This is a genomic window from Arsenophonus nasoniae (assembly GCF_004768525.1).
GTDB lineage: Bacteria > Pseudomonadota > Gammaproteobacteria > Enterobacterales > Enterobacteriaceae > Arsenophonus > Arsenophonus nasoniae.
Genome location: NZ_CP038613.1, coordinates 1,438,442 through 1,553,784, shown reverse-complemented (window position 1 = coordinate 1,553,784; position 115,343 = coordinate 1,438,442). Strand labels below are relative to the sequence as shown.

General features: G+C 39.4%; 96 protein-coding genes, 13 pseudogenes and 1 riboswitch (2 of these 110 running past the window's edge). Of the genes and pseudogenes, 51 read left to right on the top strand and 58 right to left on the bottom strand.

Annotated features, from left to right (window positions below):
- Positions 1 to 443, bottom strand: partial view of a TorD/DmsD family molecular chaperone gene (locus tag ArsFIN_RS07595; protein ID WP_026821673.1) — the 5' portion only. The gene continues 154 nt to the left of window position 1, outside the view; only the first 443 of its 597 coding nucleotides appear in the window; the start codon lies at positions 441 to 443; its stop codon lies off the left edge, out of view.
- Between the two features lie 121 nt (positions 444 to 564).
- Positions 565 to 1,101 carry a DmsC/YnfH family molybdoenzyme membrane anchor subunit gene (locus ArsFIN_RS07590; RefSeq protein WP_051296910.1) on the bottom strand — a complete coding sequence of 179 codons (537 nt, stop codon included), beginning with the start codon at positions 1,099 to 1,101 and terminating at the stop codon, positions 565 to 567.
- Positions 1,102 to 1,192: 91 nt separating this feature from the next.
- Between ArsFIN_RS07590 and ArsFIN_RS07585 the strand changes: the two are divergent.
- The 4 genes and pseudogenes from ArsFIN_RS07585 to ArsFIN_RS07570 form a co-directional block, all read left to right on the top strand.
- Positions 1,193 to 1,816: pseudogene (locus ArsFIN_RS07585) on the top strand (IS91 family transposase); the annotation flags it as partial.
- A gap of 86 nt (positions 1,817 to 1,902) precedes the next feature.
- On the top strand, positions 1,903 to 2,943 hold the full coding sequence (gene istA, locus ArsFIN_RS07580) for an IS21 family transposase (protein WP_135677615.1): 1,041 nt from the start codon (positions 1,903 to 1,905) through the stop codon (positions 2,941 to 2,943).
- Complete coding sequence (gene istB, locus ArsFIN_RS07575; protein ID WP_135677409.1) at positions 2,930 to 3,691, top strand: IS21-like element helper ATPase IstB; 762 nt, start codon at positions 2,930 to 2,932, stop codon at positions 3,689 to 3,691. The genes istA (ArsFIN_RS07580) and istB (ArsFIN_RS07575) overlap by 14 nt, the downstream gene beginning before the upstream one ends.
- A 64-nt stretch (positions 3,692 to 3,755) precedes the next feature.
- Positions 3,756 to 4,343, top strand: a pseudogene (locus ArsFIN_RS07570) (IS91 family transposase); the annotation flags it as partial.
- A gap of 155 nt (positions 4,344 to 4,498) precedes the next feature.
- Here the strand turns inward: ArsFIN_RS07570 and ArsFIN_RS07565 are convergent.
- The 3 genes and pseudogenes from ArsFIN_RS07565 to ArsFIN_RS07555 form a co-directional block, all read right to left on the bottom strand.
- A pseudogene (locus ArsFIN_RS07565) lies at positions 4,499 to 4,723 on the bottom strand (DmsC/YnfH family molybdoenzyme membrane anchor subunit); the annotation flags it as partial.
- Positions 4,716 to 5,342, bottom strand: coding sequence for a DMSO/selenate family reductase complex B subunit (locus tag ArsFIN_RS07560; protein ID WP_026822958.1), 627 nt, complete (start codon positions 5,340 to 5,342; stop codon positions 4,716 to 4,718). The pseudogene ArsFIN_RS07565 and the gene ArsFIN_RS07560, both read right to left, overlap by 8 nt.
- An 11-nt stretch (positions 5,343 to 5,353) precedes the next feature.
- Positions 5,354 to 7,780: pseudogene (locus tag ArsFIN_RS07555) on the bottom strand (DMSO/selenate family reductase complex A subunit).
- Between the two features lie 305 nt (positions 7,781 to 8,085).
- Between ArsFIN_RS07555 and ArsFIN_RS07550 the strand changes: the two are divergent.
- On the top strand, positions 8,086 to 9,177 hold the full coding sequence (locus ArsFIN_RS07550) for a glycosyltransferase (RefSeq protein WP_034249700.1): 1,092 nt from the start codon (positions 8,086 to 8,088) through the stop codon (positions 9,175 to 9,177).
- Between the two features lie 83 nt (positions 9,178 to 9,260).
- On the opposite strand, the gene ArsFIN_RS07545 is transcribed toward ArsFIN_RS07550, so the two are convergent.
- Entirely contained in the window at positions 9,261 to 10,061 is an 801-nt protein-coding gene (locus ArsFIN_RS07545; protein ID WP_051297033.1) for a glycosyltransferase family 25 protein, read from the bottom strand.
- A 570-nt stretch (positions 10,062 to 10,631) separates the two neighbouring features.
- Between ArsFIN_RS07545 and ArsFIN_RS07540 the strand changes: the two genes are divergently transcribed.
- Positions 10,632 to 11,663, top strand: a complete 1,032-nt coding sequence (locus ArsFIN_RS07540; RefSeq protein ID WP_246067374.1) for a glycosyltransferase — start codon at positions 10,632 to 10,634, stop codon at positions 11,661 to 11,663.
- A gap of 106 nt (positions 11,664 to 11,769) precedes the next feature.
- On the opposite strand, the gene ArsFIN_RS07535 is transcribed toward ArsFIN_RS07540, so the two are convergent.
- From ArsFIN_RS07535 to gndA, 3 genes are all read right to left on the bottom strand, one after another.
- The gene (locus ArsFIN_RS07535) at positions 11,770 to 12,729 is read right to left on the bottom strand and encodes an aldo/keto reductase (protein ID WP_026822955.1); all 960 of its coding nucleotides are present in this window, start codon (positions 12,727 to 12,729) and stop codon (positions 11,770 to 11,772) included.
- Positions 12,730 to 12,871: 142 nt separating this feature from the next.
- Entirely contained in the window at positions 12,872 to 14,344 is a 1,473-nt protein-coding gene (locus ArsFIN_RS07530) for a DASS family sodium-coupled anion symporter (protein ID WP_026822954.1), read from the bottom strand.
- A 630-nt stretch (positions 14,345 to 14,974) separates the two neighbouring features.
- A complete protein-coding gene (gndA, locus tag ArsFIN_RS07525; protein WP_026822953.1) occupies positions 14,975 to 16,393 on the bottom strand; it encodes an NADP-dependent phosphogluconate dehydrogenase in 1,419 nt (472 codons plus the stop codon).
- 234 nt (positions 16,394 to 16,627) lie between these two features.
- On the opposite strand from gndA, the gene ArsFIN_RS07520 reads away from it, so the two are divergent.
- Complete coding sequence (locus ArsFIN_RS07520) at positions 16,628 to 18,220, top strand: TerC family protein (RefSeq protein WP_026822952.1); 1,593 nt, start codon at positions 16,628 to 16,630, stop codon at positions 18,218 to 18,220.
- A gap of 34 nt (positions 18,221 to 18,254) precedes the next feature.
- Here ArsFIN_RS07520 and asmA read toward each other — a convergent pair whose 3' ends face one another.
- From asmA to apbC, 4 genes are all read right to left on the bottom strand, one after another.
- Positions 18,255 to 20,078 carry an outer membrane assembly protein AsmA gene (gene asmA / locus ArsFIN_RS07515; RefSeq protein ID WP_026822951.1) on the bottom strand — a complete coding sequence of 608 codons (1,824 nt, stop codon included), beginning with the start codon at positions 20,076 to 20,078 and terminating at the stop codon, positions 18,255 to 18,257.
- Between the two features lie 142 nt (positions 20,079 to 20,220).
- Entirely contained in the window at positions 20,221 to 20,823 is a 603-nt protein-coding gene (gene dcd, locus ArsFIN_RS07510) for a dCTP deaminase (protein ID WP_026822950.1), read from the bottom strand.
- Between the two features lie 41 nt (positions 20,824 to 20,864).
- Positions 20,865 to 21,506, bottom strand: coding sequence for a uridine kinase (udk, locus tag ArsFIN_RS07505; RefSeq protein WP_026822949.1), 642 nt, complete (start codon positions 21,504 to 21,506; stop codon positions 20,865 to 20,867).
- Positions 21,507 to 21,693: 187 nt separating this feature from the next.
- Positions 21,694 to 22,806 carry an iron-sulfur cluster carrier protein ApbC gene (gene apbC, locus ArsFIN_RS07500; RefSeq protein ID WP_026822948.1) on the bottom strand — a complete coding sequence of 371 codons (1,113 nt, stop codon included), beginning with the start codon at positions 22,804 to 22,806 and terminating at the stop codon, positions 21,694 to 21,696.
- 216 nt (positions 22,807 to 23,022) lie between these two features.
- On the opposite strand from apbC, the gene metG reads away from it, so the two are divergent.
- The 6 genes from metG to ArsFIN_RS07470 all read left to right on the top strand — a co-directional run bounded on the left by metG (position 23,023) and on the right by ArsFIN_RS07470 (position 29,237).
- The gene (metG, locus tag ArsFIN_RS07495) at positions 23,023 to 25,050 is read left to right on the top strand and encodes a methionine--tRNA ligase (RefSeq protein WP_026822947.1); all 2,028 of its coding nucleotides are present in this window, start codon (positions 23,023 to 23,025) and stop codon (positions 25,048 to 25,050) included.
- A gap of 134 nt (positions 25,051 to 25,184) precedes the next feature.
- The gene (locus ArsFIN_RS07490) at positions 25,185 to 25,604 is read left to right on the top strand and encodes a CidA/LrgA family protein (RefSeq protein ID WP_135677614.1); all 420 of its coding nucleotides are present in this window, start codon (positions 25,185 to 25,187) and stop codon (positions 25,602 to 25,604) included.
- Positions 25,605 to 25,645: 41 nt separating this feature from the next.
- Complete coding sequence (locus ArsFIN_RS07485; protein ID WP_026822945.1) at positions 25,646 to 26,341, top strand: CidB/LrgB family autolysis modulator; 696 nt, start codon at positions 25,646 to 25,648, stop codon at positions 26,339 to 26,341.
- Positions 26,342 to 26,684: 343 nt separating this feature from the next.
- Positions 26,685 to 27,380 (top strand): outer membrane permeability protein SanA, encoded by a 696-nt coding sequence (gene sanA, locus ArsFIN_RS07480; RefSeq protein WP_026822944.1) that lies wholly within the window; start codon positions 26,685 to 26,687, stop codon positions 27,378 to 27,380.
- 295 nt (positions 27,381 to 27,675) lie between these two features.
- On the top strand, positions 27,676 to 28,731 hold the full coding sequence (locus tag ArsFIN_RS07475; protein WP_051297032.1) for a sulfatase-like hydrolase/transferase: 1,056 nt from the start codon (positions 27,676 to 27,678) through the stop codon (positions 28,729 to 28,731).
- Between the two features lie 14 nt (positions 28,732 to 28,745).
- Positions 28,746 to 29,237 (top strand): sulfatase-like hydrolase/transferase, encoded by a 492-nt coding sequence (locus tag ArsFIN_RS07470; RefSeq protein ID WP_051297031.1) that lies wholly within the window; start codon positions 28,746 to 28,748, stop codon positions 29,235 to 29,237.
- 245 nt (positions 29,238 to 29,482) lie between these two features.
- On the opposite strand, the gene folE is transcribed toward ArsFIN_RS07470, so the two are convergent.
- The 5 genes from folE to ArsFIN_RS07445 form a co-directional block, all read right to left on the bottom strand.
- Positions 29,483 to 30,151: a GTP cyclohydrolase I FolE gene (folE, locus tag ArsFIN_RS07465; protein ID WP_026822942.1), complete on the bottom strand. Its 669-nt coding sequence runs from the start codon at positions 30,149 to 30,151 to the stop codon at positions 29,483 to 29,485.
- A 450-nt stretch (positions 30,152 to 30,601) separates the two neighbouring features.
- Entirely contained in the window at positions 30,602 to 31,111 is a 510-nt protein-coding gene (locus ArsFIN_RS07460; RefSeq protein ID WP_026822941.1) for a protein disulfide oxidoreductase, read from the bottom strand.
- On the bottom strand, positions 31,108 to 31,830 hold the full coding sequence (locus ArsFIN_RS07455; protein ID WP_026822940.1) for a DsbA family protein: 723 nt from the start codon (positions 31,828 to 31,830) through the stop codon (positions 31,108 to 31,110). The genes ArsFIN_RS07460 and ArsFIN_RS07455 overlap by 4 nt, the downstream gene beginning before the upstream one ends.
- On the bottom strand, positions 31,827 to 33,848 hold the full coding sequence (locus ArsFIN_RS07450) for a protein-disulfide reductase DsbD family protein (protein WP_026822939.1): 2,022 nt from the start codon (positions 33,846 to 33,848) through the stop codon (positions 31,827 to 31,829). The genes ArsFIN_RS07455 and ArsFIN_RS07450 overlap by 4 nt, the downstream gene beginning before the upstream one ends.
- Positions 33,849 to 33,896: 48 nt before the next feature.
- A complete protein-coding gene (locus tag ArsFIN_RS07445; RefSeq protein WP_135677613.1) occupies positions 33,897 to 34,223 on the bottom strand; it encodes a copper resistance protein in 327 nt (108 codons plus the stop codon).
- 281 nt (positions 34,224 to 34,504) lie between these two features.
- On the opposite strand from ArsFIN_RS07445, the gene moeA reads away from it, so the two are divergent.
- On the top strand, positions 34,505 to 35,746 hold the full coding sequence (gene moeA, locus ArsFIN_RS07440; protein ID WP_026822937.1) for a molybdopterin molybdotransferase MoeA: 1,242 nt from the start codon (positions 34,505 to 34,507) through the stop codon (positions 35,744 to 35,746).
- A 2-nt stretch (positions 35,747 to 35,748) separates the two neighbouring features.
- Complete coding sequence (moeB, locus tag ArsFIN_RS07435) at positions 35,749 to 36,510, top strand: molybdopterin-synthase adenylyltransferase MoeB (RefSeq protein ID WP_026822936.1); 762 nt, start codon at positions 35,749 to 35,751, stop codon at positions 36,508 to 36,510.
- An 84-nt stretch (positions 36,511 to 36,594) separates the two neighbouring features.
- On the opposite strand, the gene ArsFIN_RS07430 is transcribed toward moeB, so the two are convergent.
- The 3 genes and pseudogenes from ArsFIN_RS07430 to istA (ArsFIN_RS07420) form a co-directional block, all read right to left on the bottom strand.
- Positions 36,595 to 37,176, bottom strand: a complete 582-nt coding sequence (locus ArsFIN_RS07430; protein WP_026822935.1) for an LOG family protein — start codon at positions 37,174 to 37,176, stop codon at positions 36,595 to 36,597.
- A gap of 196 nt (positions 37,177 to 37,372) precedes the next feature.
- Positions 37,373 to 38,135: pseudogene (gene istB, locus ArsFIN_RS07425) on the bottom strand (IS21-like element helper ATPase IstB).
- Positions 38,122 to 39,163, bottom strand: a pseudogene (istA, locus tag ArsFIN_RS07420) (IS21 family transposase). Before istA (ArsFIN_RS07420) ends, istB (ArsFIN_RS07425) begins: the two co-directional pseudogenes overlap by 14 nt.
- A 237-nt stretch (positions 39,164 to 39,400) precedes the next feature.
- On the opposite strand from istA (ArsFIN_RS07420), the gene rhtA reads away from it, so the two are divergent.
- From rhtA to ArsFIN_RS07405, 3 genes are all read left to right on the top strand, one after another.
- Positions 39,401 to 40,288, top strand: a complete 888-nt coding sequence (gene rhtA, locus ArsFIN_RS07415) for a threonine/homoserine exporter RhtA (protein WP_026822160.1) — start codon at positions 39,401 to 39,403, stop codon at positions 40,286 to 40,288.
- 241 nt (positions 40,289 to 40,529) lie between these two features.
- Complete coding sequence (gene dps, locus ArsFIN_RS07410; RefSeq protein ID WP_026822159.1) at positions 40,530 to 41,036, top strand: DNA starvation/stationary phase protection protein Dps; 507 nt, start codon at positions 40,530 to 40,532, stop codon at positions 41,034 to 41,036.
- Between the two features lie 146 nt (positions 41,037 to 41,182).
- Complete coding sequence (locus tag ArsFIN_RS07405; RefSeq protein WP_026822158.1) at positions 41,183 to 41,404, top strand: alkylphosphonate utilization protein; 222 nt, start codon at positions 41,183 to 41,185, stop codon at positions 41,402 to 41,404.
- Between the two features lie 39 nt (positions 41,405 to 41,443).
- Here the strand turns inward: ArsFIN_RS07405 and dinG are convergent, their stop codons facing one another.
- Positions 41,444 to 43,567, bottom strand: coding sequence for an ATP-dependent DNA helicase DinG (gene dinG, locus ArsFIN_RS07400; RefSeq protein WP_026822157.1), 2,124 nt, complete (start codon positions 43,565 to 43,567; stop codon positions 41,444 to 41,446).
- Positions 43,568 to 43,752: 185 nt separating this feature from the next.
- On the opposite strand from dinG, the gene sseA reads away from it, so the two are divergent.
- The 3 genes and pseudogenes from sseA to ArsFIN_RS07385 all read left to right on the top strand — a co-directional run bounded on the left by sseA (position 43,753) and on the right by ArsFIN_RS07385 (position 45,720).
- Entirely contained in the window at positions 43,753 to 44,595 is an 843-nt protein-coding gene (sseA, locus tag ArsFIN_RS07395) for a 3-mercaptopyruvate sulfurtransferase (RefSeq protein ID WP_026822156.1), read from the top strand.
- 455 nt (positions 44,596 to 45,050) lie between these two features.
- A complete protein-coding gene (locus ArsFIN_RS07390; RefSeq protein WP_026822155.1) occupies positions 45,051 to 45,230 on the top strand; it encodes a hypothetical protein in 180 nt (59 codons plus the stop codon).
- Between the two features lie 3 nt (positions 45,231 to 45,233).
- Positions 45,234 to 45,720: pseudogene (locus ArsFIN_RS07385) on the top strand (type II toxin-antitoxin system death-on-curing family toxin).
- Between the two features lie 388 nt (positions 45,721 to 46,108).
- Here the strand turns inward: ArsFIN_RS07385 and ArsFIN_RS07380 are convergent.
- The 3 genes from ArsFIN_RS07380 to rhlE all read right to left on the bottom strand — a co-directional run bounded on the left by ArsFIN_RS07380 (position 46,109) and on the right by rhlE (position 48,828).
- On the bottom strand, positions 46,109 to 46,360 hold the full coding sequence (locus ArsFIN_RS07380) for a GlsB/YeaQ/YmgE family stress response membrane protein (RefSeq protein WP_026822154.1): 252 nt from the start codon (positions 46,358 to 46,360) through the stop codon (positions 46,109 to 46,111).
- Between the two features lie 220 nt (positions 46,361 to 46,580).
- Complete coding sequence (gene dusC / locus ArsFIN_RS07375; protein WP_026822153.1) at positions 46,581 to 47,522, bottom strand: tRNA dihydrouridine(16) synthase DusC; 942 nt, start codon at positions 47,520 to 47,522, stop codon at positions 46,581 to 46,583.
- 7 nt (positions 47,523 to 47,529) lie between these two features.
- Entirely contained in the window at positions 47,530 to 48,828 is a 1,299-nt protein-coding gene (gene rhlE, locus ArsFIN_RS07370) for an ATP-dependent RNA helicase RhlE (protein ID WP_034249315.1), read from the bottom strand.
- Positions 48,829 to 49,077: 249 nt separating this feature from the next.
- On the opposite strand from rhlE, the gene hlyD reads away from it, so the two are divergent.
- Genes hlyD through ArsFIN_RS07350 form a run of 4 tightly spaced genes read left to right on the top strand, consistent with a single transcriptional unit; the run spans position 49,078 to position 54,090 of the window.
- Complete coding sequence (gene hlyD / locus ArsFIN_RS07365; RefSeq protein WP_026822151.1) at positions 49,078 to 50,073, top strand: secretion protein HlyD; 996 nt, start codon at positions 49,078 to 49,080, stop codon at positions 50,071 to 50,073.
- A gap of 10 nt (positions 50,074 to 50,083) precedes the next feature.
- Positions 50,084 to 51,820 carry an ATP-binding cassette domain-containing protein gene (locus tag ArsFIN_RS07360; protein WP_026822150.1) on the top strand — a complete coding sequence of 579 codons (1,737 nt, stop codon included), beginning with the start codon at positions 50,084 to 50,086 and terminating at the stop codon, positions 51,818 to 51,820.
- Positions 51,817 to 52,974: an ABC transporter permease gene (locus ArsFIN_RS07355; RefSeq protein WP_026822149.1), complete on the top strand. Its 1,158-nt coding sequence runs from the start codon at positions 51,817 to 51,819 to the stop codon at positions 52,972 to 52,974. The genes ArsFIN_RS07360 and ArsFIN_RS07355 overlap by 4 nt, the downstream gene beginning before the upstream one ends.
- 9 nt (positions 52,975 to 52,983) lie before the next feature.
- Positions 52,984 to 54,090, top strand: a complete 1,107-nt coding sequence (locus ArsFIN_RS07350; protein ID WP_026822148.1) for an ABC transporter permease — start codon at positions 52,984 to 52,986, stop codon at positions 54,088 to 54,090.
- Between the two features lie 70 nt (positions 54,091 to 54,160).
- On the opposite strand, the gene ArsFIN_RS07345 is transcribed toward ArsFIN_RS07350, so the two are convergent.
- The 5 genes from ArsFIN_RS07345 to moaA all read right to left on the bottom strand — a co-directional run bounded on the left by ArsFIN_RS07345 (position 54,161) and on the right by moaA (position 57,255).
- Positions 54,161 to 54,871: a Bax inhibitor-1/YccA family protein gene (locus tag ArsFIN_RS07345; protein ID WP_026822147.1), complete on the bottom strand. Its 711-nt coding sequence runs from the start codon at positions 54,869 to 54,871 to the stop codon at positions 54,161 to 54,163.
- 196 nt (positions 54,872 to 55,067) lie between these two features.
- Complete coding sequence (gene moaE, locus ArsFIN_RS07340) at positions 55,068 to 55,520, bottom strand: molybdopterin synthase catalytic subunit MoaE (protein WP_026822146.1); 453 nt, start codon at positions 55,518 to 55,520, stop codon at positions 55,068 to 55,070.
- Positions 55,521 to 55,766, bottom strand: a complete 246-nt coding sequence (gene moaD / locus ArsFIN_RS07335; protein ID WP_026822145.1) for a molybdopterin synthase sulfur carrier subunit — start codon at positions 55,764 to 55,766, stop codon at positions 55,521 to 55,523.
- Positions 55,763 to 56,242 carry a cyclic pyranopterin monophosphate synthase MoaC gene (gene moaC, locus ArsFIN_RS07330; RefSeq protein WP_026822144.1) on the bottom strand — a complete coding sequence of 160 codons (480 nt, stop codon included), beginning with the start codon at positions 56,240 to 56,242 and terminating at the stop codon, positions 55,763 to 55,765. Before moaC ends, moaD begins: the two co-directional genes overlap by 4 nt.
- A gap of 32 nt (positions 56,243 to 56,274) precedes the next feature.
- The gene (gene moaA, locus ArsFIN_RS07325) at positions 56,275 to 57,255 is read right to left on the bottom strand and encodes a GTP 3',8-cyclase MoaA (RefSeq protein ID WP_026822143.1); all 981 of its coding nucleotides are present in this window, start codon (positions 57,253 to 57,255) and stop codon (positions 56,275 to 56,277) included.
- A riboswitch (molybdenum cofactor riboswitch) is annotated at positions 57,245 to 57,394 on the bottom strand. (Overlaps the previous gene by 11 nt.)
- A gap of 239 nt (positions 57,395 to 57,633) precedes the next feature.
- Between moaA and yvcK the strand changes: the two genes are divergently transcribed.
- A complete protein-coding gene (gene yvcK, locus ArsFIN_RS07320; protein ID WP_051296945.1) occupies positions 57,634 to 58,584 on the top strand; it encodes a uridine diphosphate-N-acetylglucosamine-binding protein YvcK in 951 nt (316 codons plus the stop codon).
- A 73-nt stretch (positions 58,585 to 58,657) separates the two neighbouring features.
- Here yvcK and uvrB read toward each other — a convergent pair whose 3' ends face one another.
- The 5 genes from uvrB to bioB all read right to left on the bottom strand — a co-directional run bounded on the left by uvrB (position 58,658) and on the right by bioB (position 64,847).
- The gene (uvrB, locus tag ArsFIN_RS07315) at positions 58,658 to 60,670 is read right to left on the bottom strand and encodes an excinuclease ABC subunit UvrB (protein ID WP_026822142.1); all 2,013 of its coding nucleotides are present in this window, start codon (positions 60,668 to 60,670) and stop codon (positions 58,658 to 58,660) included.
- A 567-nt stretch (positions 60,671 to 61,237) separates the two neighbouring features.
- On the bottom strand, positions 61,238 to 61,915 hold the full coding sequence (gene bioD, locus ArsFIN_RS07310; RefSeq protein ID WP_026822141.1) for a dethiobiotin synthase: 678 nt from the start codon (positions 61,913 to 61,915) through the stop codon (positions 61,238 to 61,240).
- Entirely contained in the window at positions 61,908 to 62,681 is a 774-nt protein-coding gene (gene bioC / locus ArsFIN_RS07305; protein WP_026822140.1) for a malonyl-ACP O-methyltransferase BioC, read from the bottom strand. The genes bioD and bioC overlap by 8 nt, the downstream gene beginning before the upstream one ends.
- Entirely contained in the window at positions 62,650 to 63,816 is a 1,167-nt protein-coding gene (bioF, locus tag ArsFIN_RS07300; RefSeq protein ID WP_026822139.1) for an 8-amino-7-oxononanoate synthase, read from the bottom strand. The genes bioC and bioF overlap by 32 nt, the downstream gene beginning before the upstream one ends.
- Positions 63,816 to 64,847, bottom strand: a complete 1,032-nt coding sequence (gene bioB / locus ArsFIN_RS07295; RefSeq protein WP_026822138.1) for a biotin synthase BioB — start codon at positions 64,845 to 64,847, stop codon at positions 63,816 to 63,818. Before bioB ends, bioF begins: the two co-directional genes overlap by 1 nt.
- 97 nt (positions 64,848 to 64,944) lie before the next feature.
- On the opposite strand from bioB, the gene bioA reads away from it, so the two are divergent.
- Positions 64,945 to 66,219, top strand: coding sequence for an adenosylmethionine--8-amino-7-oxononanoate transaminase (bioA, locus tag ArsFIN_RS07290; protein WP_026822137.1), 1,275 nt, complete (start codon positions 64,945 to 64,947; stop codon positions 66,217 to 66,219).
- Between the two features lie 12 nt (positions 66,220 to 66,231).
- Here the strand turns inward: bioA and pgl are convergent, their stop codons facing one another.
- Positions 66,232 to 67,224 carry a 6-phosphogluconolactonase gene (gene pgl / locus ArsFIN_RS07285; RefSeq protein ID WP_026822136.1) on the bottom strand — a complete coding sequence of 331 codons (993 nt, stop codon included), beginning with the start codon at positions 67,222 to 67,224 and terminating at the stop codon, positions 66,232 to 66,234.
- Between the two features lie 602 nt (positions 67,225 to 67,826).
- On the opposite strand from pgl, the gene ArsFIN_RS07280 reads away from it, so the two are divergent.
- Complete coding sequence (locus ArsFIN_RS07280) at positions 67,827 to 68,393, top strand: 3'-5' exonuclease (protein ID WP_034249313.1); 567 nt, start codon at positions 67,827 to 67,829, stop codon at positions 68,391 to 68,393.
- A 206-nt stretch (positions 68,394 to 68,599) separates the two neighbouring features.
- On the opposite strand, the gene ArsFIN_RS07275 is transcribed toward ArsFIN_RS07280, so the two are convergent.
- Positions 68,600 to 69,199, bottom strand: a complete 600-nt coding sequence (locus ArsFIN_RS07275) for a lytic polysaccharide monooxygenase (protein WP_026822134.1) — start codon at positions 69,197 to 69,199, stop codon at positions 68,600 to 68,602.
- An 831-nt stretch (positions 69,200 to 70,030) separates the two neighbouring features.
- Here ArsFIN_RS07275 and ArsFIN_RS07270 point away from each other — a divergent pair.
- Positions 70,031 to 70,849: a pyridoxal phosphatase gene (locus ArsFIN_RS07270; RefSeq protein WP_026822133.1), complete on the top strand. Its 819-nt coding sequence runs from the start codon at positions 70,031 to 70,033 to the stop codon at positions 70,847 to 70,849.
- A gap of 67 nt (positions 70,850 to 70,916) precedes the next feature.
- On the opposite strand, the gene modC is transcribed toward ArsFIN_RS07270, so the two are convergent.
- Genes modC through modA form a run of 3 tightly spaced genes read right to left on the bottom strand, consistent with a single transcriptional unit; the run spans position 70,917 to position 73,458 of the window.
- Positions 70,917 to 71,981 (bottom strand): molybdenum ABC transporter ATP-binding protein ModC, encoded by a 1,065-nt coding sequence (gene modC / locus ArsFIN_RS07265; RefSeq protein WP_026822132.1) that lies wholly within the window; start codon positions 71,979 to 71,981, stop codon positions 70,917 to 70,919.
- Complete coding sequence (modB, locus tag ArsFIN_RS07260) at positions 71,975 to 72,667, bottom strand: molybdate ABC transporter permease subunit (RefSeq protein ID WP_026822131.1); 693 nt, start codon at positions 72,665 to 72,667, stop codon at positions 71,975 to 71,977. Before modB ends, modC begins: the two co-directional genes overlap by 7 nt.
- A 17-nt stretch (positions 72,668 to 72,684) precedes the next feature.
- Positions 72,685 to 73,458, bottom strand: coding sequence for a molybdate ABC transporter substrate-binding protein (gene modA, locus ArsFIN_RS07255; protein ID WP_026822130.1), 774 nt, complete (start codon positions 73,456 to 73,458; stop codon positions 72,685 to 72,687).
- A gap of 481 nt (positions 73,459 to 73,939) precedes the next feature.
- On the opposite strand from modA, the gene cycA reads away from it, so the two are divergent.
- On the top strand, positions 73,940 to 75,334 hold the full coding sequence (cycA, locus tag ArsFIN_RS07250; RefSeq protein WP_026822129.1) for a D-serine/D-alanine/glycine transporter: 1,395 nt from the start codon (positions 73,940 to 73,942) through the stop codon (positions 75,332 to 75,334).
- A 204-nt stretch (positions 75,335 to 75,538) separates the two neighbouring features.
- Here the strand turns inward: cycA and putP are convergent, their stop codons facing one another.
- Positions 75,539 to 77,026, bottom strand: a complete 1,488-nt coding sequence (gene putP, locus ArsFIN_RS07245) for a sodium/proline symporter PutP (protein WP_026822128.1) — start codon at positions 77,024 to 77,026, stop codon at positions 75,539 to 75,541.
- Positions 77,027 to 77,595: 569 nt separating this feature from the next.
- On the opposite strand from putP, the pseudogene putA reads away from it, so the two are divergent.
- Positions 77,596 to 81,480 (top strand): annotated as a pseudogene (gene putA / locus ArsFIN_RS07240) (trifunctional transcriptional regulator/proline dehydrogenase/L-glutamate gamma-semialdehyde dehydrogenase); the annotation flags it as partial.
- Positions 81,481 to 81,571: 91 nt separating this feature from the next.
- Here putA and fliZ read toward each other — a convergent pair.
- The 7 genes and pseudogenes from fliZ to ArsFIN_RS07200 form a co-directional block, all read right to left on the bottom strand.
- Positions 81,572 to 82,087, bottom strand: a complete 516-nt coding sequence (fliZ, locus tag ArsFIN_RS07235; protein WP_026822127.1) for a flagella biosynthesis regulatory protein FliZ — start codon at positions 82,085 to 82,087, stop codon at positions 81,572 to 81,574.
- Between the two features lie 47 nt (positions 82,088 to 82,134).
- Positions 82,135 to 82,857, bottom strand: coding sequence for an RNA polymerase sigma factor FliA (locus ArsFIN_RS07230; protein ID WP_026822126.1), 723 nt, complete (start codon positions 82,855 to 82,857; stop codon positions 82,135 to 82,137).
- 154 nt (positions 82,858 to 83,011) lie between these two features.
- Positions 83,012 to 84,244 carry a flagellin N-terminal helical domain-containing protein gene (locus tag ArsFIN_RS07225; protein ID WP_026822125.1) on the bottom strand — a complete coding sequence of 411 codons (1,233 nt, stop codon included), beginning with the start codon at positions 84,242 to 84,244 and terminating at the stop codon, positions 83,012 to 83,014.
- Between the two features lie 134 nt (positions 84,245 to 84,378).
- Positions 84,379 to 85,575, bottom strand: coding sequence for a FliC/FljB family flagellin (locus ArsFIN_RS07220; RefSeq protein WP_135677612.1), 1,197 nt, complete (start codon positions 85,573 to 85,575; stop codon positions 84,379 to 84,381).
- 184 nt (positions 85,576 to 85,759) lie between these two features.
- Positions 85,760 to 86,950: a FliC/FljB family flagellin gene (locus tag ArsFIN_RS07215; protein WP_135677611.1), complete on the bottom strand. Its 1,191-nt coding sequence runs from the start codon at positions 86,948 to 86,950 to the stop codon at positions 85,760 to 85,762.
- 184 nt (positions 86,951 to 87,134) lie between these two features.
- Positions 87,135 to 88,344: pseudogene (locus ArsFIN_RS27320) on the bottom strand (FliC/FljB family flagellin).
- A gap of 181 nt (positions 88,345 to 88,525) precedes the next feature.
- Positions 88,526 to 89,749: a FliC/FljB family flagellin gene (locus ArsFIN_RS07200; RefSeq protein WP_135677608.1), complete on the bottom strand. Its 1,224-nt coding sequence runs from the start codon at positions 89,747 to 89,749 to the stop codon at positions 88,526 to 88,528.
- Positions 89,750 to 89,925: 176 nt separating this feature from the next.
- Here ArsFIN_RS07200 and fliD point away from each other — a divergent pair, with 176 nt between their 5' ends.
- Genes fliD through fliT form a run of 3 tightly spaced genes read left to right on the top strand, consistent with a single transcriptional unit; the run spans position 89,926 to position 92,071 of the window.
- Positions 89,926 to 91,335 carry a flagellar filament capping protein FliD gene (gene fliD / locus ArsFIN_RS07195; protein WP_026822121.1) on the top strand — a complete coding sequence of 470 codons (1,410 nt, stop codon included), beginning with the start codon at positions 89,926 to 89,928 and terminating at the stop codon, positions 91,333 to 91,335.
- Positions 91,336 to 91,338: 3 nt separating this feature from the next.
- Positions 91,339 to 91,746 (top strand): flagellar export chaperone FliS, encoded by a 408-nt coding sequence (gene fliS / locus ArsFIN_RS07190; protein ID WP_026822120.1) that lies wholly within the window; start codon positions 91,339 to 91,341, stop codon positions 91,744 to 91,746.
- Positions 91,736 to 92,071, top strand: a complete 336-nt coding sequence (gene fliT, locus ArsFIN_RS07185; protein ID WP_026822119.1) for a flagellar protein FliT — start codon at positions 91,736 to 91,738, stop codon at positions 92,069 to 92,071. Before fliS ends, fliT begins: the two co-directional genes overlap by 11 nt.
- Positions 92,072 to 92,880: 809 nt before the next feature.
- Here the strand turns inward: fliT and fliE are convergent.
- Positions 92,881 to 93,192 (bottom strand): flagellar hook-basal body complex protein FliE, encoded by a 312-nt coding sequence (gene fliE, locus ArsFIN_RS07180; protein ID WP_026822118.1) that lies wholly within the window; start codon positions 93,190 to 93,192, stop codon positions 92,881 to 92,883.
- A gap of 274 nt (positions 93,193 to 93,466) precedes the next feature.
- Between fliE and fliF the strand changes: the two genes are divergently transcribed.
- The 17 genes and pseudogenes from fliF (at position 93,467) to fliR (ending at position 106,149) form a co-directional block, all read left to right on the top strand.
- Positions 93,467 to 95,131 (top strand): flagellar basal-body MS-ring/collar protein FliF, encoded by a 1,665-nt coding sequence (fliF, locus tag ArsFIN_RS07175; protein WP_026822117.1) that lies wholly within the window; start codon positions 93,467 to 93,469, stop codon positions 95,129 to 95,131.
- Positions 95,128 to 96,120 (top strand): flagellar motor switch protein FliG, encoded by a 993-nt coding sequence (fliG, locus tag ArsFIN_RS07170; RefSeq protein ID WP_026822116.1) that lies wholly within the window; start codon positions 95,128 to 95,130, stop codon positions 96,118 to 96,120. The genes fliF and fliG overlap by 4 nt, the downstream gene beginning before the upstream one ends.
- Positions 96,113 to 96,853 (top strand): flagellar assembly protein FliH, encoded by a 741-nt coding sequence (gene fliH, locus ArsFIN_RS07165; protein ID WP_026822115.1) that lies wholly within the window; start codon positions 96,113 to 96,115, stop codon positions 96,851 to 96,853. Before fliG ends, fliH begins: the two co-directional genes overlap by 8 nt.
- Complete coding sequence (gene fliI, locus ArsFIN_RS07160) at positions 96,850 to 98,235, top strand: flagellar protein export ATPase FliI (protein WP_026822114.1); 1,386 nt, start codon at positions 96,850 to 96,852, stop codon at positions 98,233 to 98,235. The genes fliH and fliI overlap by 4 nt, the downstream gene beginning before the upstream one ends.
- A gap of 9 nt (positions 98,236 to 98,244) precedes the next feature.
- A complete protein-coding gene (gene fliJ / locus ArsFIN_RS07155; RefSeq protein ID WP_026822113.1) occupies positions 98,245 to 98,685 on the top strand; it encodes a flagellar export protein FliJ in 441 nt (146 codons plus the stop codon).
- A complete protein-coding gene (locus ArsFIN_RS07150; RefSeq protein ID WP_026822112.1) occupies positions 98,685 to 99,836 on the top strand; it encodes a flagellar hook-length control protein FliK in 1,152 nt (383 codons plus the stop codon). Before fliJ ends, ArsFIN_RS07150 begins: the two co-directional genes overlap by 1 nt.
- A gap of 219 nt (positions 99,837 to 100,055) precedes the next feature.
- On the top strand, positions 100,056 to 100,526 hold the full coding sequence (gene fliL, locus ArsFIN_RS07145) for a flagellar basal body-associated protein FliL (protein ID WP_026822111.1): 471 nt from the start codon (positions 100,056 to 100,058) through the stop codon (positions 100,524 to 100,526).
- Between the two features lie 5 nt (positions 100,527 to 100,531).
- A pseudogene (gene fliM / locus ArsFIN_RS07140) lies at positions 100,532 to 100,918 on the top strand (flagellar motor switch protein FliM); the annotation flags it as partial.
- Positions 100,919 to 101,007: 89 nt separating this feature from the next.
- Positions 101,008 to 101,325 (top strand): hypothetical protein, encoded by a 318-nt coding sequence (locus tag ArsFIN_RS07135; RefSeq protein ID WP_210409104.1) that lies wholly within the window; start codon positions 101,008 to 101,010, stop codon positions 101,323 to 101,325.
- Positions 101,285 to 101,467, top strand: a complete 183-nt coding sequence (locus ArsFIN_RS26970; RefSeq protein ID WP_210409103.1) for a hypothetical protein — start codon at positions 101,285 to 101,287, stop codon at positions 101,465 to 101,467. The genes ArsFIN_RS07135 and ArsFIN_RS26970 overlap by 41 nt, the downstream gene beginning before the upstream one ends.
- 9 nt (positions 101,468 to 101,476) lie before the next feature.
- Positions 101,477 to 102,670: pseudogene (locus ArsFIN_RS07130) on the top strand (IS91 family transposase).
- Between the two features lie 166 nt (positions 102,671 to 102,836).
- A pseudogene (locus ArsFIN_RS07125) lies at positions 102,837 to 103,484 on the top strand (FliM/FliN family flagellar motor switch protein); the annotation flags it as partial.
- Positions 103,481 to 103,900 carry a flagellar motor switch protein FliN gene (fliN, locus tag ArsFIN_RS07120; protein ID WP_026823272.1) on the top strand — a complete coding sequence of 140 codons (420 nt, stop codon included), beginning with the start codon at positions 103,481 to 103,483 and terminating at the stop codon, positions 103,898 to 103,900. The pseudogene ArsFIN_RS07125 and the gene fliN, both read left to right, overlap by 4 nt.
- A 3-nt stretch (positions 103,901 to 103,903) precedes the next feature.
- Positions 103,904 to 104,353 carry a flagellar biosynthetic protein FliO gene (fliO, locus tag ArsFIN_RS07115; RefSeq protein WP_051297066.1) on the top strand — a complete coding sequence of 150 codons (450 nt, stop codon included), beginning with the start codon at positions 103,904 to 103,906 and terminating at the stop codon, positions 104,351 to 104,353.
- Entirely contained in the window at positions 104,346 to 105,083 is a 738-nt protein-coding gene (gene fliP, locus ArsFIN_RS07110) for a flagellar type III secretion system pore protein FliP (RefSeq protein WP_026823271.1), read from the top strand. The genes fliO and fliP overlap by 8 nt, the downstream gene beginning before the upstream one ends.
- An 8-nt stretch (positions 105,084 to 105,091) precedes the next feature.
- Positions 105,092 to 105,361, top strand: a complete 270-nt coding sequence (gene fliQ, locus ArsFIN_RS07105; RefSeq protein ID WP_026823270.1) for a flagellar biosynthesis protein FliQ — start codon at positions 105,092 to 105,094, stop codon at positions 105,359 to 105,361.
- Between the two features lie 2 nt (positions 105,362 to 105,363).
- Positions 105,364 to 106,149, top strand: coding sequence for a flagellar biosynthetic protein FliR (gene fliR / locus ArsFIN_RS07100; RefSeq protein WP_026823269.1), 786 nt, complete (start codon positions 105,364 to 105,366; stop codon positions 106,147 to 106,149).
- A gap of 149 nt (positions 106,150 to 106,298) precedes the next feature.
- On the opposite strand, the gene ArsFIN_RS07095 is transcribed toward fliR, so the two are convergent.
- The 9 genes and pseudogenes from ArsFIN_RS07095 to flgE all read right to left on the bottom strand — a co-directional run.
- Positions 106,299 to 107,072, bottom strand: coding sequence for a transporter substrate-binding domain-containing protein (locus ArsFIN_RS07095; protein ID WP_051297065.1), 774 nt, complete (start codon positions 107,070 to 107,072; stop codon positions 106,299 to 106,301).
- A gap of 450 nt (positions 107,073 to 107,522) precedes the next feature.
- Positions 107,523 to 108,461, bottom strand: coding sequence for a flagellar hook-associated protein FlgL (gene flgL / locus ArsFIN_RS07090; protein WP_026823267.1), 939 nt, complete (start codon positions 108,459 to 108,461; stop codon positions 107,523 to 107,525).
- Between the two features lie 25 nt (positions 108,462 to 108,486).
- Positions 108,487 to 110,109, bottom strand: a complete 1,623-nt coding sequence (flgK, locus tag ArsFIN_RS07085) for a flagellar hook-associated protein FlgK (RefSeq protein ID WP_167876671.1) — start codon at positions 110,107 to 110,109, stop codon at positions 108,487 to 108,489.
- 121 nt (positions 110,110 to 110,230) lie between these two features.
- Positions 110,231 to 111,157 (bottom strand): flagellar assembly peptidoglycan hydrolase FlgJ, encoded by a 927-nt coding sequence (gene flgJ, locus ArsFIN_RS07080; RefSeq protein WP_210409102.1) that lies wholly within the window; start codon positions 111,155 to 111,157, stop codon positions 110,231 to 110,233.
- Positions 111,154 to 112,287 carry a flagellar basal body P-ring protein FlgI gene (locus ArsFIN_RS07075; RefSeq protein ID WP_210409115.1) on the bottom strand — a complete coding sequence of 378 codons (1,134 nt, stop codon included), beginning with the start codon at positions 112,285 to 112,287 and terminating at the stop codon, positions 111,154 to 111,156. The genes flgJ and ArsFIN_RS07075 overlap by 4 nt, the downstream gene beginning before the upstream one ends.
- On the bottom strand, positions 112,288 to 112,932 hold the full coding sequence (locus ArsFIN_RS07070) for a flagellar basal body L-ring protein FlgH (RefSeq protein ID WP_406929871.1): 645 nt from the start codon (positions 112,930 to 112,932) through the stop codon (positions 112,288 to 112,290).
- Positions 112,933 to 113,095: 163 nt separating this feature from the next.
- Entirely contained in the window at positions 113,096 to 113,878 is a 783-nt protein-coding gene (flgG, locus tag ArsFIN_RS07065; RefSeq protein ID WP_026823262.1) for a flagellar basal-body rod protein FlgG, read from the bottom strand.
- 23 nt (positions 113,879 to 113,901) lie between these two features.
- Positions 113,902 to 114,648, bottom strand: a complete 747-nt coding sequence (locus ArsFIN_RS07060) for a flagellar basal body rod protein FlgF (protein ID WP_026823261.1) — start codon at positions 114,646 to 114,648, stop codon at positions 113,902 to 113,904.
- Positions 114,649 to 114,662: 14 nt separating this feature from the next.
- Positions 114,663 to 115,343 (bottom strand): annotated as a pseudogene (flgE, locus tag ArsFIN_RS07055) (flagellar hook protein FlgE) (it continues 555 nt past the right edge of the window).

The following is a 115,343-nucleotide window of genomic DNA, read 5'->3' as shown; positions in this document are numbered from 1 at the left end:
AAATGCTGCTCTATTAATTCAATTGCTATAATTTTTTTATTTCTTTCTAATAAATAAACTGCTGCCAATAACATAAGTCCAAACTGATCTGTTGGTTCATTCTGATCACTTTCTACAGCTATAGAATGTAAAGATAGAAATTGTTGATAGGCTTGAGTTGAAATTCTCATTACAATTTTTTCTGGATCTAAATAAACGGACCCCCATGGGGGTGCTGGCACATTACCCTGCCCTTCAAATAAAATAGAAAAATCATAATATAATAATTTAAAATCTTGCTTTGCTATTTCTTTTGTTAATTTCTTAATTTTCTGACTATCTGGCCATGGAAATAATTCAACCAAAAAAGGCATTAAAGGAATTAATGATTTTACTGAAGGTGAATCAGGTGAATAATAAAAACATGCCCCAAGAATACGTAAAATGGAAGTATTTAATAACATAAATTTTTATTTTCCAGCGAAAAAACAAGCAATTAATTAGGATTAAAATCAATTAATTAAGTAATAGAGAAAGAAATTTACTCTGCAAGGAAATTTTGCAGAGTAAATAATAAAACATATCTTACATAGTGATTTCCCATAAATTATAAAATGCAATACGGCCGGAAAGTTCTGCTACAAAAATAATAACTGTACATGCAACTAAAGTCGTCTGCGGGATATTATTTTTTAATACCACAGCTGCCATTACAAATAACGATAAACCAAGTATGACTAACTGTATTCCCCAAAACCCAGTCTGATCAATCGCCTTTGTATTAAGTAAACTAATATAATCGGCTTTAGTAGCCAAAATAACCAGTGCGCCAATAATAAAAAACAATGCCCCTAATTTATGCGCACCAATTAAAGTCGCTAATGCACCACCTCCGATAAAACAAGTCATCCACATTTGTAATGCAGTATAATGTGTGTTCCAATTAGCTACTGTATCAATATAATAAACTTGTGGAATCGACCAAACAAAGACTAAGCCGGCAATAATCCCAGCTAAATTACAAATTTGCTTCAATTTAGTAAATTTTTCAAAAAAAGAAAAAACTACCGTACCAAATGCCAACGCCATAAAAATACCGCTAAAAAAAGCTTCATTGCTCATCGGTGAACATAAGCACGCCTTTGGCGTGAGCATCGCGGCAAAGGCGCTCTATTTCTAGGCAATTCCCTTCTCGTCTTTTATACTCTGCTCTATGTACATCCCCAGACCTGCAAAACTGCTATTTCAATACGATGACGGATGGAACCTTTTCATCGAAAATAATCACGTAGATGAATGGCAACTACTCTCTGTCGAAAAGATGCTCGCCTGCAGCACCTGCGCTATGGGCGTTCGCCGTTATTGCTGTTCTTCACCTGAATGCTCTCATTCACGCTTCTTTTGTCAAACCTGTAAATCCAAAGCCTGCAGTGCGTGTGGCCTCAAAGGCACCGAACAGTGGATTGCCCAGCAGCGCCATATTTTGCCGGATTGCGAATGGCAACATATTACCCTCACTATGCCTCACCTGCTTTGGCCTTTTTTTAACAATAACTGGTACTTGCTCAACCAACTCTTTCGCTGTGCAACCCGCGCCATACTCAAACACGCCAAGCGCCAAGGCCTCGAAATTGGCATTTTTTGTGCGCTGCATACTTACGGTCGCCAACTCAATCAACATCCGCATATTCATTTATCCGTCACGCGTGGGGGACTCACTCAATATGACACCTGGAAACCGATTTTCTTTAAAAAGAAAGACGTTGAAAAGGTCTGGCGCAGTGCGGTCATTCGACTCCTTAGGGATAACTATTTTCAGTTACAACCCAATAAATTGTCACCGATCATGCAAAACTGATCCACTAACGATCATCTAAAACTGATCCACTTGGTATTATTCGCACATTTTTGTACGGATAATTTATGTTAACCAAGGAGATATTTGTGGATATTCATGTTCGCTTTGCACAAGGACAAAGCCTTCGAAAAATTGCCAGTGAGTTGGGTATATCCCGTAACACCGTAAAACATCATTTACAACAACAGACAATGCCAACTTATGCTAAAAGAAGTCAACAACCGACTAAATTATCCCCCTTTAAACCTTATTTGCTTCAGCGAATTGAACTGGCTAAACCTGATTGGATCCCTGCAACAGTCTTATTTGATGAGGTAGTTGAAAACGGCTATCAAGGTGGTATTGCTCAATTACGCCGATTTGTTTGTCAATTTAAACCAAGCATTGTTCCCGAAGTAGTCGTCTGTTTTGAAACACAGCCAGGTCAACAAATGCAAATCGACTTCACCAGCATCCGGCGAGGTAAAAAATCGCTGAAAGCGTTTGTTGCAACGCTAGGCTATTCGCGTGCGAGTTATGTAAAGTTCTTTGATAATGAACGAGCAGAATCGTGGCAGCAAGGTTTAAGAGAAGCTTTCGACTACTTTGGTGGTGTACCACAGGAAGTATTGTGTGATAACGCAAAATCCCTCATCATCGAACGGGATGCTTATGCAGAAGGTGATCATAAATTACATGTCGAAATGCTTCAAATGTCGAAAGATTACGGGTTTAAATTGAAGGCTTGCAAGCCCTACAGGGCAAAAACGAAAGGGAAAGTAGAGCGCTTTAACCACTATTTAAAAAACAGCTTTATCGTGCCATTAAACACCGACCTTCGTGCTCATAATCTTGAACTGGATATTGAAATAGCTAATGCAAAAGTGGGTCCATGGTTACAACGCGTTGCCCATCAGCGAATTCATGGAACAACGTTAGAGAAGCCAGCAGATAGATTAGCTAAGGAAGTTAAGTCTCTTCTACCCTTACCAGCAAGGGTTTGCCAATCTATCCCACAGACTAATACGCTTAATATCCCTATCGTACCGCCCCTTGAATCTGTCAGTTTGCAACACTCAATCAGCGTATACGAAGCATTACTGGGAGGTGAACATGTTATTGCATGAACAAATTGAACACCTGTGTGAGTCATTGAAATTAAATTCTATTCCGACTCATTGGTCATCACTTGCCGAAAAATGCATTGCCCAAGACAAAAGCTACGGAGAGTTTTTACTGTCCCTGTTAAAATGTGAGCAACAACAACGAGATGAACGAACTCGTAATCTTTTGAGTCGGATGGCAGGATTCCCAGCACATAAAGAACTTAATACGTTCGATTTTAAGTTTGCAACGGGGATCCCCAAACAACACATACAGGAATTAAGCGCATTAACGTTTATTGAACGTAATGAAAATGTCGTGTTGCTTGGCCCAAGCGGTGTAGGCAAAACGCATTTAGCTATTGGGTTAGGATTAAAAGCAGTACAGGCCAAGAAGAAAACCCGCTTTACCACGGCAGCTGAACTGATGTTGCAACTCTCAACTGCCAAACGACAAAATAAGCTCAAACAATATCTATCACGTTCGGTGATGGCCCCGAAGTTGTTGATTATCGATGAGATTGGATACCTGCCGTTTGGGCGAGAAGAAGCAAACCTGTTTTTCAATGTGATTGCCAAGCGTTATGAGCATGGCAGTGTCATATTGACGAGTAACCTATCATTTGGGCAATGGCCAAGTGCTTTTGCTGATGACGCAACATTAACTGCCGCTATGCTTGATCGTTTACTTCATCATTCGCATGTACTGCAATTAAGCGGTGAAAGCTACCGATTGAAAGATAAGCGGCGCTCAGGAGCAATAACTGAGTAAAACAGTGGATCAATTTTGATTGATCGGATTTAGATAAAAAGTGGATCAGTTTTCGGTGATCGTTGACAATAAATTGCCTGGCTTCGGGCACATTCGCAATTATCAGACCTGGTGCCGTTACCTCAATGCCCAGTTTCAACGTTATTGGAAAGTACATTTTGCCAAAAAGACACGCGGGGCCTGGCATAATGTGAAATATCTGGGCCGTTATCTTAAACGTCCCCCTATCTCCGCTTCTCAATTGAAACACTACAGCGGCGGCACCGTGGTTCATCATTACTATGACCACCACAGCCAACAATACAGACGACAGACCTTATCCCAAGAAGAAATGATACGGCGTTATGTCAGTCATATCCCTGCGCGACATTTTAAGATGATCCGTTATTACGGTTTTTTAGCCAATCGCAAACGCGGGTGCTTATTACCGAAGGTGTATGAGGCGTTAGACATGATATCTCCTAATGTGCCTGAAAAACCTGGGTTTGGGGCCCTTATCAAAGGTTTTTTAAATACTGACCCGTACCAATGTATTTTATGTGGAAACCGATTGCGGTTTATGAGTGCGGAAAAAGGAATACACGCCGTCACTTTACTGTCAGAAAGGCGGGATAAAATGGTCAAAAAACGATGGTTACAAACCGCAGCCTAGGAGCAGTGTGCCTATTATTAGGCTTTTAGATGATAATTTAACCGAATTACTGTTCTCATGGTTAATCAACGAGAAAACTGTCAGAATTTAATAGAAATATTGAGTTCAAAACACCTCCATTAATGCCTTACTGTATTGATTGAGATTCCTAACCATGAACGGCCAATTCCCAACAGCATATTAAAAAAACGTATTGGTTGCCCAACATGTAAACCACCTATAATTAATCCCAAAAACATAACTACCATAGCAAGCAGATTTGCAACATTAAACTGATGGTTATTAATTAGATTAAGTTTATTACTCAAATAGGCAACAAAAAATAATCCTGCTGCTGACTGACCCAATACCGTAAAAAAAACCAGCGGGAGCTCATGCATATTTAACCTCCGCGAGATTTTGTAATTTGCCACTTTGATCATTAAATGGTTTAGCATCTCTATGAGGTTTAATCACAATATTCGGTTGAGTTAATCCAGGATCCGGCATCGGGGCGATACCATTTTCATAACCATGTAGCTCGCGTAATAAAGTAATTTCACCAAAATCCAGCGCTCGTTGTGGACATGAATCAACACAAACAGGTTTCATACCTTCAGCAACACGTTGGTAACAACCATCACATTTACTCATTAGCTTTTTATTAACATCAAATTGAGGAGCACCATAAGGACAACGGAGCTCACAATAGCGACACCCCACACAAATCTCTTGATTAACTACCACTAACCCATCTTCTGCTCGCTTATGCATCGCACCTGTTGGACAACCCGCCACACAAGTTGGTGAATCACAATGATTACAAGCAATTGATAAATAATAGTTATAAATATTCTGCTGCCAAATACCCTCTTGTTGTTGCCAACTACCTCCGCCATATTCATATATCCGACGAAATTTAGGGCCTAATTTTAGATCTTTTTCATCCTTGCAACTAACCTGACATGTTTTACAACCAGTGCACTTAGTAGAGTCAAAGAAAAAACCATACTGTTTCATAAATCAAATCCTTATACGCATTTAACTTCAACTAAATTCGTATGTTGTGGGGTACCTTTAGCAAATGGAGAAGGATGTAATGACGTTAGTGTATTAATACATCCTCCCACATCAATTCCTTCATTATTAACATTGTGCCAGGCACCTTGTGGAACAGCAATTACACCTGGTAAAACCCGATTAGTAATTTTAGCTTTGATATATATACGCCCGCGATCATTATAAATCTCTGCTATATCGCCCTGTTTCAGACCTCTTATCTTTGCATCAATTGGATTAATCCAAAACTGATGAGGAATAGCTTCACGTAATATTGCAACACTATAATAGCTTGAATGGACATGGCCTTTGTTATGAAATCCGGTCATTTGTAAAGGATATTGTTTTTTACGGGCAACATTTTCAACACCTTCATGGTTAGCACAATATTCAGGTACAGCGGGAATACGGTCACCGTCAGGTAATTGCCATTCTTGTACTATTTTATTTAACTGGTCAGAGTAGATCTCAATTTTCCCTGACGGAGTTTTTAGTGGATATTTATCTGGATCGTTACGAAAATCTTTAAGCGCAATTTGTTGATCACTCGCGGCTAATCGCCGATCTATAATTCCTTGATCATGAGTTTGCTCGAAAGGCCGTAAATGAGGCATGGTTTCACGGGTTTTATTATAACAGTATTCGATCCATTGTTGATAAGTCCGACCTTCGGTAAATTCAGTTGCAACACCTAATTTTTCTGCAATGTCCGCTAACACATCATAACATGGCCGATTTTGCCATAATGGTTTAACAGCTTGTTGTAAGCGCACTAAATAATGATAGGCACCACTTGCATATGAGTTATTGATTAAATCATCTGTTTCCACCGGGGTAACATCAGGCAGCAATAGATCCGCATATTTGGCTGAAGCCGTATTATGATTGTCCCATACCAAGATAAATTCACATTTTGATTCATCAGTCAGAATTTGATGCGTTTTATTTAAATCAGCATGCTGATTACCAATCACATTACTGGAATAACACCACAAAAATTTGATGCCAGAATCTAATTTATCTTTACCTCTAATACCGGCGTTTTTAGCCGTTAATTCAGGACCTCAAACAATAGCCTCGCTCCACATAAATGTCGGGATTGTTGTTTTTAATGGATTTGGTAGCTCAAAACTAGCAACAGGATAAGTAACGCTACCACCCCAAAGCCCGGTATTAGTGCCTGGACGACCAATATGGCCACTCATCAAAGGTAGCATCATAATTGAACGACAGGCTTGTTCACCATTAGCGGTGCGTTGTAGTCCCCAGCCTTGTGAGATCCATGCAGCTTTAGCATTAGCTATTTCACGTGCTAACTGAATAATACGTTGACTTGGAATACCTGTCAGTTGACTTGCCCATTCCGGTGTTTTAGCAATACCATCTGCCCCATTACCCAAAATATAATCTTTATAAGCGGCATTTGGTAACGCTGTTGGCGGCAACGTCGTTTTATCCCAGCCTATACAATATTTTGCAAGAAAAGCTTCATCTGTCAGCCCTTCATTAATCATGACATAACCCAACGCTGCGACTAATGCTGCATCAGTGCCAGGATAAATAGGTATCCACTCAGCGCCCAATGTGGTAACACTATCGGTATTACGGGGATCAATAATAATGACTTTTGCTTGGCTTTTTTGCAGTGCATTTAAGGTTTCATAAAACTGACCACCACCAGACATACGGGTTTCTGCTAAATTATGGCCAAACATAACAACTAAATCAGAATGAGCAATTTCACTTAATAAACTTTCTTCAGCACTACCATAAACGAACGGTGTAATTTCAGTTAATTGGGCATAAGAATAGGTACCATAATCTCCCAGAAAGCCGCCAATAAGCACTAATAAACGTTTGCAAGCGGTACGTCCATGTAAATTTGCTCCAGTTGAACCGGTACCATATTGATAATAGATAGCTTCATTACCATATTTCTCAATCGTATGCTTTAACTTCTGCGCAATAAGTGTTGTTGCTTCATCCCAACTGATCTTTTTGAATTTACCTTCACCTCGTTTACCTACCCGTAGCATGGGATATTTTAACCGATCCGGATTATAGGTTTTCCAGCGAACTGAGCGGCCACGCAAACAAGGCCTAATTTGATGTTCGCCAAATTTGCTATCATCATAGAAGGTTTCATTTGAAATACGTTGAATAATATTATTCTTCACATGCACTTTAAGTGGACAACGGCTACCACAATTAACCAAGCAAGCGCTATATTTAATTATCTCCTCTGTTTCATCAGGCATAATACCGGTCGATGTGGCCTGAACAGAAAACGGAAGTGTAACACTGCCAGCAATGGTGGCAACACTGGCAATTGTTGCTGAAGTTTGCAAAAATTCCCGCCGATTCATTTGCACCAAGCGTGTTGTTTTATTTTTAGTCATTGACATTACCCAATAGTAAAATAACAACAAATTATTGTTATTGTTTTATGTTAAAAAATAATGACAAAATAGATTATGATTTAAATCAATGATGAGTAATTATCAAATTTGCAGTAATCTGCACTAGTTTGCCAAATAATGGCGATATAATTATTGCGTTTTATCGATTATTAGCCGACTAATGGGTTATATTTTCTAATAACAAAAACACTATTTGGACTCTTTGATGAATAACAAAGTATTTTCTTTAAAGTAGGCGAAATGAACAGGCATAATTTAACCTAAAATTTGATTGAGACGAGTCGATGATACCAAGCAAAATATTGATAACTAGCTACAACATTAGTGGCTTTGGCGGTATGGAAACCGTTTGTCGTGATTTTATTAGGTTATTAAAACAACGGCGACCAGATATAACCGTCAGCTTTGTCTTTTTTAATGATAAACAAACTCAACCAAATGATGATTGGTTAAACAATATAAAATATTCACGACTCTATTCTAACATTAGAAACGGTAAACTACGTCGTATTCATTATGCTTGGCAACTGCGACAATTACTTTTCGAGCAGAAAATTAACGCAATTATCGCCTTGGATGCAATTGCCTGTTATAACTCAAATATCAGTAGAAAATTTATCTTCGATAGAAAAATACCGCTAATTTGCTGGCCGCATTTTTCCATTAATAGAATTTATAAAAAAGAATATCTTTTAAAAGCTGATTACTATTACGCCATAAGCAAGGGTATAGCAAGACAATTAGTTGCCATTGGTGCTAATAGAAGTCATATTTTTACCTTATTTAATCCAATTAAAAAACACGATATCATTATCCCGAGACCTAAAGATAAAACTGCCTTTCTCTATTTAGGCAGAATTTTATTTGCCGGAGATAAACAACTCGCATTTCTATTTAATAGCCTGGCAAATATCAGTGGTGACTGGCAGCTCAATATTGTCGGTAGTGGCGAAGAAAATGAGATTCATCAGTTAAAACAGTTAGCTAAAAAATTAAATATAACAGAAAAAATTAATTGGCATGGCTGGCAATCAGATTCCTGGTTATATATACAAAATAATATAAAAAAAGTTACTGCTTTATTATTAACATCGAATAGTGAAGGGTTTCCTATGGTGCTGCCTGAAGCCATTTCCTATGGTATTTATGTGATAAGTTCAAATTGCTTAACCGGACCAAAAGATATCATTAAAGAGGATATTAATGGAAAATTATTTCCTGTTAATGATATGCCCTGTTTTGTTAATATATTGCAAGCTATCGTAAATAATAAAACCTTACCCACACAGACAAGCATAAAAAATTCTATTTTAGATTTTTATGAAGATAGCTATATCGAAAGAGTTAATTTATCCCTTAAAAAAATTTTAGCATAATATCATTTAGCGGATTAATCATTATTGATTAATCCGTAGCAAAAACCCTATTAGCTTATAACACCACCAAAACGACATAAACACTATTTTTGCCAAAAAATTAATGAACGATAAAAACGCCTGATTTGTAGCAAAATAAATGCCAAAGTAGACTCAAGGTTACCTCGCTTTCTTCTTTTAGCTTTAATAAAATACTTTTCCCTATCCGCCTCCAAATGGCTATTTTCAGCGGTGACAATTGGATGTTTTATAATTTCGGCTAAATAATAGCCTTTAACTGCATTTTTTTTGTATAACAAGCCCCACGAATCAGCAACAAAAAATCCCCGGGCAAACTCAGCAATTATTCTTTCACAGGTACTACGATGAATTAAGTAACAACAAGTACGAAAAATTTTATCTGAGCTATAAGTTAATAAGCGAAATGTTACATTGGCGATGGTTATTTTATTAAAAAAACTTAATGAAATTCGTTTTCTTGAATTTAGCCCTTCTTGACCACCCAACAGATAAACATAATCTTTTTTCAATAAATCACTTTTACCTTGCTCCAATGCTTTGATTAAAGGGGATAATTTTTTATCAATAATAACATCGTCCTCGAGAATCAATGCCCATTCGATATCATTTTTTATAATATGCTGATAGACTGATTGATGGCTCAAGCTACAGGCAATTTCATTCTTGCCATTCGGTTTACCATAAGCTTTGTCATAATAAGGATATTTTAACCCAGCTATATCGTTTTGAGTTAATTTACTCCCTTCGATGGCGTCAACTATAGTGAAAGGCAAAGCTTGTGACGACAATGCGTAACTAATTTGTGTTCTTCTATCTGTATCCTTCTTTAAAGAAATAATAAAAATAGGGCAAGATTTATTCATTGACGCCACCAAAACTTTATATTTAATAATATGTTAAAATAAATTATAACTAATCGATTTTATTTTACTACTATTTTACTTGTAAATTTCAACCGCAAAGTGACATCATTTATACTAGTATCCATGGCAAAATTAGCATAATGATTTATTAAAAAATATTAAACAACTTATTATGTTGAAAATTGATTAAAAATGTTACTTGCCATGTGTTATAAATTATTAAATAATAAATTTAATTAATTCAATACATACAAAACAACATTAATTAAACTACTATATTTACGTAATCTGATATTATTTATCACAAAAATGAAACTAAAAGCTAATTTATATTAAATTTTCAAAAATTACTTAATTTGACATAAAAAAACTGACCAAAAACAGATAAAAAAGTTTTAAAACAGATAACCAGCACAATATATTATGTTAATTTTCAACTAGGTATAATTTTTTATTCACTTCAAAAAAAATATAATTTTTATTAATCAATTTTTATAAAGTATAATGATGATAGTAATGGTTTTTTCTTTCCGCTAACGCTAAAATTAGTAACACTTTACGATAAAATGAATGCCTGCTTTGCCAAAAGGAAACTTAATGTATTTCAATAGTAAGGAGATCATACTAACAAGCTATGAATTTTCATCTGCTGATGCAAAAACCCCTCAATTTCATATTGCTTATGGCGCAGATAAAAATTTCTCCCTTGGCACAGCGATCTCTATCTGCTCGATGCTATATTTCAATAAAATTTATACCTTTCACTTCTATATCTTCACTGATACGATTTCTGAATGCGACCTAAAAAAATTTGATGAACTAACAAGTTGTTATAATACAAAAATAACAATATTACTTATTGATACGCTACAGTTAAAAAAATTACCAACAAATAAATTATGGTCTCATGCGATCTATTTTCGCTTTATTATTGCAAATTATTTTCATAATAAAACCAATAAAATATTATATTTGGATTCAGACATTATTTGTTCGGGTGATATATCAGAATTATTCGACATCGATTTAAACCAGCATATTATTGCTGCTGTCGCTGACCGAGACCAATACCTATGGAAAAAACGGGCTGAAATGTTAGCAACACCAGAAATAGCTAATGGTTACTTTAACTCAGGCGTTATGCTAATTGATACTGACAAGTGGCACAAAAATAAGATAACGGAGAAAACTATAAATATATTACTTGATGACAAAACAAAAGCAAAATTTGTATTTTATGATCAGGATGCATTGAATATATCGCTGGTAAATCAAGTCTTATTTTTAGATAAAAAATTTAATACCCAATTTAGTATTAATTATGAGTTAAAAAATAAAACATTATTCCCTATAATTAATAATGTAAAATTCATTCATTATATTGGTCCAACCAAACCATGGAATATTTGGTCTGAATACCCAAGTACCCATCTCTTTATGACAATAAAAAAAAATTCCCCTTGGAAAACTACCCCGCTTATTGCGGCATCAACGTCTAACCAATACAGATATGCAGCTAAGCATATGTTTAATAAGAAAAAATACATTTACTGGTTATTAAATTATCTCTATTATTTTGTTAATAAAGCCCTACATAAATAAAAAATAGCGGATGACAGAAACGCAAAAAATGGATAATTGCTCTTGATAATAAACAATCATCCATTTTTATAGTTAAATTTTCAATTAGATAGATATAAAAATATTTTTAATTTAATTTACTTTCTGAATCGATGTATTCAAATTGCGCTTTAGTTAATGTTAAATTAATGGCTTTCACAAAACTTTCCACCTGAGCAACGGTAGTTGCACTAGCAATTGGTGCGGTGATCCCATTAAAAGCCATTAACCAGGCAAGTGCAACTTCCGCTAATGTAGCTTGCTGATCATCAGCAACTACCTGCAACGCGTTGAGAATTTTTTCGCCTCTTTGATTGAGGTATTTATCAATATCACTTTTCCTAGCACTACTATTTAAATCACTTTGACGACGATATTTACCAGTTAAAAAACCCGATGCCAAACTATAGTAAGTAACAACACCAATATTCTCTTCGATGCTGAGTTTCTTCAACTTATCATCAAAAGCAGTACGATCATAAATATTATATTCCGGCTGTAATACTTGATAACGCGGTAAACGCTGACTATCCGCTACCTCTAAAGCCGTTCTTAATTGTCTTGCATTCAAATTTGAAGCACCTATTGCACGAATTTTCCCCGTTGTTAAAAGCTTCAGATAAGCATTTAATGTCTCTTCATAAGGGGTATTTATGTCAGGCCAATGGGAAAAATAGATATCAATATAATCTGTTTGCAAACGCCGCAATGAATCCTCAACCGCTTTTATAATCCATTGAGCAGACAGACCTCGCTTACCGGGTGAACCTAAGTCTGCGCCCACTTTGGTAAATATGACTAATTTGTCTCTGGCAATCGAATGTTTAGTCAGCCAATTTCCAATGATGGTTTCTGATTCTCCACCTTGATTGCCGGCTGCCCAACTTGAATAAACATCCGCCGTATCAATTGCAACTAAACAGTTATCATAAAGCGCATCTAAGATGGTGAAACTTTCTTTTTCATTGATAGTCCAGCCAAATACATTACCACCAAAAACAAGTGGTGGAATAACAAATCCTGTTGAACCTAATCTACGCAATTGCATATTTCCTCACTTATTTATGAAATAAAGCGAATATACTCCTAGAAGATTGTAGTAGTGCTCTTACAACAAGATTGTATTTAAAACGTTACAGCCTATTTAACTTGCAGATATCCTACCGCAATTTAGTTATATTGATTATATTTTACCAATATCCTAGTAACTTCCACCATAAACCACCAATGACAAACCAAATAACAAGATTGACCACACTTAATATAAAACCAATTTTCCACCATTCAGTTAAGGTTGTATAACCCGAACCAAAAATAATTGGTGCGGTACCTGTGGCATAATGTGTTAACGACATCATTAATGATGAAGAGAAAGCCAGGATCAAACCGAGCAAAATAGGTGGAGCGCCTAATGCTAATCCAGCTGTAAAAAATGCCGCAAACATTGCCATAATATGGGCTGTTGTGCTGGCAAAAAAGTAATGAGAATAGACATATATCAAAACAAGTAACAACATGCCGCCAACCCAGCCAATCCCCATATGATCAATAGCGTCTCCTACTGTTTGAGAAAACCAATTGGTCAATCCAAGCTTGCTTAGGAAAGATGCCATCATAACCAATGCAGCAAACCAAGTAATTGTGTCCCAGGCTCCCTTGGTTTTCAAAATATCATCCCAAGCTAATACGCCTGAACACAGTAAAACGGAAAGACCAATGAATGCCGCCGCCGTAGGGTTAATAGTAAAAGCGCTACCAAAAATAAGCGCAGGTACGCCAGCCCACATCAACAATAGCATGGCAAACACCGCTAAAGTAATTTTTTCTGCGGGAGAAATAGGTCCTAACTTATGTAATTTTTGCTTAGCGAAATTTGGCGCATCTGCTGTTACTTTAATTTCTGGCGGATAAATCCAATAAATAATCAATGGCATAATAAATAATGAAATTATGCCAGGTATAAAAGCGGCTATTGCCCACATTCCCCAACTGATCTCAAATGGAGGCGTTGTATTTTCCATAATCAAACTAACAATCAATGGATTAGGTGCTGTTGCCGTAATAAACATCGCTGATGTAATTGGATTGATATTAAAATTAACCAATGAAAGATAGCGGCCAATTTTTTGTGAGCTATTTGATTCTGGATCAGAACCAAAACTATTTGAAATTGAACGCATAATAGGATGAATAATTCCACCACCACGGGCAGTATTACTCGGTGTAACTGGTGCTAATATTGTCTCTGCAATCGCTAATGAATAAGCAATACCTAACGTCCTTTTGCCAAATAAAGAAATAAAATAATAACCAATACGAGCACCTAATCCTGTCTTATTTAAACTAACAGAAATCATTATTGAAATACCTATCAACCAAATAAGTTGATTTGAAAAACCACTCAATGCATCATTAATTGCTGCCGTCGGATTATTGGGATTAGTTACTCCCGTAATAGCAATTAAAGCAATCGCAATAATGGAGATTGCACCTATAGGTAAAGCTTTACCGATGATAGCTATTATAGTCCCAATAAAAAGCGCAAATAACTGCCAAGCATTAACATCAACACCGTCAGGAGCGGGAATAATAAACCAGATGATGAGAGTGATTGTAATAGCAATTATGGTTGGTAAAGGTTTGAATGGGGTCAATTTATCCATATTGTATTATCCAATTGGTGAAACATATTTACACAGAAAATAATTAATAACTTATAAATGAACAAAATCACGCTAACGAATCATACAACTACTTATTATATAAACTTATAGATTAGTAACTATATTTATTTTTATCAAGCTTACTAATAAAGAAATATTGATCTATAATTTTATTAAATTATCCAACTTATTCTTTTAATTTTTATCTCTTTATTATAAGAATAAGTTATTTTTATATGTTAAAACTGTGATATGTATTACAAAAATCACAATAAATTTTATTTACTAATTTATTGTGACAAACATTTCTATTTTTCACTCTTAATGATATTCTTAATATAGGAAATTAACTATAATTAGTAACTGTTTAATTTTATCAAATAACAAATAGTTTTTTTATATTATTAAAAAATAATAAATTCATTCAAAAATAAGAATTACTTTATAAAAAATAATATATTTTTTATTACACTATAATGCATAAATCTATTTATTTTGAATATATATAAAATTAAAGTTACACAATACAGTAGCAAATAAATTTGTTCATTTACACTAACCCAAAGCCAATAAAGATGGCCTTTAATGTTATTATTAAAGACCATCCAAAATGGTTTTATATCAGTTCAGTCACTCTTGTTTATCTAACCATTCGGTATGAAAAATACCTTCTTTATCAATTCTTTTATAAGTATGAGCACCAAAATAATCACGTTGTGCTTGAATTAAATTTGCCGGTAAAACTGCCGAGCGATAACTATCATAATAAGAAATTGCTGCCGTGAGCGTGGGTAACGGAATACCATTTTGTACACCAAAACAGACAATATCACGTAATGATTGCTGATATTCATCAGTAATACTTTTAAAGTAAGGCGCTAACATCAAGTTTGCTAAAGATGGGTTTTGACTATAAGCGTCGGTAATTTTTTGCAAAAATTGTGCCCGAATAATACAACCAGCACGAAAAATCCTGGCAATTTCACCATAATTTAACTGCCATTGATATTCATCTGATGCCGCTGTTAATTGCTGAAAACCCTGTGCATAGGAAACGATTTTACCTAAATAAAGTGCCTGACGCACTTTTTCAATAAATTCCTGCTTATCACCTTTAAATGGATTAACCACTGGTCCAGTCAGTATTTTTGCGGCAGTCACTCGCTGCGCTTTTAAAAAAGAGAGATAACGTGCAAATACTGATTCAGTAATCAGCGTAACCGGCACTCCCAGGTCTAAAGCACTTTGACTGGTCCATTTTCCGGTTCCTTTATTAGCGGCTTCATCCAATATAACATCAATCAAATAATTATTGGTTTTGTCTTCTTTCTTACGAAATATATCCGCCGTAATTTCGATTAGATAACTACTTAATTCACCTTTATTCCATTCAGTAAAAATATCGGCTAATTCTTCATTAGTTAACTTTAATGCGTTTTTGAGGATAGAATAAACTTCAGCAATAAGCTGCATATCACCATACTCGATGCCATTATGTACCATTTTTACATAATGACCTGCACCATCAGGACCAATATAGCTTACACAAGGCTCACCATCTGCCTTAGCTACAATTTGTTGCAAGATAGGTGCTACTAAGTCATAAGCCTGTTTCTGCCCACCAGGCATAATAGAAGGCCCTTTTAATGCACCTTCTTCACCGCCAGAAACGCCGGTTCCAATAAAATTAAATCCTTGCGCTGAAAGTTCTTGATTACGTCGAATAGTATCCTGAAAATAAGTATTACCACCATCGATTAGGATATCACCTTTATCCAGATAAGGTGTTAATGAAGCTATAGTTTTATCCGTCGCCTCACCCGCTTTTACCATTAATAAAATACGACGTGGTTTTTCTAATGAATCAACAAATTCCTTAATCGTATGACAAGGGATTAATTTTCTACCTGGGTTTTCATCGATCACTTCATCGGTTTTTTCTTTAGAGCGATTAAAAATCGAAACAGAATAACCCCGGCTTTCAATATTAAGCGCTAGATTACGCCCCATAACAGCCATACCCACTACACCAATTTGTTGTTTTGACATGAAAAACTCCTGTCTGACAATTCATTACCCACAAGTTAACGAGCAAATATATTTTTACGTATTGATATATTAACTTACTCTATAGTTTGGTGATAGTAATTTAATGCCTTTAACAACACGATATTTTGGCTAAAAGCAATTAAAAAAACGTTATTATATTGAAATTTTTGTTCAAAGTGCCCATTATTCTAAAGGTCGGCATAAGCCGTCATATTAGAGGGTAAAATAAATTTTATGGAATGGATCGCTGATCCTACGATGTGGGCGGGGCTTCTTACTCTTATCGTACTCGAAATCGTGCTTGGCATTGATAATTTAGTTTTTATCGCTATCTTAGCTGATAAATTACCAGCTAAATTACGTAATAAAGCAAGAATAACCGGTTTAACATGCGCACTATTCATGCGTGTTATCTTATTGTTTAGTCTTACTTTACTCGTTTCCTTAACCAATCCTATCATTAACATTTGGGGTCACCCATTTAGCGCGCGCGACATTTTAATGCTTGGTGGTGGGCTTTTTCTGCTTTTTAAAGCCACTATGGAGCTTAATGAGCGGTTAGAAGGTAAAGATAAACAATCTGGCAAACAACGCAAAACAGCCAAATTCTGGGCTGTTGTAGCACAAATTATTGTATTAGATGCTATTTTTTCACTTGATTCAGTTATTACAGCTGTTGGCATGGTTGAACACATTGGCATTATGATTGCGGCAGTCACTATTGCTATGATTTTAATGATTATCGCAAGTAAACCTTTAACCATGTTCGTTAATACCCATCCAACTATTGTTATTCTCTGTCTCAGTTTTTTACTTATGATAGGTTTCAGCTTAGTAGCTGAAGGATTCGGTTATCTGATACCGAAAGGCTATTTATACGCCGCTATTGGTTTTTCTATTATGATCGAATCATTTAATCAATTTGCTTCATTTAATCGACGCCGTTTTTTAAAAGGAAGCAAATCACTACGAGAAAGAACCGCTGAAGCAGTATTGCGGGTTTTAGATGGTCAACATGAACGCGCTGAATTAGATCATCGCACCTCTGATTTGATTGCTGATAATAATGGCATTTTTGATCCACAAGAACGACAAATGATTGTTCGTTTATTAGGATTCGCTCAACGTAATGTTAGTAGTATTATGACTTCGCGCCATGACGTTGAATATATTGATATCAACAAGCCTGCGGATAAGCTACTTTCATTGTTAGAAAAAACACCCCATACACGGCTTGTTGTTACGGATGAATCAATAAGCGATGAGCCTGTCGGGGTTATACATGTTATCGACATATTAAATCAACAATTGAAAAAACAAAAACTTAACTTACATGCCCTAATTACTCAACCACTCATTTTTCCTGAAGGCTTATCACTACTTCAAGCATTGGAACAATTTCGTAAAGCTCATACTCATTTTGCCTTTATTGTTGATGAATTTGGCTCTGTCGAAGGGATAGTTACGCTGACAGATATTATGGAAACTATCGCCGGTAATATGCCAATCAGTGAAGAAGAGGTGGATTCTCGTCATGATATTCAACAATTAGAGGATAGTCGCTGGGTTGCTAATGGTTTTATGCCTTTAGAAGATCTGATCCTTTATGTGCCAATTTCACTTGATGAAAAACGTGAATATGAGACGATAGCCGGATTATTAATGGAGCATTTACAACGAATGCCGATTGTTGGTGAACGTATTAAAATTGAAAATTGGATTTTTGAACCGTTGGAAGTAACCAGCCACCGCCTTAAAAAGGTATTAATCACCCCCCTGCAACTGGCTAAAAAAGATGTTAAACAAAACATAAATTTAACGCGCTGATCATGGCGCGTTAAATTTACTACCAAGATTTAACCTAATGTTGCAATTTAACTTCTTTTTCTAACCAACTATCTAATGCTTTTTTAGCTTGTGATTGAAACTCATCGCGCAGCAATTTTTCAATATTCAATTGATATTGTAAATTTTGCCACTTACCATAAATACGCAGAGGAATGACCAATTTTTTCAGTTTATTAATAAAATTATCATCCCCATGCCAGCCTTTATTGATGTTAACCAACAATTTCACGTCTGCAGATTTGCTCGCTAAATTTAACCAACCGTTACCATCAATACTGATAGCTTCAGAAGAAGCAACCAAATTTGTGAACGACAACAAACCTTTATTAAGTTTTGTATCAACGTTTAAATTTTGAATTTGAGTATTATCTGTAAGATTTTGGGGAGTATTAACTTTATCAGTAAGGCGTGAAAAAGCGTGTTGGATTAATGAAGTTATATTTAATCCTGTTAATTGTGCTTTGGATAATATTACATTAGCATTACCGGACCAAAAATTTAGCACCGCAAATTTACCATAACCAGGCCCCGATAAGTTCGCGGCTAATATCAGTGAACCATCTAGTTTATCAGGCATGTTAAATGCTTGAAGTAAAGGAGCCAACTTAACATTATTAAATTTAGGTTTAGCCGTGACAATAACCGGACTATTTTCATAATTTAAACTAACAGGTAGATCAAAATTTCCCCCTAATAATCCACCTTCTAGCTGACTAACATTTAATAACGCTTTTTTATTGGTTATCTTAGACTTGAAGCTATCAACAATTAAACCTCGATATATAAGTTTATCGGCAGAAATTGTCGCTTGAAATGGAAATTGCTTTAAATAGCCTAAATCATAACTATCGGTATTAGCTGTAGCAATAACAGGCTTAGTACTTATCTGAGGCGTTATTTTTGTCTCTATCAGAGGCTGCAATAAAGGTTGCCAACCTAAAATCTTATCAAGATCCAGTTTAGTGGAAGCAATATTTAATTGATAATCTGGTGATTTACCTAACTGAGCAACTAAATTGCCAGTTAAATGATTATCGTTAACGTTAATAGCTAAATTTGAAAGAGTTAATACGGGTTGTTGATCACGCAAATAATTAAACAATAAAGTCGCATCGCCGCTAATTCCACCTGTTGGTAAATTAATACCACTCATCTTATATTCTAATTGATTGATTTCGCCAGCAATCTGATGCGGATAATCTGCAATATTAAGTATACTTTTTAAAGAAAAAGTTAGATCTTGCTGATCCTTACTCACATTGCTGCTAAAGTTAACGTTAATAAAATGATCATCCTGCCTACTCAGTGATAACATAATATTACGCATATTTAACTGAGTATCATTATCCAACTGCCAAATTAATAAACTATCGGTTAATTTAATTTTATTAATTTCAAATAACCATTTACTAGCATTATTATTTTTTCTACTAATATGGTTAAGACCTTCCGGTGCAATGGGATCATCTTGATTTAATTTTGCTGCACTGTCTGGCGTAGAGCGCAAAACTGCACCACTAATTACAATCTGTTCAACTGAAAGTTGATGGGAGATTAGCGGCCATAACGAAACATCAAGCCGCATGTTATCTGCACTAATGGCGGGCTTGGTAGCGCCGGGGGCAGTGAGTGAAATCGGCCCAGTAATAATACTTAGACTGGGCCATACATGCCAACGCATTTCGCCTTGAAAAACCAAATGATAGCCACTTTTTTGTTCAACTTTATCAATTAAATAGTGACGAAAATCATTGGGATTAACGAGCAACACTAGCGTGGTTAATCCTGCCAAAATAACCACTATCAGGATAGCTAATGTTGTCAAAAATCGTTTCATCACTGTCTCCATCAATGGTACTCAAACAACCAATTAATGACTTCATCATAAGATAAAGCTTATTTCCCGTAACCTGAGAAAATAGAATTATTTTGGTTATAGCATGATCTCAGCGAAACACCGAATTAATTAACGTAAAATATCACAATTTATAATTATTATTACCCTCTTCACTAATTCTACTCCCTACCGCACCTTGTTGATTCTTATACTTTGCATCCTGACGACGATTATAGGGACGATCAGCTGAACCAGATAAGGCTTCAAAACTTAATGCACCAATAACCATACCCGGACGTAACGCCAATGGCAGTTTGCCTGAATTATAAAACTCTAGCACAATCTGACCACACCAACCGGGATCAATACGGTGAGCAGTAACATGCACCATTAACCCCAAGCGAGCAAGAGAAGAACGACCATCAAGCCAACCAACAACATTATCAGGTAAGGTGACTGATTCTAAAGTGACCGCCAATGCTAATTCACCCGGATGCAAAAAAAACGCATCATTATGGTTTAAAGTGATTTCATCGCTCATCACCCGATCCAATGCAGCATTAACTTCATTTTTCGGCCCACTAAGATCAATATAAGGTGCCGTATAGCCCTGAAATACTCGAAATTTATTGCCTAGACAAACGTCAACTGTTGCCCCATTGATCCGTTCGATTGATGGGCGTGGTTCAATAACCAATTTTTTTTCATCAAGCCATTTAACTATATCGCGGTCACAAAGTCGCATTTTTCCATCTCCTTGCGAGAATGCCTAATCTATTTATAGATTTACTGGCAGAACTCCCCTATTTTAGCTTTTAGAATATCAATCGCCACCCGATTTTTTCCACCTCGAGGGACAATAATATCTGCATACTGTTTTGATGGCTCAATAAACTGAAGAAACATTGGACGGACTGTTTTAGTATATTGTTCAATAACAGAATCTAATGTTCGCCCTCGTTCATTTACATCTCGTTTGATTCTTCTTACTAAGCAAATATCCAGTGGTGTATCAACATAAATGGCAAAATCCATATTTTTGCGTAAACGCTTATCCGTTAATAATAAAATACCTTCAATAATAATGACTTTTTTGGGTTGAAAAAAAATGGTCTCAGGCTTACGTGTATGCTGAGTATAATCATATTGCGGCAGATCAATGCCTTTTCCGCTCTTTAACAATTGAAGATGATAACAAAGCAGATCATGATCCATTGAGTTTGGGTGGTCATAGTTTACTTTCACTCGTTCTTCCATCGGAATATCATGTTGATCTCGATAGTAACAATCCTCAGTAATCACACCAATATTATGGTCACCCACTTGAGAAAGTAATTCATGATAAAGCGTTTTCGCAATAAGACTTTTACCTGATGCTGAAGCGCCTGATATACCTACAATAGCGCACTTATGTGCTGTATCAGCCATTTTAAATAACCTGAATTTGAATAAAGGGAATTAATATAATTAAATATTATGATCGCAGGAATTATAAGGGGTTATTTTAGTATCTTCCAGCATTTAAAATTAGGTCTAGCTAATTTTTATAACAAGACCTAACAATAATTATCACCTTATATTTATTTTCAATCAATAAGTCATGGGATTAATCAGTTTAAATAGTCCGAAAAGCAATTTCAGTGGCAATGGTTTCCCCTGCCCAGTACATTTGAGCAGCAATCGTCGAGGCTATTTCCCGATAGATATCAGCAAATTCACCATCTGGATCTCGAATAACCGTTGGTTGACCTTGGTCTAAATCTTCACGCAGCGAAATATGTAACGGTATCTTACCTAATAGCTTACACTGATATTTTTCAGCCAATTTTTCTGCACCACCAGAACCAAAAATGGGCTCTATGTGGCCACAATTGCTACAAATATGTAGACTCATATTTTCAACAATCCCCAATACCGGTACTTTAACTTTGTCAAACATCGCAATGCCTTTCATCGCATCAAGCAAAGCAATATCTTGCGGTGTAGTAACCACAATTGCTGCGGTAACCGGTATATTCTGTGATAATGTTAATTGTATATCACCAGTTCCCGGTGGCATATCGACCACTAAATAATCCAATTCTGGCCATTGGGTATCCTGTAGCATTTGCATCAAGGCCTTACTAGCCATTGGACCACGCCATATCATTGCATTGTCATCATTAACCAAATAACCAATTGAATTAGTTGCCAGCCCATAAGCCATTATAGGTACCATATGATGCCCATCAGGTGAAGTAGGTCGCTGGTTTTTAGTTGCTAACATATTCGGAATAGAGGGGCCATAAATATCTGCATCCAGAATACCTACCTTCGCGCCTTCTTGCGCCAATGCTAACGCTAAATTCACTGTCGTAGTTGATTTACCCACTCCCCCTTTACCTGAACTAATCGCAATAATATTGCGCACCCCATTAATACCCGGCAAATCATTCACTCTACGTAATGTATTGATATTATGACGTAATTTCCACTCTACTGCTTGCGCACCCGCTATTTTTCGTAATTGTGATGTTTTCTGTTCAATTAATAGTTTAAAAGGGGTTTTCCAGGCAAAAGGCATGACTAATTCAATGTGCAAAACGTCATCTAGTAACGCACAATGATATAATGCTTTTAATGTAGTCAAATTACTTTGCAGTGTTGGATGGGAAAATGTGTCCAAAACCTCAGCGACCTGCTGAGTTAACTGTTCTGGTTTTATTTGTTCGAAGGATCCTGAATTCATCGCAGCTCCTTTTATTTAGTATTAAATTATCAACAATTGATCACTGCATCATACCAGAGAACAATTTAATTAAGATAAATAGATAATAAAAACGACACTTATCAATCAAAATTACGATAAAATAATGTTAGATTAGTCATATTCAGGCCTAGCCGGAAAAAATACAATCGGTTAACATCAATTATTGTTCAATTTTATGGAAGTTAAATCCTTACTATGTCTCAAGTCGCGAAAAAACTTTTGGTAACCTGTGCGTTACCTTATGCTAACGGTTCAATTCACCTTGGCCATATGTTAGAGCATATTCAGGCCGATATTTGGGTTCGTTATCAACGAATGCGCGGCAAACAAGTTTACTTTATCTGTGCCGATGATGCCCACGGCACGCCTATCATGCTAAAAGCGCAACAATTAGGTATAACGCCTGAAGAGATGATTAGTAAAGTAAATCAGGAACATCAACACGATCTTGCCGACTTTGCCATCAGTTATGATAATTACCATTCAACTCATAGTGTAGAAAATAAAACATTATCTGAACAAATTTATTTGACACTAAAAAAGAACGGTTTTATCCAAAGCAAAACAATCTCGCAGCTTTACGATCCTAAGCAGGAAATGTTTCTACCCGATCGCTTTGTTAAAGGGAGTTGCCCAAAATGCCAAGCTGCTGATCAATATGGTGATAATTGTGAAGTCTGTGGTGCTACTTATAACCCAACGGAGCTTATCAATCCCCATTCGGTGATTTCTGGTGCAACACCTGAAATGCGCGAGACAGAGCATTTTTTCTTTGATTTACCAGCATTTAGTAAGATGTTGCAAACTTGGACACGCTCTGGTGCTTTACAACCACAAGTGGCGAATAAAATGCAAGAGTGGTTTGAAGCAGGTTTACAGCAATGGGATATTACTCGTGATGCCCCTTACTTTGGTTTTGAAATTCCTAATGAACCGGGTAAATATTTTTACGTCTGGTTAGACGCACCGATTGGCTATATGGGAACATTTAAAAATCTATGTGAAAAACAACCTGATATTGATTTTGCTAGCTTTTGGCAACAAGATTTTACAGCCGATCTCTACCACTTTATCGGCAAAGACATTGTCTACTTCCATAGTTTATTTTGGCCAGCAATATTAGAAGGCAGTGGTTATCGTAAACCTACCAATATCTTCGTTCACGGTTATATCACTGTTAATGGCGCAAAAATGTCCAAATCACGAGGCACTTTTATTACCGCGCGCGCCTATTTAGATCAGCTGGATGCTGATTGTTTACGTTACTATTATGCCGCTAAACTTTCATCCCGCATTGATGATATTGATCTTAACTTAGAAGACTTTGTTCAACGGGTTAATAGCGACATTGTGAATAAAGTCGTTAACCTTGCAGCACGCAATGCCGGATTCATTAATAAACGCTTTCATAATAAGTTATCATCACGCCTTGCGGCTCCCGAGCTTTACCAGCAATTTATTGCCGCAGCAAACAAAATTGGTCAAGAATTTTGTCAACGTGAATATAATAAAGCAATTCGTGAAATTATGTTACTTGCTGATCTGGCCAATCGTTATATCGATGAGCAAGCCCCCTGGGTAGTTGCAAAACAAGAGGATCGCGAACAAGATTTACATGACATATGTTCTATGGGTATCAATTTATTCCGGGTGCTAATGACTTATTTAAAACCCATATTACCGGGACTTACCGGCCGGACAGAAGCTTTTTTAAATATTTCACTCAACTGGGATGATATCAACAATCCATTGCTAAATCATGAAATTACGCCATTTAAAACTTTATTCCAGCGAATTGAAATGCACAATGTCACCGCAATGTTAGCGGCATCTAGTGAAAATATAACGGCGCAAACGATGACTAATCAAACAGATTCAGAAAATCCTAGTCAAGAGGTAATCAGTTTTGATGACTTTAACAAAGTAGACTTACGCGTTGCTCTAATTAAGCAAGCTGATTTAGTCGAAGGTTCCGATAAGCTGCTAAAACTACAATTAGATTTAGGTAATAGCAGCCGACAAGTTTTTTCGGGTATTCGCGCGGCTTATCCAGATCCTAAAGTACTAGAAGGTCGCTTAACAATTATGGTTGCTAATTTAGCGCCAAGAAAAATGCGCTTTGGTGTTTCCGAAGGAATGGTATTAGCAGCCGGCCCTGGTAACAAAGATATTTTTCTATTAAGTCCTGATGCTGGCGCCAAACCTGGCATGCAAGTAAAGTAGATTAATAATAAAAACATTAAATAAAAATGGCGACAATAGTATTCTCGCCATTTTTCATCTCACTTATGCCAGCAACCTAATACATTAAGTGAGTTAATTGTATTATCAGTATGTTTTGTTATAGGACTGGTATTATGTTGATTTCTAAAAATATCCTTTATATTAGTTGGCAGTATCTACGCGCTTTTTTACTCATTTATCTCTGCCTAATAATAGGAAACCTAATTTCAACTTTACTACCTTTTTCTCTGCCAGGTAGTATAATCGGCATGCTGATCTTATTTAGCTTGTTAACAATCCAAATCATACCTGTCCGATGGATACAACCAGGCTGCCATTTATTGCTAAAAAATATGACAATGCTATTTATTCCTATCGGGGTAGGCATAATGAATTATTATGATACGCTTAGCCAACAAATTATCCCTATTTTGCTTTCCTGTATTGTAAGTACATTGATTATTATGATTATTGTTGCTTATAGCTCACACTATATCCATCGTGAAATTAGCATCAATACCTCGGATACTGATAAACAACAGAGTAAAAAATAAAATTCAGCCAAAAAAAATTGGCCAAATAACGAGTAATAATAATGTTAAATCATATTTGGTGGTCACTACCTTTTACCATTATCGTTTTCTTATTAGCGAGAAAATTATTCCAAAAATTTAAACTGATCATTTTAAATCCTTTGTTAATTTCGATCGGAATCATTATTCCTGTTTTATTGATAACGCAGACTTCTTATGACCATTATTTCTCTGGTAGCCGTATTCTGAATGATTTGTTACAGCCGGCAGTTGTTGCCTTGGCTTTGCCATTATATGAACAGTTACATCAAATTCGTGCCCAATGGAAATCCATTATTAGCATTTGTTTTATTGGTAGTCTGATTGCCATGATAACCGGAACCACTATTGCCTTATGGACAGGTGCAACCGTCGAAATGGCCGCTTCCATATTACCAAAATCAGTGACGACACCCATAGCTATGGCTGTATCAGAGGCTATTGGCGGCGTGCCTGCCATTAGTGCCGCTTGTGTAATCTTAGTTGGTATTTTTGGCGCTATGTTTGGGCAGTTACTGTTTAATTTCTTGCAGATAAAAAACCCTATCGCTCGAGGATTAGCGATGGGAGCGGCTTCACATGCAGTAGGTACGGCGCGCAGCGCCGAGATAGACTACATTGAAGGTGCATATAGTTCTCTCGCATTGATGACGTGTGGCATCATTACTTCATTAATTGCCCCTTTTATTTTTCCTTTACTAATTCAATTATTACATTAAGCCATCATCTATAAACTATAAAAATGACTCAGCAAAACAATAAACCGTTCTATATTTTTATCTGTAGAAAATCTAATTCCACTAGCAGGTGCTAATTTTAGGGTTTATAAATTTAGATCAAAGCTAACCAATAGCCACAGCGAGCTTTGACAATGTGTTAGGTCAAGTTATTACCGGTAATTTCTGCTTATCTAAATATCGTATTTACAAACTTACCCCCTTCTGAGTATTATAAGTCTTATCTAACAATAAGCGGTTAAATTGATAAGAGAGGCGTATGTTAATAAGTAAAATAGTCCTAGTTGAGCTCTCTTTCGCTATTATGTAATCACAGGCATAGATGATGAGGAAATTCCTTATTTATAGCTTACTGACCATTATAGTAACAGCAATCGTTGCCATTTTAACATTCGATCGGTGGATTAGCTGGAAAACTGCTGATTATATCTATGATGATGTAAAAAAACTGCCACCTCGAAGCGTTGGCATGATTTTAGGCACGTCAAAATTTTATTCTACCGGCTCACCTAATGAGTACTATAAGTATCGAATTCAAGGCGCCATCAATGCTTACAATAGTGGCAAAATAAAATACTTGCTCGTTAGTGGTGATAATGCACATTATAATTACAATGAACCGATCACCATGCGTAGAGATCTAATCGCAGCGGGTATACCGGCAGCAAAAATTGTATTGGATTTTGCCGGCTTTCGAACACTAGATTCTGTTATCCGAACTCGTCAAGTGTTTGCCACCAATAACTTTACTATTATTACCCAACGTTTTCATTGTGAAAGGGCACTATTTATCGCCATGAAAAAAGGGATAGATGCACAGTGCTATGCCGTTTCTTCACCAAAAAAAATCATTAAAGTTCGTTTGCGCGAGGTTTTTGCCCGTATTAATGCTCTGATTGATCTCTATATATTAAAAAGTGAACCCCGGTTTTTAGGTCAACAAGAATCCATTCCTGCACCGATAAAAATGCCTGATGGAATCAAAGGATATCCTGCCGTTTTACCTGAAGAACTCAAATAATAGTAGCCAGCTCAATTAGCCCATTTGTTATGATTTAAATAATTTAATATACATATTTATATTCAAATCATTTACTCAAATTGGGTCATGTTATTGTTGTATCTGGGCCAACGAACAAATGAAATCGGTGAACATAAATTTGTTATTAAGAGGAAATTAGGATTATACTCATTGCCGTACACAAAAGGAAAAAGAGCCCAGAGTCAGGCTCAAGATGGAAATATTATAAAGCCGAGTTGGCAAATTTTGGAAAACTTATTAGATATAATCATCATCCTATAACCTAAATTTTCATATGAAAAAATTGATAAAACATTTTATAAAAAATAAAATAGCTAATAATGAATACTTTTTACCAAAAATTATTTTACTTTTTATTACCTTTTCTTTTATACATTGTGGATTAGGCTATCAAGCAAAATTTATTTATACAATTGGTGTTGTAGCTTTTTTAGTTTTTATAAATAGAGTTAAATTTTTATACATTTCTTTTGTCTGGATATTTACAATTATTTCAACGATATACTTACCTATTGCTATTCTATATGGCCCTCCATCATTTAATATATTAGCATCTTTATTTTATACAAATAAAGACGAAGCTATCGGATTTTTATCATTAATTCCTTATTACTATTATTTATTTTCTTTATTAATTTTATTTTTGGGAATTTTTTGTTCACGATTAAAAATTAAGAAAATAAAATATTTATCATCAATATCATTCATTATTTTTTTTGTGATATTATTATCCACTCCAATTAAAGATTATAGAAAAGAAAGTAGCATTAACCTATTAAATAGTGGCTATCCAGAAATAAAATTTATTAAAGAATTTTATTACTCTCTAATTGAGCTAAATAAAGAAAACAGTAAATTAGAAAAATTGATATATCAAAAAGATGATTTTAATCCTGTGAATAGTAAAAATAAATATAATACTTATGTTATGGTGATTGGTGAGAGTGCCAGACGTGATTTAATGCATTTTTACGGTTTTCATATCAATAATACCCCATTTATGAATTCAATTAATGGTATATTTTTTACTAATTATATATCAGCAGGCGCATCGACTAATATCTCATTAAGCAATACAATAGCAATAAAAGGAAATTTATCAAATAATATTGTATCATTAGCAAATAAAGCTGGATTTAGTACTTATTGGTTATCAAATCAAGGAGCATTAGGAATATTTGATACTCCAATCGCATCTATGGGTAAAAAGGCCAACAAATATCACTTTTTGAAAAAGGGTGATTATGATAATAGTAATAATTCTTCTAATGACACTGGTTTATTGCCATTTATTAAAACAGCAATAAATGACAATAAAAAAATAAGTTGATAATTATTCATTTAATGGGAAGTCATCCTCCTGCTTGTAATAGAACAAACGACTATTATGAAATTTTTTATAAAAGTAAAGATGTTTCATGTTATATACAAAGTATAAAAGAAACAGATAACTTGCTATCGAAAATATATAATGAACTTTCACTAACAAAAACAAAATGGTCTATGATGTATTTTTCTGATCATGGGCTTTCTTATGCGAATAGAAATGATATTCAACAATTAAGAATTATGCATGGGAGTAGTTATAGACAAAACTATGAAATTCCATTTTTTATTACGTCTTATGATTCCAAAGAAAAAATATATATTAAAGAAAAAAGAAGTGCCCTTAGTTTTATGAGTTTATTTTCAGAATGGACTGGTATTGATGATAAAATTATCGATAAAAAATGTCATATAATCTCTAATGATAAATGTGAAAATCAAAACAATATTATTAACTTTCATAATAAGGTAATAAACTACCTTGAGTTCCCCATAGAAAAAAGTATTTAAGCAAGGAGTTTTCCCTTTTAGTATTGGGACTTTGCTATCCAGTCAATAGCTGGAACGATTACGATATCAATATTATTTAATTTTACGTTATAAAAGCACTACATTTTAAATTGGATTCACATATGCTTATTGAGATAGCGCAACGCCAAAAATATTTACCAATAAAATAGCAAAAAAATAGCGCTTTCGCGCAGCAGATCAATTTGCTCAATCCGCTGCTATTTGGCTGTTATAACAAACATTAGTTAGTAATTACGCAGGCGAGAAATGTTACGTAAAAACTCCTGACGGGTATTTTGACTAGATTTAAATAAGCCACCTAGCGAGGTTGTCATTGTGCTGCTGCTTACATCACGAACGCCTCTGGCTTTAACACAATAGTGAACGGCATCAATCGAAACAGCAACATTAGCTGTGCCTAATAAAGTTTGGAGCGCAATTAAAATCTGTTGGGTTAAACGCTCCTGAACTTGTGGCCGTTGAGAAAAGAATTGAACAATACGATTAATCTTAGATAAACCAACCACTTTTTCCTTTGGAATATAGGCCACTGTCGCCTTACCATCGATGGTAACAAAATGGTGCTCACAGATACTGGTTAAAGTGATATCACGAACCGTCACCATTTCGTCAAAATCCATTTTGTTTTCGATTAAGGTAATTTTAGGGAAGTTATTATAATCGAGCCCAGAGAAAATTTCGTCAACATACATTTTAGCAACGCGCTTCGGTGTTTCCGCTAAGCTATCATCGCTAAGATCCAGATTAAGTAAACGCATAATTTCACCCATGTGCAGTTCAATCTGTTGTTTACGCTCATTTGAGGAAAGAGATTGGCCGCAAAGTGGGGTTTCAAGACCACGAGCTTCGAGTGCTTTACGAACAAGATGCGCTTCTTGACTTAGCGATGACATGCATTTCTCCAACAATAAAATTCAACATATATCCAACTACATATTCAAGCAATGGATAACATTATTCCATTACAATAACCTATCCTAACAAAATATTTTTTATATCGCGCTAATTTTTCATATCAGAGTCATTATTTATCCTTTTTTGCTATCCATCTATAGAAAATTATCTATTATATTTACGCTAAATAATCAATTTACTGACTATATCCTCATTTTAAACTCACAAAACGGCGATTAAATTTTTTGTTATAACATATGTGAGTTTTAACCAGAAAAATCTATTGCTGTAATATAACAGACAAAAATAGCTGTTATTGTGTTCGTTAACTTATTTGATTTGTTATTCACTAAAAATAGCGTTAATTAAACAACTGTTGATTAATCAACAGTTGTTAAGTCAATTATTTTGCCAACTAAAATAGATTTCATCATTAGATAGCAATTTATTTAATTCATATAATTACTCCACCAAAGACGAAACTTCAAACCGATTAAACTACTCCAGCCGGTAGTGGTACTAACCACTTTGCCTTTATAAATAATGACAAAAGTTGGCGTTACACTAATGTTCCATTGAGCAGCATGGGCACCGGTTGGATCATTAACCGTTGGCATCATAAAGTGCTTTTTCCTCAAATAATGCTGTACTTTAGCGTCATCACCTGAACGAAAGGCGACGGTTAATACATTACCACCGTTAGCCGCATAGTCCGCTATTTTTGGGCTGGTAAAACGACAAATGCCACACCTGCTAGCCCAAAAATAGAGCAATAGTGGTTGTTTGGCACTTAACTCTGCCAATGTTACTTGTTTTTCCGCTAGCGTTATTACGGTGTCATTAGCAAAATTATAGGGCGCTTGAGGAGCACGGAAATTATCCAGTAATAGAATAAAAATGACTAGGATCAACAAAAAAAACAGCCCCTCACGCAACCAACGATAAAATTTATTTGTCATTTAAGTTTTTCCAATTCTGTTTTAACTATCCTTTGCAACTGTTCATAACTCACCGCGCCACTCAGCACTTGAGAGCCAATCAATGTAGCTGGCGTACCTTGCACGTCGAGCTGTTGTGCTAGCGCCAAATTGTCGTTAATGGTATCCAGCGTTTGGCTATCAAACTGCATTAAATTAATACCAATTTTTTGCTCTGCTGCTTTGATACTGGCGTCATCATGATAACCTTTCTTGGCCATCAGACGATGGTGTAGCAACCAAAACTTTTCCCTATCCTGTTTCCACAAGGAAAGCGCACTGCGCGCAGCTGTCACTGAACTTTGCGCTCGAAACGGTAGTGGTTTGATAATCAAAGCAACTTGCGGTTGAGACTGGACAATTTTTATCAGTAACGGATCAAATTGTTTACAAAAAGAACAGTTATAATCAGTAAAATAAACCATCACTAATTTCGCATCAGCGGCGCCAAGACGTGGGCTATTCGGATCGTTAAATAGCCTATTTTGGTTTTGTTTAACTATTTTTTCCAACTGTTGCTGACTTTGTTGTTGTCGCTGTTCACGATAAGCATTAGCCGCTTGTACCAGTATTTCCGGATTATTAATTAATGTTTCGCGGATCTGTTCTTGCAAAAAAGCTTTCTGTTCTAATGTAAACAGGTGATTATTAGCTAATAATGGCGTCGTCATTAGTAATAGCAACAAAATGAATTTTTTCATCTTGCATCTCCTTTTGCCTGCTGCAAAATTTGCAATAAGTCATCTTTATTCAACAACGGCGATAGAATTTTCCCCTGCGTCAATCCAGGGCCATAAATCTGGTTAAAGGGAACCGCCAGCATACCGCGTTTTTGTAAAAATTGATTAATGGTGTCTGACGGCTGAGTCCAGTCACCACGCAATGCGACCACATCTTCAGCCTGTAGAGCTTTTTGCACATCACTACGTAGCAACACATTAAATTTGTTAGCTTTACAAGTAACGCACCAGTCAGCCGTTACATCGATGAATACCCGTTTATTTGCCGCTAGTGCCTGGTTAATTGCTGCTTCGGTTAATGGTTGCCACCGGATCTCATCTTTCAGTGATTGCTTGCTGTAGTGTAAAGTAAGCGTAACTAACCCAATAGCTAGCGCAGCACTTCCACCCACAGTAATTGCCCAACGTAATGAATAATGACGTGCACAACTGAACAGTAAAGCCGCTAGTATTAAAAAGCCCAAAAACAGTGTCCAACTTGTACCGATAAATGGAGTGAGCAAACTAAGTAACCAGAGACAGGATGCCAGCATCATAGCAGCCAGCCCTAGACGCAATTTATTCATCCAACGGCCAGGTCGAGGTAGCCGGAAAGCTAGCGTAGGTCTCACCGCAATTAATAACCAAGGTAAACTCATACCCATGCTCATTGCGATAAATAGTCCCCATAATTGCGGTAATGGTGCTACCAGTGCAACAGCAATCGCAGTACCAAGAAAAGGAGCTGAACACGGTGTTGCTAGTAGCGTCGCAAATGCACCGTGTAAGAAATGGTTCATTAACCCATCAGCCTGCAAGTTGGCTAATCGTGTATTAAAATTAGTGGGTAAGCGGAAATAAAACAGTCCCAAGAGATTTGCACTAAATAGCAGAGTGACTATTACCAATAAAGCGATAAACCACGGATTTTGAAACTGAATACCCCAGCCTATTGCTTGATTGGTTAGCCGTAAAATCGTCATCAACAACGCAAGCGCCATAAAAGAGATAATAATACCGCCGCTTGAAGCCAAAAATTGTAATCTTACACTGCGACGATCACGCTGTTGCAGCTGTAAAATAGTACTAAGTTTGAGACCTAACACTGGTAAAACACATGGCATAAAATTAAGGATCAAACCGCCTGCGATGGCGAATAACACAATCTGCCATAGTGGCATTTGTAAGTGATCAGATGCTAGTGGCGCGCCAATGGTGACCGTGCTTTGCTGAGCAATACCTTCATCCTCTATCACTAACGACAAAGTTTTACCCGTCAAATCTGGTGCAACATCGCCCCACTCATCAGTCGCAGGTAAAGTGATCTGCAAACGTTGTCCTTGTAGTTGCAAAACTGGCTTACCAAGGCTGGCTCCATCTGGCATATCGACAAAAACTGCTGGTGCATGCCAGCTAGCGACTCGTTCAGCCAGTACCTGCACTACACCGCTGCGATAACCTGCTGTTAACTTTGCTAGTAATGCGTTTTCTTGTGGGACTTTACCCATTGCGGTAGCGTAATTATGGGCAAAGTTTGCATCAGTGGGTTGTTGTAGATCTAAAGTGAAAGGATAATCGGTTAGAATACAGACGTTGCTGCAGGTTGACAATGTCAAGGTGCCACTTAGCAGTGAGTCAGGTTTTGCTGTTAACTGGATCGGCAGGCTAACACCCTCATGATAGCCTTGAGTACTGATGCCAGAAACATCAAAGCGTTGTGGGGTTGGCCAAAACCATTTTGCCGCAATTGAATTATCTTGCCAGGTGATTTTCGGCGCAATTCCCCCCTCTCCCGGTGTTCGCCAGTAAGTTTTCCAACCCTCTTGTAAACGGATATCAAGTAAAAGGCGCGTAACATCAGCTGCGTTATTGTCAGCGCGTAAACGAACTTCAGCATGACTATTTTGTAAGTTTTTAAGCCAACCGGTGTCGGCTGCAAAAGTAACTGGCAACCATAGCATAAGCAATGCCAGCAGGCTATTACGAAAAAAATTTAGCATATTTTATCTCCGAAAATGAAAATGACTAAGTAATAAACTTGTCAGTATTCATTCCCGGAAATTACAGAGTCGTAAATGAATACGAAGTCGAGGAGATGAAAGTGGAATAGTAAAAGAGAGTAGGACAGCAAAGCGTGGGATAAATACCAGTAACGCTAATAACACACTAAAAATTAGTAGTAGCGCTTCTGTGATCACCGGTGGGATACTCACTAAGGATTTAGTACTCAACTCACAAGGAGTCAGCGAATTATCGATATCATCCTGATGATCCTCTGCAAAAACGGAGGCCTGCCCGCTAGTTACCGGAGAAAATATCAACTGCCCCATAGCAATACGACTAACCATACAAATCATCACGATTAGGTATGCCAAGGCGAGAAACCATTTTGACAGTTGCTGCATTTTTCTCATGCTAACCTCGATAAAAACGAATGTTTATTCTAGCATTGACAATAAATTGTACAACCCCAGACTAGCTAAACCGACGTAATTATTTTATCAGCCTTGATAGTTAAATTAAATTAATCCATAAACAGGCGACAAAGAAGTTATCTACTTTGTCAATAAGCGAGATTATTGGCATAATACGCTGAAAATATTTGGCAAAATTATGCCAATATCAGTCAAAATGGTAGTCTTTTTGGGAGCAAAATATGGAGCATTATCATACCGGCGAATTATTATCGTTGAAGGAAGCATTAAATATTATCTTTACCCTAACTACCCCAATGGCAGAAAAAGAAATTATCCCATTAACAGAATCGATTAACCGCATAACTGCCACAGAAATTATATCGCCCATTAATGTCCCTCCATTTGATAATTCAGCCATGGATGGTTATGCAATACGCTTTAATGATTGGCATGACGCAACTCCGTTGGTTATTGCGGGTAAAGCATTGGCTGGTTCTCCTTTTCGCGAACCGCTGCCAGCAAAATCTTGTATCCGCATTATGACTGGAGCGCCGATTCCCATTGACGTTGATACGGTCATCATGCAAGAAAACACCCTGTTAGCTAATAATGCCATCAGCTTCACACAACCAATAAAACCAGGCACAAATATTCGTTTCACCGGCGAAGATATTCGACAAGGTGATAGCGTATTGCCCATTGGAACAAAACTTTCCGCAACTCAGGTATCTCTTATCGCGTCATTGGGAATAAGTGAAATTGAAGTTTTTCGCCAGTTGAAAGTGGCTATTTTCTCTACCGGCGATGAACTACAAACTATTGGTCAGCCACTAGCTGCTGGTCAAATTTATGATACTAATCGGCTGGCAATACGCTTGATGTTGGAAAAAATGAACTGCCAAGTGATTGATTTAGATATTATTGCTGATGATCCTGACAAACTCTATCAAGCATTTAAGCAAGCGGATCAACAAGCTGATCTGGTTATTAGTAGCGGCGGTGTGTCGGTGGGTGAAGCTGATTATACCAAGCAGATTCTTGATGAAATAGGTAGCATCAATTTCTGGCAACTGGCAATAAAACCCGGTAAACCATTTGCCTTTGGTAAACTAAAATCTGCCTGGTTTTGTGGCTTACCTGGTAATACTGTTTCCGCTATAGTTACCTTTTATCAACTAGTACAGCCGATTATTAATCACCTGTGCGCCTTTACTCAATGGCAAAGCACCCCCTATTTGAAAGCGCGCGCCACCAGCTTGATAAAAACATCACCTGGGCGTCTTGAGTTTCAACGCGGAATTGCCAAAGTAAATACTCAAGGAGATTTAGAAGTAACACCAATGGCACAACAAGGTTCACACATTTTGAGTTCTTTTAACCAAAGTAACTGTTTTATCGTTTTAGCGCAAAATCGTGGCCAGGTTAACGCAGGTGAATTAGTTGATATTGAGTATTTTAATTATTTATTAATAAGTGAATAAGTATGGCTATCGAATTATCTGACCAAGAAATACTGCGTTATAATCGCCAAATTATTTTACAAAACTTCGATTTTGACGGACAAGAAAAATTAAAAGCAGCGAAAGTATTGATTGTCGGAGTGGGTGGGTTAGGTTGCGCCGCTGCTCAATATTTAGCCGCCGCAGGCGTTGGCCAACTGACACTGCTTGATTTTGATACGATCTCCCTATCAAATTTACCACGGCAAATCCTATATAACGACCAATCTATTGGTAGTGCAAAGGTTGACTCGGCCAAAACCACCTTACTTAACATTAATCCGTATATAAAAATTTCTACCATTGATAAAAAATTAACAGAACATGAACTTAATATTTTAATTAAGCAGCAAAATGTGATTGTCGATTGTACGGATAATGTGGCAATTCGCGAGCAGCTTAATCGCCTATGCTTAACGCTAAAGCGCCCACTCGTCTCCGGCGCCGCTATTCGCATGGAAGGACAACTGGTGGTATTAACTTATCAAGATAATACCCCCTGCTATCACTGTTTAAGTCGTTTATTTGGTGAAAATAATCTCTCCTGCATCGAAACCGGCGTTATGTCTCCACTGGTTGGTATTATTGGTAGCCTGCAAGCGATGGAAACACTAAAATTGCTCACTAACTATGGTCAAATCAACAGCGGGAAAGTGCTATTTTATGATGCTATGTTAACAGAATTTCGCACCATTAATTTAATGCCTGATCCTAATTGTGAAATCTGTCAGCCCAGCCAAAAATAGGCTAATATTTATCGCCGTGAGCGCAGCATAGCACTTTGTCACCCTCTATGTTTGTTAATGCTAACTAAGTGAAACATAGCACAGTTATAGTTCATCATAAGTTTTTACTGATGGTGCTGTGTAGTGCAAAAAACGATCAAGTAAATTGGCCGGATTATCATCAACAATCGCCATATGGCGATATTTTTCTTGTAAGAACTTTTCATCAGCCATTTTTTCTATCATAGCCACTAAGGGTGTCCAATAATTATTAACATTTAATAATCCACAAGGTTTCGCATGTAAGCCAATTTGACCCCAAGTAAACACTTCACTAAATTCCTCCAGGGTACCAAATCCCCCTGGTAGCGCAATGAATCCATCAGCCAAATCAATCATTTTCTGCTTACGTTGATGCATAGTATCGACAATATAGCTTTTAGTCAGTCCAGTATGAGAAATCTCACGTTCAACTAATAATTTAGGCATTACGCCAATAACTTGACCACCTTGTTCCAATATCGAATTGGCTAAAACGCCCATAATACCAACGCGGCCACCGCCATAAACCAGCGTTATTTTTCTGTTAACCAGCTCGGATGCTAATGCCACAGCCTGCTGCTGATAGATACCACTGGCTCCTACACTAGAGCCACAATAAACCGTTACACTCTTTATCTTTCCCACATTATCCTCCTTAACTTAAATTCACTAGTTCCAGCCCCAGCAGACATTAATTAAATTTAACAAACGCATAAATACTTTTCATGTGATTTCTTTTTTTAAATTAACATTTATTATAGTGACTATCCTATTGTCAACGATCACCGAAAACTGATCCACTTTTTATCTAAATCCGATCAATCAAAATTGATCCACTGTTTTACTCAGTTATTGCTCCTGAGCGCCGCTTATCTTTCAATCGGTAGCTTTCACCGCTTAATTGCAGTACATGCGAATGATGAAGTAAACGATCAAGCATAGCGGCAGTTAATGTTGCGTCATCAGCAAAAGCACTTGGCCATTGCCCAAATGATAGGTTACTCGTCAATATGACACTGCCATGCTCATAACGCTTGGCAATCACATTGAAAAACAGGTTTGCTTCTTCTCGCCCAAACGGCAGGTATCCAATCTCATCGATAATCAACAACTTCGGGGCCATCACCGAACGTGATAGATATTGTTTGAGCTTATTTTGTCGTTTGGCAGTTGAGAGTTGCAACATCAGTTCAGCTGCCGTGGTAAAGCGGGTTTTCTTCTTGGCCTGTACTGCTTTTAATCCTAACCCAATAGCTAAATGCGTTTTGCCTACACCGCTTGGGCCAAGCAACACGACATTTTCATTACGTTCAATAAACGTTAATGCGCTTAATTCCTGTATGTGTTGTTTGGGGATCCCCGTTGCAAACTTAAAATCGAACGTATTAAGTTCTTTATGTGCTGGGAATCCTGCCATCCGACTCAAAAGATTACGAGTTCGTTCATCTCGTTGTTGTTGCTCACATTTTAACAGGGACAGTAAAAAACTCTCCGTAGCTTTTGTCTTGGGCAATGCATTTTTCGGCAAGTGATGACCAATGAGTCGGAATAGAATTTAATTTCAATGACTCACACAGGTGTTCAATTTGTTCATGCAATAACATGTTCACCTCCCAGTAATGCTTCGTATACGCTGATTGAGTGTTGCAAACTGACAGATTCAAGGGGCGGTACGATAGGGATATTAAGCGTATTAGTCTGTGGGATAGATTGGCAAACCCTTGCTGGTAAGGGTAGAAGAGACTTAACTTCCTTAGCTAATCTATCTGCTGGCTTCTCTAACGTTGTTCCATGAATTCGCTGATGGGCAACGCGTTGTAACCATGGACCCACTTTTGCATTAGCTATTTCAATATCCAGTTCAAGATTATGAGCACGAAGGTCGGTGTTTAATGGCACGATAAAGCTGTTTTTTAAATAGTGGTTAAAGCGCTCTACTTTCCCTTTCGTTTTTTGCCCTGTAGGGCTTGCAAGCCTTCAATTTAAACCCGTAATCTTTCGACATTTGAAGCATTTCGACATGTAATTTATGATCACCTTCTGCATAAGCATCCCGTTCGATGATGAGGGATTTTGCGTTATCACACAATACTTCCTGTGGTACACCACCAAAGTAGTCGAAAGCTTCTCTTAAACCTTGCTGCCACGATTCTGCTCGTTCATTATCAAAGAACTTTACATAACTCGCACGCGAATAGCCTAGCGTTGCAACAAACGCTTTCAGCGATTTTTTACCTCGCCGGATGCTGGTGAAGTCGATTTGCATTTGTTGACCTGGCTGTGTTTCAAAACGGACGACTACTTCGGGAACAATGCTTGGTTTAAATTGACAAACAAATCGGCGTAATTGAGCAATACCACCTTGATAGCCGTTTTCAACTACCTCATCAAATAAGACTGTTGCAGGGATCCAATCAGGTTTAGCCAGTTCAATTCGCTGAAGCAAATAAGGTTTAAAGGGGGATAATTTAGTCGGTTGTTGACTTCTTTTAGCATAAGTTGGCATTGTCTGTTGTTGTAAATGATGTTTTACGGTGTTATGGGATATACCCAACTCACTGGCAATTTTTCGAAGGCTTTGTCCTTGTGCAAAGCGAACATGAATATCCACAAATATCTCCTTGGTTAACATAAATTATCCGTACAAAAATGTGCGAATAATACCAAGTGGATCAGTTTTAGATGATCGTTAGTGGATCAGTTTTGCATGATCGGTGACACTATTTACAATCGGCAATAAAAAGAATATTTGTTTAATTTTTTTTATGTAATAATTACTCAATATCATTAAGTAAATCTTGCTGTTACTGAGTTTTTATTTAATTTTCTAACATTTATTTGGTTCTATATTTATTGAGGTTACCTCCAGATGTCATTTGTCTTAAATCAAAAGCGTAAGACGCTATTGCCAGTATTGTTGTTGCTCTTTGCAATGGTATCAATACAAAGTGGTGCTTCATTAGCCAAAAGTCTATTTCCAACTATCGGTGCACTTGGCGTAACGGCTTTAAGACTATTTTTGGCAACGATTATTCTATTTATAATTTTTAAACCTTGGCGAAAAAAGTTACGTGGCCATTCATTAAAACATTTACTTATTTATGGTATCTCGTTAGGTTCAATGAATTCGCTGTTTTATCTATCGTTAGAAAGGATCCCGTTGGGGGTTGCCGTTGCGTTAGAGTTCACCGGCCCTTTAGCCGTTGCAATGTTCTCATCTCGCCGGGCGATTGATTTTGTTTGGATATTAATGGTTATTGTTGGATTAGGCTTTCTACTACCGATTAGAAACAGTATTAATAGTTTAGATCCTGTTGGTGTTGTTTATGCATTAGCTGCCGGTATTTGTTGGGCAATGTATATCATCTTTGGTCAGCGGGCTGGGGCAGGTTATGGCTCAGCAACAGTCGCTTTAGGTTCGTTTATCTCGACATTGATTTTTTTTCCGGTTGGCCTTCTCACCGTTGGCATCGCGCCTCTATTTGATCTGTCAATTCTACCGATTGCACTTGCAGTTGCTATTTTGTCAACCGCCTTCCCCTACACGCTTGAAATGTTTGCCCTAACACGCATGCCGGCGAAAACATTTGGTACCTTAATGAGTTTGGAACCGGCAATGGGAGCTTTTATGGGCATGATATTTCTCAATGAACACTTAACGTTAACCCAGTGGTTCGCGCTATTTTGTATTATTGGCGCATCAATTGGTTCAACATCAACGATGAAAACAAAAAGCGAAACAGTCGAAATCAATTAAGTCGTTCTTCCCGCTCAAACAGTGTGAATTCAAACCTAAATTCACACTGTAACTTGTTGCTAATTTGCCTTGCATTCCTATTTTTTATCACCATATTTATAATTGTAAGTAATAAAATAACGCTTACATCAATATTACCTATCAATTTAATAGGATCAAATGATAAGACTATTGATCAATAATAAGCTATTTTTTAGATATAAAGTATTAATACATTATTTGATATAACGGGAGCGTAATAATGAGCACAGCTAAATTAGTTAAAGTACCAAAAATTGATTTACTCTATACCCGTAATGATATTAGTGATAGTACCAAAAAACACGTTGTTTCTGTTTTAAATCCGCTAGTTGCCCAACTTATCAATCTTTCATTAATGACCAAACAAGCGCATTGGAACCTGCGCGGTAGAAACTTTATTGCGGTTCATGAATTATTAGATGAATTTAATTCCTCTATTTTAGAGCACCAAGATGAATTAGCTGAGCGGGTAGTACAAATGGGCGGTACGGCGATGGGCACGATTGAGTATGTGCATGACCACACCCCACTTAAAGCCTATCCAACTAATATTCACGATGTACAAGATCATTTGAAAGCTTTGGCTGATCGCGGTGCAGTGGTAGCCAATAATGTTCGTAAAGCGATTGGTGAAGTAGGTGAAGTCGATGCGGAAGATATTCTTACCGCGGCTTCTCGTGATCTGGATAAATATCTGTGGTTTATTGAAGCAAATATTGAAAAGTAACTAATACCTTATTGATAACTATATAAAAATAAAATGTCGTCATTTAGCCACACAGGAGTGTGGTTTTTTATTTTTGCTATCCCCTTAATATCAATTAATTATTTTACTATAATTGTCAACATAGTAAGCAATCAATAAGGATTTTTATGGATATTGTCGTTAAAGACGCTAATGGGGCACACTTAAGCGATGGAGATAGTGTGCAAGTTACAAAAGATCTCAAAGTTAAAGGAACATCAAAGACCTTAAAACGAGGTACGGCAATAAAAAACATTCGCCTAACGCAAAATAAAGATGAAATTGAGTGTAACGCAGAAGGCATTAAAGGTTTAGTGTTAAAAACCTGTTTTTTGAAAAAAATTAACTAATTTAAATCAGGAGTAATAAGTAGCAGATAAAAATACTGGTTACTCCACTTTTTTCGTTGATATATTGGATATTTCCGGTTCAACAATCGGAAAGACCGGTAATGAAGCTAATAGACGAGCACCATACTGTTTAGTCCTTAGTCGCTTATCATAGATAATAATCTCACCATAACAATTATGACTACGGATCAAGCGACCGACTTGCTGAATTAACGTGAACGAGGCAGTTGGCAAACTTTGTACTTCAAATGGATAAAGTTTTAACGTTTTTAACCATTCATTTTCAGTAATGAAAATCGGGTTTGTGATCGGAGGAAAAGAGATTTTTTGAATATGTATTTGTGACAAATAATCGCCTTTGAGATCCAATCCTTCAGCAAAGGATTGCAATCCAACTAATACGCTAGTAAGCCCTTGATCAACACGTTGGCAATGGGTTTCTACCAACCGATAGCGCGGTTTATCTCCTTGAACCAACAATTGGCCGCGTAACTCTTTAATATGATGTAAAAAACCTTCCATTGCACGTTGGCTACTAAACAGAAATAGGATGCCGCGATGTTTTCCGGACTGGAGTTGTTGTTTAAAATAAGCAGCCATTTCCGCTAAATGTAATATTTCATTTTGCAGGGTCGGTTCAATCGACATTTTAGGGATCACTAACCGCCCCTGTCGAACATGATCAAAAGAAGCATCTAAGCTAACAAAGCGATCATCGTCACGCTCATTTAACCCTGTTAGCTCCGTGAAACGGCTATAACTCTCTAATGAGCGCAAAGTGGCTGACGTCACTATGATGTGAGGAATATTTTGCCATAACAGCTTTTCTAATTGTTCACTAACCCGTATACCGGCACAATGAAAATAGTAATGTAACTGATTTTTGTCATAATGACGGCTCAACCATTTGGATACCGGCGCATTTGATGAAGTTTCACAACCCGCTAAACGCCAAAGTTTAACCATATTTTGCCAGTAACTGAGCATTTTACCACTGATGAGCAGGCTACGATGCAAACTAGCTGCATCATGTTTGCCACTCTGTTCAGACAAGTGATCAACTATTTTTTCAGTAAGCACAACCAAATCCTGACTAAGCTGTAAAAGCTGTTGGCAACAAATATCTAATTCGGTCGGTAATTGGCCTAATTTAAATAGATAAATCGGATCCTGGCTTTTGTCTGGTAATAAACGCTGAGTGATTGTCATCACCTGGTGGAAGCAATCAATTAATTTTTGTCTATGCTGGGTTAAATGGTTCGCTTTGGCCAGTTTTGGCGGTTTAACGGGGCGGTATTGGCTTAAATAGTACTCGACGTGACGTACAAAATTATCTAGCTGAGCCGTCAAATGCGTTAAAGTAATATTCCCTTCAACTTCTAAACTATCGCGTGCCACATCAGCGATATGATGCCCTTCATCAAGGACTAACAACATCTTTTTAGCTTCAGGTAACACCGAGCCACTTTCCATCGCTGCCATTACCAACGCATGATTAGTGACAATGACATCAACTTGCTCAATTTTCCATCTTGCCAAAAAAAAGGGACAGCAATGATAAAACTGACAATTTCTGGCTAAACATCCGACTTTATCGGTACTAATTTTTTGCCATAAACGGTCATCTAAAGCGCTTTTATAATGATCTCGGACTCCATCCCAGAGACCAGCCATAAAATCAGCATGTAACTGCTGACAAGCAGTCCGCTCTTGTTCACTCGTTACCGACATTTCCTGTTGCATTAAATACATTAAGTCAAGCTGCTGCTCATCCACTGCACAGATAGCGGCCAGATTGCGTGGGCACAGATAACGTCTGCGGCCAAAAATAGCGATAAATCGTAGTTCAGGAATAATTTTAGCTAACAAAGGAAGATCTTTATGCAAAATTTGATCTTGCAAAGCAATATTTGCCGTACTAATGACTAAAGGCTTATTTTCTGCCCGACTAATCGCAATACCGGCGATTAAATAAGATAGTGTTTTACCTACCCCGGTCGGTGCTTCAATAACCAAATGACGTCCTTGTTCACCTGATAATGTCTTTGCAACTTCGGCGATCATCTGTCGTTGGACAATACGTGGCATAAAACCATCAATCGAGGTTGATAGCGATTTGTACCAAAGGCTTATTTGATTTTTAATTGCGTTAGTTAGCGCCATAGAAATCTTATATAAAAATATCAACCATTCGGTTGATGAGTATAAAACGATAAAATCTTTAATTTATCATAGTGTTTTATCGATAGGATAAAAATTTAATCTACGTTTAATTTCTCACTGAAAATCGATATACTATTTTTAATTAACACGCAACCATAAGTTATTGTTTATAATAGAAGGGTATTATGTACGAAGCGTTTTTTGTTAACCCGCAATGGCTTCATCAACATTTAACTAATGAAAATATTATTCTAGTTAATGCTTCTGCACCGCCACCAACCGACCCAACTGATTATCAACAACGCTATTATCAAGAACATATTCCTGGTGCACAATTTTTCAATTTAGATATTGTCGCTGATCAAAGTAACAATCTACCTCATATGCTGCCAGATGAAATAACTTTCACTCATGCCGTTGAGCAATTAGGTATTAGCAATCATCATCAAGTGGTTATTTATGATCAAGGTGCACTATTTTCTGCGCCCCGCGCCTGGTGGACGTTTAAAACATTCGGCTGTAATAATGTCAAAATTTTAACCGGCGGGCTACACGGATGGAAAAAAGCTGGCTATTTGCTCGATTCCGGCATGCCTACGGTGCGTCAAAGACAACATTTCGCTGCTAAGTGTATTCCTGATCAAGCTTTATCACAACAGCAAGTCCTTGCCCTTCTTCAACAAACTAATGTTCAATTTATCGATGCACGCCCAACTGCCCGTTTTAACGCACTGCAACCCGAGCCACGTCTAGGATTGCGGATGGGACATTTGCCAGGCAGTAAAAATGTTCCTTGGGATTGGTTAGTCAATGAAGGTTGTTATAAATCCCCAGAAGCGTTAAAAACGATTTTTGCCAACCAACAAGTTGACATCACCCTGCCTACAGTAATCAGCTGTGGTTCCGGTATGACTGCCGCTGTAGTATTACTTGCTTTAATAATTTTGGGTAATAAAAATGTCAAACTTTATGACGGCTCTTGGGCTGAATGGGGCCAAGATAATGGATTACCGATTGAAACCAAGTAAGATAAAAACATAATTGCAGTGTTATTAGCAAGGGGAGCCTGAGAAAAAAATATAGCAAATTTGCGTTATGTAACGCAGGACACAATTAAAAAAACTATTCTACTCATCAAGAAAAAGTAGAATGTTGAATCTAAAACACCGTTACTATCTGTATTTCAAGTAAAAATATTTCAGTCATTCTTAATGTCCTATCACAAGTTATCTAAACATGCAATTCACTAATTTAGGGAATTAACAACATTTAACTTATGTTAAACAATGCTCTCATTGACACCAAGTGATTATCCGGCATGACAATTACATGCAGCTTCCTATTTGTCATTTCAGGGAAAACTAAACCAGTCTAGAGCTGGATTTTTACTTATATGTCATCAAAAATAAAACAAGCTTAAGTTGTATTGTTTGCAATATGCTATTATCGTAAAAAAGTTTACATTTTATTAAGAGGCTAAATTATGGGTCACGCATTGAAAAAAGCATTTCGCTTGTCAATACCTGAACGTGACAAAAGCAAAATTGCAAATCCTAAACCAGTGATTAATCAAGATTGCTTTCATACCGAACAGGTTGACAAAGCTTTTGGTTTTGGTTTTGTTAGATATAAAATAACCATGAAGGAACTTTCAAAGGTATAAATGATGCCATTTTCTTTTGCTGAAACAGATAATGGCGTCAGATACTTATCAGTTGATGATATCATATACATCAATAAGAGGCTGATAGAATCCCAAACACCGAATGAACCCATTAAGGTCATCAATAAAAATTCTCTAGGATCATCTCAATCTAGACCTTCTATAGTTAGATATTACGAACAGACTAATGATATGTTTGTTTTATCAGCTTCTTTAATAGAAAGCCTAATTAATAGAAAGCCTAATTCAAAATCATCCATTTGCTAATGGAAACAAACGTACTGCCATGATGTCAGGGTATATATTTTTACTGATCAATGGTTATGAATTAACTGCTCCAGGATCAGAAATGGTTGAAATGGCATGTGGATTAGCGCAAAAAAATTATTCGGTTAAAGAGCTTGAAAATTGGTTATGCTATTGGTCTCGTTCATATGATGTGGTGAATCTGTGCAATCTTTCTATAGATGAGTTAATATCATCTAATTAACGTCTCCTGCGTTAGTTTAAAATAACTAATTGACATGCATCAAGACTACTCTAAGGTGCGACCATTGTAGCCAGCGTGACATATAGCGATTGCAAGCTTAGTCAACGCTGAGAATAAGCCCCAATCATGGGGCTTTTGCTTATTATTCATCTCATGATTTAAAACACATCTATGACAAGCTGGTTAACACCCCCAAAAAACCATTCAACCAATTGATATTATTAAATTTATAACTGGCTGGTTATAGAAAATTTTCATTGCCAGTGATACTTAAAATAACCTCTTTAAAGACTGTGAACTGATCCATAAATAATAAAATAAAAACATAACTACCAGTTAGCAGTTATGTTTTTATATGAGAAATGCTTATTATCTTTAGATAAATGGTCTATGGGCGACCGACCATTCCGGCAATAAAAAGGACCACGATAGCGCCAATTACCGCAACAATAAAACTGCTTAAATTAAAGCCGTCCACTTTGCCTTTACCAAAGAAGGTACTAATATATCCGCCGACCACTGCACCGACAATACCGAGGATAATGGTCATGATAATCCCCATATTGTAAGCACCTGGCATGACCCACTTAGCAATAATACCAGCGATCAAACCAAAAATAACCCAGGACAAAATACCCATACACACCCTCCGAAATATCCAACATATTAAATAAGTCAAAAAACTAACTTGCTAACATTTCAAATATATGAACACTTTTTAGTAAAGAACCTAACCGCCAGAAATGCAAATAGATAAGCTATTTTTTATAAAAAATTTGTGATAATCATTTTATATTTATTGATTAGGAACTTTATAATATATTGTATTTGATAATTTTTTTTCAGTATGTTGTGACAAGTCAACAAAAAGTATGACGTTCAATTATATTAGCAATATCGGCCGATTTTTTCACTACTCGGATCTGATTAAATAATTTCGCCGCTTCAACATATTTTTTGCGCAAATAACCTAGCCACTGTTTAATACGCGCTGTGTGATATTGACCCGTATCACCTTGTTTTTCTAATTGAATGTATTTAAACAAAAGTTGCATAACCTGCGACCAGGCCATCGGTTCAGTTTGATATTTTATCACCTGAGCCAGGTTAGGAACATGTAATCCACCGCGGCCAATCATCAGCGCGTCACAGCCGGTTATAGTCCTGCACTCATTTGCACTACACCAATCCCAAATTTCACCATTGGCGATAACAGGTATCGTTAATTTTTGCCGTATCCGGCCGATAGTTAGCGAATCAATTTTTTCTGCCCGATACCCCTCAGCCTTGGTTCTACCATGAATAATAATTTCTGTCGCGCCAGCCTGTTGCACGGCATCAGCAATTTCAAATGCCAGACAGCGATCATCCCAACCTAACCTAACCTTTACTGAAGTTGGTAAATTAGCGGGTACCGCCGCTCGAATTGCCTTAGCCGCCTGATAAATCCGTTCAGGATCCTTTAATAGTGTTGCCCCGCCACCATGGCCATTGACTGTTGGCGACGGACAACCACAATTAAAATCCACGCCCCAAGAGCCTAATTCTACTGCTCGAGCTGCATTTTCCGCTAACCATTGTGGATGCTGACCAAGTAATTGAATACGCACTAATGTGCCTGATACGGTTTTCCTGGCTTGATATAATTCAGGGCAAATCCGATAAAATGCTTTGGCTGGCAATAAACTATCCACTACCCGCAAAAATTCCGTTATGCAAAGATCGTATTCGTTAACTTCAGTTAATAACTCACGCACTAAAGAATCGAGAACCCCCTCCATCGGGGCAAGTAATATTCGCATTTATCCTCTACCTGGATTTTTTGGCTGCTAAAGTTTTATTATCCACGTTACGAGTTGTCCGTTGTTTTTGTGGTTTACCATTAGCATGAGAGACTTTTGCTGCCGAATGGCGTCGATGTTGTTTGTTTGCTGGTTTTTTTTGCGGCATTGGTTCTGGTCTAATAGTCGGATCAGGTTCATAACCTGCCAATGCCATACGCGGGATACTCTGTTTTAATAATCGCTCAATCGCTGTTAATAAACTTTGCTCATCAATAGCAACTAGCGAAACGGCCAAACCAGTCGCTGCGGCGCGTCCAGTACGTCCAATACGATGCACATAATCCTCTGCCACATTAGGTAATTCGTAATTTACCACATAGGGTAACTGTTCAATATCTAATCCCCTAGCAGCAATATCCGTTGCTACCAACACTCTAATCGCACCTGATTTAAAATCCGCCAGAGCTCTCGTGCGCGCACCTTGACTTTTATTGCCATGAATTGCCATCGCCTTAATCCCATCTTTAATCAGATGTTCAGTTAAACGATTAGCCCCATATTTAGTTCGGGTAAAAACTAATACCTGCTGCCAGTTTTCACTACCAATTAGATAAGAAAGCAATTCTGCTTTACGTCGCTTATCAACAAAATGAATAAGCTGCTTGACCTGCTGTGAGGCGGAATTGCGCGGAGCCACTTCCAATATGGTCGGATTATGCAGCAAACTATTAGCTAATTGTTTAATTTGGTTAGAAAAAGTAGCAGAAAAAAGTAAATTTTGGCGTTTTGTCGGTAATTTATCTAATATCCGTCGTATATCATGAATAAATCCCATATCTAACATGCGATCAGCTTCATCTAATACTAAAATCTCAACCTGTGACAGACTAACAGCATTTTGCTGTACCAAATCGAGCAACCGACCGGGTGTGGCCACTAGAATATCAACTCCACCTCGTAATTTCATCATTTGAGGGTTAATGCTAACACCACCAAAAACTACCAAGGATTTTAAACGCAAAAACTGGCTATAATTACGTACATTTTGTCCAACCTGAGCAGCTAATTCACGGGTCGGTGCCAAAATTAGCGCTCGCACGGGTTTTTTGCCTTTTACGACAACCGGCGTCTGACTAAGATGCTGTAATATAGGCAAAACAAATCCTGCCGTTTTGCCGGTTCCTGTCTGTGCACTGGCCAACAGATCTTTTCCCGCTAATATTGCTGGGATCGCCTGTTGCTGAATTGAAGTCGGCTTTTCATAGCCAGCTTCTTTAATCGCCGATAATATCTCTGCAGATAAACCCAATGAATTAAAACACATAAATATAAAATACCCCAAATTTCATTTGACTTAATTTCAGCCAACTGAATATAAAAACCACCACTATAAGCTATTAAAAAATAGCGGTTGATGACAGTAAAATAACTGATTACTGGCAGTCGCTATCACCGATTAATGAAGACTAAATAAAATAATTTACATAAATTCATCAAATAACAATTAACCTGATAAAATTAATTATGCATAACCTTATTTTATTCCATTTTATTGAACTATTTTAAGGATGCTATGAAAAAAAATCTGCGCTTATTATCTATTGCTATCATTTGTCTATTTATCGCTATTATAGTAGCTGGATACTACTACTATCAAATCCAGCAAAATAAGGCGCTGATTTTGTATGGTAACGTTGATATTAGAACGGTTAATTTAAGCTTCAGAGTTAATGGTAAACTTCAAACACTAAATGTGGATGAAGGAGATAAAATTAGCGCGGGTCAGATCTTAGCTTCACTTGATAAAACACCCTATCAAAATAATCTGCAACGCGCGACAGGTAGCCTTGCTAGCGCAAAAGCTAAATTAGATATGCTTGAAAGTGGTTATCGTAGCCAAGAAATTGCCCAGGTTGAAGCTGAAGTAGCACAAAGGCAAGCCGCCTGGAAATATGCTGATAGTTTTTACCACCGCCAACAAGGGCTTTGGACGCAACGCGTAATTTCCGCCAATGAGTTAGAAAACGCAAAAAACAATCGCAACCAAGCGCTGGCAGCGCTAAATGCAGCAAAAGATAAATTAAATCAATACCAGGCCGGCTATCGAACTGAAGAAATAGCCGCCGCACATGGTGAATGGGAACAGGCGGTTGCCGCATTAGCGCAAGCAAAACTTGATCTGGAAGATACGATATTAACCACACCCTCGCCAGGTACTATTCTAACCCGAGCCATTGAACCAGGAACTATCCTTACTGCCGGTAGCACTGTTTTTACCGTTTCGTTGACCCGACCTGTCTGGGTTAGAGCTTATATCAGTGAACCCCATCTGGGGCAAGCAATACCTGGACGAGAAATATTACTCTATACCGACAGTCGTCCAGACCAACCCTATCATGGTAATATCGGTTTTGTCTCACCAACCGCAGAGTTTACGCCAAAAAGTGTACAAACAGCCGATTTACGTACCGATTTAGTTTATCGTATTCGGGTCATTGTCAATGATGCTGACGATATGTTGCGCCAAGGTATGCCGGTGACACTTCATTTTGCAGACAAAAAACAGTAAGGCTTAATGAATGGTCACCGCTATTGATAAAATAATTTTGACTGAAGTCGAGAAACGCTTTGCTGGCTTAGTCTCACCTGCGCTGGCGACACTGACCACTGAGATCACTGGCGGTTCAGTTACTGGCTTAGTTGGACCTGATGGCGCAGGAAAAACTACGTTATTACGGATGCTTGCTGGTTTATTAAAACCCGATCGCGGTAATATCACTATTTTGGGCTTAGATCCCATCCGTCAAGGTGTTGAAGTTCGTCGTCATCTTGGTTATATGCCACAAAAGTTTGGTCTTTATGAAGATCTTACTGTACAAGAAAATCTGGATTTATATGCCAGCTTATGTGGCGTGATGGGTGAACGTCGACAAAAAATCTATCAGCAATTGCTGGATTTTACCGACCTTACTCGTTTTACCCAACGGCTGGCAGGTAAATTGTCTGGTGGCATGAAACAGAAACTTGGGCTGGCTTGTACATTAATTAGTCGACCGAAAGTTTTGTTGCTAGATGAGCCTGGTGTGGGAGTTGATCCTATTGCTCGGCAAGAGCTTTGGCGCATGGTACATGAATTGGCTAGTGAGGGTATGCTGATCCTTTGGAGTACATCCTACCTAGATGAAGCTGAACAATGCCGAGATATTTTACTGTTAAATCAAGGGCAACTACTCTATCAGGGAGTACCGCAAACATTAACTAACAACATAGCTGGCCGCTCATTTTTACTCCGAGTTCCAGCCTCACAACGCCGGGCATACTTGCAAGAGGCACTATTATTACCGCAGACTACTGACTGCGTTATTCAAGGACATTATATTCGCGTGATCTTGAAGGAAAACAGCCAGCAAACCGATTTTCTAACCAGTCTCAATTTAGCTAATAGTAAATTAATTACCGCCAAACCGCGCTTTGAAGATGCTTTTATTGATTTATTAGGAGGTAGCCCATCGCAACGTTCTGAGCTGGCAGAAATTATGCCGCAAATTCCTGCCGATCCCTCTGAAACGGTCATTGAGGCACAAAATCTTAGCAAACGATTCGGTGACTTTGCCGCAACTGATAACGTTAACTTTGCGGTTAAACGTGGCGAAATTTTTGGCTTGCTTGGCCCAAATGGCGCCGGCAAATCGACAACCTTTAAAATGATGTGCGGATTAATGGTACCCACCGCTGGTAGAGCGTTAGTCTTGGGGATGGATCTAAAAATAAGCTCAAATAAAGCCCGCCAACACCTTGGCTATATGGCGCAAAAATTTTCCCTGTACGGTAATTTAACCGTTGCTCAGAACTTAACGTTTTTCTCTGGTATTTATGGCCTTAGTGGCAGTCAGCAACAGCAAAAAATCAGTAGTATGATCAATGCCTTTAATTTAGCTCCGATACTGAAACAAACCACCGATGAATTGCCATTGGGTTTCAAACAGCGACTCGCTTTAGCCTGCGCGTTGATGCATGAGCCTGACATTCTTTTCTTAGATGAACCCACTTCAGGCGTAGATCCCCTCACGCGAAGAGAATTTTGGTTACATATTAACGGGATGGTAAATAAAGGTGTAACGGTAATGGTTACTACTCATTTTATGGACGAAGCTGAATATTGCGATCGAATTGGTTTAGTTTACCACGGTAAAATAATAGCTGTCGGTACACCTGATGAACTAAAAAGCCAAATTGTTACAGCAGAAAATCAAGATCCGTCGATGGAACAGGCTTTTATTAGTTTGATACTTAACTATGATCGAGGGAAACAATGAAGCAAACAGAAAAACAATCATCCCATGAAGCGCAATTTTCATGGCGTCGTTTATATGCCCTGTGTCTTAAGGAAAGTAAACAGATCTTACGTGATCCCAGTAGTGCACTGATTGCTGTAGTAATTCCATTAATGCTGCTATTTATTTTTGGCTATGGGATCAATTTGGATTCGAGTAAATTACGGCTGGGCATTCTTGTCAATCAACAAAATAACCAAGTACGGCAATTTGTCGCTACCTTTACCGGTTCTCCTTTTATTGAGGCGACAATTAGCGATAATCGAAAATTACTAATTGATAAAATGCAAGCCGGGGAAATTCGCGGTATGGTAGTGATCCCTGTCGATTTTGCTAATCAGCTTAATCGCCCCTCGGGTCATACGTCGCTCTTGGTTATTACCGATGGAAGTGAGCCAAATACTGCCTATTTTGTACAAGCATATACCAAAGGTATTTGGCAAACCTGGCTACAGCAGCAAGGCGAAAATGCCGGTTATAATACTACGCCATTAATTGTTCCTGAATTACGCTTCTGGTTTAATCCAGCAGCAATTAGCCAACATTTTATTATTCCAGGGGCGATCAGTATTATTATTACCGTGGTTGGTGCCATTCTGACTTCACTGGTTGTTGCCCGCGAGTGGGAACGAGGCACTATGGAAGCTTTACTTTCCACCCAAATAACACGCACAGAATTACTACTTTCCAAGCTATTACCCTATCAACTATTAGGCAGCTTTGTCATGCTACTTTGCATGTCAGTCACGGTATTTATTTTACACATTCCTTATCGCGGTTCACTCTGGTTATTATTTATTATTACCAGTCTCTATTTAGCTACTGCCCTTGGTATGGGATTACTTATCTCAACCTTAACTCGTAACCAATTTAACGCCGCTATCGTTGCATTAAATGCCGCTTTTTTACCGGCTATAATGTTGTCTGGCTTTATTTTTGAAATTGATAGTATGCCGTTAGTTATTCAATGGGTAACCTATTTGATCCCGGCTCGTTATTTTGTTAGTAGTTTACAAACGCTATTTCTGGCCGGTGACATTTATTTGGTTCTACTGACCAATTTTCTTTTATTAGTTACGACGGCCATTATCTTTATCGGGCTCACTGCGTTAAAAACACGCCGCAGGCTTGATTAAGGAGAGAATATGCTGCATCGTCTTTATACACTCATTATTAAAGAGTTACAGTCGCTACTACAAGAGCCACAAACCCGTGCAATCCTGATCTTACCCGTTATTTTCCAAATGATATTATTTCCCCTGGCTGCCACTTTAGATGTGACTAACACCACTATAGCTATTTTCAATGAGGATAAAGGCCAAGATTCGATTGAATTGACACAAAGATTGGCAAAATCGACGACTTTCGCTAAAGTATTGCTGCTCAATAATCACCAACAGGTTGCTGAAACCATCAATAATCGTAAGGCGCTGCTAGTCATACATTTTCCGCAAAATTTTAGTGCTCAACTAGCACAAAGAAAATCGACACCGGTTCAATTAATCCTTGATGGTAGAAATTCCAATAGTGCCCAGATCGCTGCTAATACAGTTACTCAAGTTATTGAAAATTATCAACAACGGTTATCTAACCCCCAGATGGCAAAAAACAATAGCGAATTAATCATTCGCAATTGGTATAATTCTAATCTTGATTATAAATGGTTTATCGTGCCATCTCTGGTAGCACTAATTACTACTATTGATGTATTAGTCGTCACTTCCTTATCAATTGCCCGTGAGCGCGAACAAGGAACGCTGGATCAATTATTGGTTTCACCTCTGACTACCTGGCAGATCTTTATTGGTAAAGCGGTTCCGGCATTACTGATTGCCACCTTTCAAGCCACATTAGTACTCATCATTGGCATTTTTTGTTACAAAATTCCATTTTCTGGTTCATTATTAGTTTTTTATAGCACGATGACGATTTACGGTTTGTCTTTAGTCGGTTTTGGCTTATTGATCTCTGCTATGTGCTCAACTCAACAACAAGCATTTATTGGTGTATTTGTATTTATGATGCCAGCAGTATTGTTATCAGGCTATGTTTCACCCATAGAAAACATGCCGATTTGGTTACAAAATTTCACCTGGATCAATCCTATTCGACATTTTACTGATATCACTAAACAAATTTATTTAAAAAATGCCGATTTTGCCGTGCTGTGGCATAACTTGTGGCCATTAATTATTATTTCGTTATGTACTACAACCCTGGCATATTGGTTATTTAGTCGAAAAATTGCCTGATTGTTTGAATAACAACATAAAAAAATCCCGCTAATATTATCAGCAGGATTTTTTTATGAAACAGATTAAATTAACGGCGATCGCCAAGAATACGTAACATCATTAAGAACAAGTTAATAAAATCTAAATAGAGTGTCAACGCACCAAGAATAGCGTATTTACGCATACCCTCTTGATCACGGCTATCAATTTGGTTGCCCATATCTTTTAATTTCTGCGTATCATAAGCCGTCAAACCTGAAAAGATTAATACACCTGCATAGGTGATAACCAAGGTTAAGCCAGAACTTTGCAGCCAAATATTCACTAATGAGGCAATAATTAGCCCGATTAGTGCCATAAATAAGAAGCTACCCATGCCACTTAAGCTGCGTTTGGTTGTATAGCCATAAAAACTTAGTGCACCGAACATAGCAGCGGTGATAAAGAAGGTGCTGGCAACAGAAGCGCCAGTATAGGCAACTAAGACCAGAGAAATGGTTAGGCCTGTCAGCGCCGAGTAGAGCATAAACATTGCCGTTGCCAGCCCTGCGCTCAATTTAGGCAACAGAAATGACAACCCAATGACTAATGCAAATTCAGCAATAATGAGGCCTATCAATACCCAACCATGCGTTGCCAGGTACATAATAATATTACTATTATTAATTGCATACCAAGCAACAAACGCAGTTAATAACAAACCTACCGTCATCCAGCCGTATACTTGCGCCATATAGGCTTGAATACCTGCGCCAGCGCGCTGGACGATCGAATCATTTTGACGTTCAAATCGATCCATGATGATTACCCTCATCACTTGCGTTAAAGATAAAGCTATTTAATAAACTAAATAACTCAGTAAACTTAAGTTAAGTCTATCATAATTTTTTGCTAAAACCATGGTTTGATATGAGCAAATAAACGAAGATTTTACATTACTTTTACTTTATTGAGCTAAACTTCAATAAATTGAAATAAATTCAATAAATATTGGCTTACCAACGCTCAAATGCGGCTTGATCACTCAGTCTGGCTTCAACCCAGCGTTGCCCTTGAGTGAAATGTTCTTTTTTCCAAAATGGCGCTTTAGTTTTCATATAATCCATAATAAATTCGGCGGCTGAAAAAGCACTGCTACGATGCTCGCTGGTAACACCAACAAACACGATTTCCTCGCCTGGTTGTAAAGTACCAATCCGGTGGATAATACAGATACGTTGCAATTGCCAACGACAACGTGCTTCATTAGCAATATTCTGTAACGCTTTTTCTGTCATGACTGGATAATGCTCAAGAGTGAGAGTTTTTATATTATCACCCAAGTTATGATTACGCACTTTACCGGTAAAAGTTACCACCGCCCCATCATCCTGACATTGAGCTAACCATTCATATTGCTCAGCCACATTAAAATTCGCTTGTTGAATAACCAGCCGTGTATCTGTCATTTATCCTCCCGTTACCTGTGGAAAAAATGCAATTTCATCACCAGCAGTTAACGGATGATCTGGCTGTACAAAGGTATGATTGACCGCAAAAAGCAGTTTTTGCTTTTCTAAGGCTAACGCCCAGCGCTCACCACGTTGGCTTAATGCATCACGTAATTCTTCTACCGTTGCATAGCGATTTTCTAACTCTAATCTATCGGTGCCTATCAATTCACGGACTTGGGCAAAGAAAAGCACTTTTATCATGACGTTATCCTAAAATCAGCGGATTTACCGCCCGTTTTTTCCAATAACCTAACCGCACTAATCACCATATCTTTTTGCACCGCTTTACACATATCATAGATGGTTAATGCGGCGATTGATGCGGCGGTTAGCGCTTCCATTTCAACGCCCGTTTTTCCTGATAATCGACAATATGACTCAATCCGAATGCGATTATCACTTATTTGCGCTTCCAATAAAACTTCTACTTTACTGAGTAATAGCGGATGACAAAGCGGGATCAAATCCCAAGTTTTTTTGGCGGCCATAATACCTGCAATACGAGCGGTAGCGAAAACATCACCTTTATGATGACGACCATTAATAATCATATTAAGTGTCTGGGCATTCATTGTTATTATTGCTTCAGCTCGCGCTTCACGAATGGTTTCCGCTTTACTAGCTACATCCACCATATACGCCTCACCCGCTGAATTGATATGGGTTAGTTGAGACATCGTAAGCTCCTTAGGATCACTAAAAATCCCATTTATCCTCCAATAACTGAAAGGTTTGAGGTGATACCACTATCACCGTGATGGAGAAAATGGGTTTCACGTTTTAACTGTAATTCTGCCTGAATACGTGCTTTCAATGCCTCAGATTGAGATGCATCAACCAATAGATCACGTAAAATAATACTGCGTTCGCCAAACAGACAGAGATGAAGATGACCGATAGAGGAGACACGTAATCGATTACAACTTTGACAAAAATTCTTCTCGTAAGGCATAATTAAACCAATTTCACCACAATAATCAGGGTGCTTAAAAACCTGGGCAGGCCCATCAGAACGGTAGCGTGGTATTGGTTGCCAATTTTGCTCTAATAAACGCCAGCGAATCTTTTCACCTGAGACATGGTGACGATGAAATAGTTTATCACTCTCACCGGTTTCCATTAATTCAATAAATCGCAGTTGGATTGGCCGCAATTTGATCCAATTTATAAAACTCGCTAAATTGCTATCGTTGATGTTTTTCATTAATACAACATTGACTTTTATTTTGGCAAAACCGGCCTCCAAAGCAGCATCAATCCCTGCCATAACTTGAAAAAATTTATCTTGTCCGGTAATAGCTAAAAACTGCCGTGGATCAAGACTATCAACGCTGACATTAATGTCAGTTAAACCTGCCCTTTTCCAATGGCTAACATTTTTGGCCAGCCGATAACCATTGGTTGTTACTGCAATTTTCTTGATCGCCTGGTTTTGTTTGATGGTGGCAATAATGTCAATGAAATCACGCCGCATAGTCGGTTCTCCGCCGGTTAAGCGAATTTTTTCCGTACCTAACTCGGCAAAAGCTTTCGTTAAATGTCCAATTTCTGCTAGCGATAAAAACGCTTGATAACCCTTTGATTGATAGCCATTAGGTAGACAATATGTGCAGCGAAAATTACACACATCAGTGATGGATAGTCTTAAATAGTAGAATTTACGGGCAAAAGTATCAATAAGTTGAGTCATAATAACGCCTTTCCAAATACGGGAGATGCAGGCATTTCTACCTCGCACCCTAGTGGCTGAAAATGCCACGGCCTTAATACCCTATTTAAACAATAAAGATCACAAACTTAGGTAAAAAGGCTAGGAGTTAATAACACCACGGACAATAATAGCGTAATGTGATGGTTGCTATAAATCTTATTGCTAAATATTTAAAAAAGCGAATAAACACTTAAATCTATCACTTGCAATTCAACAAATTAATCAATTAGCTGAAATAATGTAATATAAATAAATGACAAAGTTATTGTTTAATATCACGTTAATTCAATATGAGTGGATATTTAATGCTAAATTATATCAAACCGTTATAAGACAGATAATAAAATAGGGGAAGTAATGCATCATTGCAGTATTCTTAATAAGTTAGGGCAAGTTGTCGCATTGGGTGGTGGTCATGGCTTAGGTCGTGTTATGTCATCCCTATCATTACTAAATTCTCAATTAACGGGTATTGTCACAACAACAGATAATGGCGGCTCTACCGGCCGTATTCGCCGTTCTGAAGGCGGTATTGCTTGGGGAGATATGCGCAACTGTTTAAACCAATTAATTACTGAACAGTCCATAGCATCAACGATGTTTGAATATCGCTTTGCTGGTGACGGTGAACTTGGTGGCCATAATCTAGGTAATTTAATGCTCAAATCCCTCGATCATTTAAGTGTCAGGCCACTAGATGCAATAAACTTAATTCGTAATCTATTAAAAGTGAAGGCACATCTTATTCCGATGTCCGAGCAACCGGCTGATTTGCTGGCAATCGATGTGATGGGCAATGAAATCTACGGTGAAGTTAATATTGATCAACTCACCTCGCTACCACAAAAATTAATGCTATCTCCGCAGGTAAATAGCACGCCTGAAGCGCTTGATGCTATTTATCACGCTGATTTAATTATCATTGGGCCAGGTAGCTTTTTAACCAGTTTGATGCCTATATTTCTAATGAATGACTTAACGCAGGCACTGCAGGCATGCCGGGCAGCAGTCATCTATATTGGTAATCTTGGTAAAGAACTTAACCGGCCTGCTGCCAATATGCAATTAACTGATAAAATTGCCATGATAGAAAAAAGGATCGGCCAACAGAAAATTGATGCCGTTATCGTTGGACCAGCAACCGATACATCAAGCCTAGCAGATCGGATAGTAATTCAACGCAAACTAGCTGCTCAAGATGTCTGTTACCGTCATGATAGAGATTTATTGCGCCAAGCTATTGAAGACATCACTCAAAAAATTCACCAGCTTAGACCTTTTAATTTATCATCTGCGAATGCCAACTAGCTTCTTGTTTGATATTCTCCTTGCCCTCAAGGACGGGGTTTGACGGCACAGCGGATAACACTAGCCTATCTATTCAAGAATTGGCAATAAACTGTTCACGTAGTAATTGAATTTGATCGCGTAAACTGGCTGCTTGTTCAAATTCAAGATCTTGCGCATAACGATACATTTGTACTTCTAACGCCTGAATTTTAAGCTCCAATTCTTTAGCCGAAAGTTTATGATAATCTTCACTAATCGCTGATACTTGCGGCTGTTTACGTTTAGCTTTTGCCGATATGGGTGCGCCTACTTGTAAAATATCGCCAACTTTTTTATTTAAACCTTTAGGCACAATTCTATGCTGCTGATTAAAAGCGATTTGTTTCTCTCGACGACGTTCAGTTTCTCTAATCGCTTTTGCCATGGAATCAGTCACTTTATCACCATATAAAATCGCTTTTCCTTTCAGGTTACGTGCTGCACGTCCAATCGTTTGAATTAATGAACGCTCTGAACGTAAAAATCCTTCTTTATCTGCGTCTAAGATAGCAACTAACGATACCTCTGGCATATCCAAACCTTCACGTAATAGGTTAATACCCACTAAAACATCAAATAAACCTAACCGTAAATCACGAATAATTTCGACTCGTTCAACGGTATCAATATCTGAATGCAGGTACCGAACCTTAATATCATGTTCTTGTAGATAATCCGTCAAATCCTCTGCCATTCTTTTGGTTAAGGTTGTTACTAGCACTCGCTCATTTACCGCGATACGTAGATGGATCTCAGACAATAAATCATCAACCTGAGTAGCAACTGGACGAACCTCAATTTCTGGATCAAGCAAGCCTGTTGGCCGGACAACTTGCTCAATAATTTCATTAGCCGATTTTTCCAATTCATATTTACCTGGCGTGGCAGAAATATAAATTGTTTGCGGGGAAAGTGCTTCAAATTCTTCAAAACGTAACGGGCGATTATCCAACGCAGAAGGTAAGCGAAAACCATATTCTACCAATGTCTCTTTACGGGAACGATCACCACGATACATACCACCAATCTGTGGAATGGTGACATGAGATTCATCAATAACTAACAAGCCATCTGCCGGTAAATAGTCAAACAACGTTGGGGGTGGTTCACCCGTTGCACGGCCGGAAAGATAACGTGAGTAATTTTCAATACCGGAACAATAACCCAGTTCATTCATCATCTCTAAATCAAATTGAGTACGCTGGGTTAACCGCTGCTCTTCAACCAATTTATTACTTTCCAGTAGCAATTTACGTCTTTGTGCCAATTCAGTTTTAATCTGCTCCATGGCTTCAAGGATACGTTCACGCGGCGTGACATAATGGGTTTTGGGATAAATGGTAAATCTTGGTACATTATGTTGGAGCTGGCCGGTTAAGGGATCAAAAAGCGCCAGCCGTTCTACTTCTTCATCAAATAATTCAACCCTTAGCGCATATTCATCTGATTCAGCTGGAAAAATATCAATGACTTCCCCTCTAACTCTAAATGTACCACGTTGAAATGCTTGATCATTGCGGCTATATTGCAAATCCGCCAGGCGGCGTAAAATAGCACGCTGGTCAATAATCATGCCTTTGGTTAAATGAAGCATCATTTTTAGATAGCTATCAGGATCACCTAAACCATAAATCGCTGACACTGAAGCAACAACAATAACATCACGTCTTTCAAGCAGTGCTTTAGTGGCAGAGAGTCGCATCTGTTCAATATGTTCGTTAATGGAGGCGTCTTTTTCAATAAAGGTATCGGAACTGGGAACATACGCTTCAGGTTGATAATAATCATAATAAGAAACAAAATATTCCACCGCATTTTCAGGGAAAAAAGCCTTCATTTCACTATATAATTGTGCTGCCAGCGTTTTATTGTGCGCCATTACCATGACCGGGCGGTTAAGCTGCTCAATCACATTAGCGATAGTGAATGTTTTACCCGATCCGGTAACACCAAGCAACGTTTGATGAGCTAATCCATCATTAAGACCATCGGTTAATTTCTTTATTGCTTCGGGCTGATCACCCGCAGGTTGAAACTCAGCATGCAATTTAAAGACTTTACTCATCTAACCCTCTCTACTAAAAATATTTCTTTATCATACTGGATAAAAAAACAGTTTCAATGACAGCAGAAATAAAAAACCAGCTTCTATTGAAGCAAATTATTTACATATATTTTTCATTTTAATAACTTAGTTATCCCCAAGCTTTTTTTGCTACTTAATTATATTTTATATTTTATGCTAATTAGCTAATATAAAACTTTATTATATATCATTTCAGACTTGATTTTATATAACTTGTTAATATTTATATAATTTCACTTGAGAGCCGAGAATGACATCAAGGTCACGCCAAGCCTCATGCTATCTTGGTTAGCGGCACTTTTCTAGATCTAATGCACAAGGTTATCCACAGGAATGGGGGATAACTCAAGAAATTCTTTTAGGCATCAATAGTTGTAAGATTTTCACTTGAGAATTAGCAAAATATTTTTGCTAGAAAAATAATCACAAAAAAAATTTTTATATAAGAAAAAAAATGAAAAATAGCATTTCATTTGTTACGATTTAGCTAATTCAAGCAAAATATAGCTAAAATGGCATCATACTTCAGCCTCAAAATTATTCCTATTACAGTAGGTTACCTATATTGACAAATTTGCCAATCGGATGAGATTGCCAATCCGGCAAATACGGAATAACACCTAAACAGGGCGCTGACAGGCGCTGCTGTAATGTTAGCAAATAATCTTGTTGATACTGACCTGCTAAAACAATTTCATTAGCCACCCAGCCTGCCAATAATAAACCGCTTTGCTTAATTGCTTGTGCGGTCAACATTGCATGATTGATACAACCTAATTTAACGCCAACTGTTAATATTACTGGCAATTGCTGTTGTTTAACCCAATCAGCCAAGGTTTGCTCAGCACAAAGCGGTGTGTACCATCCACCAGCACCCTCGACAATGATCCAGTCAGCAGATTGTTTTAATTTATTTAATCCTGCGTCCATTATCTGCCAATCGATAAGCTTTCCTGTTAGCTTACTGGCTATATGGGGTGAGGTTGCTTGAGCAAAAACAAGCGGATTAACATCATGGTAATTCAGTCTCAGGCTGCTATTTTTTCTTAATAACTGCGCATCTGGATTTCTTAAGCCATCGGTTAATTGTTCGCTACCTGAAGCTACCGGCTTATAACCTGCTGTTTGATAGCCATGAGACGCGGCTGCTTGTAGCAGCGCGCAGCTAACAACAGTTTTGCCCACATCTGTATCAGTTCCAGTGAGAAAAAAACATTTATTCACGATATAACATTCCGTAAACAAGTTGATAAGTTAATGGGAATTGCTCATCGACATGGGGATAATGGTCAAGGAGTTTAGCTAACTGATTTTTTGTCATTAGACCCTGCTGCTGACGCCCATCGGTTAGATAAGTCGCGCCAATTCCCTTGATAGATTGAAGTAAACAGGCAAATGAAGGATAAGTTACACGCCAAGATCGTCGTTCTAAACTATGCGGCCAATCATGACAAGTCCGCTTAATTTGTGCAAAAGTCATAAAAGAATTAATGTGTCGGTTATTATCAACTTTTTGCCAACACTGTTGTAGCTCTTGTAATGAGCCATCGACTAAAGTAGAAAAAGCAACTATCCCACCCTTTTTAGTGATACGATATAACTCACTTAATGGGGTATATAAATGACTACACCACTGGATAGCAAGGTGACTAAAACAGTGATCGACACTTTGATCGGCTAGTGGTAAACACTCCATGTCGGCCTGGATATAATTTTTAGCCGCTTGCTTTTGTTGTGCGATTGCTAACATTGATGCAGACAGATCAAGCGCAATAACCTGTTTTCCTGCTAAGTGCCACTGCTTACTGAAATAGCCGGTACCACAGCCAGCATCTAGAATGATGTTACCTGGCATCGCAGATAAGCAATCAAATAGATATTGACCACTTTGCTGTTGAAATAACGCAATATTATCGTAATTTTTCGCCGCTCGTCCAAAAGCATGCGCAATTGCTTGCTTATTTATCGGCATGGTTGTTAAAGAATTCATTTAACGCTTCCATTAACTGTGCAATATCGGCTAATTGATGATTAGCCGTCAATGTGATCCTTAATCTTGCACTACCCGGCGGCACCGTTGGCGGCCGAATAGCTTGCACCCAAAATCCTCGCTGACGTAAAAATTGCGATAAATGTAAACAACGTTGGTTACTACCAATAATCAGTGGCTGAATGGCACTGGGGGAATTTAATAATGGCAAATTATAGTGATTGGCTAATTGACGAAAATAGTCAATATTGCGCTGCAAATTGGCTCTTGATTCATCAGCCTGACGAATTTGCCTAACCGCCTCAGCTAACGCGACCGCTTGAGCCGGCGGCATTGAAGTACTATAAATTAAATGACGGCCATATTGCAGAAAATAGTCGGCGGTGATTTCATCACAAAGTAATGCCGCGCCACTAAGGCCAAATGCTTTACCAAAGGTTACCACCAGCAATTCAGGCTTTACTTTATGTAGATAACAACTCCCTCTGCCTTCATCGCCGCTAACACCAATACCATGGGCATCATCCACTAATAACCATGCCTGCGCTTGCCTCGCTACAGCTTGCAATTGGCCTAAAGGGGCACTATCGCCATCCATACTAAATACGCCTTCAGTGGCAACCAGTGTTTTACCCGTATGTTTGACCGCCAAAAGTTGCTGTAAAGCGTCCGATTGATTGTGGGCAAAACGTTGTAATGTGGCTGGTGACATCATGGCTGCTTCCAGAATGGAAGCATGACTAAGTTTGTCAGCCACAATATGATCATTTTTGTTCATTAAGGCCATGATCACACTTTGATTTACGGCATAGCCGGAAATAAATAATAAAGCACGAGAATAACCCAACCAATCAGCCAGCTGTCGCTCCAATTGGGCATGGGCGCAACGATAACCGATAACATGACCAGAGCTACCACTACCTGCTCCATATTGGCTTAATCCTATCTGCCAGGCTTTAATTATGGCCGAATGCTGGCTTAAACCGAGATAATCATTACTGGAAAAATTAACATACTGTTGTTGATCAAAGATTAGGGTACGTGCATCATTTTTTTTAATAATCTGCCGTTGCCGCCACAATGCTTGCTGCTTGCGCATATCCAGTTGATGAGCTAAAAATGTTGACCAATTCATTATAGTGCCGCGTTATAAAATTGTGCTGTATCCATCTGCTGCATAACCTCTTCCAACCGCGCTATTTGCTGCTGATGAGTCAATGCGGTTTCAGTGGCTTGTGGATTAATATTTAGCTTGCGGAAAAGTTGCTGATCTTTATCTTGATTGGGATTTGCGGCCGTTAATAACTTACAACCATAGAAGAGAGAGTTTGCCCCGGCCATAAAACAGAGTGCTTGCATCTGTTCATTCATCTGTTCACGGCCAGCAGAGAGCCGGACAAAAGAGGTTGGCATCATAATCCGGGCAACAGCTATGGTACGAATAAAATCAAAGGCATCGACATCTTCATTGTCTTCAAGGGGGGTGCCTTTTATTTTTATTAGCATATTAATTGGCACACTTTCAGGAACCTGCGATAAATTAGCTAATTGAACCAATAGTGCTGCCCGATCAGTCACCTTTTCACCTAAGCCGACAATGCCACCAGAGCATACCTTCATGCCTGCTTGGCGAACAGTATCAATTGTATCAAGCCTATCTTGATAGGTGCGAGTGGTAATAATAGAACCATAAAACTCGGGCGAGGTGTCTAAATTGTGATTGTAATAATCCAGTCCAGCATCGGCTAACCGCCGTGCTTGCTGGTCAGTTAACTTACCCAGCGTCATACAGGTTTCCAAGCCTAACACTTTAACTTCTTTCACCATCGTTTCTAGATAAGGCATATCGCGTTCATGAGGATTTCGCCAGGCCGCGCCCATACAAAAACGGGTTGAACCAGCTTTTTTGGCCTGCTTAGCCGATTCGATTACTCGTTCGACTTCTAACAGTCGTTCAGCTTTTAATCCGGTCTTATAGCGCGCACTTTGTGGGCAATATTTGCAATCTTCCGGGCAGGCACCCGTTTTAATTGAGAGTAAAGTACTAATCTGGATCTGTTGCGGATCAAAATGTAGGCGATGAACTTGCTGAGCTTGAAAAAGTAATTCAAAAAAAGGTAAATCAAATAATGCTTGTGCCTGGCTAAGCGTCCATGGTTTTTCCATCTTCACCATTCTCTCTCTGGAAACAAAAAGTGTTGCCAGTTTAAATAACCGCGTTATCATGTCAACTAAAATAAATAAATTTAGTTGACCAAACATAATGCAACTCAACGATATTAATTTTGATGCTAAACATATTTGGCACCCATATACTTCTATGACTCAACCAATACCGGCTTATCCTATTGTGAGCGCCTCAGGTGTCGAACTCGAATTAGCCGATGGCAGAAAATTGATTGATGGTATGGCTTCTTGGTGGGCCGCTATTCACGGCTATAATCATCCCGTACTCAATCAAGCCGCTTCTCAGCAATTAACAAAAATGTCCCATGTTATGTTTGGTGGCATCACGCATCCGCCAGCGACTGCCTTGTGCCGACAATTAATTGATATAACTGATGATAGATTAGAGTGTATTTTTCTGGCTGACTCCGGCTCAGTAGCTGTAGAGGTAGCATTAAAAATGGCATTACAATATTGGCAGGCACGAGGAGAAACCCGCCACCAGTTTATTGCCTTACAACGGGGATATCATGGTGATACCTTTGGTGCTATGTCAGTTTGTGATCCTGCAAACTCAATGCATAGCCTTTATCGAGGTTATCTGCCAACACATTTTTTTGTTCAAGCACCTCAATGTGGTTTTTATCAACCGTGGCAAGCCGACGATTTGATCCCATTACAAAAAATGCTCACCGAACAAGCTGGCAAAATTGCTGCCATTATCGTTGAGCCGATAGTTCAAGGTGCGGGTGGTATGCGAATTTATCATCCTAATTATCTGACAGCCGTAAGAGAATTATGCGATCACTATAATATTTTGCTGATTGCCGATGAGATAGCCACCGGCTTTGGCCGTACTGGCAAATTGTTTGCTTGTCAGCATAGCGCCATTACGCCAGATATTTTGTGTTTAGGTAAAGCACTAACCGGTGGTTATGTCACTCTGTCAGCCACGCTAACCAGCCGCCATATTGCAGAAACCATCAGCCAAGGCAAAGCGGGCTGTTTTATGCATGGACCCACTTTTATGGGCAATCCATTAGCCTGCGCGATCGCCGATGCAAGCATAACATTACTAAGAAATAGCCCATGGCAAAAATGGGTGAAAGACATTGAAACACAATTGATGGCTGAACTCTTTCCACTACGAGATCAACCCCAAGTTGCTGACGTGCGAGTGTTAGGCGCAATTGGCGTTGTTGAAATGAAAAACCCCGTCAATGTACCTGAATTACAACGTCATTTTGTAGCTGAAGGGGTCTGGATCCGGCCATTTGGTAAATTAATTTATCTGACGCCGCCTTATATCATTACCGCTGTGCAACTCACTAAGTTAACTGAAGCGATAAAAAAAATAGTTCTCAAACTGTAAATTAAAAACAGTTTAGTTTTTAATTAAATGGGTCGTGATCCACATCGGCCCTTTACCAACCGGATAACGCGCTAAGGTTTGTAGCGCACCTGTCACCGCATCTATTTTATACACAGCAATGTGATCAGATTTTTGACCGACGGCTAGCAAAAAATGGCCCGTTTGATCAATATTAAAGCCACGCGGTTGAGTTTCGGTTGCATAAGCCTTCATTGGCGATAATGCTAATCCTTCTGCTGTTACTTGAAAATGACGAATAATACTGGCAGAACGTTCACTTACATAAAGATGACAGCCATCTGGCGTAATATGAATATCCGCAGCCCAGGGTTTACATTTCGATCCGGCAGGTAGAATGTCACAATTTTGCCTTTGCTGATAAGGTTCAAATGCTGAATAAACATTAATTGTGGCATCTAACTCATTTAAACAATAAAAAGCGTTCTGATTGGGTGCAAATGCTAAATGACGAGGCCCTGCGCCTTGGTTAGTTACAATCCGATCAGCAACCTGTTCGGTTAAGTGGCCATTGTTATCAATTGTATAAATGCGAATATGATCTTCGCCTAAACACGGGACAAACAAACGTGAATTATCAAAACTTACTCCCGATGCATGGGGATGTTTTAAATCGCCAATAACTTGAATCGCTGGCTGCGCGCTCCCCTGTTGATCAATCGGCAACACCACTAAATTTCCTTGATGATAGGAGGGAATAAATAGCCAACGACCAAGCTTGTCAATTTCAATATGGGTTGGTGTGGCAGGAATAGCGGTAATGGCCTGTTGGCTGAGTTTTCCTTCGGCTGAAATAAGGTAAGTAATAATGGCAAAATCCGGCCGAATACCAACATAAAGATGTCGACCATCGGGACTAATCTGCATCGGTTGTACTTCACCGGGTAATGTCAGCTGTTGCAATAATGTCAGTTTACCCTTTTTATCCATTGCCCAAACATGAATTTGTTTACTTTCAGGACTGGCAACATACACTACCTGTTTCATTGATTAACTCCTCAGAAATTATTCTCCATTATCATATCCGATTTGATAGCAAATAATCAGTAAAATAGCATAACGGTTAATAAAAAAATTTATTGTTCAGCCGATTGATGTCAGTATGTGGCGTGTTTTTATTAATTATCATTGTGCAATTAAAGGTTATGTTTAGCGATAATAATTAGCCAACCGTCAATCGCCGTTGAATATCGCCTTATTCAAGTAAATTTAGTATTCAGATGATAAAAATCTAAATTAAACCCTATAAAAAACCTGTTGTTAAAAAGTAAAAAAATAATATTATATAAATATATAAATTCTTTATTTTTGTTAATAAAGATGTTTTGTTAAAAACGCAATAACACTAATCAATACCGAGGAGGTTGAAAATTTAATATAAATTTCACATTATTTTTCAATATAAGCAACATGTAAACTCAGTTTATTTGATCCAGTTGTCTTTATCGATTTTTTTCCATTTCATATAATTATTGTTAGTAATAAATAAAATCAACAAGTCGTGAGCTAAATTTAAAAATAATAAACCGTAAATATTAGGACGAGTAGATTGACACGGCAAACTGTTAATAGAAAATTAAGGAATAATAATGAAACCCCGCGAAAATTTAATGGTTGACTTAGAAACCATGGGTATGGGCAGTTGTGCTGCCATTGTAGCAATCGGTGCGGTTTTTTTTAATCCAGCGACAGGTGAAACGGGCGCTGCCTTTTATCAAGCTGTCGATCTCTCTTCATCAATGTCTGCCGGCGGTACCGTCAATGGTGAAACCATAAAGTGGTGGTTATGCCAATCCAATGAAGCTCGCGCAACGATTGCCAAAAAAAGTTTACCACTTATTGATAATGTCCTGCGTGAATTGCATTTTTGGGCGCGAGAAAATGCCCAAGAACGGATGGATTGTTTAAAAGTCTGGGGGAAAAGCGCCAATTTTGTCTTAAGAGGCGCTTATGAGAGATCACAATTAGTCCCTTTTTGGCATGTCGGCAATGATCGTGATGTACACACTATTATCGATATGGGGATTAATCTTGGCGTTAATGTACAAAATGATCTGTCAATTGAGCAAGCGCGAGATAATGCACTCAACTGTGCGCTTTACCAAGTGCATCATGTTGCCAATATTTGGCAAAAAATTATCCAACATGAGGAATAACGGAATATTCCAGTGAATGAAATTTATTAATGACAATTATTAGTTAGTAATAAACTTGCTATTACTAATAACTATTGAACAAAAGCTAGCTAAGTAGAAATAGCTAGCATTTGATAACAATAAAAATAACTGAATATGAATGTCTACTAATCTAATTTAAATTTGTAATGTAGGTTAATTTACTAGCTGAAAAATTGTTATTAATATTATTTAGCTTTCATATCCACATCAACAACTTGATAAAAAGCATTTGCGGTATCAGCAATTGACCAAACACCTAAAATAACCTGATAACCCGTACGTTGTGGAACATTACATTCAAAATAAAGTTGATCTTTATCCGGCTTTGCACCACCGTCAAAACGCTCGCAAAATGGTTTTAAATCAAAAGAGGCACGGGTTAGTGGTGCATTAGGGTTCCAATCCTGTTTAGTAATAAAAAACTCCCATTTGGCTGTTTTGTGTGGCTGAGTTAACGTCCAATGGAAGGTGTTTTTTCCGGCAGTCAATGGTACTTTCTTCCAACGATCAGCGCTCTGTTCGTTGAGTTTATAAAATAATGAATTATCACCACTGGCTATCTTGCCATCACGAGGGCCGCTTTGCGGAAAGCCTTTCGGCCCTTCAATCGACATGGGATCATATTCAACAGCCCCACAGTTGCTATTTTCATGTATCCAACATAACACTGCTCGGCTTTTTGGTGCAAAAATAAAACCATGCTGCGGTTCCGGCTTGACATTAGCAACGGCGACATTAGCAGCAAAAATTAATGCTAACGGCGCTAATAATAATTTACTTTTCATTTAATATATCCCTTAAATCGTTTCTATTTTTATCAATTGAGAATATTTTTATACAACATCGCTTATAGCAGAGTTAATTATTATGCGGATAAAACGAAAATATCAATTTAATTAATCTATTTTTTGCTTAAAAAAATATTTCATTTAAATATAAGTAAATTAAAAAATTAATATATCAGCCTTTTATATGAAAAATAATGAAGGCTAATAAAAAGATAAAAAAATATATGAAATAGGTTAGATGTTTAATTTAAAAACATGTTATTTAAATTACTTCAGCGTTATAGCTAACAATAATGAACGCTTCAATTTCAAATAATGTCTATCAATAAAACATAATAATGTTAAACTGCAATTTATAATCTAACGAAAAAAACAGCGATAAATTAACAATAATTATCATAATAATTTTACAGACCAATATTAAAAGATGCTATTCCGAAAGCAGCACTTATTGTTAAAAAGGGTTAAAGATATCGATTTAAAATTAATCGTATTGACATTAAATTAATAAAAATAGCGAGTTCTTAACTTCTACTTGTCTATTATATTGATTTAAATCTTATTTCACATATAACAACTTGTTAATAACCTGTCAGGCTAAAAATTTAGCTGATTATTGCTATTGAGTTATGCTGCTAGTTTATCATCTATTAGGGTAATTATTTATTTTTACGGGTTTAGTTAACGACTATTATCCGATATGATTAGTACTAGAAAAATTTATCGGTTTGAACAATTAAGATAAATAATTCACTAAATTGTACTTTTTAAAATTACTATATAGATTGAATGCTAAATCGCTATTTAATCTGTTAATGAGGCTGATTTATGTCATATCGCGTTATCGCATTAGATCTTGATGGTACTCTATTGGATCCTAACAAGCAGATCTTGCCACAATCTTTAGCCGCAATAAACCAAGCTCGTCGCCAAGGAATCAAAGTTATTATTGCTACTGGTCGCCATCATGTTGCTATCCATCCATTTTATCAAGCATTGGCTTTAGATACCCCAGCAATTTGTTGCAATGGGACTTATCTCTACGACTATCAGACAAAAAAAGTACTGGAATCGGATCCCTTATCGGCAGAAGAAGCGACTAAAGTGGTTGCGCATTTACAAGGTACGGATATCAATCACTTGATGTATGTTGATGACGCTATGCTATATCAACAACATAATGATGCTATCGAACGAACATTGCAATGGGCGGATTCATTACCTGAAAATCAACGCCCCAATATCCATAAAATCGACAATTTCAACACGGCAATCCAGCAGGTTACTGCTATTTGGAAATTTGCCACCTGTACGCCGGATATCGAGAAATTACGCGTTTTTAGCCAAACTATTCAGCAAGAACTGGAGCTGGCTTGCGAGTGGTCATGGTATGATCAAGTTGATATTGCTAAAAAAGGCAATAGCAAAGGTGTACGTTTACAACGTTGGGTCGAATCCCAAGGCTTAACGATGAAAGAGGTTATCGCTTTTGGCGATAATTTCAATGATGTCAGCATGTTAACTGCCGCTGGTCTCGGCGTTGCAATGGGTAATAGCTGTGATGAAGTGAAAAAATTTGCCGATATAATTACCGATCAAAATACTGCACCTGGAATTGCTGAAGTGATACAGAAATATGTGCTATAAGGCGGTAAAGCTATTTATGCTACTACCCAACAACCTTTGTTAACAAACAATCACTTAATCAACAGATTTAAAGCCGACGGGCTAGCGACAGGCTCTTAACTTGGGCATAAACCCATTTATCCGGCTTTATTTCTAATTCCTCTTTTGCCCAGCGCGTGATCCTTGCCCAGATAAAGTGGCTATCTATTGCTAACTTAACATCCACTTGCTCTGACTCGTCAATACACTCGACGACTTTCGCTCTTAATATATTACGAATAGTCGTTTGGGTCGGCTTATTTAATGTTAAAGAGACGTCTGCCGCATCGATACGGATGCGAACCGCTTCACCTAATTGAAATTGCAACTGGGGAAGCCACAACACTTGATCCAATATCGCCACCGATGTCATAGCATAAAGAGGATGATGTTCGATTACCTTAACATTTAAGATACTACTTAATGTATCAACTTGTAACCAGGGTCGTAAAACACTACTCGACCAAATCTCAGCTAACGGCGCGACAGCCTCAATTTTACCCGCTGACATAACAATGACATTATCAGCCAGCCGGACTATTTCATCTAGATTATGACTGACATAAAGAATAGGAATTTGGATATCTTGCGATAACTTTTCCAAATAGGGAAGTAACTCTCTTTTGCGTGGTAAATCTAACGAAGCCAACGGCTCATCCATTAATAATAATTCAGGCGCAGTTAATAATGCGCGGCCAATAGCGACGCGTTGTTTTTCACCACCTGACAACATAGCGGGTAAGCGCGGCAATAATGTTTCAATACCTAGCAACTGAACAATATCATCAAAGTGAGATTTCATTGCTCTGGCCATACCATATTGCAGATTACCTTTGACGCTATAATGTGGAAATAGGCGCGCATCTTGAAAAACATAACCCATTCTACGCATTTCCGCCGGTACAAATAGCCCTTTCTCTGTATCAACTAAAACGCGATCATTAAAGATAATTTGTCCTTTATCGGGTTTAGTGAGCCCGCCTATCAAATTTATCAAGGAGGTTTTGCCAACACCAGAAACACCAAAAATGGCGGTGATCCCTTGAGTTGAAAGTAGGGTATCAACATTGACAAATAAATCGCCTAGTTGCTGTTGTAGACGCAACGCTAACATATTGCCCCCAAACGTTTTCTGCCACAACGAGTTAACCATTCAGACAGGAGTAACGATAGCAAGGCTAAAATGATAGCAATAATACATAAACGAGCAGCGGCCATTTCCGCGCCTGGCGTTTCAATCAGCGTATACATGGCTAATGGAATGGTTCTTGTTTCACCGGGAATATTAGACACAAAGGTAATCGTAGCACCAAATTCACCTAAAGAGCGAGCAAAAGCCAAAACCATACCAACAATAATTCCCGGTACGATTAATGGTAAGGTAATGGTAAAAAAAACCCGCCATGGATTAGCGCCCAATGTTCGAGCCGCTTGCTCAAGGCGTTGATCGACGCCTTCTAATGCTAACCTTATTGACCTAACCATCAATGGAAAGGCAATAATAGCAGAAGCTAAAGCAGCCCCTCGCCAACTGAAGGTAAAACTAAATCCAAACCAATGATATAGCCATGCACCAATAACCCCATGGCGACCAAATGATAGCAAAAGTAGATAACCTACCACTACCGGCGGTAATACTAAAGGTAAATGGATCAAACTATCGAGTAATGTTTTGCCGGGAAAATGGCAGCGCACCAATATCCAGGCCATTAATATGCCTAAAGGCAAACTCACTAATACAGCAACACTCGATACTTTTAAGCTCAGAATAATAGCTTGCCACTCATATTCACTTAACATGTGCAAAAATCAATTTCCTATAATGGATTAAAACCATAATGTTTAAATATTGCTGCCGCTGCCGGCGTTTTTAAATAAGCAAAAAAATCGTTAACTTTAGTAGTTTGCTGATTTTTAACGATTGCCATTGGATATTCGATGGCTTTATAACTGGTGGTTGGGAATATACCAACCACTTTCACCTTTTTACTCACCCCAGCATCGGAGCCATACACAATGCCTAACGGTGCTTCATTCAGCTCAACCAATGCCATGCCACTACGGACATTATTGGTTCTGGCTAACATAGTATCAACGGTTTTCCAGGCGCCTAAAGCCATTAGTGCCTGTTTAGCATAGATACCCACCGGCACGTGATCAGGGTCACCAACAGCAATTCGTTCACCCTTGGCCAGTTGGCGCCAATCGGTATTTTTGCTAATCGTAACCTGCTTTAATTTTGAATTTATTGGCGCGATAAGGACTAACTTATTGCCTAACAAAGTATGGCGACTAGCATTAACAATAAGTTGTTTCTGTTGCACATAATCCATCCACTGCTGATCGGCAGAGATAAAAATATCGGCAGGGGCTCCCTGTTCAATTTGTCTGGCTAAGGTTGAAGATGAAGCATAAGCAGCAATAACCTTAGTGGGATGATCTTTTTCATATTGCGTTACGATATCATTTAATGCATTGGTTAATGACGCAGCAGCAAAAACGGTCACTTTATTCTCAGCTGCCCAATTTGATCCCATGAACAAGCAAAAAAGTGCCATTGCTGTCACTATTTTAGCAATATATTTTTTCATCATTAATACCTTTTTCATTATTTTTATTGTTATATATATCAGGACATAACGAATAAAGAAAGTCGTATGATATCGGTAAAATTAAATTGTTTTAGTTAGTTAAAAACAGTCCTAAAGAGCATAAATGAATGGAATAACAATTGCTAAACATCTTTTGTAAAAAGATAATTAACAACAAAATATAAATAATTATATCATCTTGATAGTTAATAAAAAAAATTGCATTCAATTTTCAATTAGCAGAATTGGCTGATGAAAGATTGGTTATTTTACTTATCATTAAAATAAAAGTATTTATACAAAATGTCTTTATGACTCAATATAAAAAATTATAATCAAAGGTTAGAGAGCCATTCAATAAAATCAAATGTCACCTTCTCTCCTGCTATAATGGTGTCACCTTAAGTTAAATAATGATATGTTAAAAAAATGATAATTAGCTAACCCTCCCTGAATAAAATAAAACAACATTGGACAATCTATGAACGACAAACCTTTATCATCGGCAGTAAACATAGATCAAGGACAACTCAAGCGAGGTTTACAAAATCGCCACATTCAGTTGATTGCTATTGGTGGTGCTATAGGAACCGGATTATTTATGGGCTCAGGCAAAGCTATCTCCTTAGCTGGCCCATCGCTTATAATTATTTATTTGATTATTGGGTTTGTTTTGTTTTTCGTGATGCGAGCCATGGGCGAATTACTCCTTTCGAATTTAAAATATAAATCCTTTAGTGATTTTTGTGCTGAACTTTTAGGGCCATGGGCTGGCTTTTTCGTTGGCTGGACTTATTGGTTTTGTTTGGTGATCACGGCTATTGCAGAAATTGTTGCTATTACTGCCTATATTGGCTACTGGGCACCTGATTTTCCGCCCTGGCTGACATCATTACTTTGTATACTATTGTTATTAACCCTTAATTTGGTCTCAGTGTCCTTGTTTGGTGAAACAGAATTTTGGTTTGCAATTATCAAAATCATTGCCATTATCTTTCTTATTTTAATTGGCTTGATATTAGTCATCATCGGCTTCAAAACGCCTAGCGGTCATATTGCCTCCTTAAGCCACCTCTGGAATGATGGCATCTTTCCAATGGGCATTAACGGTTTTTTTGCCGGTTTTCAATTAGCTATCTTCTCGTTTGTCGGTATTGAAATTGTTGGCGCAACTGCGGCCGAAACGCGGGATCCCAATCGCGTGTTACCAAAAGCGATTAATGCGATACCGTTTAGATTCATCGCCTTTTATGTCCTTTCTTTAGTGGTTATTATGTCGGTCACGCCATGGCGTGAGATTGCTGCTGATAAGAGCCCATTCGTCGAGCTGTTTGTCCTAATTGGGGTACCGGCCGCAGCGAGTATTGTCAACTTTGTGGTGCTAACTTCAGCGGCTTCTTCTACTAATAGTGGCGTCTTTTCCACCAGCCGTATGTTATTTGGTCTAGCTAAGAAAGCAAATGCCCCCAGGCAATTTAGTCAATTATCGAACAAATCGGTGCCAGTTAAGGGATTATATTTTACCTGCTGCTGTCTCGGTTTGGCCGTGGTATTGATCTATTTTATTCCCGATGTTATGCGCGTTTTTGTCCTGATCACTAGCGTAGCCGCCATTCTTTTTATGTTTATCTGGAGTATGATCCTGTGCGCTTATCTGGCTTATCGCAAAAAACAGCCACATCTCCATCAGAATTCGATTTATAAAATGCCAGTTGGGATCTTTATGTCTTGGGTCTGCCTATTATTTTTTGTTTTCGTTTTAATACTACTGACCTTAGAACCAGATACTCGCCAGGCGTTGCTAGCAGTACCGATTTGGTTTGTTATGTTATTGATCGGTTATCAAATCGCTAAAAAAGGTAAACCAGCGCGCTGATCAAACGAAAAAATGGTGGTTTTAATCAAACCACCATATTCAAATTAATTCGTAAGACTTCTGTAGGTTAAAACGTCATTGCGCCCGAGCTGCTAAATAATTGGGTGGATTTAGCTAATAAAAATAATTGACTAAACCTCATAGCGCATAAATTTTAGATTAAACCATCGGATATCGGCTAATTAATCAGTCGACGCCGACTAGTTATTGGCTGGCCTTATACGCTGCCTCCGCTTTAACGAAACGTTTAACTGCGCTTTGACTAGGTGCAGTAGTTAACAGGCTAACGATAACAATGGCGATAGCGGCAAAAATAAAACCAGGAATAATTTCATATAAACCAAACCACTTATATTGCATCCAAATTAACACCGTTAAAGCGCCGACCAACATACCCGCTAAGGCACCGTAGCGATTCATACGTTGCCACAACACTGAAATTAAGATCACTGGGCCAAAGGCCGCGCCAAAACCTGCCCAGGCGTTGCTAACCAAAATCAACACTTTATTATTGGGATCACGCGCAATAAAAATAGCCATTGCCGCCACCACTAACACCATCGCCCGACCAATCCAAACTAACTCTCTTTGACTGGCCTTTGGTCTGATAAAAGGTTTATAAAGATCTTCAGTCAGTGCACTGGCACAAACTAATAATTGACAACTCAAGGTGCTCATCACGGCCGCCAAAATGGCGGATAGCAATATTCCGGCCAGCCAAGGATTAAATAAAATAGTGGCTAATTCCATAAATATCCGTTCAGGGTTGGCTATAACTGCTCCGGCAACCGTGGGATGCAGATCAAAATAAGCAATACCCAAAAAACCCACGGCAATCGTACCCGCTAAACAGAGTATCATCCAGGTCATACTAATACGTCGTGCCTGGTTGATGGTTTGCGCTGAATCGGCGGCCATAAAACGCGCCAATATATGCGGTTGGCCAAAATAGCCTAAGCCCCATCCTAGTAAAGAAATAATGGCGACAAAATTTAATCCTTTAAACATATCTAGGTAAGCCGGATTTTTATTGTTAATTAATGTTACTGCGCTGTCCAAACCACCGACAGCAAAAATCACCATCAGCGGGGTCAATAACAAGGCAAAAATCATCAGAGTCGCTTGTACCGTATCGGTCCAACTGACCGCTAAAAAACCACCCAAAAAAGTATATATTATGGTGGCTAATGCACCTAACCACATCGCTTGCTGATAGCTAATGCCAAAAGTATTTTCAAACAGTAATCCACCTGCAACGACACCGGAAGCACAATAGATAGTAAAAAAAATGAGGATCACCAAGGCCGACACGATACGTAATATTTTACTTTTATCTTCAAAACGGCTGGTAAAATAGTCTGGTAATGTCAGGGAGTTATGATTATTTTCGGTTTGAATACGTAATCGCCCAGCGACTAATCGCCAATTTAAATAAGCGCCTAATGCTAATCCGATAGCAATCCAACTTTCCGCTATACCACTTAGGAAAATCGCGCCGGGTAAGCCCATTAATAACCAGCCTCTCATATCCGATGCGCCAGCAGAAAGCGCGGTTACTACCCCACCTAAACGACGTCCGCCTAAAATATAATCATCAAAACTACTTGTCGAACGATAAGCGCAAAAACCAATTAGTAACATAACAAAAATATAAACTACAAACATCATTATCATTGGATAGCTTAATATCATCTGTCCCTCTCCATTGTTTTTCTCTTTTTTAGTTTTAGTCAGTTTGCAGGCATATTAGCTATCATTTTTTGCTAACAAATATTAAACTTACCATTAACATATAAACTGACTTTATTTTCCTATTCATCCCGAAATTTAATTTTGGATAAAAATGAGTTCAACTTAATTGATGAACCATGAAACAATACAAATTCAATCGTTATATTCCAATAACCAACGAATAAGTCACAAATGTTAATTTATTTGATTATATTTTAATAAAATAATCATTTTATTATTTGCTTTAATCTTTTTTTATTTATTTATGTTTCAGGAAGATATAACAATACTTATAATAAAATCTATTTTAATTAATACAAAAATAGATTTATTTCACATTTCTAACACTTTCATCGGTTAACAATATTGCACCAAATTAAAACATAAAGGATATTGTTAAATTACCGACTTCTAACAACTATTAGCAGTAAGAATGAGTCGCAGGATAATTGCAGTTATTCTTACTGTTGATAAAGTAATCAGAAAAGGTAGCAAAAAACTTTACAACGCCTGGATCTTATACCGATTAGTTAATAGGACAGGCAACATTTAATTATCTTAGACACTTTGATAATGAGGAAACTATGGTTCAATTCCCGGCTACCAAAGTTAATGAAAAAGCAAACTTATCTAGCGAATCCCCGATATGCGCCAAAACCGATCATTCCTTATTCTTAAATTTTGCCGCGCAGATTTTACCGCAATCAGCAAAACGCTCGGCAATGACCTCCGCTTATCGATTACCTGAAACAGAGCTATTACCGCCATTACTAGAACAAGCCCGGCTAACAGAAAGCGAGGCAGTTTATCAACTAGCCTATCAGCTAGCTAAAAATCTACGCGCACAAAAGAATAGTTTTGGCCGCTTGGGTTTAGTACAGAGCCTATTACAACAGTTTGCTCTCTCCTCGCAAGAAGGCATTGCCCTTATGTGTCTGGCGGAAGCACTGCTGCGCATCCCAGATAAAGCAACCCGTGATAGCTTGATCCGCGACAAAATTAGTGGTGGTGACTGGCAGTCACATATTGGACAAAGTTCGTCATTATTTGTTAATGCCGCTACTTGGGGTTTGCTCTTTACCGGTAAATTAGTTGCCAGCCATAATGAAACTAAACTGGCTAGTGCCCTTAACCGAATCATTAGTAAAAGTGGTGAACCCATTATTCGTCAAGCTGTGAATATGGCAATGCGACTAATGGGTGAACAATTTGTCACTGGTGAAACCATCACACAAGCACTCAGTAATGCCCATAAAATGGAAAATAAAGGCTTTAGCTACTCTTATGATATGTTAGGTGAAGCCGCCCTAACTGCTGAAGATGCAAAAACCTATATGGCCGCTTATCAACAAGCGATTGATGCAATTGGAAAGGCTTCCAGCGGTAAAAGCCTTTATGCCAGTGCCGGCATTTCCATTAAACTGTCGGCGCTACATCCGCGCTATTGTCGCGCCCAATATCAACGTGTGATGGATGAACTTTATCCTCGTCTATTAACATTAACTTTACAAGCACGCCATTATGATATCGGTATCAATATTGATGCTGAGGAGGCTGATAGGCTAGAAATTTCCCTCGATTTACTAAAAAAACTGTGCTTCGAGCCACAACTGGCTGGCTGGAATGGCATTGGCTTTGTTATTCAGGCCTATCAAAAGCGCTGTCCGTATGTTATCGACGAAATTATCGATTTGGCGCAACGCAGTCAGCACCGTTTAATGATCCGTTTGGTAAAAGGTGCTTATTGGGACAGTGAAATTAAACGCGCGCAAATAGAGGGTCTTGAAGGCTACCCAGTCTATAGCAGAAAAATTTATACTGACGTCAGCTATCTGGCTTGTGCCCGTAAACTACTGTCAGTGCCTAATTTAATTTATCCGCAATTTGCGACGCATAATGCCCATACCTTAGCCAGTATTTATTATATGGCTGGTGAAAATTATTATCCGGGGCAATATGAATTTCAATGTCTACATGGCATGGGCGAATCACTCTATCAGCAAGTTGTCGGCTCCATCGCTGAGGGTAAACTTAATCGTCCCTGCCGTATCTATGCACCGGTTGGCAGCCATGAAACCTTACTAGCTTATTTGGTGCGGCGCTTACTGGAAAATGGTGCTAATACTTCTTTTGTTAATCAGATTGCCGATCATCATATTCCATTAGCTAAACTGCTAGCCGATCCAGTGCAAGAGGTGCTATCAGCGGCTGAAACAGAAGGCCAGGTGGGTTTACCACACCCACAAATCCCGCTGCCTCGCGCACTCTATGGTCAAAAGCGCCTCAATGCGATTGGTATTGATCTGACCAATGAGCATCACCTAGCAGCACTGGCGCAGACCTTACTAGCCACTCTAAGCTGTTATCACGTTAAACCATTACTGGGCGGTCAACATCATTCACAATATGAAATTTCAGCCCGGCTGCCGATCATTAATCCGGCTAATCATAACGATATCGTCGGCTATGTTCATGAAGCGACGATGACCGACGTAGAGCATGCATTGGAAGTTGCCACTAGCGCTGCTACTGGCTGGGCGACAGTACCAGTCGAACAACGAGCGGCGATTTTGCAACAAGCGGCTACCCTGATGGAGCAACAAATTTGCCGTTTAATCGGCGTATTGATCCGTGAAGCGGGCAAAACCTATAGTAATGCCATTGCTGAAGTGCGCGAAGCCATCGATTTTCTGCGCTACTACGCCGAACAGATCAGTGAAAATTTCAATAATGAAACTTATTCTCCCCTAGGTGTGGTGGTTTGCATTAGTCCATGGAATTTTCCATTGGCTATTTTTAGCGGCCAAATCGCTGCCGCTTTAGCGGCCGGTAATAGCGTACTGGCCAAACCGGCAGAACAAACACCGATTATTGCGATGCTAGGGGTTGAATTGCTGCATCAAGCAGGCATACCGCATGATGTTCTCCAACTTCTACCCGGTCAAGGCGAGCAAGTGGGCAGCAAATTGATTAATGACACGCGCGCAGCGGGTGTGCTATTTACCGGTTCAACCTGTGTGGCTAAACTGATCCAGCGCAATCTTGCCAATCGACTTAATGCGCAGCAACAACCCATTCCATTGATTGCCGAAACCGGTGGTTTAAATGCCATGATCGTTGATTCATCCGCTCTCACTGAACAAGTTGTCAATGATGTTATCATTTCAGCCTTCGATAGTGCCGGCCAACGCTGCTCTGCCTTGCGTATTCTTTGCCTGCAAGAAGAAATCGCTGAACGCACGCTGACTATGTTAACCGGCGCGATGGCCGAATACCGGATTGGTGATCCGACTGTGCTAGAGACGGATATTGGCCCAGTTATTGATCGCCAAGCACAACAGAATATTGAGCATCATATTGAAAAAATGCGACAAGCGGGTAAAAGGATTTATCAGGCTGAACAACCTAGCCAACCGGACGACAAACAATGGCAACAAGGCACTTTTGTCCGCCCCACTTTAATTGAAATCGATCATTTTGACGAACTAAAAAAGGAAATTTTTGGCCCTGTACTCCATGTTTTACGCTTTAAACGGCATCAGTTAGATCAACTGATCAAACAAATTAATGACTCAGGTTATGGCTTGACTTTAGGTTTGCATACCCGTATTGATGAAACCATTACTTATGTTAGCCAGACGGCAAAAGTGGGTAATATTTATGTTAATCGCAATATGGTCGGTGCCGTGGTTGGCGTACAACCCTTTGGTGGTGAAGGGTTATCGGGTACCGGACCAAAAGCCGGTGGCCCGCTCTATCTCTATCGATTACTTAGCCAGCGGCCAGAAAGCGTTATCGATAAAGTGTTTAAGCAGCCAGATAATCCCGTTCCATTAACCAGTAGCCAACCGCCATTGGCTCAATTAACGCCATTTGATGCCTTCTGTGATTGGGCTAAAAAACAGCATGATCAAGTACTTGACAACGTTATTCGCCACTATCAACCCTTGTCCCATCGCAAAATATGCTACCAATTAGCCGGCCCAACCGGTGAACATAATAGTTATCGCCTGGTGCCGCGCGGGCGGATCCTGTGTTTGGCTGAAAGTCAATCAGATGCCCTGCTGCAGCTGGCAGCGGTGTTAGCCATGGGATGCCCAGTAGTGTGGCCAAATAATGCCATACAACAGCAACTGTGTGCTGCTTTGCCTGAATTGGTCAATCAAATGATCACGCTAACGGATAACTGGCAACAAGTTGACTGCCAATTTGATGCGGTTATTTTTCATGGCGAAAGCCAGCAGTTACAAACCGTTTGTACTGTGATTGCTGAGCGTGATGGGCCAATTATTTCCGTACAAGGATACCGATCCGGTGACAGTCGGTTATTACTTGAGCGTTTAGTCCATGAGCGCGCCGTCAGTATCAATACTGCTGCGGCTGGCGGCAATGCCAGTTTAATGACGCTTAAATAATTTTTCGCTTCAAGCAATAAGGCCTTAGCATTTACTAAGGCCTTATTTATCTAATCACTGTGAAAGCATTTAGTGACAATTGATTGCCGTATTAGGCTGAATGGCTAGCCTGCCAGTTAAGAAACTGCTCATATTTACGCAAAGCAATGTTGTAATTACTAAAGGCCGACTCGGTCATTTTATCCTGTATCTGCGCTTGAATTTTTTCAATCGCCACTTCATTGACGGGAAATTGCGCTTCACTTAACAACTCATCCAGGCGACGCAAGCGCACCACATATTCACGCACTGTGCTATGGCTCATCTCTGTCTCTTTAAATAAATACTGTTTAAAGGACATAATATCAAAATAGCCAGTATCACTATTACAATATATCTCACTACAAAAACGACATAATGCAGTAAATTTATGCTGTAATTCTGCCCATGCTTGGCTATCAATCAACTCGGTCATGGCTGAAATCGCTTCTTTATTTAGAATTTGATCATTAAATACTAATGAAATCCGATCAAGGGTTTTGTTACAGTGTGCGCAGTGAATTTGACTATGTTTATAGTCTTTAATATAACGGCTCAGCGGCCGCTTCTTTTGGTTAGAAACAGACATATTAGATAAGCCCTGTGTGTAAAACGTAAACAAAAAAATAAAAAATATTATTTATCTGGATTTAAACGCGCTCGTAGCCGTTTTATCGCCTGGCTATGTAGCTGGCTGACGCGGGATTCCCCCACATTCAACACGGCGCCTATTTCTTTCAGGTTCAGATCTTCTTGATAATAGAGCGTCAAAACCATTTTTTCCCTTTCAGGCAAACATTCTATCGCCTTTATAATATTTTTGCGAATATCAGTTGCTATTAAAGTTTGCAGCGGATTTCGCTCGTCGTCAACCTCAATAATCGGTTCGCAGCTTTCACCATGCACTTCATGCCATTCATCATACGAGCATAACTGACTATTATTGGTATCCTGCAGTAGCTGTTGATACTCAAGCAGACCAATGTGTAATTTATCGGCAATTTCCTGTTCGGTCGCCGGCCGGCCTAACGCTTGCTCAAGCTGCTGCATGACTTTGGTTGCTTCTCGCGCTTGACGACGCACACTACGAGGCACCCAATCGCGAGCACGTAATTCATCTAACATTGCACCCCGCACGCGTTGTACCGCATAGGTGGTAAAAGCGGTGCCTTGGCTGGCATCAAACCGCTCTAATGCATCCAACAAACCGATACCACCCGCCTGGACTAAATCATCCAGTTCTACACTAGCGGGTAATCTGACTTGCAATTTTAATGCCTCATGGCGTACTAAGGGAATATAACGCTCCCACAGCACATCTTTTTCAATCACCCCATCCTGGGTATAGAGATCATTCACCGTAAGCACCTGTCAGTTATCAACTGGCGCTTATTATCCGAAATTAAATTTAAGCTAATGGCGAAAATAGCGCTAAAAAATGGCCGTTTTTTACTTAGCGACTATTTTTAACCGCATAAATGGCTTGAGTGGCAAATCTATGATCAAAGAAAGGTTAGCGGAATAAGGTTAATACCTCTTGGGCTGATTGATTAGCCAACTTTAAGACTGAGGAACCCATCTGTTGTAAAAGCTGGGTTTTAGTTAAATTAGCCACCTCGTAGGCAAAATCCGCATCCTGAATACGGCTACGGGCAGCCTGTAAGTGGTTAGTGGTATTGGCTAAATTATCGATAGTGGCTGCCAGCCGATTTTCCGTTGCACCAAGCGAACTGCGATAACTATTAACTTGGGCTAAAGCTTTATCAATGCGGGTTAAGATATTATCGTTGCTGGCAGGTGTCGGGTGCAGCGGGACGTTTGGGGATCCAGCGACACCCTGATTACTTCTTATAAGATAAATACGGGCTTCCGATGACCCTGATGCCATGGTTCTAGCATGCATAGTTATATCATAGCGGTCATTATTGGCAGTAATCAATACAAACTCACCCGCAATAATTTGGCCGGTTGAATTATCAATTTTCTGATGTAACTGATAATCGACACCAAATACCGATTGTGGCGTTAATCCCGACTGTATTGGTATGATAATTTTTAGATTTGCAGTGGTTAATGGTTGTGTTATTCGCCCCAAAGCCAATAGTTGGCTATTAAGATCATTTAAAGATACCTGATTAATATCATAATCCGCATAGGGTTTACTCGGTTGTACGGGATTAACTGGATTGGTTGGATTGGTGGTGATATTGGCGCGATTAGTTAAATCCAAATCGTTTATTGCTAACGCCTTGGTGTTGATTGCTTGGCCACCGATTTCGATCGTATCACCATAATTGGCGCCCACCTGCAACAAGGTTTTGGCCTGTCTGGCGAATACCTTAATGCCATTAAAATCAGTTTGTGCGGCAATGCGATCAATTTCAGCTAAGCGCTGGTCGACTTCCTGTTGTAAGGTTTGAATATCTTGAGAAGAATTGGTGCCATTTAACGCCTGTACCGCTAAGCGCCGGATAGCTTGTAGATTATCCGTCACCTGGCTCAATGCCCCTTCGGTGGTTTGCAACAAGGAAATACCATCATGACAGTTACGGGCAGCCTGCGTCATAGCCATAATATTTGAGGTCATGCCATTAGCAATTGATAACCCAGCGGCATCATCTTTAGCACTGTTAATACGTAGTCCGGTCGATAAACGCTCAATAGTGGTTGTCAGGCTCTGTTGCTGATTATTTAGTGCTCGTTGAGCAAGCCGCGCTGAAAGATTGTTATTGGTGACAAATGCCATATGGTTATTTATTCATTCCTATAATAATGATGATAATTAATATTGCCATAACAAATACCCATCGTTATTTTATCACTCTGGCCGGCAAAGCCGGCCAGTAAAAAAACCACCAGAATAGTGGTTAAATAAAGCAATTAACGCAATAAAGACAGCACTGACTGAGTAGACTGATTCGCCATCGCCAATACCGTAGTGCCCGCTTGTTGCAGGATCTGACCGTTGCTTAAACGCGAAACTTCATCAGCAAAATCAGCATCCTGAATACGGCTACGGGCAGAAGAGAGGTTGTTGATAGTGTTGTTCAGGTTCTCAACCGCCGCTTCAAAGCGATTTTGCATCGCACCTAATGAGCTACGTAGGCCAGAAACGCTAGTCAAGGCATCATCCAGGCTGCTAAGGATTTTGTCTGTCGCTAACATCCCATTACGGGCGGTCGTAAGTTTTACATCAACATCGCCAGCAACTGCATCGGCAGTGATCTCTTTCCCCTGAGTAATAGTGATTGTTTTCGCCGGAGGAGTACTACCATCTTGACCAAATGCTAAATTAACTTCATAAACTTTAGTTGCATTTGTCGTTGTGCTATCAACTAAAACATATTGGCCATCAACGGCTTTACCCGTGGCGGCATCAATTTTTTGATGTAATTTCTGCGTACCAGTTAATGCAGTAGTACCAATTTTGATATTAGCCGCGGCTAAAGCAGCGGTTGCAGTAGTTGGGAATTTATCTTTGAATGCGGCTTCTAACTCAGCGTCTGTTGCTGCTGTTGCATTATAATCGGCATAAACTAGCGCAAAAGCATTCAGATTCACCTCTTCAATCTTTAACTCACCAGAAGTGATTTTCTCTAATCCAATCTCAATGGTTTCGCCATAATTAGCACCGATTTGGATAGTCTTCATCGTATTAGCACTTAACACTTTAGTGCCGTTGAAATCCGTTTGCTCAGAGATACGGTTGATTTCGTCTAAACGCTGTTTCACTTCATTTTGTAGCGTGGCGATATCGCTGGCAGAGTTAGTACCGTTACTGGCCTGTACCGCTAAGCGGCGGATCGCTTGCAGGTTATCATTCACCTGCGCCAAAGCGCCTTCCGTCGTTTGGGCAAGCGAGATACCATCATTGGCATTACGCGCCGCTTGCGTCATCCCCATAATGTTAGAGGTCATGCCATTGGCAATTGACATACCGGCGGCGTCATCTTTAGCGCTATTAATGCGCAGACCCGTTGATAGACGTTGAATGGTGGTACCTAGGGTATCTTGAGTTCTATTCAGTGCTTTCTGTGCGTTTAGCGCAGACATATTGGTATTAATTACCAGAGCCATAAAATTAGTTCCTTTATTGCAATTTTTATTGTTCGCCAGCCTAACTGGCTGATTATTGTTATCGGCCTAAATGCGCCAATCTTGAGCACCATTTGCGATATTTTCTGGCTAAATGACATAAAAAAGCCGGCACCAAGGCCGGCAACGTAAAATAATAAATTGACTAATGAGTTTATCGCTGAAATTAAGGCAATAAAGACAGTACTGACTGAGTAGACTGATTCGCCATCGCCAATACCGTAGTGCCCGCTTGTTGCAGGATCTGACCGTTGCTTAAACGCGAAACTTCATCAGCAAAGTCAGCATCTTGAATACGGCTACGAGCAGAAGAGAGATTATTGATAGTATTGTTCAGGTTCTCAACCGCCGCTTCAAAGCGGTTTTGCATCGCACCTAATGAGCTACGCAGAGCAGAAACGCTAGTCAAGGCATCATCCAGGCTGCTAAGCACTTTATCATCGCTTAACATACCAGCACGAGCAACTTTAGTATCAACAGCACCGGCAACTGCATCAGCGGTGATCTCTTTACCCAGGGTTACATCTACTGCTTTATCAACACCATTAGCACCAATCGCCTTAGTAGTTAAAGTTACTTCATAAACTTTAACTGCGGTTGCCGTTGTGCTATCAACTAATACATATTGGCCATCAACCGCTTTACCCGTAGCCGCATCAATTTTTTGATGTAATGCCCTATTAGCACCAAGTGCTGTAGTACCAACTTTGATATTAGCCACGTCTAAAGCAGCAGTTGCTGACGCTGGGAATGAAAGGTTTGCATCCTTGCCAATATCTGCTGCTGCAGTTGCAGCAGTAGCATAATCGGCATAAGACTTAGCAAAAATATTTAAATTGACTTCTTCTATTTTTAACTCACCAGAAGTGATTTTCTCTAATCCAATCTCAATGGTTTCGCCATGATTAGCACCGATTTGGATAGTCTTCATCGTATTAGCACTTAACACTTTAGTGCCGTTGAAATCCGTTTGCTCAGAGATACGGTTGATTTCGTCTAAACGCTGTTTCACTTCATTTTGTAGCGTGGCGATATCGCTGGCAGAGTTAGTGCCGTTACTGGCCTGTACCGCTAAGCGGCGGATCGCTTGCAGGTTATCATTCACCTGCGCCAAAGCGCCTTCCGTCGTTTGGGCAAGCGAGATACCATCATTGGCATTACGCGCCGCTTGCGTCATCCCCATAATGTTAGAGGTCATGCCATTGGCAATTGACATACCCGCCGCGTCATCTTTGGCGCTGTTAATGCGTAGACCCGTTGATAGACGTTGAATGGTAGTACCTAGGGTGTCTTGAGTTCTATTCAGTGCTTTCTGTGCGTTTAGCGCAGACATATTGGTATTAATGACCAGAGCCATAAAATTAGTTCCTTTATTGCAATTTTTATTGTTCGCCAGACTACCTGGCTGATTATTGTTATCGGCCTAAATGCGCCAATCTTGAGCACCATTTGCGATATTTTCTGGCTAAATGACATAAAAAAGCCGGCACCAAGGCCGGCAACGTAAAATAATAAATTGACTAATGAGTTTATCGCTGAAATTAACGCAATAAAGACAGTACTGACTGAGTAGACTGATTCGCCATCGCCAATACGGTAGTGCCCGCTTGTTGCAGGATCTGACCGTTGCTTAAACGTGAAACTTCATCAGCAAAATCAGCATCCTGAATACGGCTACGAGCAGAAGAGAGATTATTGATAGTATTGTTCAGGTTCTCAACCGCCGCTTCAAAGCGGTTTTGCATCGCACCTAATGAGCTACGCAGAGCAGAAACACTAGTTAAGGCATCATCCAGGCTGCTAAGCACTTTATCGTCACTTAACATACCAGCACGAGCAACTTTAGTATCGACAGTACCGGCAACTGCATCAGCGGTGATTTCTTTACCGAGGGTTACATCTACTGCTTTTGTATCAAGAGGAGTAGTTGCAGCAGCACCAGCAGTTCTGACGGCTTTAGTTGTTAACGTTACTTCATGAACTTTAGTTGTATTATTTGCTGTATCCACTAACACATTATTGGCCATCAACCGCTTTACCGGTGGCGGCATCAATTTTTTGATGTAATTTCTGTGTATTAGTTAGTCCTGTACCAGCAATTTTGATATTGGCATCAGTCAAATCCTTAGTTGCTGACGCTGGGAAGGAGAGATTAGTATCGTTGCCAATATCTACTGCTGCAGTTGCTGCAGTAGCATAATCGGCATAAGACTTAGCAAAAATATTTAAATTCACCTCTTCAATCTTTAACTCACCAGAAGTGATTTTCTCTAATCCAATCTCAATGGTTTCGCCATGATTAGCACCGATTTGGATAGTCTTCATCGTATTAGCACTTAACACTTTAGTGCCGTTGAAATCCGTTTGCTCAGAGATACGGTTGATTTCGTCTAAACGCTGTTTCACTTCATTTTGTAGCGTGGCGATATCGCTGGCAGAGTTAGTGCCGTTACTGTCCTGTACCGCTAAGCGGCGGATCGCTTGCAGGTTATCATTCACCTGCGCCAAAGCGCCTTCCGTCGTTTGGGCAAGCGAGATACCATCATTGGCATTACGCGCTGCTTGCGTCATCCCCATAATGTTAGAGGTCATGCCATTGGCAATTGACATACCCGCCGCATCATCTTTAGCGCTGTTAATGCGCAGACCCGTTGATAGACGTTGAATGGTGGTACCCAGGGTGTCTTGAGTTCTATTCAGTGCTTTCTGTGCATTTAGCGCAGACATATTGGTATTAATGACCAGAGCCATAATTGTTCCTTTATTGCAATTTTTATTGATCGCCAGCCTACCTGGCTGATTATTGCTATCGGCCTAAGCGCGCCAATCTTGAGCACCATTTGCGATATTTTCTGGCTAAATGACATAAAAAAGCCGGCACCAAGGCCGGCAACGTAAAATAATAAATTGACTAATGAGTTTATCGCTGAAATTAACGCAATAAAGACAGTACTGACTGAGTAGACTGATTCGCCATCGCCAATACGGTAGTGCCCGCTTGTTGCAGGATCTGACCGTTGCTTAAACGCGAAACTTCATCAGCAAAATCAGCATCCTGAATACGGCTACGGGCAGAAGAGAGGTTGTTGATAGTGTTGTTCAGGTTCTCAACCGCCGCTTCAAAGCGATTTTGCATCGCACCTAATAAGCTACGCAGAGCAGAAACACTAGTCAAGGCATCATTTAAGCTGCTAAGGATTTTGTCACCGTCAACTGCATTTTGGAATTGTGCACGTTTTGTGCCAACCGCTGCGCCAGACTCTGCATTTTGGATTTCGCCTTTAACTTTAATATCGAGTCCCTTATCATCCGTACCCACAAGTTTAGTCGTTAGCTCAACATCATAAACTTGTGTTGTCGCAGTCGCACCGGCACCGGTTGTTTTAACTAAAACATATTCACCTGCAATCTCTTGACCGGTGGTTTTATCCAATTTTTGATATAATTTGAAAGCAGTACCATGAGTTGCTGCAGCAGTTAAACCAGAAGCGCCTGCGTCAGTAATTTTGATATTACCATCAGCCAAATCTTTTGTTGCGTTTGCTGGGAACGTTAACGCCGCATCCTTACCAACATCAGCCGCTACTGTCGCAGTTGCATTATAATCCACATACTCACCAGCAAACACATTTAAATCAACGCCTTCAATCTTTAACTCACCAGAAGTGATTTTCTCTAATGCGATCTCAATGGTTTCGCCATGATTAGCACCGATTTGGATAGTCTTCATCGTATTAGCACTTAACACTTTAGTGCCGTTGAAATCCGTTTGCTCAGAGATACGATTGATTTCGTCTAAACGCTGTTTCACTTCATTTTGTAGCGTGGCGATATCGCTAGCTGAGTTAGTACCATTACTGGCCTGTACCGCTAAGCGGCGGATCGCTTGCAGGTTATCATTAACTTGCGCTAACGCCCCTTCCGTCGTTTGGGCAAGCGAAATACCATCATTGGCGTTACGCGCTGCTTGCGTCATCCCCATAATGTTAGAGGTCATGCCATTGGCAATTGACATACCCGCCGCATCATCTTTAGCGCTGTTAATGCGCAGACCCGTTGATAGACGTTGAATGGTGGTACCTAAGGTATCTTGTGTTTTATTCAGTGCTTTCTGTGCATTTAGCGCAGACATATTGGTATTAATAACCAGAGCCATAATAATTTCCTTGTTAATTTTTTATAATGCCAAAACAATTGGCTGGTTTGGTTATCGTCGCTGGGTTTTAATTCTTTAATCATTTGGCTAATAAATTTATTTTTTCTATTGACTCAATTTTTTTTAATTAGCGCCGATAACTGCAATAATCTTTATAAATTGAACAGGAAAAGATCATGTCAAATATGACTGTTTTAGGCGCAGGATCCGGCATGCCCATTGGCGAATGGCTGGATAAATTAGAAAACTCTGAGAATCAAAAGCTGAATCCACTAAAACAAAAACAGCAAAAATATGATAAACAGATCAGCGCTTACGGTTCATTGCGTGCTGAACTAGATAAATTGCAAAAGGCTGCCGAAACGTTGATGAAGTTTGACAAAATCACGACCACCTCAGTCAGTAAAGAGCATAAAACCGTTGCGGTCACCACCGATGAGAAAGCCGCTGCCGGTAATTATGAGGTGATTGTTGAACAACTGGCGCAAGCACAAGCCTTAAAGACCAACACTATCGATGATGTGAAGAAAAAACTGGGTGGTAATGTTACCAGCGGCCAAGAGCGAATATTTGTTATTAAGCAAAACAGTGAAAAACAGCCGCTGGAAATTAAACTCAGCGATGAACAAACATCGCTGCGGGAAATCCGGGATGCGATCAATAAAACCGATGGCAATGTCTCTGCTAGTCTGGTCAAAATTAAAGAGAATGAACATCAATTAGTTCTGAGCTCAAAGAAAACCGGTACAGAAGCAAAAATGGCTATTGAGGTAAAAGGCGATAGCACACTGAATGCGATTTTTAACAGCAATAATATGACTGAAACCGTCGCCGCCCAAAATGCTCAGGTAAAAATTAATGGTATTAACATTGAACGCCAAACTAATGAGATTAAAGATGCGCCAGAAGGGGTGACGTTTAACCTGCTCAAAACCTCTGAAAAAGATACCAATAATAACAATAGCCCGATAGCAGAAACCATTAATATTACTAAAGATATCGAGCCGACTAAAAAAGCGATTAAAGGCTGGGTTGATGCTTTTAATAGTTTGCACAGCTTTTATAAAAACCAAACCAAATATGTACCCACTAAACCGGGTGAAGCACCTTCGGCGAACAATGGTATTTTATTAAACGATAGCTCATCAGCGATGATCTTTTCCCAAGTGAAGGATTTGACGCTAAATGTGCAAGATATGCCCGATATGAATCATTTGAACCATTTTGGTATTGGTTTTAATCATGAAGGCAAAATAACGATTGATGATAAAAAATTGGATGAAGCGCTAAAAGATAGTCCAGCCAAAGTTAAACAATTCTTTATGGGGGATGGTGAAAAAAGCGGTTTTGCCACCGAAACTTTTCATTATTTAAAAAAGACCCTGGATAAACTGGAAGGGCCACTTCATTTCACGACTGAATCGCTTAATCAACAGAAAAAAATGTTACATTTGAAAATGGAAAGTGTGCAAACCACGATTGCGGCAACACTTAAACGTTATCAGAAAAAATTTATCGCGATGGATCAAGCTATCAGCAATATGAAACAGAGCAGTAACTCCTTAATGGCCCTATTAACAAAATAAATTATGAATAGCTCAACGGTCGAAACTATGTATGCGCAGGTGGATATTGAAAGCCAAATCTTAAATGCTTCACCTTACCAGCTGGTGCAAATCTTATATAAAGAGGCGCTTAGCGCCTTAAAGCGGGCAGTCATTTTTGTTGAACAAAATAATATTCAACAGAAAAATAACGCCATCTCTAAAGCGATTGCCATTATTGGTGAAGGATTAAATGGCGGTATTGATCGAGAAAAAGGCGGTGAAATTGGCGAAAATATGGCCCTGTTATATGACTATATGATCCGCGAACTGCTGCATGCCAGTCTGCATAATGATGTTGACCGCATTCAGCATGTCATTAAATTATTGACTGACTCAGCACAAACCTGGGCCCAACTTAACGATCCAGCAAGAAAATCTAATGAACAGTGAGCATCAACCCTTTTTAAGTGCTTATCAACATTTGCTGACCATTAGTCAGCAAATGTTAGCGCTGGCACAACTTGGTCAATGGGAACAGTTATTAGTTAGCGAAAAAGGTTATCAACAAGCGGTTGAGCAAGTTACGGCATTAGGTTCAATTGCTGGATTATCTAAGCCGCTAAGTCATCAATTAACTGAGCTATTACAAGCAATATTAACCAATGAAAATGCCATCCGCCAATTGATGGAAAGGCAGATGAATGAGCTGGCGCAGTTAATTAAACAGACCGCGCAACAGCAGCAGCTACAATCCCGTTATGGTGAATTTGAATAATTGGCTACTGGACTTGATGGCTAGACCCATTGATTATGATTTATTTTATGATCATTAATCTAAATTGCACTTTTTTACTTGAGTATAAGCGCTAAATTTATGCTTTAAAAAAGAATAAAAAAGACCGCTTAAGCGGCCAAAACATAATACCAGGGTAGTTAAATGACACAGAAATTACTGCGGGGAAATAATAAATCAGCATGCTTTTGGAGCAGAAATTTGGCCAATAATTAAGTTCCAATGCCCTACTTCCTGTTCCAAAAATCTCCTTTGCTTATTGCTATAATCTATTCTCCTGAATAAAAAATTATCTTATTACTACGATTTGCTAACGTTTTGCTAAGATTGATTTAAAATATCATTATATTTTGAACTATTATTAGGCGTGTCTCTTACTATTAAAACAATCATAATTGTTTATTTTATTAATAATTATTTAATTTATTTGGTCCGTCATATTTTAATAAAAGAAAATACGCAACACGATTTGCAAGTTCAATCAGTTTTTTTTTCCCGTAAAAAGTAATATTAATATAATAACTTTTAAATTTAATAGCTTACAATAAACAATCAACGGTTAATTTTGTTATCAAGATTATTATCGCGATATTTAATATCGAAAGAGGTATGTTTAAGATTATTAGCAAACATAATTTCATCAATAACCAACATTGCCAGCAAAAAACGCTAGCAATGATAATTATGGCTATCTTTTATCAGTCACTCATTCAGTTAATATTATTGATACTACCGCCAAATAATTACCAAGATAGCCACTTGTCGGTGGCTTAGTTATAGCAAAGGCTTATTTAAACTGGCATATTCATAATTTCTTGATAGGCACCCACTAGCTTGTTTCTCACTTGAATACCAAACTGCAGTGATAAACTGGCCTTTTGCAGATCGACCATCACATCATTAAGCTCTACCCCTGGTTTTTCCAAGGTTAATGCTTGTGCTTTCTGACTAGCGGTTACTCGGGTTTGATTAATTTTACCTACTGCGTTGATTAAGTGACTGGCAAAACCTGATTGCGCTGTCGCTGTTAACGGTATACTATTTTTGCTAACCATGTCTGTTGTCATTTGCGCGATAACAGATTGAATGGCGGGAATTGACATAAAAACCTCAAACTATTTTTTCCAATAACTTTCTCTAATCTGTGCCATTGTATTGACTCATCTTTTGACACTGAGCTGAAAATAACCCTACCACAGGTCAAATAAATCAAAACCGACAATTAGCGCCGAACTAAAAGTCTATTTCAGCCATTAAACCGATTACGAAAAACGATAATAGAAGGATGAAACTGGAAATACTTTATCAGTATGAGGAAGCCACTTTGTTACGCCACGTTATCAATCTTCATCAAGAACGAGAAGGCAAGGATTGTCTATGAATGCCGTAAATACTAATGGAGCAAATCCGCTCAAGGGATTAAGTACCATTTTCGACAAAATAAAATCTGATCCTAAAGTACCATTAATCGTTGCTGGTGCTTTGGCAATAACTTTTTTCATCGCGGCTATGTTTTGGCTACAGGGCGCTGACTATCGCCCTGTTTACACCAATCTTAGTGATAAAGATGGCGGCGAAATTGTTACTCAGTTAAGCCAAATGAACATCCCTTATCAACTATCTGCTGATGGTAGTATGGTTAAAGTGCCTGCTGATCAAGTCCATGAGGTTAGACTAAAGTTAGCTCAACAAGGATTACCCAAAGGTGGCAATGCGGGTTTTGAGCTGCTGGATCAAGAAAAATTTGGTTTGAGTCAATTTAGTGAACAGATCAACTATCAACGCGCTCTGGAAGGGGAATTAGCCAAAACCATTGAATCACTGGGTGTTGTGCAACGCGCCCGGGTACATTTAGCCATCCCCAAACCGTCACTGTTTGTGCGCGAGCAAAAAAATCCTACCGCGTCGGTTACCCTTAACCTACAAAACGGTCGCAAATTGGATGAAGGCCAGATTGCCGCTATTGTGCATATGATTTCCAGTAGTGTCAGTGGGTTAGCTAGCAGTAATGTTACCATCGTTGATCAATTAGGCAATTTATTAACTCAACCCGATGGTATTAGCCGCGATCTTAATCTGACACAACTCAACTATGTGCAATCGATTGAGAATCGTTATAAGCAACGTATCGAATCGATTATTATGCCATTGGTTGGCCGAGGTAACGTACACGCACAAGTTACGGCGCAAATTAATTTTGCCCGGACCGAAGAGACAGCGGAAGAATACAAACCCAACCAGCCGCCCAATGAATCAGCGGTGCGTTCAAAACAGACCAGTCGCAGTGAGCAAAACGGTCAATTGTTAGTTGGTGGTGTACCTGGTGCCCTATCGAACCAACCCACGCCAGCACCCAAAGCCCCGATTGACAAACCTAATGATAAAAATGCTCCGCAGCCAATAAATAATAATCATAATAGTCGGGTTGATGAAACCACCAACTATGAGATAGATCGTCGCATTCGTCATACTCAACATCAAATAGGCAATCTACAGCGACTTTCAGTGGCCATCATCGTTAATTATGCTGATAGCGATAAAAAAGAAAATGATGATAGCTTGCCGCTGACTGATGAAAAATTAACGCAAATTAAAACCTTGGCACAAGAAGCGATGGAGTTTTCTGAGCAGCGTGGCGATAGCCTGTATGTCGTAAACGCACCATTTCAAGCCCAAGATGCTGAACTTAAACCGCTTGAGTTTTGGCAACAACCGGTTTTTATCGCCAATGTGTTAGAGATTGGTCGTTATCTGTTGTTATTACTGTTGGCCTGGTTATTGTGGCGTTTAGTGGTCAAACCCCAATTACATAAAAAACGTCAAGCGGAGAAAGCCGCCAAAATGGCAGCTGAGCTGAAAGTGAAAAAAGATGCTGAGCAGGCTGCCCGACAAAAAATTGAGCAGGATGAAGCTGCGCGCCAAGAACAGACACGGCAACGTGTTAACGCAGAGATGCATACCCAACGCTTACGTGAGATGGTACAGAAAGATCCCCGTGTGGTGGCAATGGTTGTTCGTGATTGGATGAGTAAAGAATTATGAGTCTTAGTGGAACAGAAAAAAGTGCAGTGATGTTAATGTCAGTGGGTGAAGAACAAGCCGCTGAAATTTTTAAACACTTAAATAGCCGTGAAGTACAAAAATTAAGTGTGGCTATGTCAAGTTTACGCCAAATCTCTAACCATGAATTAACGGATGTACTGGCTGAATTTGAAGAAAACGCCATTCAATATGCGGCTATTAATGTTAATACCAATGATTACTTGCGTTCAGTATTAGTCAAAGCATTGGGTGAAGAGCGTGCCAATACCTTGTTGGAAGATATTTTTGAAACCAAAGAGACCGCTACCGGTATCGATACGCTGAACTTTATGGAGCCGCAGATGGCGGCAGATATGATCCGCGATGAACATCCGCAAATTATTGCCACCATTTTAGTGCATTTAAAGCGCGAACAAGCGGCCGACGTTTTAGCCTTGTTTGATGAAAAACTACGTAATGATGTCATGTTAAGAATTGCCACCTTTGGTGGCGTACAACCCTCCGCTTTGGCCGAGTTAACTGAGGTACTAAATAACCTACTTGATGGGCAAAATATTAAGCGTAGTAAAATGGGTGGCGTGCGTACTGCCGCTGAAATCATCAACCTGATGAAAAGTCAGCAAGAAGAGGTGGTTATTAGTGCGGTTAAAGAGTATGACGATGAACTGGCACAAAAAATTATCGACGAGATGTTCTTGTTTGAAAATCTTATTGAAATGGATAATCGTTCCATGCAACGTCTGTTGCAAGAAGTGGAAAATGACTCGCTGGTTATTGCATTAAAAGGTTGTGAACAAAATTTACGGGATCATTTCCTCAACAATATGTCACGCCGTGCTGCTGAGATCATGCGCGATGATCTGGCTTCACGCGGCCCTGTTCGCCTGTCGCAAGTGGAAGCAGAACAAAAAGCAATCTTGTTTATCGTTCGACGCTTGGCTGAAAGTGGTGAAATTGTGATGAATGGTGGTGAAGAAACCTATGTCTAAAAAATCACTATCAACATGGCAGCCCTGGCTGCCAGATGAAATTACTCTATGGCCAGGTTTAAATCCTGTTATCAATAGTCAGCATGTTGTAAGTGAGGCTCCTTTAACTGACCAGAGTGAAAAAGATGTTTTAGCGCACATCAATCAATTGGATGATTTAAAAGCACAAGCTAAAGAAATTGGCTATCAAGAAGGTTACGCTGCAGGTCAACAAGCTGGCTTGACGGATGGTCAGCAACAAGGTTACCAGGCCGGTTATCAGCAAGGCCTAGCTGAAGGCCATCAGGCAGGAACTGATAATGCCAAAAATGAGATGGCCGCTATCACCCAACAATGGCAAGCGCTATTAAGCGAGTTTCGCCACTCGTTAGAAGGTTTAGACAGTTTCATTGCATCCCGTTTAATGCAGATTGCTCTGCAGGCTGCTCGTCAAGTATTAGGTCAACCCGCGGTTTGTGACGGTAGCGCGTTATTGAACCAAATTAGTCATTTTCTACAACAAGATCCACTGTTGACAGGTCGCCCTCAACTTCAAGTTAATCCAAACGATATGGCACTGGTTGAATCACAACTGGGTGATAGCTTAACCGCTAATGGCTGGCGTCTGATCGCAGTGCCGGAATTGCATCGTTATGGTTGTAAAATTAGCGCTGAAAATAGTGAATTAGATGCCAGTTTAGAAACCCGCTGGCTGGAGCTTTGTCAGTTGATTATGCCGGAGAAATGTCCATGACCGCAAAACTTGCCCGTTGGTTAGGCCAAATTGACAGCTTTGAAAAACAGCTTAGCCAGCTAGCGCCAGTGCGCCATTATGGCAAATTAACCCGCGTGACAGGTTTGGTGTTAGAAGCAACCGGTCTGCAAATGCCGTTAGGGGCAAATTGTTTAATAAAACGCCAACATCAACCAGCTAGTGACGAGATTAGTTGCGAAGTCGTCGGTTTTAATGGCCATAAAATGCTATTAATGCCCTATCAGGATCTTGCAGGCATTGTGCCCGGCGCTCAGGTTTATCATCCGGCGACTGCAGACAAACAACAAAATAGCAGCCAACAATTTCCCCTTGGCCCGGCACTACTTGGTCGCGTTCTGGATGGTTTTGGTGAACCCTTAGATGGCAAATCCTTGCCGACCACAGATTGCCACGCTTCACTGGTTACTGCGCCGATTAATCCCCTGCAACGCGCACCAATTAACCACCCGCTTGATGTTGGCGTAAGAGCGATTAACAGCCTACTAACGGTAGGTCGCGGCCAACGGATGGGATTATTTGCCGGCTCCGGGGTCGGAAAAAGTATGTTATTGGGCATGATGGCACGCTATACCCAAGCTGACGTGATCGTGGTTGGTCTCATTGGTGAGCGAGGCCGAGAAGTTAAAGACTTTATTGAAAATATTCTCGGCCCTGAGGGCTTACAGCGTTCGGTGGTTATCGCGGCTCCCGCTGATGTCTCGCCGCTTTTACGTTTACAAGGCGCAACTTACGCCACCCGGATTGCCGAAGACTTCCGCGATCGCGGTTTGAACGTGTTACTGATTATGGATTCATTGACCCGTTATGCCATGGCACAACGTGAGATCGCCTTAGCGATCGGTGAACCGCCAGCCACTAAGGGTTATCCCCCTTCTGTGTTTGCCAAATTACCCACCCTAATAGAGCGAGCCGGTAATGGTATACAAGGTAGTGGTAGTATCACCGCTTTTTATACCGTATTAACAGAAGGTGATGATCAACAAGATCCGATTGCCGATTCAGCTCGTGCAATTTTAGACGGACACATTGTACTATCACGCACCTTGGCAGAATCTGGCCATTATCCAGCAATCGATATCGAAGCTTCCATCAGTCGGGCAATGAACAGTCTGGTCGATAAAAGCCATCTTTATCAGGCTCAACAGTTCAAACAACTATTATCTCGTTATCAGCGTAATCAAGATCTGATTAATGTTGGCGCTTATGCTGTGGGTAGTGACCCGATTCTTGATCAGGCGATCCAGCTTTATCCCCATTTGCAACAATTTTTGCGCCAAGATTGCGATGAGTACTGTTCAAAGGAGAGCGCCTATCAACAGCTTTGTCAGTTATTTCCCACTGTTAACCCTGAAAATCACTAACGAGGAAGCATGAAAGCAACCAATTCCTTTACCTTATTACGTGATTTAAGCCATAAAGATAGCAATCAGGCGGCGATACAACTGTCGCATATTCGGCATCAACATCAACAAATGCAACAACAACTGACACAATTGCTACAGTATCAGGATGAATATCGCCAACAACTTAATAGCATGCTCCATCAAGGCACCTCTTGTGCAATATTACAAAATTATCAGCAGTTTTTGCTAACCCTTGAACAAGCAATCACGCAACATCAGCAACATTTAGTTGAATGGCAACAACGAGAAACAAGTGCAGAAAAAAATTGGCAAGGCAAACAGCAAAAAACCAATGCCTTCAGTAAGCTACAACAACGTAGTGAACGTTTACAAAAAAAACGTGCTGATCGGCTAGAACAAAAACAAATGGATGAAATGGCGCAACGTGCCGTTTTAAGGACATCATAATGATCGATACATCAGTAACATTTACCGCCAGTTCCCCTGCTGCTGATCCCCAATCGGCTACAGAAGAGTCTTCAGTTAATTTTGCCCAAATGTTAACTAACCACTCAGCGCAAACAAAAAACAAAAACGTAGCAAACGATGCTGACTTAAATATTGAACAACAGGAAGATGCGCTGTTGACGATTAGCGGGCCTTTAGCGAATGAACCCAGCGCCCAGATTGACGAAACCATGACCTTAGCGGATCAATCAGCGTTTATGCCGTTAACCGCCAATCAATTTATTGATCAATTACCAATCCAGCTAGCAGAGGTAGCGACTCAGCTACGGCTAGAAAATGATCGCGCCACGGTAGCCGATGAAACAACTGAACAAGCAATTTTTGAACAATTGACTAATAATATTGATAATAGCGATGAAAAACTTCATTTAAAATCGCATTCTCAGTTAGCAACATTAGCTAGCCATAATTCATCAATCGAATACCCGCTGGCCAATTTATCAGCACCTTTCAAAGAACAGCCAACATCTCAATCTCTGTCATTACAACCGGCCATGCAATCTAATATCAATACCGCAACCCTGACAAATATGGCAGAAAATCCAGAATTACTTAACCTATCGCCAAGCAATAATAATGCAATCCCTTTAACATCGTGGTCAGCACATCCAAGCGCATTGACTCACTCAATGACAGCTAGCGTCAATTCAATTGCTTTGACTACGCCGATTGATCAGCCGGAGTGGGGACAAAAGTTTAGTGAGCAAATTGTCATGCTCAGTCGCCATGGCTCACAACAAGCCGAGTTACGTCTTCATCCTGAAGAATTAGGTAGCCTACAAATTCAACTTAAAATTTTTGACGATAAAGCGCAACTGTCAGTCGTGACCGCTAATCAACAAGCTCGGCAGATTATTGAAAGCAATCTAACACAATTACGTCATGCGCTATCAGAACAAGGCATACAACTGGGGCAAACGCATGTTGGCGAGCAACATAGTGAGCAAAATAGTCCGCCAGATAATCAGTCTGCAACGCCGCTATCATCAATAACAAATGAACAGCATGAACAGGAGAGTGAGAATTCATTAACTCAAGTCCGGCAAATTAACCAGGCACAAATAACCACTGGAATTGATGTATTTGCTTAAATCTATTTGCTTTTTTTAACTTTTTCTCGTGGGGGAAAATTCCCCCTGTCATTATCAGCATTGTTCAATGACAAAATAACCGCCTATTTTTACTGTTTTATTCTACCGTCAAGTTATTTATAGATCGGGATAATTATAGTGGAATGCAAAAACAGGGATAAAACGTTAATCGACAATGCCTTGATTATCCCAAGTAGAACCAAAAGGAATTACCTGTCTATGTCTAAGTCGCAACATCAAGGAAAACGCATAAGTGGGATCCTGTTAACCATTATGGCGTTATTCACACTATTAAGCTGTTTTATTGCTGGCTATAGTTGGTGGCTATTACAAGCAAAAGAACAAGATGAGCATCAACCGGAAAAAAGAAGTCTGGTGATACCGGTATTTATGTCACTAGAACCCTTTACGGTTAATCTAATCGACGATGAGAAACGCGATCGCGTGTTATATATTGATATTACATTACGCCTGACTAGTGAAGAAACCCGTAAACGCCTTCATGATTTTATGCCTGAGGTGCGCAGCCGTATATTGTTATCTCGCCAAAACGCCACTGAGTTGGCAACAGATACCGGCAAAGTTCATCTTATGTCTGAAATTAAGCAGGTATTAAAACCGACTTTTGAATTAGAAGAGTCTGAGCAAATTATTACCGATGTGTTATTCACAACGTTTATTTTACGATAAATCACATGAGCGATAACTTTCTTTCACAAACAGAGATTGATGCCCTGCTAAATGATGCGCCCACTGATAATATGGTTAGCAGTGGAGAGAAAAAAGCATCTATTGCTGAAATGGATATCCATCCTTATAATCCAAATACTCAACGACGTGCTGTTCGCGAGCGACTACAATCGCTGGAAATTATCAATGAGCGTTTTGCGCGCCAGTTTCGCATGGGATTATTTAATATTCTACGGCGTAGCCCTGATATTACGGTAGGACTAATCAAGATTGAGCCTTATCATGAATTTGCGCGCAATCTTCCCGTGATGACTAACCTTAATCTGGTGCATCTAAAACCTTTGCGCGGCACCGCCCTTTTTACCTTTGAACGTAGCACGCTACGCGTGAGCGGCGCAGCGGTGCTGCTTCGGGGATGTTAATGAGTTGAGTACTGTTTTATACTCTGCAGTAGGTTAATTTTTTTCAGGGATTCATCTCGATGGCTCGCAATAAATCTCCCAGAAAGCGTAAACCGGTTAAATCAGGCAGGCTGCCCGTCACTTCACGTGCCACAGCGCCTGTTTATCCGAAACGTTTTATGATCTCTCTCCCACCCGAAAATGATGATGACAGACCGCCTGAATTTTTTTATGACACCCTAAAAGAAGCCATACGCCACTGCGTCCGACTCGGCCCCCAATTTTTTCTCGACACGCAGTATTACCCGCCGCTAGTCACGATTATCAGGGGTTTTGAACAACGCCAAGACCAAGCCGATGACGCTGGATACGACTACACTGAGGGGGGGAATAACTGAAAGTCTGCCTGCCGATGAATTCATCACCTATACGGAGCTAGGAATAATCCCTGTTTCCTTTGAACCCTGGGATAAACACACCGATAACTGGGCTGACGAATCTGACAATTTCTGTTTCTTTGGCAAGATGCCCATAAGGTAATTGAGTCAGATGTATATCCCTCGTCCTGCTAAACTACTTTTCACCATTGATGACGGTTGGAATAAATTCCTCGAAAAATACGGCGATAGCGTTAGTTCGTGGACGAGTTTATCTGTGGAGCGCATGCTTGCCTGCGGCACTTGTGCCATGGGTGTCCGGCGCTATTGTTGCGCTTCGTCTGATTGTTCTCACAGCCGTTTTTTCTGCCAAAGCTGTAAGTCAAAAGCCTGCAGTTCATGTGGCTTTAAAGCCACCGAGCAGTGGTTAGCACAGCAGGTTCATATTTTACCCGACTGCGACTGGCAACACATTACTTTCACCATGCCACATCTCCTTTGGCCTTTTTTTAACAATAACTGGCCGCTACTTAATGCTCTGTTTCGGGCAGCCACTCGAGCTATGCTGCAGTTGGCTCGCAAACAGGGTATCGAAATTGGTATTTTCTGTGCCTTGCATACTTATGGCCGGCAACTCAATCAACATCCGCATGTTCATGTTTCCGTCACTCGAGGGGGTTTGGATAGTAAACATAGTGTATGGCGAAAGCTGTTTTTCAAAAAAAAGGATGTCGAAGAAATCTGGCGAGGGGCTGTTATCCGACTACTGCGTCACAGTTATGATTTAATTAACCCTGGCCTTCTTCCCGGTCTTGGCCATATCCGTGACAAAAAACATTGGCGGCATTACTTGAGGGCGCAGTACGGACGTTATTGGAAAGTGCACTTTGCTAAAACGAAAGGGGCATGGCATAGTGTTAAGTACCTCGGTCGCTACCTTAAACGCCCACCGGTATCTGCGTCAAAACTGCGGCATTACCGAGGGTGCCGTTGTTCATCACTACCATGACCACCGAACTGGCCAGCATCTGCAGCAGACTCTGCCGCAGGAAGAGATGATTAGACGCTATATAAGCCATATTCCGGCCAGGCATTTTAAAATGGTGCGTTACTCTGGTTTTGTCGAATCGTAAACGGGGAAAACTATTGCCGAAAGTGTATAAGGCACTTGAGATGACGGCACGTAAAACCGGAGAACCCAGGTTTTTCTGTGCTGATGAAAGGATTTCTGCGTACCGATCCGTACAAATGTATTCTGTGTGGCGACAGGCTGCTTTTCACCGGGGCGCAAATGGGTAAAAAAGCAACGGAATTGTTGTCAGAAAGACTGCATAACCTGGAGAAAAAGCGATGGTTACGCAGCTAAACGCAGGATCAATGTGTCTAAAATAAGGAAATCAGGTTAGAAATTACACTCTCTGAGGAAATGTTAACTGGCACTAAACACAATAAATCGATCCCCATCTCCTTTTTGCAATAAGGGATGGCTTTTGCTACTCACTTTAAAAGCGATTCAATTTCCTAACCATGAACCCAATTTAGTCTATATTGCGGTCGATAATTTATTTGGCGGCGACGGTAGGTTTCCCACCCCGGTAGATGGACGTGAATTTACCCATACCGAACAGCGTATTATTAATAAAATGATGAAATTGGCGCTTGATGCCTATAGTGATGCCTGGGAAAGTATTTTCAAAATCCAGGCAGAATATGTTCGTTCTGAAATTCAGGTAAAATTTACCAATATCACTTCCTCGCCTAACGATATCGTTATTACCACGCCCTTTTTGGTGGAAATTGGCAATATGATTGGGGAATTTAGCATTTGTATCCCTTTTGCCATGATCGAACCGCTACGCGAAAGATTAATCAATCCGCCGGTAGAAAATGTTAAACAAGATGAAGGCGTCTGGATGGAAGGCTTGGTTAATCAAGTTAAATATTCCGAATTGGAATTAATCGCTAACCTGATTGAACACCCAACACGGCTCTCTAGGATCCTGAAACTGCAAAAAGGGGATGTCATTCCTGTCGAAAAACCGGAACGCCTTATGGTTCATGTCGATGGCGTTCCCGTACTGACCAGTAAATACGGAACATTAAATGGGCAGTATGCCCTGCGCGTCGAACATCTTATTAACCCAGTTTTAAACGCTCTGGAAGAGGAACAAAAACCATGAGTGACACTAAAGATTTTACTGAAAATCAAGCTAAAACCTCGGCTGAGGATATCTGGGCAGAGACTATCGCTCAGCAATCGAAACCGCCTAAACCAACCGATAATGGACCGGAGATCTTTGATAATTTGGAAATGCAAGATATCGAAAATCAATTTTCAGATATCAATATGATCATGGATATTCCGGTTAAACTGACGGTTGAACTAGGTCGCACCAAAATGACCATTAAAAAGCTATTAAATTTAACCCAAGGCTCAGTGGTTTCACTGGATGGTCTGGCCGGTGAACCGTTAGACATTTTGATCAACGGTTATCTGATCGCACAAGGCGAAGTGGTGGTGGTTTCTGATAAATATGGTATTCGGATCACCGATATTATTACCCCTTCAGAACGCATGCGTCGGTTGAGTCGATAGATTATGCCAGCTTATTCTTCTTTTCTAATTGCTGGAGCGGCAGATAATGCTACTCCTGTATTAAAAGGGGGCATAACCACTAATAGCCCCTCCCTACTTTCAGGCAGTAGCATGTTAACTGAAATGAGTAGCTCGCTATTACTGATTATTGGCGGTTTATTGGTGACTTTATGGTTAGTACGCCGTTTTTTACCCAAACGCTATCTGACCACTCGCTCAAGCGCAATTAAGGTAACGGATAATTACTCACTCGGTAATAAAGCCAAAATTACGATTATTGAAGTTGAAGGACAGGCACTGGTGCTCGGTGTCACCGAAGAAAACATAACCTTATTGCATAAAATGCCGGCCAAAACCGAACCGAATGAACAACAGCAGTCAACTTCTGTTCCACCCTCTTTTGGTCAATTCATGAAGACATGCTCAGTAAAAAGTAGAAACCATGATGCGTAGACTGCTATTTTTATTATCCAACACGTTATTTTGGCTGCCATTGCACGCTTATGCCGCTATTCCTGCGATTACTAGCCAACCCTTAGCCAATGGCGGCCAAAGTTGGTCATTACCAGTACAGACACTTATTTTTATTACCGCTCTCGGTTTTATCCCTGCGTTGTTGCTGATGACAACCAGTTTTACTCGTATCATTATCGTACTGGGTTTATTGCGTAATGCGTTAGGCACTCCGACTGCCCCACCTAATCAAATTTTATTAGGCTTAGCGCTATTTATGACTTTTTTTGTCATGTCACCGGTATTTGATAAAATTTATCAAAATGCCTATTTACCCTTTAGTGAAGAAAAAATTACCATTGAAGTGGATTTATCAGAAGGTGCCAAACCCTTACGTCAATTTATGTTACAACAAACCCGTCAACCTGATTTAGCACTGTTTGCCCGTTTAGCCAATGATAGTGAGTATCAAACCCAAGCTGATGTTCCGATGCGTATTTTAGTACCAGCATTTATTACCAGTGAACTGAAAACGGCTTTTCAAATTGGTTTTATGCTATTTATTCCTTTCCTGATTATCGATCTCGTGGTTGCCAGTGTCTTAATGGCGCTGGGCATGATGATGGTTCCGCCTGCTACCGTTGCGATGCCTTTTAAATTAATGCTGTTTGTTTTGGTTGATGGTTGGCAATTAATTTTAGGCTCATTAGCGCAAAGTTTTTTTAATTAGGAGTAAAAATGACACCGGAAACAGTGATGGGGCTTGGTATTGATGGTATGAAAGTGGCATTAGCATTAGCAGCACCCCTGTTGTTGGCAGCGTTAATCAGTGGTTTAATTATTAGTTTATTGCAAGCAGCCACGCAAATTAATGAGATGACCCTCTCTTTCATTCCTAAAATTATCGCTGTTTTTATTACTGCGGTAGTAGCCGGCCCGTGGATGTTACAACTATTTATCGAGTATACCCGTCAATTAATAACGCAATTACCGCAACTTATTGGTTAATGATGATCACTTTTAGCACCGATTTTTTTTATACCTATATTAACCAATTTTTTTGGCCATTTGTGCGGGTATTAGCTTTATTTAGTATTGCCCCTTTTTTTGGTGAAAAACAGATCCCTAAAAAAAGCAAAATTGCGTTAGCCTTACTGATCACTATTTTAATCTCTGCGGCAATACCACTACCACAAATCCCGCTTTTTTCCGTTATCGGATGTTGGATCTTGATACAACAAGTTTTAATCGGCTTATTAATGGGACTGACGATGCAAATCGCCTTTGCCATCGTTCGTTATGCGGGAGAAGTATTAGGCATGCAGATGGGGCTCTCTTTCGCCTTATTTGTTGATCCAGCGGCCGGCCCCAATATGCCAATTATTGCGCGTTTTTTTAATCTATTATTGTTATTACTGTTTTTATCTTTCGATATTCATCTTTGGTTATTGTCCCTATTGGCAGATAGCTTTCAGCTTATTCCAATCCAATCAATATCATTAAATAGCCAAAGTTTTATATTAGTAGCTCAAACGGCGGGAATTATTTTTTATTATGGTTTACTATTAGCACTACCTATTTTAACCTTACTATTAATTATTAATATCAGTTTGGGGATCTTAAATAGAATGACCCCCCAACTTTCAATTTTTGTTGTCGGCTTCCCACTGACACTTTTAATTGGTATTTACCTATTACCTCTTTTAACCACTATCATTACCAAATATGCTGAGAAGATATTTAACGATATTCTGAGTCAATTAAGTTTGATACTGCTTACATTAGCGGGAAAGTAATATTTTTCTAAACACTTTTTTTTCCTATCGTATTAACTTTTAAATTGTTCGTCTACTGCCAAATAAATCTATAATATTATGGGTTATTTTTGTGCTAACTGAATAATAAGTTAATAAAATATTTACCTATCAGCAGAGCAGCTAATCATTTATTTCGGTATTGCTATCCATTCAGACACAATATTGCGATAAACACCGGTCTTTTTATTTAAATGTATCCATTGATCGACATAAAGTTTCCAGCTCATATCATCACGCGGTAGCATATAAGCTTTCTCAATATATTGTAGTGGTCTCTTTGGATTAAGTGCACATAACTTAGTTGGGTAATGCTTTTGTTGATAAAGCGCTTCTGATGCATCAGTCACCATAACATCAAATTTTTTATCAATAATTTGCTGGAATATCGCCGCATTATCATGCGTCAATTGCAACTGGGCATTAGGTAAATAGCGATGGGCAAAAGCCTCATTGGTACCACCAAAGGGTGCAATCAAACGTACCGTCGGTTTATTGAGTTGTTCAATCGTTTGATATTTCGCTTTATCGTCACAACGGACTAATGGAATTTTACCATCAACCGCGAGCGGCGCAGACAACCAGGTCGCTTGCTGACGTTTTAAGGTAACCGAAATTCCCCCAACCGCAATATCACACTGTTTGCTGTGAAAATCTGTCATTAATGTATTCCAGGTCGTTTTCTGCCATTTAACTTTAGCCCCCAGACTCGCAGCTAAATTTTCCATCATGGTAACATCAATGCCTTCATATTGACCATTCTGAAGTAAATGAGTATAAGGCCTATAATCACCTGTTGCGCAAACCGTTAAGGTTTTGCTTTTCATTACTCGGTCAAGATGAGACTGCGCCTGTGCCGCTGCGCTTAAGAAAACCAGGCTGACTACTGTCAATTTCTTCATCATGCTTGTTCCTTTTTATCCCAGGAAATTGTTTATCTAAACAAAAGCTAGCTAAACAAGATTACCCTCAATTACGAAATGAAAAATAGCAAAATTTATTCAATCTTACTATTTTTTCAACATTATGAAACTGTTATTTTTTGATATTACGTTATACTTTTTGACGTTATATTATATATAGTAACTTGATCGGTAATTCAATAGATATTAATCGTATTCTATTTTCCTGCAATAATATTGAATCGATATTTAATATAACGAATTAACTATTATTGAATAATAAAAATAATTTTCCAGCTATTAATTAAAATAAATAAGATATAAATAAAAAATAGAATAGAAGAAAAAAAATAAAAAACCAGGAGAAAGTCATCCCCTGGTAAAAATTTCATTTTATTTATCGGTTTATTTTGCCGTTTATTTTATAATCTAAAAATGCATTAACAAAATGATTCAGCGCAATAAGTTAAATAAAGATAAATCTTTCATTTGAGCAAATAAACTATAAGAAGCCTGCAATATCGCCTCTTCCTGATAATATTCCGCTATCTCAGCAGCCATATCAGTATTCGTCAATTGGCTTTGCCGCTCTTTCAGTAGCAATGAAACATCTTCACTACGACTATTTAATTGTTCTACTTCCTTTAGTTGCGAGCCAAGTTGACTGCTAATTGTGGAAAGGCTTTTCATGGTATTTTGCAAATCACTATGTGCACTATCGATATTGGCTGCCAATATACTTTGTGCCTGAGGATTTGCTGATTGATAAGGCGTTTTTAGCGTATTAATTGCAAGATCCAACGACTGAAAAATATCGCCGCCAGTTGCAGTCTGCAAAACTTGCTGAGCTGTGAAATTTACCGTCACTTCACGATCAGCATCAATATGCTGCTTAATGGCATCTTGGCTACCTTGATAATTAACCACGCCATTAGTCCCTACCACTAACGGCACAGTATCGGTTTTATAGCCGGCAAACAGATAACTACCTGAACTATCTTTACTATTGGCTAAGCCCACTAACTCAGATTTTAAACTTTCCAGCTCTGTGGCATACGCTTGTCGAGCATCTTCGCTCATGATCGATTGATTAGAGACTGCCACAAAAGTTTGCTTAATACGGCGCGACAGATCTTCCATTTTCTCAACTACCTGCAACTGTGATTGCATCTGATGCTGAGAAAAATTACGCGCCGTTTTATATTGTGCCAAACGGGTTTGTGTTTGATTAATCTGTAAATTTTCTGCTGCCGCGGCTGGATCATCGGCGGATTGTAATAGCCGTTTTCCGGTCGTTATACGCTGATATTTATCTGCCAGTTGTGACTGAGAATACATCATGCTATTTGTTTTCTGATAATGCATAAATTGGCTACTTAAACGTGTTGTCATCACTATTTCCTTATTAATCTTGTTATCAGAAAATACGCATCAAAGTTTCAAACAAGCTATTGGCCGTCTGAATTACCTTGGCGTTTGACATATAAAATTCTTGCATGCGGCTCATTTCAAGATATTCCTCATCAAGATTGACACCGGAAACTGATTGTTGCTTCTGCAAATAACTCTTGGTGATCACTGATTGGGCGGTAAAATCAGCTTTTGCCTGATTGGCTTTCGACGCAACATCACCGGCAACCGCAGTATAAGCTTTGCTAAGCGTAGACGTTCCATTAACCAACTTTTTATCTTGTAATGCCAATAGATTCTTAATATTGGTATTATCTGCTTGTCCAGTACCCGCCTGGCTGGCAGCGGCAATACCTGCGGGATTTGTTATCGCAACCGATAAGCCACTAATAACTTCATCAACGGATTTGATAATAAACTTGTCACCTGCTTGCGGCGCTGAAGTTGGGGCAATTTCCATGCCATCAAAAGTTAATTTTTTACCGTGATTAGCCGTGGCTGCTGTGCTAGTAACATTTACCGACGCCCCAGTTGACTGTTGAGTAACTACCCAGTTATTGCCATCAAACATCATGGCATAATCAATGCCTTTAACTTGGGTAGCATCAGTAAATTGAGTAGCAAAACTACTGGTTCCCTGATTTTGATTATGGGAAATGATGCTCGGTTTGCCAGTCTGAAACAGTGCTTGACCAGCATTGCCCTGCAAATCAAACCCGGCCTGCTGAACCTGATTGATACTCTCGGTCAGTATTAAACCCAGCTGATTAATTTTTTGCCGATTTGGCTGGAGTACTTCATCACGTACCGCCAATGCTCCGGCTAATTCCCCGCCAGTTATTGACCTAGTATCAATTTCTCGTGGCGGATTAATGCCATCATCATAAGCCAATGTGATTTGAGCGGGATCAGCAGCCGAGGATATAGCCGTAATTTTGTTGGCTTTAGTACCATTAACTAAGGATAAGCCATTAGCAAGATTAATATTGATAGTATCATCTTGGCGAATAACACTAATGCCAGCCACCGTTGATAGTTCACGTGTTAATTGATCACGTCGATCTAACATCTCGTTTGGCACATAGCCTTGTAGACCTTTGATTTTTGTCATTTCACCGTTTAGTTTGGCCACTTGTTGCGCCAGTTGCGAAACTTTATCGGCCATCTGGCCAATATTGCCATTAAGCCGTTGTTCCATTGTGTTAAATTGTTGCTCAACGGATTTAAAGCGACTAATCATGGCTTGAGCTTTATTAATAACCTCAGTGCGCAAGGGCGCAGAAGCGGCATCGGTTGACAAGGTTTGCAAACTAGTAAAAAATTCTGTCATCGATGAGGCTAAATCGGTATCAGAAGCCGACATCAACTTATCTAGCTCTAGGGCAAATTCGGCATAAATTTTCCGCTCACCTTGTTCGGTTACCGCTTTGTTATAATGCGCATTGATAAACTCATCATATTCGCGTTGAATACCACTCACTTTGACACCATTTATATTATTATTGCTGCCATCGGTAGCCAATGTGGTGGTTTGCCGGTGATAACTCTCGACTTTAGAATTGGCAATATTACTACCAATGGTTGATAACGCAGTTTGCGCTACTTTCAAGCCGCTCATTGCGGTATTCATTAAACTGCTGGACATAGTCAGTTCCCTAATAAATTCGGATACTGCCGGTTAACCGACAGTAAGATAGTCGTTTTACGCAATAAAACATCGGCCAAAACCAGCAAAACTTAAGTAATGCGCCTCAAAAAAGATCGCTTAGATCATGTTGATAGATTTGCTTTACCTGCGAAGTGGTATTTTTCAACTGTTGAATCAGTTGGATCAGTTTTTTCGCATAACCCGGATCGGTGGCATAACCGGCCGCTTGTAAGGCAATTGCTGCCTGCTCAGGTGTGTTGGCGGCGGCGACTTTAGCATAACGTTTACTTTGGGTTAACAAATTAACATAGTCAGTGACTGCCTCAAAATAGGAGGGATAAACCCGAAAATCGTCGCGTATTTTCACGGCCTTACCATCAATATACTCGGTAGTAACAATATTGGTCACTTTACCGCGCCAATTTTTACCTGCCTTAATACCAAATAAGTTATGACTGGGGGTGCCTTCGGCTGTCAAAATTTGACGCTGTCCCCATCCTGATTCTAACGCCGCTTGAGCGACTATCAGTAAATGGGGAATACCACTATTTTCACTGGCAATTCTGGCAGGGATAAACAATTTGGCCAGAAAACTAGCGCCATTTTCTGATATATACTTGAGCGCACCGGCCGCTTCTTCTGGTACAAAACGGCGAAAAGCGCTTACAAACTGTCTGGGGAGATCAGTATTCAGTAATGGCGCCGGCTTAATATCCTCGGGCTCATTCTGATGCCGGCTTAACTGTTCCACCATCAGATCCGCAAATCCCAAGCTTTTACGCGACAGATCTTGAGCTAATTGTTGATCATAAAGTGCAGTATAGAGACGGCTTTGTTCACTACTCAGTAATCCTTCTTGCGGCAAGGCAGAGCGCATACTTTTTAGCATCATCTGCACAAAAACACTTTCTAATTGTTCAGCGACCTGGCGCAGCCCCTGTTGGGGCTGCTGGCTTACTTGATTCTTTAAGGCATTTAATGATCTGGCGTCATAAGCGGCACCCACCATGGTGGAAAGATCTTTCATCAAATGATCTCCAATTTAGCCCGCAAACAACCGGCACTTTCCATTGCCTGTAAAATTGACATTAGGTCGGTTGGTGTCGCACCTAAGGCATTTAACGCACGGATCACTTCATTTAAATTAGCACTGGCATTGACTTTATGTAAGCCATCATGTTTTTCATTCAAGCTGATATCGGTGTTACGTGTCACCACCGTCTTACCACCGGCAAAAGGGGTATCAGGCTGACTAACATTAACCCGACGATCAACCGTGATTGAAAGCCCACCTTGGGAAATAGCGCAATTATCTAACATCACACTGCGATTCATGACTACCGAACCGGTACGCGCATTTAAAATAATTTTTGCATCAATCGGCACTGATTTAATATTGATATTCTGAATTTGCGCCAAAAAACGCACTTGTTCACTTTGGCTAGCCGGCAATCTGAGTTCAACCGTTCGGGCATCCAATGGTGTTGCAGTACCAAAACCTTTAATCCGATTCACGGCATCGGAAATGGTCTGTGCCAGCGAAAAATTTTCTTCATTCAACTGTAAGTTAAGCGTGTTAATTTTACCAAATTGACTAGCCAGTTCACGTTCAATTACCGCGCCGGCACTAATCCGTCCACCGGCCAATTGATTAACCTTGATACTACTACCACCAGCACTGGCACCTGCTCCCCCCACCACAATATTGCCTTGGGCAACCGCATACACCTGATTATCAGCGCCTTTTAATGGCGTCATTAAAAGGGTGCCACCACGTAAACTTTTTGCATTGCCTAATGAAGAGACAACGACATCAATCGTTTGTCCGGCACGGCCAAAAGGGGGCAATTTGGCCGTGATCATCACCGCCGCCACATTTTTTAACTGCATATTGGTACCTGGTGGTACAGTGATGCCTAATTGAGAGAGCATATTACTCATACTCTGGGTGGTAAATGGCGTTTGTGAAGTTTGATCACCCGTCCCATCCAAACCGACCACCAAACCGTAGCCAATCAGGGCATTTTCTCGCACTCCCTCAATACTCGTCAGATCACGAATACGTTCTGCTGGTACCATGCTCGAACATAACAATAACATTGGTAATGGTAACCACAATAGTAACTTACCTAACAATGAATCAACCATAAGCTTCCTCAGTTAGAATGGCGAAATATTTAACAAAATACGCTGCAACCAGCCCATATTTTGCGCTTCGTTAATATATCCATCACCCACATACTCAATACGTGCATCCGCAACCTGGGTTGAATTCACAGTATTACTACCGCTAATCGTTCTTGGATTAACCACACCAGAGAAACGGATATATTCGGTGCCCTGATTAATCGCGATCTGTTTTTCACCCACTACCTGTAAGTTACCGTTTGCCAGTAATTTAGTGACTGTGACCGTTATTGTTCCTTTGAAGGTATTATTGGCATTGGCGCCACCTTTGCCACCAAACTCATTTTCCCCTTCCATGTCAAACTGTAACTTATCAACTCCCACCAGTTTATTTAACACCTGCGGTGTGGCCCCGGCTGAAAAACCGCTTTTTCCTTTACGACTGGCATTGGCGGACGAATTTTTACTGGCACTAACATTTTCTTGTAAAATGATGGTCAATGTATCGCCGACATGGCGGGGACGTCGATCTTCAAATAGCGGCTGATAACTGTAATTAACCGGTTGACTGGCTTGATAAATTGAACCAGTTACCTTAAGGTCTGGCCTTTCTGCCGGTTCAACCGTTGTCGGACCCGAGACCAATGGCTTTTTCGGTATATAAGCACAGCCCGACATTATTACTGCCAAGCAGATAATGCCAAACCGCCATCGATTTCCCTCTCGCGGGGAAAACGGCCTAAAAATAAGCGCAGCCAAACTGGCGATGCTTTTTTTATTCATGTTAAAAACTCTTGTATGTTCACCATCACAATGGATTGCGACTGTGATGGTAGCTGAATTAAAGCTGCATTAATCGCTGTAACATTTGATCAGAAGTGGACACCGCTTTACTATTAATCTCATAAGCACGTTGCGTCTGGATCATGCTGACTAACTCTTCAGCCACATTGACATTCGATGTCTCAACATAACCTTGATAAAGTAAACCCGCCCCATTAACACCCGGTGCCGTTTCAACCGGTACGCCTGAACTATTGGTTTCCAAATAAAGATTTTCACCAATACTCTCCAGACCGGTTTCATTAACAAATGTGGTTAATGCTAATTGGCCAACTTGCTGTGGTTCAGAATTACCTGGTATGACAACACTAACAATACCATCATGACTGATGGTAACTTTAAGGGCTGTTTCTGGCAGAACAATGGGCGGTACAACAGCAAAACCACCAGCAGTAACCCGTTGATTATTTTGATCAACCTGAAAAGCACCATCACGGGTGTAAGCGTCAGTGCCATCAGGCAATTGAATATGGAAAAATCCCTGGCCTTTAATAGCAACATCTGTACTACCATTCGTCTGCGATAAATTACCCTGACTATGTAATCGTTGTGTCGCAATAGGACGAACGCCGGTTCCTAGTTGTAATCCCGAAGGTGATAGGGTCTGTTCCGACGTTAGCGATCCAGGTTGACGTAACGTTTGATACATCAGATCTTGAAACACTGCTCGCCCGCGCTTAAACCCATTGGTGCTGACGTTAGCCAGGTTATTAGAAATGACATCCATGTTAGTTTGTTGAGCATCAAGCCCAGTTTTGGCAATCCATAAAGAACGGATCATTATTTGTTTTCTCCCTTAATAACTTAACTAATGGCTAACAGTTGATTAGCACGTTGGGCGTTATCATTAGCACTATGAATAACTTTCATTTGCATTTCGAAAGTGCGTGCATTGGCTATCATGTCCACCATCGCTTGTGCCGGATTGACATTACTGCCCTCTAATACTCCCGACAGTAATTTGACACTATTATCCATCACTAAAGGTTGGGCATTAGGTTCGGCAAGATGAAATAACCCCTCTTCACCACGTACCAACTGTTGCGCTGAGGGTTTCACCCGTTTGATCTGACCAACCTGACCTAATTGGGTGGGCGGAGCTGTTGGGATATAACCGGTAATAATGCCATCTTCAGCAATCGTCAGTTGCGCCTGCGGCGGAACCATAATTTCGCCACCATCGCCCATTAATGGGCGATTTTGGATCATTAATTCACCATTAGCTGAAATTTGTATATTGCCATTGCGGGTGTAAGCTTCCCGGCCATCAGCTAATTGCACCGCTAAATACCCCCCATCACTCAGCGTCACATCCAATGAACGGGCGGTATAGTTCATCGCACCAGCACGCTGATCCGTGCCTGGTGTTGAAGCAATGGTGAGTGTGCGGGTCTGGTGCCCTACAGAGCCTTCAATCGGTACAAAACGCGAAGCTGCTAACTGGGCTTTAAAACCGTTGGTTGAAACATTAGCCAAATTATTGGTGATCACCGATTGGGTTTCCAATGCATGACGCGCACCATTCATGGCGGTATAAATGACATGATCCATCTAATCATCCACCATTAACGTAGATTAACCAAAGTTTGCAACATTTGATCTTGGGTTTTAATGGTTTGGGCATTAGATTGATAATTGCGTTGCGCCAGGATCATGGTCACCAATTCCTGTCCCATATCGACATTAGAGGCTTCTAAGGCATTGGCGGTTAACTTTCCGAGAATACCGGTGCCGGCAGTGCCAATAATTGGCGCACCAGAACTGCCAGTTTCTGACCAAACATTATTACCTTTCGCCACTAAGCCACCTGGATTGGCGAAATTGGCCAATATTACCTGACCAACTAATTGCTGTTGACCATTAGCATAAGAAGCTCGAATTGAACCATCTTCTTCAAAACTGAAGCCAGTAAATTGCCCAGCCTGATAACCATTTTTCTCTAAACGAGAAATATCTTAACTCGCTAAGCGTTGTTGGCGTGAGTCAGCAAAATTAAAATTAATCGTACTGGCCGCACCACCGTTATGGGCGGCTAAGTTAAAGTTAAAATTAGCGGCACTTGTTAGCTGACCATTTTGATTAAAAGAGAGGGTGTGGCTTGGTGCACCTGGTGCTGCCTGGCTAGGATCAACCACATAGATATCCCATTGTGTATTTGCTGCACCCGCAGCGCCAGGGCGCTTAGCAAAATAGACATTGAGTGCCCGCTCATTACCTAAACTATCAAAGGCTGTCACGCTGGAACT

Excerpts from the sequence above, each read along its gene's own strand:
- ArsFIN_RS07540 (WP_246067374.1), top strand. The coding sequence starts at position 10,632 with ATGCCTGCTTTGCCAAAAGGAAACTTAATGTATTTCAATAGTAAGGAG.
- ArsFIN_RS07215 (WP_135677611.1), bottom strand. The coding sequence starts at position 86,950 with ATGGCTCTGGTCATTAATACCAATATGTCTGCGCTAAACGCACAGAAA.
- udk (WP_026822949.1), bottom strand. The coding sequence starts at position 21,506 with ATGGCTGATACAGCACATAAGTGCGCTATTGTAGGTATATCAGGCGCT.
- dusC (WP_026822153.1), bottom strand. The coding sequence starts at position 47,522 with ATGCGAATATTACTTGCCCCGATGGAGGGGGTTCTCGATTCTTTAGTG.
- ArsFIN_RS07270 (WP_026822133.1), top strand. The coding sequence starts at position 70,031 with ATGTCATATCGCGTTATCGCATTAGATCTTGATGGTACTCTATTGGAT.
- fliP (WP_026823271.1), top strand. The coding sequence starts at position 104,346 with ATGCGTAGACTGCTATTTTTATTATCCAACACGTTATTTTGGCTGCCA.
- ArsFIN_RS07545 (WP_051297033.1), bottom strand. The coding sequence starts at position 10,061 with ATGAATAAATCTTGCCCTATTTTTATTATTTCTTTAAAGAAGGATACA.
- bioC (WP_026822140.1), bottom strand. The coding sequence starts at position 62,681 with ATGAATTCTTTAACAACCATGCCGATAAATAAGCAAGCAATTGCGCAT.
- apbC (WP_026822948.1), bottom strand. The coding sequence starts at position 22,806 with ATGAATTCAGGATCCTTCGAACAAATAAAACCAGAACAGTTAACTCAG.
- asmA (WP_026822951.1), bottom strand. The coding sequence starts at position 20,078 with ATGAAACGATTTTTGACAACATTAGCTATCCTGATAGTGGTTATTTTG.
- moaC (WP_026822144.1), bottom strand. The coding sequence starts at position 56,242 with ATGTCTCAACTAACCCATATCAATTCAGCGGGTGAGGCGTATATGGTG.
- ArsFIN_RS07485 (WP_026822945.1), top strand. The coding sequence starts at position 25,646 with ATGTTAAATCATATTTGGTGGTCACTACCTTTTACCATTATCGTTTTC.
- bioB (WP_026822138.1), bottom strand. The coding sequence starts at position 64,847 with ATGGAAAAACCATGGACGCTTAGCCAGGCACAAGCATTATTTGATTTA.
- ArsFIN_RS07135 (WP_210409104.1), top strand. The coding sequence starts at position 101,008 with ATGGCTCGCAATAAATCTCCCAGAAAGCGTAAACCGGTTAAATCAGGC.
- modA (WP_026822130.1), bottom strand. The coding sequence starts at position 73,458 with ATGAAAAAATATATTGCTAAAATAGTGACAGCAATGGCACTTTTTTGC.
- moeB (WP_026822936.1), top strand. The coding sequence starts at position 35,749 with ATGGCTATCGAATTATCTGACCAAGAAATACTGCGTTATAATCGCCAA.
- ArsFIN_RS07550 (WP_034249700.1), top strand. The coding sequence starts at position 8,086 with ATGATACCAAGCAAAATATTGATAACTAGCTACAACATTAGTGGCTTT.
- fliQ (WP_026823270.1), top strand. The coding sequence starts at position 105,092 with ATGACACCGGAAACAGTGATGGGGCTTGGTATTGATGGTATGAAAGTG.
- dinG (WP_026822157.1), bottom strand. The coding sequence starts at position 43,567 with ATGGCGCTAACTAACGCAATTAAAAATCAAATAAGCCTTTGGTACAAA.
- ArsFIN_RS07590 (WP_051296910.1), bottom strand. The coding sequence starts at position 1,101 with ATGAGCAATGAAGCTTTTTTTAGCGGTATTTTTATGGCGTTGGCATTT.
- ArsFIN_RS07200 (WP_135677608.1), bottom strand. The coding sequence starts at position 89,749 with ATGGCTCTGGTTATTAATACCAATATGTCTGCGCTAAATGCACAGAAA.
- modB (WP_026822131.1), bottom strand. The coding sequence starts at position 72,667 with ATGTTAAGTGAATATGAGTGGCAAGCTATTATTCTGAGCTTAAAAGTA.
- gndA (WP_026822953.1), bottom strand. The coding sequence starts at position 16,393 with ATGTCAAAACAACAAATTGGTGTAGTGGGTATGGCTGTTATGGGGCGT.
- moaE (WP_026822146.1), bottom strand. The coding sequence starts at position 55,520 with ATGACAGATACACGGCTGGTTATTCAACAAGCGAATTTTAATGTGGCT.
- rhtA (WP_026822160.1), top strand. The coding sequence starts at position 39,401 with ATGTCATTTGTCTTAAATCAAAAGCGTAAGACGCTATTGCCAGTATTG.
- flgK (WP_167876671.1), bottom strand. The coding sequence starts at position 110,109 with ATGAATACCGCAATGAGCGGCTTGAAAGTAGCGCAAACTGCGTTATCA.
- bioA (WP_026822137.1), top strand. The coding sequence starts at position 64,945 with ATGCAACTCAACGATATTAATTTTGATGCTAAACATATTTGGCACCCA.
- sanA (WP_026822944.1), top strand. The coding sequence starts at position 26,685 with ATGAGGAAATTCCTTATTTATAGCTTACTGACCATTATAGTAACAGCA.
- metG (WP_026822947.1), top strand. The coding sequence starts at position 23,023 with ATGTCTCAAGTCGCGAAAAAACTTTTGGTAACCTGTGCGTTACCTTAT.
- ArsFIN_RS07220 (WP_135677612.1), bottom strand. The coding sequence starts at position 85,575 with ATGGCTCTGGTAATTAATACCAATATGTCTGCGCTAAACGCACAGAAA.
- ArsFIN_RS07530 (WP_026822954.1), bottom strand. The coding sequence starts at position 14,344 with ATGGATAAATTGACCCCATTCAAACCTTTACCAACCATAATTGCTATT.
- ArsFIN_RS07490 (WP_135677614.1), top strand. The coding sequence starts at position 25,185 with ATGTTGATTTCTAAAAATATCCTTTATATTAGTTGGCAGTATCTACGC.
- cycA (WP_026822129.1), top strand. The coding sequence starts at position 73,940 with ATGAACGACAAACCTTTATCATCGGCAGTAAACATAGATCAAGGACAA.
- ArsFIN_RS26970 (WP_210409103.1), top strand. The coding sequence starts at position 101,285 with ATGACGCTGGATACGACTACACTGAGGGGGGGAATAACTGAAAGTCTG.
- ArsFIN_RS07450 (WP_026822939.1), bottom strand. The coding sequence starts at position 33,848 with ATGCTAAATTTTTTTCGTAATAGCCTGCTGGCATTGCTTATGCTATGG.
- ArsFIN_RS07345 (WP_026822147.1), bottom strand. The coding sequence starts at position 54,871 with ATGGATCGATTTGAACGTCAAAATGATTCGATCGTCCAGCGCGCTGGC.
- fliJ (WP_026822113.1), top strand. The coding sequence starts at position 98,245 with ATGAAAGCAACCAATTCCTTTACCTTATTACGTGATTTAAGCCATAAA.
- istB (WP_135677409.1), top strand. The coding sequence starts at position 2,930 with ATGTTATTGCATGAACAAATTGAACACCTGTGTGAGTCATTGAAATTA.
- moaA (WP_026822143.1), bottom strand. The coding sequence starts at position 57,255 with ATGACTCAACTTATTGATACTTTTGCCCGTAAATTCTACTATTTAAGA.
- dcd (WP_026822950.1), bottom strand. The coding sequence starts at position 20,823 with ATGCGACTTTGTGACCGCGATATAGTTAAATGGCTTGATGAAAAAAAA.
- ArsFIN_RS07405 (WP_026822158.1), top strand. The coding sequence starts at position 41,183 with ATGGATATTGTCGTTAAAGACGCTAATGGGGCACACTTAAGCGATGGA.
- flgG (WP_026823262.1), bottom strand. The coding sequence starts at position 113,878 with ATGATCCGTTCTTTATGGATTGCCAAAACTGGGCTTGATGCTCAACAA.
- istA (WP_135677615.1), top strand. The coding sequence starts at position 1,903 with ATGTTAACCAAGGAGATATTTGTGGATATTCATGTTCGCTTTGCACAA.
- rhlE (WP_034249315.1), bottom strand. The coding sequence starts at position 48,828 with ATGTGTTTTAATTCATTGGGTTTATCTGCAGAGATATTATCGGCGATT.
- fliZ (WP_026822127.1), bottom strand. The coding sequence starts at position 82,087 with ATGTCTGTTTCTAACCAAAAGAAGCGGCCGCTGAGCCGTTATATTAAA.
- dps (WP_026822159.1), top strand. The coding sequence starts at position 40,530 with ATGAGCACAGCTAAATTAGTTAAAGTACCAAAAATTGATTTACTCTAT.
- ArsFIN_RS07150 (WP_026822112.1), top strand. The coding sequence starts at position 98,685 with ATGATCGATACATCAGTAACATTTACCGCCAGTTCCCCTGCTGCTGAT.
- fliH (WP_026822115.1), top strand. The coding sequence starts at position 96,113 with ATGTCTAAAAAATCACTATCAACATGGCAGCCCTGGCTGCCAGATGAA.
- flgL (WP_026823267.1), bottom strand. The coding sequence starts at position 108,461 with ATGACAACACGTTTAAGTAGCCAATTTATGCATTATCAGAAAACAAAT.
- ArsFIN_RS07060 (WP_026823261.1), bottom strand. The coding sequence starts at position 114,648 with ATGGATCATGTCATTTATACCGCCATGAATGGTGCGCGTCATGCATTG.
- sseA (WP_026822156.1), top strand. The coding sequence starts at position 43,753 with ATGTACGAAGCGTTTTTTGTTAACCCGCAATGGCTTCATCAACATTTA.
- ArsFIN_RS07350 (WP_026822148.1), top strand. The coding sequence starts at position 52,984 with ATGCTGCATCGTCTTTATACACTCATTATTAAAGAGTTACAGTCGCTA.
- ArsFIN_RS07070 (WP_406929871.1), bottom strand. The coding sequence starts at position 112,932 with ATGTCGGGCTGTGCTTATATACCGAAAAAGCCATTGGTCTCGGGTCCG.
- uvrB (WP_026822142.1), bottom strand. The coding sequence starts at position 60,670 with ATGAGTAAAGTCTTTAAATTGCATGCTGAGTTTCAACCTGCGGGTGAT.
- hlyD (WP_026822151.1), top strand. The coding sequence starts at position 49,078 with ATGAAAAAAAATCTGCGCTTATTATCTATTGCTATCATTTGTCTATTT.
- ArsFIN_RS07460 (WP_026822941.1), bottom strand. The coding sequence starts at position 31,111 with ATGACAAATAAATTTTATCGTTGGTTGCGTGAGGGGCTGTTTTTTTTG.
- ArsFIN_RS07355 (WP_026822149.1), top strand. The coding sequence starts at position 51,817 with ATGAAGCAAACAGAAAAACAATCATCCCATGAAGCGCAATTTTCATGG.
- ArsFIN_RS07520 (WP_026822952.1), top strand. The coding sequence starts at position 16,628 with ATGGAATGGATCGCTGATCCTACGATGTGGGCGGGGCTTCTTACTCTT.
- fliS (WP_026822120.1), top strand. The coding sequence starts at position 91,339 with ATGAATAGCTCAACGGTCGAAACTATGTATGCGCAGGTGGATATTGAA.
- moeA (WP_026822937.1), top strand. The coding sequence starts at position 34,505 with ATGGAGCATTATCATACCGGCGAATTATTATCGTTGAAGGAAGCATTA.
- ArsFIN_RS07475 (WP_051297032.1), top strand. The coding sequence starts at position 27,676 with ATGAAAAAATTGATAAAACATTTTATAAAAAATAAAATAGCTAATAAT.
- fliO (WP_051297066.1), top strand. The coding sequence starts at position 103,904 with ATGCCAGCTTATTCTTCTTTTCTAATTGCTGGAGCGGCAGATAATGCT.
- ArsFIN_RS07225 (WP_026822125.1), bottom strand. The coding sequence starts at position 84,244 with ATGGCATTTGTCACCAATAACAATCTTTCAGCGCGGCTTGCTCAACGA.
- ArsFIN_RS07360 (WP_026822150.1), top strand. The coding sequence starts at position 50,084 with ATGGTCACCGCTATTGATAAAATAATTTTGACTGAAGTCGAGAAACGC.
- ArsFIN_RS07390 (WP_026822155.1), top strand. The coding sequence starts at position 45,051 with ATGGGTCACGCATTGAAAAAAGCATTTCGCTTGTCAATACCTGAACGT.
- fliR (WP_026823269.1), top strand. The coding sequence starts at position 105,364 with ATGATCACTTTTAGCACCGATTTTTTTTATACCTATATTAACCAATTT.
- ArsFIN_RS07275 (WP_026822134.1), bottom strand. The coding sequence starts at position 69,199 with ATGAAAAGTAAATTATTATTAGCGCCGTTAGCATTAATTTTTGCTGCT.
- folE (WP_026822942.1), bottom strand. The coding sequence starts at position 30,151 with ATGTCATCGCTAAGTCAAGAAGCGCATCTTGTTCGTAAAGCACTCGAA.
- pgl (WP_026822136.1), bottom strand. The coding sequence starts at position 67,224 with ATGAAACAGGTAGTGTATGTTGCCAGTCCTGAAAGTAAACAAATTCAT.
- fliL (WP_026822111.1), top strand. The coding sequence starts at position 100,056 with ATGTCTAAGTCGCAACATCAAGGAAAACGCATAAGTGGGATCCTGTTA.
- ArsFIN_RS07470 (WP_051297031.1), top strand. The coding sequence starts at position 28,746 with ATGGGAAGTCATCCTCCTGCTTGTAATAGAACAAACGACTATTATGAA.
- putP (WP_026822128.1), bottom strand. The coding sequence starts at position 77,026 with ATGATATTAAGCTATCCAATGATAATGATGTTTGTAGTTTATATTTTT.
- moaD (WP_026822145.1), bottom strand. The coding sequence starts at position 55,766 with ATGATAAAAGTGCTTTTCTTTGCCCAAGTCCGTGAATTGATAGGCACC.
- fliD (WP_026822121.1), top strand. The coding sequence starts at position 89,926 with ATGTCAAATATGACTGTTTTAGGCGCAGGATCCGGCATGCCCATTGGC.
- bioF (WP_026822139.1), bottom strand. The coding sequence starts at position 63,816 with ATGAATTGGTCAACATTTTTAGCTCATCAACTGGATATGCGCAAGCAG.
- modC (WP_026822132.1), bottom strand. The coding sequence starts at position 71,981 with ATGTTAGCGTTGCGTCTACAACAGCAACTAGGCGATTTATTTGTCAAT.
- ArsFIN_RS07535 (WP_026822955.1), bottom strand. The coding sequence starts at position 12,729 with ATGCAATTGCGTAGATTAGGTTCAACAGGATTTGTTATTCCACCACTT.
- fliI (WP_026822114.1), top strand. The coding sequence starts at position 96,850 with ATGACCGCAAAACTTGCCCGTTGGTTAGGCCAAATTGACAGCTTTGAA.
- fliE (WP_026822118.1), bottom strand. The coding sequence starts at position 93,192 with ATGTCAATTCCCGCCATTCAATCTGTTATCGCGCAAATGACAACAGAC.
- fliG (WP_026822116.1), top strand. The coding sequence starts at position 95,128 with ATGAGTCTTAGTGGAACAGAAAAAAGTGCAGTGATGTTAATGTCAGTG.
- ArsFIN_RS07455 (WP_026822940.1), bottom strand. The coding sequence starts at position 31,830 with ATGAAAAAATTCATTTTGTTGCTATTACTAATGACGACGCCATTATTA.
- fliN (WP_026823272.1), top strand. The coding sequence starts at position 103,481 with ATGAGTGACACTAAAGATTTTACTGAAAATCAAGCTAAAACCTCGGCT.
- ArsFIN_RS07560 (WP_026822958.1), bottom strand. The coding sequence starts at position 5,342 with ATGAAACAGTATGGTTTTTTCTTTGACTCTACTAAGTGCACTGGTTGT.
- ArsFIN_RS07280 (WP_034249313.1), top strand. The coding sequence starts at position 67,827 with ATGAAACCCCGCGAAAATTTAATGGTTGACTTAGAAACCATGGGTATG.
- yvcK (WP_051296945.1), top strand. The coding sequence starts at position 57,634 with ATGCATCATTGCAGTATTCTTAATAAGTTAGGGCAAGTTGTCGCATTG.
- ArsFIN_RS07380 (WP_026822154.1), bottom strand. The coding sequence starts at position 46,360 with ATGGGTATTTTGTCCTGGGTTATTTTTGGTTTGATCGCTGGTATTATT.
- fliF (WP_026822117.1), top strand. The coding sequence starts at position 93,467 with ATGAATGCCGTAAATACTAATGGAGCAAATCCGCTCAAGGGATTAAGT.
- fliT (WP_026822119.1), top strand. The coding sequence starts at position 91,736 with ATGAACAGTGAGCATCAACCCTTTTTAAGTGCTTATCAACATTTGCTG.
- ArsFIN_RS07095 (WP_051297065.1), bottom strand. The coding sequence starts at position 107,072 with ATGATGAAGAAATTGACAGTAGTCAGCCTGGTTTTCTTAAGCGCAGCG.